We start from the raw sequence: 111,653 nt of genomic DNA, 5'->3' as shown, positions 1-111,653 counted from the left end.
TTCTCGCCACAGCTGCTGCAGGCCATCACCGAGCGCGTGGCGCGCGGCGAGCAGGCCATGGTGTTTTTGAACCGGCGCGGCTACGCCCCGGTGCTGGCCTGCAGCAGCTGCGACTGGAAAAGCGAATGCCCGCACTGCAGCGCCTACCGCGTGTTCCACAAGATCGACCGCACGCTGCGCTGCCACCACTGCGGCTTCACCGAACGCGTGCCGCGCGCCTGCCCGAGCTGCGGCAATGTGGACATTGCGCCGCTGGGGCGCGGCACCGAGCGGCTCGAAGAACACCTGGCCGAGATGCTGGCCGGGGTGCGGCGGCCAAATTCGGTATCGGTGCAGTGGCCCGAGGGCGCGCCGCTGCGCATTGCGCGCATCGACGCCGACACCACCCGGCTCAAGGGCGCACTTGAATCACAACTGGCGCAGGTGCATGCGGGCGAGGTCGATGTGCTGGTCGGCACACAGATGATTGCCAAGGGCCACGACTTTCGGGCCATCACGCTGGTGGCGGCGGTGAATCCGGACGGCGCGCTGTTCTCCGCCGACTTCCGCGCGCCCGAGCGGCTGTTCAGCCTGCTGATGCAGGCGGCAGGCCGGGCAGGCCGCGATGCGGCCCAGAGCGCGGCCAGCGAGATGTGGATTCAGACCCTGCACCCGCAGCACCCGATGTTTGCCGCGCTGCGGCGTCACGACTACCCGGCGTTCGCGGCCGGGCAGTTGCGCGAGCGCGAGCAGGCCGGCCTGCCGCCGTTCAGCTACGCGGCGCTGGTGCGGGCCGAGGCGCGCACGCAGGCCGTGGCGCAGGGGTTTTTGAATGCGGCCAGCGCGGCGGCGGCGGCGATGGAGCCGGCATTGGCAGGCTACGCGCAGGTCACGCTGTTCCCGGCGGTGCCGATGACGATTCAGCGCATTGCCAATGTCGAGCGCGCGCAGATGCTGATCGAGAGCCCGTCGCGCGCCGCGCTGCAGCGCTTTCTGTCGGCCTGGCACGCGGTGCTGCAGGCGACCCGGCAGCAGCCCGAAGGCCGGGGCCTGATCCGCTGGGCGGTGGATGTGGATCCGCTGGCGATTTAGTGCAGCAGCGCCACCGCGCCCGAGAACGTGAAGAACGCCGCCACCGTGGAGGCCAGGATGATGCGCGCGATGCGGCCGTTGTCGGCGCCGAAGCGCTCGGCCAGCATGGCCACGTTGCTGGCGCTCGGCAGAGCCGCGACCAGCACCATGACCTTCAAGGCAAACGGGGCCAGCGGCGCCCCCAGGGCGATCGCTGCGGCGCCCACGAGCAGCACCAGCAGCGGGTGCACGACGAGCTTGGCGACGGCCACCGGCACGTAGTCGCGCAGCGGAATCGGCGCGTGGCCGTGGGCGGCGGCCAGCATCTGCGAGCGCGCCAGCACCGCGCCGATGGTGAACAGCGCCACCGGCGAGGCGGCATCCGCCAGCAGGCCGATGGTCTGCATCACCGGCTTGGGCAGCACCATGTGGACGGCCGAGGCCAGCGCCCCGAGCAGGATGGCCCAGGGCATGGGATTGACCAGCATGCCCAGCAACGCGTGCCGCGCGGCCTTGCCAAAGCCATGCTGATCGGCCCCGTCGAGCCGCGACAGGGCGATGCACAGCGACGAGGTGATCACCAGGTCCACCACCAGCGTCACGATGACGGGGCCGGCCGCGGCGGCCCCGAGCAGCGCCACCAGCAGCGGCACGCCCATGAAGCCGGTGTTGGGAAACGCCGCCACCAGCGCGCCGAAGGCCGCATCGTTCCAGCCGATGCGCCGGTTCATGCTGGCAGCCACGACGAAGCCGACCATGATGAAGGCGCACAGCAGGTAGGAGAGGAACAGGCTGGCGTCGAGCAGTTGCGCCAGCGGCGTGGTCGAGCCGAAGCGGTACAGCAGGCAGGGCAGTGCGAAATACAGCACGAAGCTGTTGAGCCCGGGAATGGCGTCGAGCGGCAGCATGCGCCGGCGCGCGGCGATGTAGCCGGCCAGCACCAGCGCGAAAAACGGGAATGTGACCAGCAGGATGTCAAGCACGGGCGTATTGTCCGCGCAGTCGGCCCTAGCACATCCGAAGCGGCGAGCCGCGCCGACCCCGCCGTTATCATTGACCGCTCTCCCTGCGCACCGCCCCGAAGTCTCCCCGCATGTCCGCCTCCCCGTCCACCGGCCTGAACCTGGCCCAGCAAGAAGCCGTCAACTACCTGCACGGCCCCTGCCTGGTGCTGGCCGGCGCGGGTTCGGGCAAGACACGCGTGATCACGCACAAGATCGGCCGCCTGATCCAGGCCGGACTCGAGCCCAAGCGCATTGCCGCCATCACCTTCACCAACAAGGCCGCGACCGAGATGCGCGAGCGTGTGAAGGGGCTGATCGGCCGGGCCGCGAAGGAGGTGCTGGTCTGCACTTTCCACGCCTTGGGCGTGCGCATGCTGCGCCAGGACGGCGCGGCGCTGGGCTTGAAACCGCAGTTCAGCATCCTCGACGGCGACGACGTGACCAGCATCCTGAAGGACTGCGGCGGCAGCACCGATGCCGCCACGGCGCGCCAGTGGCAGTGGACCATCAGCCTGTGGAAGAACATGGGGCTGAACGCGGCGCAGGCCGAGGCGCAGGCCAAAGATGACAACGAACGCATCACGGCCCGCATCATGGCGCGCTACGAGGAGCGCCTGGTCGCCTACCAGAGCGTGGACTTCGACGACCTGATCGGCCTGCCGCTCAAGCTGCTCCAAAATCATGAGCAGGTAAGGGCCAAGTGGCAAGGGCTGCTGGGCCATGTGCTGGTGGACGAGTACCAGGACACGAACGCCACGCAGTATGAAGTGCTCAAATACCTGGTGGGCGGCCGGGGCCGCTTCACCGCCGTCGGCGACGACGACCAGAGCATCTACGGCTGGCGCGGCGCAACGCTGGACAACCTGAAAAAGCTCCCGCTCGACTTCCCCACGCTCAAGGTCATCAAGCTCGAGCAAAACTACCGCTCGACCGGCGCCATCCTGCGCGCGGCCAACAACGTGATCGGGCCGAATCCCAAGCTGTTCCCGAAAAACCTGTGGAGCGACCTGGGCGAAGGCGAGCCGGTGCGCGTGGTGGATGCCGACAACGAGGCGCACGAGGCCGAGCGCGCGGTGGCGCGCATCCAGAGCCTGCGCGCGGGCACCGGAGGTGACCTCTCCAGTCCATCGGCGCACATGCCGGAGCTGCGCGACTTCGCCGTGCTGTACCGCGCGAACCACCAGGCCCGGGTGTTCGAGCAGGCGCTGCGCCGCGCGCAGATCCCGTACAAGGTATCGGGCGGGCAGAGCTTTTTCGACCGCGCCGAAATCAAGGACCTGTGCGCCTGGTTCCGCCTGTGGGTCAACAACGACGACGACCCGGCGTTTTTGCGCGCCGTGACCAGCCCCAAGCGCGGCATCGGCCACACCACGCTGGCGAGCCTGGGCACCTTCGCCGGCCAGTACAAGCTGAGCCTGTTCGAGGCGCTGTTTTCCAACAGTCTGGGCAGCGCGCTCTCCACCCGCGCGGTGGGCAGCCTGCATGAATTCGGTCGCTACGTGAACGATCTTGAGTTCCGCGCGCGCCACACCAACGGCTTTGAAGACGCGCGCGCCTTTCTGGCGGAATGGCTCAAAGTCATCGATTACGAGAAGCACCTGTACGACGGTGAAGAGAGCGAAAAACTCGCGGCCACGCGCTGGACCAATGTGCAGGAGTTCTGCGACTGGATGGCCGCGCGCTGCGGTGGCCAGATCGACGATGCGAGCGGCGCCGGTACATCGAGCGAAATCAAGAACCTGCTCGAGGTGGCGCAGACCATCTCGCTGCTGTCGACTATTCAAGAGCGCGAGACCGACCAGAACGTCGTGACGCTCTCCACCCTGCACGCGGCCAAGGGCCTGGAGTGGCCGCATGTGATGCTGGTCGGCGTGACCGAGGGCCTGCTGCCGTTCAAGCTCGGCGACGACGCGAACCCGACCGGCCGCGCCGACGGTCCCATGTCGGAAGGCCTGCTCGAGCGCCTGCAGGAAGAGCGGCGCCTGATGTACGTGGGCATCACGCGCGCGCAGCGCAGCCTGGCGGTGAGCTGGACCCGGCGCCGCAAGAAGGGCCGCGAAATGATCGCCGCGCAGCCCAGCCGCTTCATCGCCGAGATGGCGCTCGATAAAACCACCACGCGCGAAGACCCGCGCGAAAAGCTCAAGGCGCTGCGCGCCGAGTTCGCGAAAAAAGCGCTGGATTCGGCCGCTGCCGCCGCGCAGGCCGGATCATGATGCACGCCCGGGTTACTCTGCTTTTTATAGCGTCTTGCGCAATAGCGACGGGGGCTACAGCCCAAAACAATACAAATTTGCAGGGGGCCGCCACCTGCCCCGCAGCGGCCGACGTGAGCAACGCACGCCTGTTCGGCCCGTGGCAGGCGCAAGTGGATGCAGGCCCTGACATCCCGCCCCGGCAGGCCACCCTGAATCTGCAGCGCAACCCCGAGTTCAGCGAGAGCCTGAGCGGCACGATCACGCGCGACACCGGCACGGGCCAGGTGGCCGGCGACGTGGACAACGGGGTCTTCACCCTGGAGGAATCGAGCGACGGTAAAACCATCACGGCCACCTGGACCGGCCAGATCGTGGAAGGCTCGTGCGGCCGGGAAATTCGCGGGGTGTGGAAGAACATATCCGACCCCACCGAGCATGACTTCATCCTGCGCAAGCAGGCGGGCTGGCAATAACCCGCTAGTAGCCGCCGTTACGGCTTGCCCGGATCCTTGAAGTCGGGGATCTGGTCAAACTCCACGTTCTGCAGCTTGCCGTCCACCTTTTCGACCTTTCGGATGTACAGGGTCTGCACGATGTCGCGCGTGGCGGGGTCGATCATGACCGGGCCGCGCGGGCTGACCCACTTCAGACCCTTGGCGGCGTCGATGAACTTGGTCACATCGGCATTACCGCCGGTTTTCTTCAGGGCCAGGTCGATCAGGTGCATGCCGTCATAGCCGCCCACCGACATGAAGTTGGGCCGGTCCTTCGGGTAGGCCTTGTAGTAGGCCGACACATAGGCCTTGTTTTCGGGCGACTTGTGATCTTCCGAGTAATGGAAGGAGGTAATGATGCCCAGCGCGTTGTCGCCCATGGCATTGAGCAGGTCCTCGTCGGTCAGATCACCGGTCGCAATGATCTTGATGCCGGCCTTGTCCAGGCCGCGCTCGTAGAAGCCCTTCATGAAGGCAATGGTCTGCGCCCCGGGCGGCAGGAACAGGAACACGGCATCCGGCTTGGCGTCCTTGATTTTTTGCAGGTACGGGGCCAGGTCCGGACTCTTCACCGGGGTACGCACATCGCCGATGATCTCGCCCCCCGCGGCCGTGAAGGTCTTCCTGAACTGCGCCTCGGCGTCGTAGCCGGGGCCGTAGTCGGCCACCAGCACGTAGACCTTCTTGATGCCGTTCTTCGCGGCCCAGGTCGCAATCGGCGCCGTGGTCTGCGGCAGCGTCATCGAAACGCGCACGATGTTGTCGGACTTGGTCGTGATGATCGAGGTGGCGGCATTCATGATGACCATCGGCTTCTTCGCCTCGGTCGCGATCGGTGCGACGGCCAGCCCCGACGGGGTCAGCGCAAAGCCGGCCAGGATATCGACCTTGTCGCGGATCACCAGGTCTTGTGCCAGGCGCTTGTCGATCTCGCCCGAGGTGCCAGGGTCGTCGTTCTTGAGCACGATCTCGACGGGCCGACCGCTCAACTGGTTGTTGTGTTCCTGCAGGTACAGCTTGGCGCCGTGCTCGATCTGCTTGCCGTAGTCGGCGAAGGGTCCCGACATGGGCAGGATCATGCCAATCTTCAGGGGCTCTGCCGCCTGGGTCGCCGTCATCATGCCAGCCACCATCGCGGCGGCCAGCAGGTGCTTCGTGAAATTCATTCGATGTCTCCTTGGGATTAGGTGCGTGGCGCGGTGCCAGTCAGTTATTAATCATACGTACAATCTGTTTCGACATCAAACCACAACCCCGGGCGAGCGCAACGGTCCATGCTGAGTCACTTCATTGGCGTCCTGTTCGACGGCGTTGCCTACGGCAGCCTGCTGTTTCTGATCAGCGTCGGGCTGTCCATCACGATGGGGCTGATGAACTTCGTCAACCTTGCGCATGGCGCCTTCGCGATGCTGGGCGGCTATGTGTGCGTGATGGCCATGAACAGCCTGGGCCTGCCGTTCCTGCTGACACTGCCGCTGGCCTTCATTGCCAGCGCGCTGGCCGGGCTGGTGCTGGAGCGTCTGCTGTACCGCCGGCTGTATCAGGCCAGTCCCCTCGACCAGGTGCTGTTCTCCATCGGCCTCACCTTCATCTCGGTGGCGGCTGCCACCTACGTCTGGGGCTCATCGCAGCAGCCGATGCAGTTGCCCGGCTATCTGCTCGGCCAGGTCTCGCTGCTGGGCGTTGACGTGGGCGTGTACCGCCTTTTCCTGATCGGTATCGTCGTGCTCATCACGCTGGCGCTGCGGGCCTTGGTGGAACGTACCCGCTTCGGCGCGCAAATCCGGGCCTCGGTCGACAACCAGCAGGCCTCGGCCGGGCTGGGCATCAACGTGAGCCGGGTCTTCAGCCTCACGTTCGCGCTCGGCTCGGGCCTGGCCGGGCTGGGCGGCGGACTGGGCTTGGACGTGCTGGGGCTCGATCCGAGTTTTCCGATCAAGTACATGGTTTATTTTCTGCTGGTGGTCGTGGTCGGCGGCGCCAGCACCATCAAGGGGCCGTTGCTTGCGGCACTGATCCTGGGTGTCTGCGACGTGGCGGGCAAATACTATGTGCCCGCCATCGGCTCCTTCATCATCTACGGCCTGATGGTGCTGCTGCTGGTGCTGTTTCCGGCCGGCCTCATCGGCAAGCGCTCATGATGCCGCGCTGGCTCCATCCGCCGCGGCCGCCGTTGCCGAATGATCGCTGGCAGCCGCTGGAGATCGTGTTCTGGCTGGCCCCGGTGGCCGCCTATTTTTTGTTCCCCGGCTACCTGTCGCTGATGAGCCAGACCCTGATCATTGGCCTGTTTGCCCTCTCGCTGGACCTGATCCTTGGCTACGCCGGCATCGTCTCGCTGGGCCACGCGGCCTTTTTCGGGCTCGGTGCCTACACCGCCGGCCTGCTCGCGGCGCATGGCTGGACCGAGCCGCTGCTGGGCCTGCTGGCCGCCGCCGCGCTGGCGGCGCTGTTCGGGTTTTTGACGAGTTTTCTGGTGGTGCCCGGGCAGGACCTGACGCGCCTGATGGTGACGCTGGGCATCAGCCTGATGCTGTTCGAGGCGGCCAACAAGGCGACCTCTCTCACCGGCGGCGTGGACGGGCTATCGGGCATCGTGGCGGGCAAGGTGCTCGGCGTGTTCGGGTTCGACCTGTACGGCAAGACCGCCTACTGGTACAGCCTGATCGTGCTGTTTGTGCTGTTCGTCGTGCTGCGCCGGCTGGTGAACTCGCCGTTCGGCCTGAGCCTGACCGGCATTCGCGAAGGCGGCAAGCGCATGCCCGCCATCGGTGCCAACGTGCCGCAGCGACTGAGCGTGGTGTTCACAGTGGGGGCGGCGGTGGCGGGCGTGGCGGGCGCCCTGCTGGCCCAGACCACGCAGTTCGTCGGCCTCGACACCCTGGGCTTTTCGCGCTCGGCCGATTTGCTGATCATGCTGGTGCTCGGCGGCGCCGGGCGGCTGTATGGCGCACTGGTGGGGGCCGCCGTGTTCATGCTGGCGCAGAGCTACATTTCAGATCTCAATCCGGTCTACTGGCAGTTCTGGCTCGGCCTGCTGCTGGTGGTGATTGTGCTGTTCGCGCGCGGCGGCATTCTGGGCGGCCTGGACAAGATCCGGCAGCGCCTGAGCCGGCCTGCGCCAGCCACGAGGCAACCTCCATGAGCGCCGTACCGTTCGAGCTGCGCACCCAGGGTCTATCGAAGCAGTGGGGCGACTTCAAGGCCAACAGCGATGTCTCGCTGAGCTTTGCGCCGGGCGCGCGCCACGCGCTGATCGGGCCGAACGGCGCCGGCAAAACCACCTTCATCAACCTGCTGACCGGCGCCTTGGCGCCCACCAGTGGGCAGGTTTTTCTCGGGGACCAGAACATCACCGCTCTGGCGCAGCACCAGCGCGTCAAACGCGGCATGACCCGCACGTTCCAGATCAACACGCTGTTTGCCGGACTGACCGTGCTGGAGTCGATCGCGCTGGCGATTTGCGAGCACCGGGGCCTGCAGTACCGCTGGTACCAGACCGTGGCACGCCAGCACGTGGTGATCGACGAGGCGATGGCGCTGCTAGCCTCGCTCAAGCTGAGTCCCGATGCCGGCACCGTCACGCACAGCCTGCCCTACGGCAAGCAGCGGCTGGTGGAAATCGCCCTGGCGCTGGCGACCCGACCCCGAATTTTGCTGCTCGACGAGCCGGCCGCCGGCATTCCCTCCGGGGAGAGCGCCGAGCTGTTCGAAGTCATCGCGCAATTGCCGCGCGACGTCACCATCGTGTTTATCGAGCATGACATGGGACTGGTGTTCCGCTTTGCCGAACGCATCACCGTGCTGGTGGGCGGCCGCGTGCTAACCGAAGGCACACCGGCCGAGATTGCCGCCGACCAGCGTGTGAAAGAAGTCTATCTGGGCGAGGCCGAACATGCCTGAACTGCTCGCGCTCGACAACGTGAGCGCCGGCTACGGCGAGTCGGTGGTGCTGGACGGTGTGTCGTTCGCGCTGCAGGAGGGCGACAGCCTGGCGCTGCTGGGCCGCAACGGCGTCGGCAAATCCACGCTGCTGGTCACGCTGATGGGCCTGACGCAGGTACATGGCGGCACGATCCGCTGGTGCGACAACAACATCGCGCGCGTGCCCACCTACCGGCGCGCGCATGCCGGCCTGGGCTGGGTGCCGCAGGAGCGCTTCATGTTTCCCTCGTTGACGGTCGAGGAGCATCTGACCGTGGTGGCGCGCCCGGGCCCCTGGAACCTGGCGCGCCTGTACGAGGTTTTTCCGCGCCTGCAGGAACGCCGCGCCAACATGGGCAACCAGCTCTCGGGCGGCGAGCAACAGATGCTGGCCATTGCGCGGGCGCTGATCACCAACCCGCGCCTGCTGTTGCTCGACGAGCCCATGGAAGGCCTGGCGCCGATCATCGTGCAGGAGCTGATGCGCGTGCTGCAGCGCCTGATCAGCCACGAGGGTCTGTCGGTCATCGTGGTCGAACAGCACGCGCGGCTGGCCCTGTCGCTGACCCGGCGTGCCATCGTGCTCGATCGCGGCCGCATCGTGCATGCGTCAAGCAGCCAGAGCCTGCTGGACGACGCACAGACGCTGGACCGCCTGGTGGCCGTGGCCTGACGGGGCGGCAGCGCCCCTGGCCGCGCCGATATCCATTGCGCAGCCCGTGCTGTCGACTTCATTCATTCCCCACTCAGACACAACATGCTTGCACATCACGATCTTTCCCTGTTGTTGCTGATCGCTTTGGCCGGGCTTTACGCCGGCACCCAGAACACCCTGGCCGGCGGCGGCTCCTTCATTACTTTTCCCGCTCTGCTGCTGGCCGGACTCAACCCGCTGGCGGCCAACATCACTTCCACCGTCGCCCTGTTCCCGAACCAGATCACGTCATCCCTTGCGGGGCGCAGACTGGCCGGCGGCGTGGAAGGGATGAGCCTGGGCAAGCTGTTCGGCCTCAGCGTGGCGGGCGGCATCGTCGGCGCCGTGCTGCTGCTGGAAACCCCGGCCACCTTTTTTGCGCGTCTGGTGCCCTGGCTGGTGCTGTTCGCCACCGCCGTCTTCGCCTGGGGCAGCTTTCGCAAGAAGTCGTCCGATGGGGGGCATGCCATTCCCCTGAAACTGCTGGCTGCGGCGCAATTCCTGATCGGCGTTTACGGCGGTTACTTCGGCGGTGGCATCGGCTTTTTGATGCTCGCGGCCCTGACGCTCGCCGGCCAGCAGGTGCGCATGGCCACCGCTACCAAGAACATCCTGGCGATGGCGATGAACGCCTCGGCGGTCGTCCTGTTCGTCTTCTCCAGCCAGGTGGACTGGCTCGCCGCGCTGGCGCTGGCCATCGGCGGCATCGGCGGTGCCTTTGTCGGCAACTGGCTGGTGCACCGCCTGCCGGAGAAACTGATGCGCAAGCTGGTTGTGCTGGTCGGCATCGTGCTGACAATCTGGCTGTTTCTGCGGTAGCGCTTATGTGCCCGCCCGCTCCAACATCGCGTGCAGTAGCACGTTGCAACCGGCGGTGATGTGCTCGGGCTTGGCGTCCTCAATCTCGTTGTGGCTGATGCCGTCTTTGCAGGGGATGAAGATCATGCCGCTGGGCGCCAGCTTGGCCATGTAGACCGCGTCGTGACCGGCGCCTGAGACCGCGGGCATGTTGGAGTAACCCAGTTTTTGGGCAGCACGCGCCACGGCGTCGATGCAGTCGGCATGGAAGCCTTGTGCCGGGTAGCTGGACACCAGTTCGATCTGGATATCCAGGCCCGTGTCCTTGCCGAGTTTGGCCGCATGGGCCTTGACCTCATCGGCCATCTGGTCCACCAGCGCGTCGGTGCTGTTGCGCAGATCGATGGAGAACTTCACGCGGCCCGGAATCACGTTGCGGCTGTTGGGATGCACATGCACCATGCCCACGGTGCCGCGGCCATGCGGCGCGTGGCGCAGCGCGGCCGCCACCACTTCCTGCATCAGGTGGGTGGCCACCTGCATGGCATCCTTGCGCAGGGCCATGGGGGTCGGGCCGGCATGCGCTTCCATGCCGGTGACGGTGCAGTCAAACCAGCGGATGCCCAGCACGCCCTGCACCACGCCTATGGTCTTGTCGTTGTCTTCGAGCACCGGGCCCTGCTCGATGTGGGTTTCGAAGTACGCGCCAATGGGATGGTTGCCCGGCTCCTGTTCACCGATGTAGCCGATGCGCGTCAATTCCTCCTTCACCGACTTGCCCTCGGTGTCACGCGCGGCGTAGGCGTGCTCCAGCGTGAAGGCCTTGGCGAATACGCCCGAGCCCATCATGACCGGCACAAAGCGCGAGCCTTCTTCGTTGGTCCAGAAGGCCACTTCAATCGGGGCTTCGGTCTCGATGCCCCGATCGTTCAAGGTGCGCACCACTTCGAGGCCGGCCAGCACACCGTAGTTGCCGTCGAACTTGCCACCGGTCGGCTGGGTGTCGATGTGACTGCCGGTCACGATGGGTGGCAAACTGTTGTTGCGCCCGGCGCGACGCATGAAGCCGTTACCGATCTTGTCGATAGTGACCGTCATGCCAGCCTCCCTGGCCCAGCGGATGACCAGGTCACGGCCCTGCTTGTCGAGGTCGGTGAGGGTCAGGCGGCACACGCCTCCTTTGGGGGTGGCGCCAATTTTCGCCAGCTCCATCAGCGACTGCCAAAGGCGGTCTCCATCGACGCGCAGGGCGTCCACGTTGTGGGCAGTTTGCAAGCTCATGGAATACTCCGTTGAAGATGATGATCAGGCGCGCTGCATGGCGGCACCAATGAATGGGCTGAACGCGGGGCGATCGACATGGCGACCGGCACCCTCCACCGCCCGCAGTTCGCCGCGCTGGAAGACGAGCTTGCCGGCCGCGAGCGTATGGGTCGGGATGCCGCGCACGGTGCGTCCTTCGAAGACGTTGAAGCCGCCTTTCGCGAACTGCGTTTTGGCCGAGATGGTACGTGTCCCCTCGGGGTCCCAGACCACCAGATCGGCGTCGGCGCCGACGGCGACGACCCCCTTGCGTGGGTACATATTGAAGATTTGCGCGGCGTTGGCCGACGTCACGCGAACGAATTCCGACGGCGTCAGTTTCCCGGTATTGACGCCGGCATTCCACACGATGGCCATGCGGTCTTCGACACCGCCGCAGCCGTTCGGAATCTTCGTGAAGTCGTCGTACCCGGTCGCTTTTTGCTCGGCGCAGAACGTGCAGTGATCGGTTGCCGTTGTCTGCAGATTGCCGCCTTGCAGCCCCTGCCACAACGCAGCCTGGTGGTGTTTGCCGCGAAACGGCGGGCTCATCACGTGGGCTGCCGCGAATTCGAGGTCGTTGCTGCGATAGACGCTGTCGTCAATCACCAGGTGGCCGGCCAGGGCTTCGCCGTAGACGCGCTGGCCCTTGGCGCGCGCGCGCGTGATGGCTTCGAGCGATTCGGCACACGAGACGTGGACGATGTAGACCGGCGTGTTCATGACATTGGCGATGGCGATCGCGCGATTGGCGGCCTCGGCTTCCACGGCTGGCGGACGCGACAACGGATGGGCCACCGGACCTGTGATGCCTTTTTTGAGGAGCTCTTGCTGCAGCTGGAACACGAGCTCGCCGTTTTCGGCGTGGACGGTCGGTATGGCTCCCAGTTCGAGAGCGCGCGCAAAGCTTTTGATGAGGAGCTCGTCATCCGCCATGATGGCGTTTTTGTACGCCATGAAGTGCTTGAAGCTGTTGACACCGTGCTCGCGCACGAGCGTGCCCATGTCGGCATGCACGGTCTCGTTCCACCAGGTCACGGCAACGTGGAAGGTGTAGTCGCCGGCCGCTTTTTTCGCCCAACCACGCCAGGTGTGATACGCCTCGAGCAGCGATTGCTGCGGGTTCGGGATGACGAAATCCATGATCGTGGTCGTGCCGCCAGCCAGCCCCGCCGCCGTGCCGGTAAAGAAATCATCGGCCGTGACGGTTCCCATGAAGGGCAATTGCATGTGGGTATGCGGATCGATCCCGCCCGGCATCACGTATTGACCGCCGGCGTCGATCACTTGCGCATGGGCCGGCGTATCGAGGTTTTCACCGACTGCAACGATCTTGCCTTCATGGCAAAGAACGTCGGCACGAAACGAGCGATCTGCATTGACGACAGTGCCGCCGCGAACAATGGTTGTCATTGACTTCTCCTGGATGAGATTGATCCGCCCGCCTAGCGCTGCACTGGCACACTGATGACGGGCTGCACTTTGCCTTTCATCAGCACGCCATACACGAGGGCGGAAATGGCGATCCCGACGAACCACGCGTAGGTGTAGATCGTCTTGAAGCCAGCCCCTACATCGGGAAAGGCAGCAGGGAAGGCGGCATTCAGAAATCCGGGGATGTTGGGCAGCACGCCGATGATGAAAGCGACGATCGCGGCATTGTTCCAGCCGTTCCCATAGGAATATTTACCGTCGTCGCGATACAGCTGATCGACATCGAGATTGGTCTTGCGAATCAGGTAGTAGTCGACGATCAGGATGCCGGCGATCGGTCCGAGCAGCGCGGAGTAGCCGATCAGCCACGTGAAAATATAGCCTTGGGTCGATTCGAGCACCTTCCACGGCATCATCACGAGCGCGATTGAAGCCGTGATGTAGCCCCCAACTTTGTACGAAATCTGTTTGGGTGCGAGCGAGGAGAAATCGTAGGCCGGTCCCACCAGGTTGGCCGCCAGGTTCACGCTGACGGTATCGATCAGCAAGATGATCAGCGCGATCAAGACGGCGGCACCGGTCATGCGGCTGGCCAGATCGACAGGGTCCCAGATGGCCTTGCCGTACAGAACGACGGTGCCCGAGGTAACGATCACGGCCAGCATCGCCAGAAGTCCCATCGGCACCGGCAGGCCGATCGACTGGCCCAGCACCTGGTCGCGCTGCGTCTTGGCGAAGCGCGTGAAGTCGGGGATGTTGAGCGCGAGCGTGGCCCAGAAGCCGACCATGGCCGTCAGCGAGGGCCAGAACACAACCCAGAACTGGCCCGCCTTCTTGCCGCCTTCGACGAATTGCGAGGGTTGATGGAGCAGCGGGCCGAAGCCGCCGACCTTGTTGTAGATCCAGCCCAGCAGGACAAAACAGATCAGGATTTTCAGCGGCGCGGTGTAGGTTTCGAGTTTGCGGATCGAATCCATCCCGTGCACGATGTACCAGAACTGGATGGCCCAGAACGCGAGAAAGCACACCACCTGGCCGCCATTGATGCCGAGCCCCGCGATCTTGTCGCCGCCCAGTGGATGGCCCAGCAGCACGCCGAGCAGGGTGTAGATCATCTCGCCGCCAAACCAGGTCTGGATACCGTACCAGCCGCAGGCCACGATCGCGCGCATCAAAGCGGGCAATCGGGCGCCCGTGGTACCGAACGAAGAGCGGGCCAGGACTGCGTAAGGGATGCCGAATTTCGTGCCGGCATGGCCGATCAGGAGCATCGGCAGCAGCACGATGGCATTCGCGAGAAAGACGGTCCAGACCGCCTGAGTGCCCGACATGCCGCTGTCGATCAGGCTGGCCGCCAGCGTGTAGGCGGGAATGCACATCACCATCCCGACCCAGAGCGAGGCAAAGTGATACCAGCGCCAGGTGCGTTGGGCCGCGGTGGTCGGTGCTAAATCTTCGTTCCAGAGCTGTGTATTACTTGACATGTTATTTCTCACAATGTGTCTCTCCATCAATTGAATGAAACGTTCGCTTCGTAGTGAACTGACGTTTTCCCCCTCTGACTGTTGTTCTTCCTCTGTTTTGTGCCACCTGCTTCTTGGATCAGGCGCAAGCCGAACTCATTGGATTGTTGGGATGGACGGTCCAGTTGGCGTACTCGCCCGGAACCGGCATGCCGGAACGCAGATCGATCTCACCCGGCTTCAGGGTGCGCATGGTGATGGTGTTGGGCACAGGACAAATCGACACGCACAAATTGCATCCAACGCATTCGTCTTCCTTGATCTCGAAATGGCGCTTACCGTCCTTGGTGGCGGTAATCGCCTGGTGGGACGTGTCTTCGCACACCACGTGGCAGCGGCCACACTGGATGCAGGAATCCTGGTTGATCACAGCCTTTTCAATGTGATTCATGTTGAGGCTGCTCCAGCCCGTGACGCTGGGCACGGCTTTGCCCACCATGTCGCCCACATTGGCGTAACCCCGTTCATCCATGAAGTTCGACAAACCATCGCAGAGGTCTTCGATGATCCTGAATCCGTAGACCATGGCGGCCGTGCAAACCTGCACGGTTCCGCAGCCCATGGCAATGAACTCCGCCGCATCGCGCCAGGTGGAAATACCACCGATACCCGAAATTGGGAGTCCGGCGGTTTGTGCATCGCGTGCGATCTCGGTCACCATGTTCAAGGCGATCGGTTTCACGGCCGTGCCGCAGTAACCACCATGCGACCCCTGTTTACCCACGCTCGGAACCATGGTCATGGTGTCCAGATCGACCCCCATGATCGAGTTGATGGTGTTGATCAGCGATACCGCGTCCGCGCCACCCTGCTTGGCGGCGCGCGCCGGGTAACGCACGTCGGTGATGTTGGGCGTCAGCTTCACGATCACTGGCAGGCGAGTGTAAGTCTTGCACCAGCGCGCCACCATTTCAATGTATTCGGGCACCTGGCCGACCGAGGCGCCCATGCCGCGCTCGCTCATGCCGTGCGGGCAACCGAAGTTCAGCTCGATACCATCACAGCCTGTGTCTTCCACTCTGGGCAGAATTTGCTTCCATGCCTCCTCTTCGCAGGGCACCATGATCGACACGATCATCGCCCGGTCGGGCCACGCGCGCTTCACGCGTTTAATCTCGTCCAGGTTGGTCTGCAACGGCCGGTCGGAGATCAGCTCGATATTGTTGAAACCGATGACGCGTCGATCCCCATTGAGAAGGGCCGAATACCGCGGACCATAAACGTTCACGACGTGGGGATCCTGCCCCACCGTTTTCCACACCACGCCGCCCCAACCGGCCTCGAACGCCCGTACCACGTTGTATTCCTTGTCGGTGGGGGGCGCAGACGCCAGCCAGAAGGGGTTGGGACTCTTGATACCTAAAAATTCGGTGTTCAGGTTTGCCATGTTGATGCTCCGTCGTCTCTGTGCGTGGGACTTCTGGTGTTGTGCTGCGGACAGGCCGTCGGTTCAGGCACTGAGCGCTGCATGAATGGACTGAGCCGCCACTTTGCCGTGCTCTACCGCTTCAACGGTCAGGTCGCGTCCACCCAGCCGGCAGTCGCCACCCGCCCACACCTTGGCGTTTGACGTGCGGCCTTCATCGTCCGTGACAATCCGGCCTTGCCTGAGTTCCAGGGTACTGCCCAGCGGCTGTGCAACAAAGCTTTGCCCAATCGCTTTCAAGACAATGTCAGCCTCCAGCGTAAAGAGCTCACCCGTCTCCAGCAATTTGCCGCCCTCCACCCGGGTGTAGCCAAATTGCACGCCGGTGATGCGCCCGCTCTCGGCCAGCAGCGCTTTGGGCGTTGCCCAATGACGGATATGAACCCCGTTTTTCTGCGCCCAGTCCTGCTCATAACCCGAGGCCGACATATCGGCAGAACCCCGCCGGTAGACGATGGTGACGCTCTGCGCACCCAGTTTTTTTGACTGTACAGCCGCATCCACGGCCGTCATGCCACCGCCCACCACAACGACTTTGCGGCCGACGGGCACGGTGGAATAGGCACGTGCCTGGCGCAGTTCGGCGATGAATTCGACGGCGTCACGCACGCCGGCCGCCTGGGGCTCTTCAATGCCGATGGCATTCACCCCGGCCAGGCCCAGCCCCAAAAATACGGCATCAAACTCACGTGTCAAAGTATCCAGCTGAACGTTGGTTCCCAAGCGGGTGTTGTTTCGCACTTCAATACCACCGATGGACAGCAGCCAGTCGATTTCCTTTTGAGCAAAACCGTTGGTAGTTTTGTAGGTGGCCAGGCCGTATTCATTGAGCCCCCCCAATTTGGGGTTGGCATCCATCAGCACGACGTCGTGCCCCAGGCGCGCAAGGCCGTGCGCGCAGGCCAGCCCGGCGGGGCCAGCGCCCACCACGGCCACCTTGCGGCCTGTGGACGCGGCGCGTGTGAACAAGGGTGCGCCCCGCATCTCGAAAAATTTGTCGGTTGCGTAGCGTTGCAACAGACCAATCTCGACAGGTTTGTCTTCGCCGGTATTGCGCACGCACGCCTGCTCGCACAACACTTCGGTCGGGCAAACGCGTGCACATATTCCGCCCAGAGGGTTGGCACTCAGGATGAGATCGGCCGATCCACGGATGTTGTCGTCCGCGATCCGGCGAATGAAACCGGGAACATCGATGCCTGTCGGGCAGGCAGTCTGGCACGGCGCGTCGAAGCAGTAGTAGCACCGGTCTGCCTCAATTTTGGCTTGCGCCAGATTCAGTGAGGCATGTGAATCACAAAAATTGTGATCGTATTGATTGAGGGGCAAGCGTGCCGGATGGACACCGGGTGTGGAAGAATCAATCTGCATATTCAGCTTTCCAGGTGCAACGGGTTGATCAACGGGGAGTCCGGAAAAATTGGTTGGCGACGCATGTGATCGAGGGACTGATTAAGTGCAAAAATGCAGGTTTTACCAATTGGTAAAAACCCTCCCTGAACCAAAAAAAACAACTGGAAATCCGACATGAAAAAAGTGGCTGGGGCGAAAGCCGTGAAATACAGTCCTGCCCGTGAGCAGTTGGAGCAGGACATACTTGCCGCCGCAAAGCGCCTGTTTGCCCAACGCGGCTTCGGAGGAGTTTCGCTGGACCACATTGCCCGTGAAGTGGGAGCCTCCAAACAAAACCTGCTGTACTACTTTCCAAGCAAGGAAGAGCTTTACCGGCGCGTCCTGCATGGCGTGCTGGATGTCTGGCTGTCATACATGGAGGCCCTGAGCCAGCGCCCGGACGACCCGGAACAGGCGCTGCGCGAGTACATCGCAGGTAAATTGCGGTTTTCCCGAGAGCACCCAGACGATTCACGTGTGTACGCGAATGAAGTGATCTCGGGCGCACCCATTTTTTTAGCGGAGATTGCCGAGCGCGTGGTCCCTGTGCTTCAGGCCGACGTCGCCATCTTCAACAAGTGGGCCGAGCAGGGCCTGTGCCGCCCCCTGGACGGCAGGCACCTGATGATTTTGTTGTGGGCGTCGACGCAGGTGTACGCTGACTGGGCCAGCCAGATCAGCCTGGTATTGGAAAAACCAGGGCTGGAAGCCCAGGATTTTCAGGCGGCCGAATCCCTCATTGTCGACATGGTCCTGCGGACCGTTTTAATCACACCCCCGCTGGACGAACCTCAGGGGCGCGCCTTGGATCGGCCCACCAAAGGTCGCGGGAAACCCCCGGCGCTCAGGCCACAGAAGCAGACTGCCTAGTGTGATTTACCGATGGGATGGGAAATTGAACACCGCTCCTTCACGCACGCCTGCCGAGGGCCAGCGCTGCGTGATGGTCTTGCGCTTGGTATAGAAACGCATGGCGTCGGGACCGTACGCGCCCAGGTCACCGAACAGGCTGCGCTTCCAGCCACCGAATGAGTGGTAGGCCACCGGCACCGGCAACGGCACGTTGATGCCGACCATGCCGACTTCGATGTGATCGCTGAAGTAGCGCGCCGCCTCACCATCGCGTGTGAAGATGCAGGTGCCGTTGCCGTACTCGTGAGCATCGATCAGGTCCATGGCTTCCTGCAGCGTTTTCACGCGCACCACGCCGAGCACCGGGCCAAAAATTTCTTCCTGGTAAATGCGCATGCCGGGCTTCACGTTGTCGAACAGGCAGGCGCCAAGAAAGTAACCCTTCTCATGGCCGGCGACTTGCAGGCCACGGCCATCGACTACCAGCGTGGCACCTTCAGCCACGCCCTGGTCCACATAGCCCTTCACCTTCTCAAAGTGCTGCTGCGTGACCAGCGGGCCCATATGGTTGGCGTTGTTGGTGCCCGGACCAACCCTCATTTGCGCCATCTCGGCCTTCAGGCCGGCGATCACGGCGTCGGCGGCCACGTCGCCTACGGCCAGTACCAGCGGAATCGCCATGCAACGCTCGCCGCACGAACCGAACGCCGCGCCCATCAGCGCACTGACGGCATTGTCGATGTCAGCGTCGGACATGACGATGGCGTGGTTCTTGGCACCGCCCAGGGCCTGCACGCGCTTGCCGTGGGCGCAGCCGGTGGCGTAGATGGATGCGGCGATGGGGGTGGAACCAACGAAGCTCACGGCCTTGACGCGTGGGTCGGTCAACAGCGTGTCCACCGCCTCCTTGTCGCCATTCACCACGTTGAGCACGCCGGGGGGCAGGCCCGCCTGCAGTGCCAACTCGGCGATCCGCAGCACCGACGACGGGTCGCGCTCCGAGGGCTTGAGTACAAAGGTATTGCCGCAGGCCACGGCCATGGGCCACATCCACAGCGGCACCATCGCGGGGAAGTTGAAGGGCGTGATGCCCGCGCACACGCCCAGCGCCTGGAACTCGCTCCACGTGTCGATGGAAGGCCCCACATTGCGACTGTGCTCGCCCTTGAGCAACTCGGGCGCATAACTGGCGTACTCCACATTCTCGATGCCGCGCTGCACTTCGCCATGCGCGTCGGACAGCACCTTGCCGTGCTCGGCAGTGATGAGCGCGGCGATCTGATCGGCGTTTTCTTCCAGCAGTATCTTGAGACGGCTCATGACGCGTGCGCGCTTGAGCGGCGGCGTGTTGCGCCAGGCCGGGAAGGCCGCCTGTGCCGAGGCGATGGCCTGCTCCACCGTAGCCTTGCTGGCCAGCGCCACGCTCTTGTGCGACAGGCCGGTGGCGGGATCGAACACCGGCTGGGTCCGCGCGGTATCAAGGACGTGCCGGCCGTCGATAAAGTGGCCGATGGTGGCTGTGACGTTCTTCTCGTTCTTCATGGTATTTGAGGTAAAAAGTGCTGCAAGCGCTTATGAGGCAAGCGCCTGTCGCTATCAATAAAGGAGCACCTGATTCAGGCGGTTTCGGCCAGGGCATCACCCAGCGCATTGATCAGCCGGTCGATCTCGGCTTTCTCGCTGATGAAAGGTGGCGCCAGTTGGATGGTGTCGCCGCCGTAGCGCACATAGAAGCCTTTCTTCCAGCAGTTCATCGCAATCTCGTAGGGACGGCGGGCGGGCTCGCCGGGCAGCGATGCGATGGTGAAGCCGGCCGCCAGACCGAAGTTGCGGATGTCGGCCACGTGTTTCACTCCCTTCAGGCTGTGCACAGCAGCCTCGAAATGCGGCACCAGCGCCTTGACGCGGCCGATCATGTCTTCCTTCTGCAGCACATCGAGCGCGGCCACGCCGGCAGCGCAGGCCACCGGGTGGGCCGAGTAGGTGTAGCCGTGCGGAAATTCGACCAGGTATTCCGGACCGCCCGCGTCCATGAAGGTGTCGTAGATGTTTTTGGTGGCAATCACGGCGCCCAGGGGTTGCGCGCCATTGGTCACCTGCTTGGCGATGTTCATGATGTCGGGTACCACGCCAAAAGCCTCGGCGCCGGTCCAGGCGCCAGCGCGGCCAAAACCGGTGATGACCTCGTCGAAAATCAGCAGGATGTTGTTGGCGGTGCAGATCTCGCGCAGGCGTTGCAGGTACCCCACTGGCGGAATCACCACGCCGGCCGAGCCCGAGAACGGCTCGACGATCACGGCGGCGATGTTGGAGGCGTCATGCAGCGCAATCACATCAAGCAGGCGGTCGGCCAGCTCGGCGCCGGTTGGCGGCATGCCGCGATGGAAGGAGCCGAGCGGTGGCTGCGTGTGGGGGAGATGGTCGGCCTCCACGCCCTGGCCAAACAGCTTGCGGTTGCCCGCGATGCCGCCTACTGAGACGCCGCCAAAGTTCACGCCGTGGTAGCCCTTTTCGCGTCCGATGAGGCGGGTTTTGCCGGCCTGTCCCTTGGCACGCCAATAGGCACGTGCCATCTTGAGCGAGGTGTCGGCCGCCTCCGAGCCCGAGTTGGTGAAGAACACGTAGTCGAGCCCGTCCGGCGTCAACGCCTTGATCTTATTGGCCAGTTCGAACGACAACGGATGCCCAAACTGGAAGGCGGGCGCGTAGTCAAGCTTGGCCACCTGGCGACTCACGGCCTCGGTGATTTCGCGCCGGCCATGGCCCAAGCCCGTGCACCACAGACCGGAGAGGCCGTCAAATATCTTGCGGCCCTCGGCATCGGTTAGGTAGGCGCCACTGGCCTGCACGACCATGCGCGGGTTGGCCTTGAACTCGCGGTTGGCCGTGTAGGGCATCCAGTGCGCCTCCAGCCAGGCCGCGTCCATGCGGGGTGCAGTCGCCGGTGTGGGTTCGTCAACGTGAGCGAAGGTCATGTGCTTTCTCCAGAGTTTGAAATCAAGGAACCATTGAGCCCCTCGCAAGACATTTTGCGAGTTAGTGATTGCATTTTGGAGAGTTTTATTAACCTCTAAAATGACACAATATCAACGTTTACTTGGGGATTTATGCAAGTAATTCAGCCAGACCCCAAGAAGCGGGCCGTATTGGGTCAATTGAGCGACATGGACCTGCGGCTGCTGCAAGTCTTCAAGAGCGTGGCGGATTGCGGCGGGATGGCCGCAGCGGAACTGGAACTGAACATCGGCATTTCCACCGTCAGTCGCCACGTGAAGGACCTGGAGACGCGGCTGGGCCTGGTGCTGTGTCGCCGTGGCCGCGCCGGTTTCGCGCTCACCCCCGAGGGCCAGCGTGTGTATGACGAAACCCTGCGCCTGCTGGCTTCGGTCGAGGGCTTTCGCAACAGCATCGACGATATCCATTCCCGCATGGGTGGTCAGTTGGCGGTAGCGGTGTTTGACAAGACGGCCAGCAACCCGCAGGCCCGCATTGGCGAGGCGATTGCCCTGTTCACGGAGCGTGCGCCCGAAGTGGGCCTGCAGATGCATGTTGCCTCGATCAATGCGATTGAGCGCGGCGTGATCGATGGTACTTACAACGTCGGCATCATTCCGGTTCACCGCCATTCGCACAGTCTGCTTTATGCCGAGCTGTTCAACGAGACGATGCTGCTGTACTGCGGCGCGCGGCACCCGCTGTTTGGCGCCAGCCATGGGCTACTGACCTGGGATGGGCTGCGCGCCTATCATTTTGCGGGCCTTGGTTACCACTCGCCCAACATGGCGTTGAGCCACAGCGCACGATTGCCGCGCAAGGCCACGGGGTTTGACCAGGAAGCCATTGCAACACTGATCCTCTCGGGGAAGTTTCTGGGTTTTCTGCCAGACCACTACGCCGAGGCGTTCGAGCGGCGCGGGCAGATGCGGGTCGTACAGCCCGCCCTGTTCCGCTACCCATGCCGTTTTGTGAGCCTGGTTCGGCGCTCTCCGCAGCCGTCGCGGGCGGCGCAGGCGTTTCATGAGTGCCTGGTCAAAGCGCACGCCAGCGCATAGCAAATGGGTTTTGTCTCGCCCACCCACCGGCGAAATCCCGGGCCTCGCTTCGCCCACGTGCGACGCTGAAAGACATCGAGCACGGTGTTGAGATTGCACAAAATCTTTTACATGCACATAAAACTATATTTAAAATATATCTTTTAAAACGAAGCTAGAGCGACTGTGTCAATGTCGATCGGATCGAAGGTGTCACGCTGGACGATGGTGCATTTCGGGTGCGCCATCACCGCCCTTTTGGCCGCTGAGGTGTTGCTGGTCGCCGGCTATGCCGACCCGTTGGCGGGGTTGCGTGCCCCGGCCACGCTGGCCGGAGTGCACCTGATCACGATCGGCTGGTTGAGCCTTCTGATGTTGGGGGCGCTGTATCAGTTTGTCCCGGTCATCACCAACACAACGCTGTACAGCCAGCGCCTGCCGTTGTATTCGCTACTGGCGATCGCGCCCGGTCTGGTGGCGATGCTGGCCGGCTTCGTGGCCCTGGGCGGCACGCCTTTCCTCGCCACCGTCTGGCTGCCGATCGGCGGTAGCCTGGTGCTGACCGGTTTCGTGCTGGGGGCCATCAATCTCGCGGCCACATTGTGGCGCGCGCGCCCACTGCCGCTACCGGCCGACTTCGTGGCCTTCAGCCTGGTATTCCTGTTATTGACCGGCCTGATCGGCCTGGGCTTTGCCCTTGCGTTTGCACTGCCACGACCCCCCGCTTTCCTGCTGGACCTGACCGGGCGTGGCCTGAGTCTGCACGTCGCGGTCGGCCTGGGCGGCTGGTTCACGTTGACGGTGATGGGCGTCAGCTACCGTTTGCTATCAATGTTCATGCTGGCGCCCGACGAGCCACGCCGCAGCACCTATGCAGCGCTGGTACTGACCGTAGGCGGCCTGACCTTGCTGGTGGCTGGCGGACTGGCCGGGCTCTGGGGCGGCATGGCGGTGGGCTGGGTCGAGGCACTCGGTGCGACGCTGGCGGGCCTTGGCGTCATTTGTTACCTGGCCGACATCATCGAGTTCTACCGCGCTCGCAAACGGCGCCAGCTGGAGTTGAACAGCGTGACAGCGGCGGCGGCGCTGACCCTGATCGCGCTGGCACTGGTGCTGGCCGCACTGGCCATGGCATGGGGCGTGCTGGGCCGGTTTGCCGGCGCGATCGGCTATCTGTTTGTGTTCGGCGGCTTGAGCGGACTAGGGCTGAGCCAGCTGTACAAGATTGTTCCGTTTCTCACTTGGCTCGAAGTGTTCGGCAAACGGCTCGGCAAGGGCCCGGTGCCGCGCGTCCAGGATCTGGTCAACGAACGCCGCGCCAGGCCGGGTTTTGCGCTGTATTTCGCGGCCACGGTGTTGGCCAGCGCCGCCCTCGCGTGCGCTCAGCCGGTGCTGTGGAAAATCGCTGCGGCCCTGCAGCTGGTGGCCACCGTTCTGATCACGATCGAGCTCTGGCGCGCGCGCCACCCGGACCCGAATACCAAGTCCAGCCTGGTGCGGCCACCCGGCATGCCGTCGCCGCCGGGTAAGCCGAAGACGCCGTCGCCCATGGCCGCCGCCGCGGCAACCCTGGCTTCCTCCCCTTCCCACCCCATTCAAGGAGAATGACATGACCGCTTCACTGCTGACACTCGATGTGCGCCCGATTTTGCGCAACGGCGGCGAACCTTTTCCGGAAATCATGAAGGCGGTGGCAAAGCTTGAGAGTGGCCAGGGCTTGCGCCTGCTGGCGACCTTCAAGCCGGTGCCGCTGTTTTCGGTGATGCAAAAAAAGGGTTATGCCCATTGCGAGAAAGAACTGGGCAAGGGCGATTGGGAGATTGTCTTCAAACCCGAAGGCGCTGCTGCGCCGGAGCCGGCCGCTGCGGTTGCCAGGCCGGGTCAGGACGACGCCAGCGCGTGGCCCGCGCCGAGCCACTCGCTCGACAACCGCGGCATGATGCCGCCAGAGCCCATGGTCATCACGCTGGAGACGCTGGAGAACATGACCCCTGGCGAAGTGCTGGAGGGTTTGTATGACCGGGATCCGCTGCTGCTGTATCCGGAACTGCAAACGCGCGGTCATCAGGCCCATTGCGAGAAAACCGGCGCCAGCGAATATCGGGTCCTGATTCGTTGCGGAAGTGCATCGTGAGCGGACCCACCAGCGACGAAATGCGGGAGGCACTGAAGGATGTGTTCGACCCCGAACTCGGCTACAACATCGTCGATCTCGGCCTGGTCTACGAGGTCGAGTTGATCGACCGCCTGGCGGTGGTCATCATGACGATGACGACCCCGGGATGTCCGGCCTCGGACATGATCCAGGGGGGCGTGAAGCAGCGCCTGGAAGACATGGAAGGCGTGGACGAAGTCGAGATCAACCTGGTCTGGGATCCACGCTGGAGTCCACAGGCAATGAGTCCGCAGGCCAAGGAGCACTTTGGCATCGAGCAGGAATGAGCCGGCATGGAACCATCCGACGCGCTGGCCGCGCTCAACCGTCTCTTCGTGCAAGCCCTGCGGTGCATGGGAGACGCCGGAGAAATCGATGCCGCCTGCCGTCTGGCGGCACAGGGCTGGTCGCTGCTGCGGCACGATCAACCGAAGGAAGCCGAACGCCTGAACGGCGTCATGCACAACCTCACCCATCCCAGGCGCAACAGCCGAAAAGAATCGCCCCATGGCGATAGCCCAGTTTTATCAACCCCAACCAAAAAGGAAACACACTCATGAGCGACAGCGAAAACTTGGACGTACGCCAACTTGTTCCCATGCAGCGCCACAGCACCATCTTCAGCACCTGGCAGGGTCTGGCTCCCGGCAAAAGCTTTGTGCTGATCAATGACCACGACCCGAAACCCCTGTACTACCAGTTTGATGCAGAGCACACGGGGAAATTTACCTGGGACTATCTGGAGTCGGGCCCGGAAACCTGGCGCGTACGGATTGGCAAGACCGCCAACGCGTGAAACGGCGCGGCCTGAGTTCTGGCCGCCGCAGCAAATAACACTTTCAGGGCCGGGCTCTGCTTCGATAGCAGCCCGGCGTTTTTAATTTCAGTTCAAGCACACGTCCCGCGATAGCCGGAGCGCAGGGGCATCCTGCCACCAATTCGAGAAACTCCTGGCGAGAGCGGAAGGGCCGTGTGATCGACAACGCAACGTCATGGTCGGCACGCATGCGACCGGGCACGGGTCCCCGACGCGAGTGTCAGAGACTGCAGCAGAAAAACAAAAAAGCGGCCTTTTGAGGGGCCGCTTTCTTTGCTTGCTCATCTCTAATCTGTTGATTAGAAAGAAGTTTTTCTGGTGGCCTGGGGCGGAATCGAACCACCGACACAAGGATTTTCAATCCTCTGCTCTACCGACTGAGCTACCGGGCCAGAGCCGGCGATTATAGCAGGCGTGCGGCGCGCTTTTCTCAACTGGGCAGCATCAAGCCGCGCTGCGTTTGCCGCGCGACAGGTCCACGCCCAGTTGCTTGAGCTTGCGGTACAGGTGGGTGCGCTCCAGGCCGGTTTTTTCGGCCACGCGGGTCATGGAGCCGCCTTCCTTGGCCAGGTGGAATTCGAAGTAGGATTTTTCGAATTCGTCGCGCGCGTCGCGCAGCGGTTTGTCGAGCTCGAAGCTCTGGCACCCCTGCGGACCCTGGTCGGCCACTGCCGGCAACGCGAGCCCGCCCGTCATGGCGGCGTCCACCGCGAGGTCGGCAGGTGCGGGCACAAGGGCGACCACCGGTTTGCGCGGATGGCTGCGTGCCAGCCCGGCCTCGACGGCCTTGAGCAGTTTTTGCAGGGTGATGGGCTTTTCCAGAAACGCCTGCGCGCCGATCTTCGTGGCTTCGACGGCGGTATCGATCGTGGCGTGGCCGCTCATCATGATGACGGGCATGGTCAGCAGCCCGCCGATGGACCACTCCTTGAGCAGCGTTACGCCATCGGTGTCGGGCATCCAGATGTCGAGCAGCACCAGGTCGGGCCGGCTGCGGCCGCGGGCTGTGCGCGCCTGGGCCGCGTTCTCGGCCAGTTCGACGTTGTGGCCTTCGTCGTTGAGAATTTCGGAGAGCAGATCGCGAATACCCAGTTCGTCGTCGACCACCAGTATGTTTGCCATGATTTCAGCGCTGTCCCTCGGAGTTGACGGCGCACCAGGACTACCCCGACGCCGTGCTGTCTATGGCGAATGATAACGACACTTGCGCGCCCTGGACGACACCATCAACCACGCGGTTCGAGAGGTCGATGCGGGCGCCGTGTTCATCGGCGATTTTCTTGACCACCGCCAGCCCCAGCCCGGTGCCCTTGGCCTTGGTCGTGACATAGGGCTCGAAGGCCCGATTCAGGATGTGCTCGGGAAAACCGGGGCCGTTGTCCTGCACCGTCAGGCGCACCTGCTGGGCCGGCGCCAGCCATTGCGTGCGGATGGTCACGCGCGCGCGGCGCTGGCCCGCGGCGCCGGTCTGCGTGGCGTCCTGGGCGTTTTGCAGAAGGTTGTGCACCACCTGCCGGATTTGCTGGCCGTCACCGCGGATCAGCGGACAGGCGGCGTCCAGCTCGACGTGGACCGGCGCGGGCGCGTGCTCGCTCTCATACAGGTGCACTACGTCGCCAATCAGCGCATTCAGGTCCAGCGGGCGCAGTTCGGCGGCGGGCAGCCGCGCGTAGTCGCGGAACTCGTTGACCAGCCGTTTCATGGCATCGACCTGGTCCACGATGGTTTTCACGGATTTGGCCAGCAGCGCCTGTTCGGGCGCTGCAACCTTGCCGGTCAGTTTCATCTCGAGACGCTCGGCCGAGAGCTGGATCGGGGTCAGCGGATTCTTGATCTCGTGCGCGAGCCGGCGCGCCACCTCGCCCCAGGCCTGGGCGCGCTGCGCCGACACGATCTCGGAAATATCATCGAACACCAAAAGCCGGGATGCGCCCGGCAGTTCTGCGCCTCGTGCTACCAGAGTAATAGCATTGTGGGGCGACCCCGGCTGTGCGGCATTGAGCTCGAACGACTGCTGCCAGTGGTCCACGCCATGCTCCATGCGCCCGCGCAGGAACGCGTCGAAGTGCGCCTGCACGCTGCGCGCAAAGTCTTCCAGCCCGGGGATGTCGGCCAGCGGCCGGCCCTCGAAGGCCGCCAGCGGCGCGCGCAGGATGCGCGTTGCGCCAGGGTTGGACGACTGGATCATGCCGTGTGCATCGAGCACGATGACGCCGGCGGTCAGGTTGTCCAGAATGGTCTGCAGGTTGGCGCGCGAGGCATCGACCTGGTCCATGCTGCGGTTCACGGCGGCGCGGGCATCGGCAAGTTGCTGCGTCATGTCGGCAAACGATCGCGTCAGGCCGCCGAGTTCGTCCTTGCCCTGCAGCGCGGCCTTGGGCGTGAGGTCGCCGGCGGCCACCTGGCGCACGCCTTCGGCCAGCACCAGCAAGGGGCGTGCGAGCTGGTTGCCCAGCAGCACCGCCAGCAGCACGGCGCCAAACATGGCCAGGAACAGGCTCAGCGTGAGCGTGCCGATGTACATGCGGCGCAGGCCGTCGCGCGCCAGCGCGCGCTCCTGGTATTCGCGGTTGGCCTCCTGCACCGCGATGGCATTGGCCACCAGCGCGGGCGGCAGAATTTGCGTCACTTGCAGGAAGCGGGGCTCGGCCAGCAGCCCCATGCTGGAGGAGTTGGCCAGCGCAATAACCTTGATGCGCGCATTCGTGACGGCGGCCGAACCGACGTCCTCCAGCCCCTCGATCTGCGACACCACGCGCTGGCTGCGGGCGTTGCGCAGCTGCTGGTTGCCCGGGCGCTCCGGGTTGAGGTCGAAGCGCGATTGGCCGACGCCGGCAATCAGATGCCCGCTGGCGTCCCACAGCACCACGTCGCTGGCCGCCAGCTGGTCGCGGATGCGCTCCAGCGTGAGTCCGGCCGTGGCGTTGGGCACATCGGCCAGCTGGCTGGTGGCAGCGCGGGTCTTGCTGGCCAGGTCGTTGCTCAGGGTGTCGAGCGTGGCGCGCCCCAGGCCGACACCGGCATCCAGCGCGCTCTCGACCTTGACGTCGAACCAGCTCTCGATGGAGCGCGAGACGAACTGGTAGGACACGACGTAGATCAGCAGGCCCGGAACAAACCCCACCAGCGCAAAGATCGCGGCCAGCTTGACCAGCAGGCGGCTGCCGAACTTGCCGCGGCGCAGGCGCAGCGTGAGCCGGATCGCCATCCAGGCAATGACGGCCAGCAGCAGCGCCGCCACCACCACGTTGAGGATGAACAGGCGCCCGTAGTAGCGCTCGTACAGTTCGCGGTTGTTGGTGGCCTGGGTCAGCAGGAACATCAGCACCAGGCCGATCGCCACCATGGCGGCCGCGCCGACCACGACCGCCCAGCGAAACGCGCGTGACTTTCTCTTCAGCAAGCGATCAGCCGGGTCCGGCTGACCCCGCAGGCTGTTCACCTGGAATTCTCCACCGTCAGGCGCTGGTTACGGCTGGCGGCAATGTTCCAGTCGGCCTCGCCGACCGCGCCAATCTGGAACGGCCGCGGCAGTTGCGACACATCGAGGCGGAACCGGAAGTCCACGTTGTAGCGCGTATCGGGCTCGATCGCGGAGGCCTCGGCGATCTTCCAGTGCGAGATGCGCTGGATGGCCGCCAGTGCATCGGGCAGCGATTCGAAGTTCTGGTTCAGCGTGACGCCGAGCCCCACATTGGTAATGACGTTCGGCGACACGTTCAGGCGCCAGCCGCGGGTCAGCGGCTGGTAGGCCAGCCGCATGTGGCGCGCAACGCTGGCCACCCGCTTGTCGTACCAGTACCAGCGGTCGCGAAAGACGTCGGCCTCGACGACGAAGAACATCGGTATCCCCTTGAGCAGCGCATCCTCAACGATGGTGGACAGCTCGAATTTGACACCCGCCGTGAGGTAAACGCCATCGCTGTCGGTCTCCAGCCGCAGCTGGCTGACCTCGGCGGGGGCATTTTCGGCATGGGCCGGCACTAGGGGGGCGAGCGCGAGGAACACACACGCCAGCAGCGCGGCCAAGTCAAGCCGCACGTTTTTCCAGCAGCGCGTAAAAAAAACCGTCGTGATCACCTGCCTGATTGTCCGGGACGCCGTCGCCGTTTGCCCCGATTTGAGGCATTAAATGGCCCGGCGACGGCAGTAACGTGGCATCGGTGTTGTGTGTAACAAACGTTTGTATCTGATCGTATCCTTCGGCCTTGAAAACCGAGCAGGTGCAGTACAGCAGGCGCCCGCCCGGCTTGAGTAGCGGCCACAGGCTTGCGAGCAGTACCGCCTGGATCGCGGCCAGCTGGGCGATGTCGCTCTCGCGGCGCAGCCAGCGCACGTCCGGGTGCCGGCGCACGATGCCCGAGGCGGTACAGGGCGCGTCCAGCAGGATGGCGTCGAACGGCTCACTGTGGCACTGCTGCGGCCACCAGGTCTCGGGTTTCATGGCGTCGGCGGCGACCACGCTGGCGTGCAGCCCCAGGCGCTGCAGGTTCTGGTCGATGCGCTCGCAGCGTGCCGGGTCGATGTCCAGCGCCGTGACACGGGCGTCGTCGGCCCGTTCCAGCAAATGCGCGGTCTTGCCGCCAGGGGCGGCGCAGGCGTCCAGGATGTGCAAATCCCGCCGGCCCGCCCAGCCAGCCAGCAGCAGGGGCGCGGCCATTTGGGCGGCCGCGTCCTGCACCGACACCTGGCCCTCCATAAAGCCCGGAATGGCGCCGACCGGCATCGCCTTGTGCAGCACCACGCCGCTCTCTCCAGCCTGAGTCGCTATGATATTTGCAGCGCGCAGTGTACACAGGTATTGGGCTACAGCCACTTTTTTCTGATTTACCCGCAGCGTCATGGGGGCGTGCGTGTTGTTGGCCCGCAGGATCTCCTGCCAGTGCGCGGGATGCTCCTTCTGGAGTCGCGCGATCCACCAGCGCGGGTGATTCCAGACGGCCACCGGGTCATCGTCGGTCGCCGCCACCAGGGGCCCGCGCTCGCGCAGGAAGCGGCGCAGGCAGGCGTTGATGAAGCTGGCCTGCCGGCGCGTGTCAGGGTGGCGCTTGGCGGCCTCCACCGCCTGATCGACCAGCGTGAAGGCGTCATACGGCGCGCCCTCCTCGCGCCAGGCCAGCGCCAGCGCGGCGCACAGGAGCGCATCGGCCTGCGCCGGCGGCGCGCGCTTGGCCAGCTGCTGCCGCAGCGCCTGCGCCCGGCCGAGCCAGCGCAGCACATGAAAGACCAGCGCCTGGACCCCGGGCCGCAGCCCGGCTTCTACATGATTCAGGGCTGCAGTCCCCGACTCACCTGCACAAATAGCTACCAAAACCGTAGCAACCGCATTCAGCTGGCGCCACAGGGGCGGCGCGCCGGGGGACGCAGGAGCGTTCATGCCAGGGTGTCCGCGCAGATGTTGCGCGCCCAGCTGAAGGCGTAGGCGCCTTCGCGCTCGCTCGGGCGCTCGCTCAGGCCGCCGGAGCCGGGTACGGTCAGATAGGTCTGCTCGGCCGCGTTGTAGGCGTGCACGCTGGCCACGTGCACCGCGCGCCGGTCGTCCACAAAGCTGTAGCAGGTGTTGGTGAGCAGGGGCGCGGGATTCACCGGCCAGCCCGCGAGTTGCGCCACGATGGCCGCCGCCGCGACCTTGGCCTGACTGTTCGCCATGTGGCCACTCTTGGGCATCAGCGGCGCAATCTGGATCGAGTCGCCCAGCACGAACACGTCTTTGGCGGCGGTCGACTCGAAGGTCTGGTAGTTCACGCCGCACCAGTGCTGGTTGGCCTGGTTGTTCAAGCCCGCCTGCACCGCGATGGCGCCCGCGCGCATGGGCGGCAGCACGTTGATGACGTCGGCGCGCACATCGTCCTGCACCTCGAACTTGATCAGTCCGGCCTTGGCGTCCACCGCGGTGGTGTTGTACTGGGGCCGGTACTCGACCATGCCCCGGTAAGGCCCGGCCCACGCGGCCTTGAACAGCGCGGCCTTGGAGGTCACGTCCGGATTCGCATCGAGAATCAGCACCTTGGCGCGCGGCTTGGCCTGTTTGAAATACCAGGCCACCTGGCAGGCGCGCTCGTACGGGCCGGGCGGGCAGCGGTACGGCGCCTCGGGAATGGTGATGGCATACACACCGCCCTCGGGCATGGCCTGCAACTGGCGGCGCAGCGCGGCGGTTTCGGGGCCGGCTTTCCAGGCGTGCAGGACCTGGCCCACGGCATGGGCCGCCGGCAGGCCTTCGATGGCGCCGTAGATGAACTCCACGCCGGGCGACACCACCAGCTTGTCGTAGACGATCGATGCGCCGCCCGCCAGCGTCACGGTTTTGCGGGCCGTGTCGATGGCGCTGGCCCGGTCGCACACGACAGTGATGCCGTGCCGGTGGCGCAGCGCGTCGTAGGGCGTGGTGATGTCGGCCATCTGCCAGCTGCCGCCCAGCACCAGATTGGACATCGGGCAGGACACAAACGCGGCGTCCGGCTCGATCAGCACCACGTCGATCTTGTGGTTCGAGAACAGCCGCACATACCGGGCCGCCGTGGCGCCGCCGTAGCCGCCGCCGATGACGACCACCTGGGCCCTGGACGGTACGGCGCGGCTGGCGCAACCGGCCAGGCCGAGCAGGCCGGCGGCAGTAGAAGATTGCAAAAAAGAGCGGCGTTGCACGGGTGCGTGTTCCTACGGCTTCTGGCGCGCCAGATAGCCGGCGATCTGTTCGATCTGCGCGTCGCTGTAGCCCAGGCTGATCTGCTGCATCACCGTGGCCGGCCGCGCTCCCGATTTGAACGCGTGCAGGCGGCGCACCAGATCATCCTTGTCCATGCCGGCCAGTGCGGACACGCCGGGCCCTGCGACGGCGCGGCCATGCGTGCCATGGCAGGCGGCGCAGGTGGCGGCCAGGCTCCGCAGATACAGCGCCTGCGGATCTTGCGCCATGGCCGCGGCGCCGCCGGCCAGCAGGGCTGCGCCCATCGTCCATTTGAATTTCATGCCACCGCCCTCCTGGTTGTGCGACTCTGCGCCCCGCTCGACCCCGTAGTATCCATGCGAACGCAGCGAAGGGCCGCCCCGAGCAAGTTCAACCCCTTGAGGGGCACGACCCACACGCAGTGGCGAAGCGTGGGGCCAGTTATAGCGGCCGCGCCGCCTTGAAGCCGAACACCCAGGCCAGCAACAGCGCGGGGAACTGGGCAATGGCGGCGTTGTAGTGCGCCACGGCCTGGTTGAAGGCTTCGGCGGCAGCGCGCACATGCAGCGCCCCTTGCTCCCACTGGGGCTGTACGGTCTCGGGCAGCGGCGCACCGGCCGGATCCAGTGCCGTCAGTTGCATGCGCTGCCAGGTGGCGTCGAGCACGCCCCTGGCGGCCGCCAGCGCGGCCATGGCCCGGGCATCCAGCGGACGCGCCCTTGCCGCGGCCAGCGATGCGGCCAACTGCGCGGCCGCACTGCGCAGGCCGATCCACAGCAGGGCCACGTCGTCGAGCAGTTCACCGGGCTGGGTCAGCAAAGAGGCGTTCATGGAAGCGGGCAGGCACGATTGCAGCAGCTGGAGTTGCTCGAGCAGACGCGCATCGAGCGCGGCAAAGGCCTGCCGTGCGGCCGAGCGCAGCCGCACCATGCGGTTGTAGGCGCCGACGGACCAGAACAGCAGCACCCCAAGCCCCGGCCACAGCACAAAAGACGACATCATCTTTCATACCCCTTGGCCACCCGATGACGGTAGCCCGTTTTCATATCAACATAAAAAAGCGCCCCGGGCCCTTTTGTATCGGGCACGAGGCGCTACTATTTTAATAGTAAACCCGCGGCGAACGCAGCGAAAGGCCGCCCCGAGCAAGTTCCGCCCCCTCGGGGGGCAGCGCAGTACGCGAAGCGACAAGCGTGGGGGCCTCCTTAGTCGGCTGCCGCCCCTTCGCTGGCTTCGGTCGCCGGCGCCGGCTCGGACAGGCTGGCCAGCTCCGCGGCCTCGGCCTCGGCGATGGCGCGGCGCTCGGCCTCGTCCATCTGGTCCTTGGCCTTGCGTGCCTGGTGGTACGCCATGCCGGTGCCGGCGGGAATCAGGCGCCCGACGATGACGTTTTCCTTCAGGCCGCGCAGCTCGTCGCGTTTGCCCATGATGGCGGCTTCGGTCAGCACCCGCGTCGTTTCCTGGAAGGAAGCGGCACTGATGAAGCTGTCGGTGGACAGCGAGGCCTTGGTGATGCCCAGCAGCAGGTTGGTGAAGGTCGCGGGAATCTTGCCCTCGCCGCGCAGGGCGTCGTTGGTGTTGAGTATCTCGCTGCGTTCGACCTGTTCGCCGGCAATGTAGTTGGCATCGCCCGCGTTGTCGACCACGACGCGGCGCAGCATCTGGCGCACGATCACCTCGATGTGCTTGTCGTTGATCTTCACGCCTTGCAGGCGGTACACGTCCTGCACTTCATCGACGATGTAGCGCGCCAGTTCCTCGGAGCCCAGCAGGCGCAGGATGTCCTGTGGATCGGCCGGGCCGTCCACCACGGACTCGCCCTTGTTCACCACCTGGCCTTCGTGCACCAGGATGTTCTTTTCCTTCGGCACCAGGTCTTCCCAGACCTTGCCCTCGGGGTCGGTGATCTGCAGGCGGATCTTGCCCTTGGTCTCCTTGCCGAACGACACGGTGCCGGTCATCTCGGCCAGCACGCCCTTGTCCTTCGGGCTGCGGGCCTCGAACAGCTCGGCCACGCGCGGCAGACCGCCGGTGATATCGCGCGTCTTCTGGCCTTCGACCGGAATGCGCGCCAGCACTTCGCCGGGGCCCACGTCCTGGCCGTCGCGCACCTGCACCAGCGCACCGATCTGGAAGCCGATGGTCACCGAGTGATCGGTCCCGGGGATCTTGACCTCCTGGCCCTGCGCATCGATCAGCTTGACTTGTGGCCGCACCACCTTGGTCGAACCGCGGCGTTTCGGGTCGATCACCACCATGGTGGACAGGCCCGTGACTTCATCGACCTGCTTGGCCACCGTCAGGCCTTCTTCGACGTTCTCGAACTTGGCCTGGCCCGCAAACTCGGTAATGATCGGGCGCGTCAGCGGATCCCAGTTGGCCAGGATGGTGCCGGCCTTGATGGCCTGGTCGGCCTTCACCGTCAGCGTGGCACCGTAGGGCACCTTGTGGCGTTCTCGCTCGCGGCCATGCTCGTCATGAATGACGATTTCGCCGGAGCGGGCAATCACCACCAGTTCGCCACGGCTGTTGGTCACATAGCGCATGGTGGCGTTGAAGCCGATCACGCCGTTGGACTTGGCTTCCACGCTGGAGGCGATCGCCGCCCGCGAGGCCGCGCCGCCGATGTGGAAGGTGCGCATCGTCAGCTGCGTGCCGGGCTCGCCGATCGACTGCGCGGCAATCACGCCGACCGCCTCGCCGCCGTTGATCAGGCCGCCACGGCCCAGATCGCGGCCATAGCATTTGGCGCAGATGCCGAAACGCGTCTCGCAGGTCAGCGCCGTGCGCACCTTGACCTCGTCAACGCCAACCGCGGTCAGCTCATCGATGATGTCCTCGTCGAGCATGTCGCCCGCCTTGACCAGCACCGCGTGATTCTCGGGGTGCAGCACATCTTCGGCCGCGGTACGCCCGAGGATACGGTCACGCAGCGACTCGATCACCTCGCCGCCTTCGACGATGGCGCGCATCAGCGAGCCGTTGTGCGTGCCGCAGTCGTGCTCGGTCACCACCAGATCCTGCGTCACGTCCACCAGGCGGCGTGTCAGGTAGCCCGAGTTGGCCGTCTTCAGCGCCGTGTCCGCGAGACCCTTGCGGGCGCCGTGGGTGGAAATGAAGTACTGCAGCACATTCAGGCCTTCGCGGAAGTTCGCGGTGATGGGTGTCTCGATGATGGAGCCGTCAGGCTTGGCCATCAGGCCGCGCATGCCGGCCAGCTGGCGAATCTGCGCGGCGGAACCACGCGCGCCCGAGTCGGCCATCATGTAGATGGAGTTGAACGACTCCTGGTCGACTTCCTTGCCGTGGCGGTCGATGGTCTTTTGCTTGGCCAGCTGGGCCATCATGACCTTGGAGACTTCGTCGCCGGCCTTGCCCCAGATGTCTACCACCTTGTTGTAGCGCTCGCCGGAGGTCACCAGACCGGACACGTACTGCTGCTCGATCTCTTTGACTTCCTTTTCGGCGCGCTCGATGATGGCCGGTTTTTCCTTGGGCACCAGCATGTCGTCGATGCTGATCGAGATGCCGGCCTTGGTCGCCAGACGGAAGCCGTTTTGCAGCAGCTTGTCGGCAAACACCACCGTCTCTTTGAGGCCGCACTTGCGGAACGAGACGTTGATGAGCTTGGAAATTTCCTTCTTCTTCAGCGCCTTGTTGATGTTGGAGAACGGCAGGCCCTTGGGCAGGATTTCGGACAGCAGTGCGCGCCCGGCCGTGGTTTCCCACAGTTGGGTCGAGGGCACGAACTCGCCGGTTTCCTTGTCCTTGGTGTACTCGGTCAGGCGCACATTGATTCTGGCGGTCAGTTCCACCTCGCCCGCATCGAAGGCGCGCCGGACTTCCCCGGTGTCGGAGAAAATCAGGCCTTCGCCCTTGGCGTTGATGCGCTCACGCGTGGTGTAGTACAGGCCCAGCACCACGTCCTGCGACGGCACGATGGACGGCTCTCCATTGGCCGGGAACAGCACGTTGTTGGAGGCCAGCATCAAGGTGCGCGCCTCCATTTGCGCTTCCACCGACAGTGGCACGTGAACCGCCATCTGGTCGCCGTCGAAGTCGGCGTTGAACGCCGCGCACACCAGCGGGTGCAGCTGGATCGCCTTGCCTTCGATCAGGATGGGCTCGAAGGCCTGGATGCCCAGGCGGTGCAGCGTAGGCGCCCGGTTCAACATGATGGGGTGCTCTTTGATCACCTCTTCCAGGATGTCCCAGACCACCGGCGTGCCGGACTCGACTTCCTTCTTCGCGGCCTTGATGGTGGTCGCAATGCCCATGGCTTCCAGGCGCGAGAAGATGAAGGGCTTGAACAGTTCGAGCGCCATCAGTTTGGGCAGGCCGCACTGGTGCAGCTTGAGCGTCGGGCCCACGGTAATCACCGAACGTCCCGAGTAGTCGACGCGCTTGCCCAGCAGGTTCTGGCGGAAGCGGCCGCTCTTGCCCTTGATCATGTCGGCGAGCGACTTGAGCGCTCGCTTGTTGGCGCCCGTCATGGCCTTGCCACGGCGGCCGTTGTCCAGCAGGCTGTCCACGGCTTCCTGCAGCATGCGCTTTTCGTTGCGCGCGATGATTTCCGGGGCCTTGAGCTCCAGCAGGCGGCGCAGACGCGAGTTGCGGTTGATGACGCGGCGGTACAGGTCGTTCAGGTCGGAGGTCGCGAAGCGGCCACCGTCCAGGGGCACGAGCGGGCGCAGGTCGGGCGGCAGCACGGGCAGCACGTCGAGCACCATCCACTCGGGCTTGATGCCGGACTTGCGGAAGGCTTCCATCACCTTGAGGCGCTTGGCGTTCTTCTTGACCTTGACTTCGGAGCCGGTCAGATCGCCGCGCAGCCGCTCGATGGAGGAGTCGAGATCAATCGCCTGCAGCAGGTCCTTGATACCCTCGGCGCCCATCTTGGCGACGAACTCGTCGCCGTATTCCTTGCGCTTGGCATCAAAATCGTCCTCGGACATGATGCTGAACTTTTTCAGCGGGGTCATGCCGGGGTCGGTCACCACATAGGCTTCAAAATACAGCACGCGCTCGATGTCGCGCAGCGTCATGTCGAGCACCAGGCCCAAACGGCTGGGCAGCGACTTCAGGAACCAGATGTGGGCGCAGGGCGCGGCCAGGTCGATGTGGCCCATGCGTTCGCGGCGCACCTTGGTCTGCGTGACTTCCACGCCGCACTTCTCGCAGATGACGCCGCGGTGCTTGAGGCGCTTGTACTTGCCGCACAGGCATTCGTAGTCCTTGATGGGCCCGAAGATCTTGGCGCAGAACAGGCCGTCGCGCTCCGGCTTGAAGGTGCGATAGTTGATGGTCTCGGGCTTTTTCACCTCGCCGAAAGACCAGGAACGGATCTTTTCGGGCGACGCCATGCCGATCCGGATGGCATCGAAATGCTCATCGGGCGTGAATTGCTTGAACAGGTCCAGTAGTGATTTCATGAGTTAAATCCTTTCCCTGTGATTACGAGCGCTCGAGCTCAATATCGATGCCGAGCGAACGGATTTCCTTGACCAGAACATTGAACGATTCCGGCATCCCGGCTTCAATAGCGTGCTCGCCCTTGACAATGCTTTCGTACACCTTGGTACGGCCTTGCACGTCGTCGGACTTGACGGTGAGCATTTCCTGCAGCGTGTAGGCCGCGCCGTAGGCTTCCAGCGCCCACACTTCCATCTCGCCGAAACGCTGGCCGCCAAACTGTGCCTTGCCGCCCAGCGGCTGCTGCGTGACCAGGCTGTAAGGACCCGTCGAGCGCGCGTGCATCTTGTCGTCCACCAGGTGGTGCAGCTTCAGGAAGTGCATGTAGCCCACCGTCGTCGGCCGCTCGAACGCGTCCCCGGTACGGCCGTCGTACAAATGGGCCTGGGTACGCGCTTCGGTCAGGCCCTTGCGCCGGACGATATCGTCGGGATACGCCAGCTTGAGCATGGTGCGGATTTCCTCTTCGGACGCGCCATCAAACACCGGTGTTGCGAACGGAACGCCGCCCGACAAATTGCCGGCCATTTCCAGCACTTGCTCGTCCGACAATTTGGACAGGTCTTCCTTGCGCCCGGTGCTGTTGTACAGGGTGTCCATGAACTGGCGCAGTTCGGCCACCTTGGCCTCGGCCTGCAGCATGTCGCCGATGCGCCGGCCAATGCCCTTGCCGGCCCAGCCCAGATGGACCTCCAGCACCTGGCCCACGTTCATGCGCGAAGGCACGCCCAGCGGGTTCAGCACGACGTCGCACGGCGTGCCGTCCAGCATGTAAGGCATGTCTTCGATCGGCACGATCTTCGACACCACACCCTTGTTGCCGTGGCGGCCGGCCATCTTGTCACCGGGCTGCAGGCGACGCTTGACGGCCAGGTACACCTTGACCATCTTGAGCACGCCCGCGGGCAGCTCATCACCCTGCGTGAGCTTCTTGCGCTTTTCTTCGAACGCCAGGTCGAAGCTGTGGCGCGTCTGCTCGAGCGAGTTCTTCAGGCTCTCCAGCTGCGCGGCCACATCGTCCTCGGCCGGGCGAATATCGAACCAGTGGAATTTCTCCACCGAGGCGAGGTAGGCCTTGTCGATCTTCGTGCCCTTGGCGAGCTTTTGCGGACCACCGTTGGCCGCCTTGCCGGTGAGCAGTTTCTCGATGCGGTCGAACGCATCGGCTTCCACGATGCGCAACTGGTCGTTCAGGTCCAGACGGAAGCGCTTGAGTTCGTCGTCGATGATCTGCTGGGCGCGCTTGTCGCGCACAATGCCTTCACGCGTGAAGACCTGTACGTCGATGACCGTGCCCTGCGAGCCCTGGTCGACACGCAGCGAGGTGTCCTTCACGTCGCTGGCCTTCTCGCCGAAGATCGCGCGCAGCAGTTTTTCTTCGGGCGTCAGCGTGGTCTCGCCCTTGGGCGTGACCTTGCCGACCAGCGTGTCGCCCGGCATGACTTCGGCGCCGACGTAGATGATGCCGGACTCGTCCAGGCGGTTCAGCTGCTGCTCGGACAGGTTCGGAATATCACGCGTGATTTCTTCGGCCCCGAGCTTGGTGTCGCGCGCCATCACCACGAGTTCCTCGATGTGGATCGAGGTATAGCGGTCTTCGGCCACCACACGTTCGCTGATCAGGATCGAGTCCTCGAAGTTGTAGCCGTTCCAGGGCATGAAGGCGATCAGCATGTTCTGGCCGATGGCGATCTCGCCCAGGTCGGTCGAGGCGCCGTCGGCAATCACGTCGCCCTTGGCCAGCTTCTCGCCCTTCTTCACGATGGGGCGCTGGTGGATGTTGGTGTTCTGGTTGGAACGCTGGTACTTGATCAGGTTGTAGATGTCCACACCCACTTCGCCGGCTTGCGCCTCGGCGTCGTTGACGCGGATCACGATGCGGGTGGCGTCCACGTAGTCCACCACGCCGCCGCGATTCGCCGTCACCACGGTGCCGGAGTCCACCGCCGCCACGCGCTCGATGCCGGTGCCGACCAGCGGCTTTTCCGGGCGCAGCACAGGCACGGCCTGACGCGACATGTTGGCGCCCATCAGGGCGCGGTTGGCGTCATCGTGCTCCAGGAACGGCACCAGCGAGGCGGCCACCGACACGATCTGCGCGGGCGACACGTCCATGTACTGGACACGCTCGGGGCTGCACAGGATCGATTCGCCGGCTTCCCGCGCGGAGACCAGTTCGCCCGTGAGCTTGCCGTCCTTGTCCAGCAGCGCATTGGCCTGGGCGATCACGTACTTGCCTTCCTCGATGGCCGACAGGTAGTCGATCTGCATCGTGACCTTGTTGTCGGCCACGCGGCGGTACGGCGTCTCGATGAAGCCGTATTCGTTCAGGCGCGCATACAGGGCCAGCGAGTTGATCAGGCCGATGTTCGGGCCTTCGGGCGTTTCAATCGGGCAGACGCGGCCGTAGTGCGTGACGTGCACGTCGCGCACCTCGAAGCCGGCGCGCTCGCGCGTCAAACCGCCCGGGCCGAGGGCCGAGACGCGGCGCTTGTGCGTGATTTCCGCCAGCGGGTTGGTCTGGTCCATGAACTGCGACAGCTGCGACGCACCGAAGAACTCCTTCAGCGCCGCAGAAATCGGCTTGCTGTTGATCAGGTCGTGCGGCATCAGGGGCTCCTGCTCGGCCTGACCCAGACGTTCCTTCACGGCCTTCTCGATACGGGCGAGACCGGTGCGGTACTGGTTTTCGGCCAGTTCGCCGACGCAGCGCACACGGCGGTTGCCGAGGTGGTCGATGTCATCGACCTCGCCGCGGCCGTTGCGCAGGTCCACCAGGATCTTGACCACGGCGAGGATGTCCTCATTGGTCAGGACCATCGGGCCGGTCGACTCGGCGCGGCCCATCTTGGCGTTGAACTTCATGCGGCCCACGCGCGACAGGTCGTAGGTGTCCGGGTTGTAGAACAGGCGCTGGAACAGGGCCTGCACGGCATCCTCGGTCGGCGGCTCGCCGGGGCGCATCATGCGGTAGATGGCCACACGGGCGGCAAACTCGTCTACCGTTTCGTCGATGCGCAGCGTCTGCGAGATGTAGGCGCCCTGGTCGAGTTCATTGGTGTAGATGCACTGCAGCTCCTGCACGCCGGCGGTGCGCAGCTTCTTGAGCAGGGCTTCGGTCAACTCGTCATTGGCCTTGGCAATGATCTCGCCAGTATCGCCGTCCACAATGTTGCGCGCGACGATGCGCCCCACCAGGAAATCTTCCGGTACGCTGATGTGCGTGGTCTCTGACTGTTCGAGTTCGCGCGTGTGGCGCGCGGTGACGCGCTTGTCCTTGGCAACCACCACCTTGCCCGACTTGTCGGTGATGTCGAAGCGGGCGACCTCGCCGCGCAGGCGCTCGGCCACGAACTCCATCTGCGCGCCGCTGTCCATCAGGCGGAAGTTGTCGTTGACGAAGAAGTTCGCGAGGATCGATTCCGGGTTCAGGCCAATGGCCTTGAGCAAAATGGTGACCGGCATCTTGCGGCGGCGGTCCACGCGGAAATACAGCATGTCCTTCGGGTCGAACTCGAAGTCGAGCCACGAGCCGCGGTAGGGAATGATGCGCGCCGAGAACAGCAGCTTGCCCGAGCTGTGCGTCTTGCCCTTGTCGTGCTCGAAAAACACGCCCGGCGAGCGGTGCAGCTGCGACACGATCACGCGCTCGGTGCCGTTGATGATGAACGAGCCCTTGTCGGTCATGAGCGGCACTTCGCCCATGTAGACTTCCTGCTCCTTCACCTCTTTCACGACCTTGGACTGCGAGGTCGAAGACTCGCGGTCATAGATGATGAGCTGCACCTTGGCACGCACCGCGGAGGCAAACGTCAATCCACGGGTCTGGCATTCGCGCACATCGAACGCGGGCTTGGCCAGGTTGTATTCGAGGTACTTCATCTCGACAAACCCGTTGTGCGAGACGATGGGGAAAGCGGCCGTGAATGCGGCCTGCAGACCTTCGATGGTGCGCTTTTGCGGCGCCACATCGGCTTGCAGGAACGCCGTGTAGGCGTCCTTTTGCATTTGCAGCAGGTAGGGAACTTCCAGCACGCTGTCGCGGCTGCCGAAACTTTTGCGAATCCGCTTGCGTTCGGTATATGAATAGGCCATGAGATCTCCGGGCTATGAGGTCTTTGGCGACTGTCGCGTTGAGCGCTTAAACCAGCTGGGGGCAGAGCGGCGCCATCGGCCGGTCCATCCCCAAACTCTCAACATTCTTGGTGGTTGGCCACTACCAACCATTGGCGGACGGCGATGCATTGCACATCGCCCGAACCAAGGCATCTTCTGCAGTCGGAGCCAGAAGACACTAAAAAACAGCGTGGGCACGTTGCTTTTTGGTGCGCTCTGCGAGCGGCTTAACAAGCGCGAAAGGCTGGAGGCCTTTTCGGGCGCTCCAGCCTTGGACACGGATCGATTACTTGAGTTCGACCTTGGCGCCAGCGTCTTCCAGTTTCTTCTTGGCAGCTTCGGCGTCGGCCTTGGCAATGCCTTCCTTGACGGCCTTCGGAGCACCGTCCACCAGGTCCTTGGCTTCTTTCAGGCCCAGGCCGGTGATTTCGCGCACGGCCTTGATGACCTGCACCTTGTTGGCGCCGGTTTCGAGCAACATGACGTTGAACTCGGTCTGCTCTTCAGCCACCGCAGCCGCCGCGCCGCCAGCGGCTGCCGGAGCCGACATGGCCGCAGCGCTCACGCCAAACTTCTCTTCGATGGCTTTCACCAGCTCGTTGAGTTCCAGGACCGTCATGCTGTCCAGCGCGGTCAAAAATGCGTCTTTATCGAATGCCATTTTGATTTCCTAACAATATTGGTTCAAGCTGCGGCGGCTTCGGCTGCGGGGGCAGCCTGGCCTTCGCCACGTTTTTCCGCCAGCGCGGCCAGCACACGGGCCGTCCGCGAGATCGGGGATTGCATCAAGCCCAGCAATTGAGCCAGCAAAACTTCCTTGGGAGGAATGCTGGCCAGCTGCTTCACGCCGTTGACGTCCAGGGCTTTTCCGCTCAATGCGCCACCGCGAATCACCAGCTTGTCGTTGGTTTTCGCGAAGTCAGCCACCACTTTTGCGGCAGCCACGGCATCGACAGAGAAGCCATAGATCAGCGGACCGGTCATCTGGTCGGACACCACCTCAAAAGCGCTGCCGGCGACAGCACGGCGAGCCAGGGTGTTTTTCAACACACTCAGGGTCACACCGTTGCTGCGCGCGCTGGAGCGCAATTTGGTCATGTCGGCGACCGTGATGCCGCGGTATTCCGCCATCACGAGCGTTTGAGCTTTTGCGGCGAGGCTGGTCACATCACTGATGACCGCTTCTTTCTCACTGCGATTAAGACTCAAGGTCTACTCCTTCAAAATGTGCCGCCAGTCCCTTATGACCGCTCAACACGCCTCATTGCAGCGACCAACTGTTTCAGAAATCTCTCAATTCCATCTGCAGCGGGATCGCCATCTGCGTTGGCCCTCTCGGGAATTAAGTGCAACCAGTTTGCACGCCAACGGTCTTGGATGGCCTGCGGCGGTCTTTCAACCCCTGCAGCCCACCACACCGGGCCACCCTTTCAGGCGGCCCGAATCTCCTGCGATTACGCCGCGATGGTTTGCGTGTCCACGCGGACACCCACACCCATCGTTGAGGAAACCGCAATCTTCTTCAAATAAACACCCTTGCTGGAGGCGGGCTTGGCCTTGGCCAGGGCATCCACCAGCGCCGCCAGGTTGCCCTGCAGCTTGTCGGTATCGAACGAGCGCCGGCCAATGGTCGAATGCACAATCCCGGCCTTGTCGACGCGGAACTGGACCTGACCGGCCTTGGCGTTCTTCACGGCGGTGGCCACATCGGGGGTCACGGTGCCAACCTTGGGGTTGGGCATCAAGCCGCGCGGGCCCAGAATCTGGCCCAGCGTGCCGACCACGCGCATGGCGTCGGGCGCGGCAATCACCACATCGAACGGCATGTCACCAGCCTTGACCATGGCCGCCAGATCATCCATGCCGACAATGTCAGCGCCGGCGGCCCTGGCTTCTTCCGCCTTGGCGCCCTGGGCGAACACGGCCACGCGCTTGGTCTTGCCAGTGCCGTTGGGCAGCACGACGGCGCCGCGCACCACCTGGTCCGACTTCTTGGCGTCGATGCCAAGCTGCACGGCCACGTCGATGGATTCATCGAACTTGGCGGTAGCACATTCCTTGATGATGGCCAAAGCATCGGCCAGTGGGTACAGCTTGTTGCTGTCGACCTTGCCGGCGTAGGTTTTTTCACGTTTTGTGAGCTTGGTCATTTACACGCCCTCCACAATCACGCCCATGGAACGGGCAGAACCGGCGATGGTGCGAACCGCGGCGTCCAGATCGGCAGCCGTCATGTCCTTCATCTTGGTCTTGGCGATCTCTTCGAGCTGGGCCCGCGTGATCTTGCCGACCTTGTCGCTCTGCGGACGCGCGGAGCCCTTGTCGATCTTGACGGCCTTCTTGATCAGGATCGTCGACGGCGGCGTCTTGATGATGAAGGTAAAGCTCTTGTCGGCAAAGGCGGTGATGACCACCGGCAGCGGCAGGCCCGGCTCCACGCCCTGGGTCTGGGCGTTGAACGCCTTGCAGAACTCCATGATGTTCAGGCCGCGCTGGCCCAGTGCCGGCCCGATGGGCGGCGACGGATTGGCTTTACCAGCTGGCACTTGCAGCTTGACAAAACCGACGATTTTTTTCGCCATGATTTTCTCCTTGCGGGTACTGACGCCTGGGTCCAGCCCCTGGACTGGAACCGCGGCTCCCCGGGGTTAACGACTCTTCTTGCCCTGGACTTTGCGCCGAGTCGGGAAGCGCGAAGTCCTTAGTCAGTGGGGGACAGAGCACGCTTGGGCGTGGTCTGTCCCGCAATGTCTCAGTCTCAGGTTTTTTCAATCTGGCTGAATTCCAGCTCCACCGGTGTGGCCCGGCCAAAAATCGTGACCGAGACACGAACCTTGCTCTTCTCGTAATTGACGTCCTCCACCGAACCATTGAAGTCGGTGAACGGGCCTTCCTTGACGCGCACGTATTCGCCCACCTCGAACTCGACCTTGTGGCGCGGCTTCTCGGTGCCTTCCTGCATCTGGCTGACGATCTTCTGGACTTCTTCCTCAGAAATCGGGGCCGGCCGATTCTTCGCGCCGCCCACAAAACCCGTCACCTTGTTGGTGTGCTTCACCAGGTGCCAGGTCTCGTCGTCCATCACCATTTCGACAAAAACATAGCCGGGGAACAGGCGCCGCTCGGTGGTTTTCTTCTGGCCGTTCTTGACTTCGACCACTTCCTCGGTCGGCACCAGGATGCGGCCAAACTTGGCCTGCATGGCGCCGCGGTTGATGCGCTCGGTGATATTGCGCTCGACGGCTTTTTCCATGCCCGAGTACGCATGCACGATATACCAATGCATGTCGGGATTCGCCGGTGCTGCGAAGGCCTCTGCGGCCGGGGTTTCTACCACATCAGTCATTATTTTTTCCACCCCAGAATCAGGTCATAAAACGCCCACTCGAGGGTCTTGTCGGTCAGCCAGAGGAACAGCGCCATGATCACGACAAAGGCAAATACATAGGCCGTCATTTGCACGGCCTCCTTGCGCGTCGGCCAGACCACCTTCTTGACTTCGCGCACGGAATCGCGCCCGAAAGCCGTGAACTGCCTGCCCGTCTCGGAGACCATGAACATCACGACCGCCGCCCCCAGGCACACCAGCAATCCGGCCCACTGGGCGACCGGCCCCTGCTTGCCGAGCAGGTAGTAAGCCACCACCGCCCCGATGACCAGAACCGCCGCAATGGCAAGCTTGGCCTTATCGGCGACGGTACTGACGGTTTCAACTTGTGACGTGGCCATTTTTGGCTTGTTCCTGCTTGTTCGGCTGCTTCAAATTCAGGGCGCCCCTTCTGGAGACGCCGAAGCCCGTCAGGTCATGACGGGCTTTTTTGCCACCCTTTGGGAGGTGGCAGGGGCGGAAGGAATCGAACCATCAACCTTCGGTTTTGGAGACCGACGCTCTGCCAATTGAGCTACGCCCCTACAACAAATCGATTACGCGATAATTTTTGCCACCACGCCGGCGCCCACGGTCTTGCCGCCCTCGCGGATGGCAAAGCGCAGACCTTCTTCCATGGCGATCGGGTTGATCAGCTTGACGGTGATCGTCACGTTGTCGCCGGGCATGACCATTTCCTTGTCCGCGGGCAGCTCGATGGCGCCCGTCACGTCGGTGGTGCGGAAGTAGAACTGCGGGCGGTAGTTGTTGAAGAAGGGCGTGTGGCGCCCGCCTTCGTCCTTGGAGAGCACGTAGACTTCAGCGGTGAAGTGGGTGTGCGGCTTGATGGAGCCGGGCTTGCACAGCACCTGGCCGCGCTCGACCTCTTCGCGCTTGGTGCCGCGCAGCAAGATACCGACGTTGTCGCCGGCCTGGCCCTGGTCCAGCAGTTTGCGGAACATTTCCACGCCGGTGCAGATGGTCTTGAGGGTGGGCTTGATGCCCACGATCTCGATTTCTTCGCCGACCTTGACGATGCCGCGCTCGACCCGGCCCGTGACCACGGTGCCGCGCCCGGAGATGGAGAACACGTCCTCCACCGGCATCAGGAAGGCGCCGTCGATGGCGCGCTCGGGCGTGGGGATGTAGGTGTCCAGCGCCTCGGCCAGCTTCATGATGGCCTGCTCGCCCAGTTCACCCTTGTCGCCTTCGATGGCCAGTTTGGCCGAGCCGTGGATGATGGGGGTGGTGTCGCCGGGGAAGTCGTATTTGTCGAGCAGCTCGCGCACTTCCATCTCGACGAGCTCGAGCAGTTCGGCATCGTCGACCATGTCGCATTTGTTCAGGAACACGATGATGTAGGGCACGCCCACCTGGCGTGCCAGCAGGATGTGCTCGCGCGTCTGGGGCATGGGGCCGTCGGCGGCCGAGCACACCAGGATGGCGCCGTCCATCTGGGCCGCGCCGGTGATCATGTTTTTCACATAGTCGGCGTGGCCGGGGCAGTCGACGTGGGCGTAGTGGCGGTTCGCGGTCTCGTACTCGACGTGCGAGGTGTTGATGGTGATGCCGCGCGCTTTCTCTTCGGGCGCGTTGTCAATCTGGTCGTAGCCTTTGGCCTCGCCGCCAAATTTGGCCGCCAGCACGGTGGCAATGGCCGCCGTCAGCGTGGTCTTGCCATGATCCACGTGTCCAATGGTGCCCACGTTCACGTGCGGCTTGGTGCGTGCATATTTCTCTTTTGCCATTTTCAATTCTCCAGACGGACTGCAAAAAGCTAATTTCCCAACAACTCAAAACACCGGGCGGCGAGCCTTCGCGCACCCAACAACTGGTGCCCATTCCGGGAATCGGACCCGGGACCTCTCCCTTACCAAGGGAGTGCTCTGCCACTGAGCCAAATGGGCTTCTTTATCACCTTCAACGACCTCGAATCGACCCTGGAGCGGGAGACGGGAATCGAACCCGCGTCATCAGCTTGGAAGGCTGGGGTTCTACCATTGAACTACTCCCGCATCGGAGTCACCCAACAACATCCAATACGCCCTGCAAAATCAATTCATCGCTGGTGGAGAGGGCTGGATTCGAACCAGCGTACTCGTAAGAGGGCAGATTTACAGTCTGCTGCCATTAACCACTCGGCCACCTCTCCTTTGGCGAACCTCAGATTATGCCACGAAAATTCGGGCCGGGACAACGCGGCCCACCATGCGCCTGCACGGCCTACCACGCCACCGGCGGGCGGCCCAGGCGCTGCAGGAAGGCATTCGCGAGCCCGAAATGACCACACCCGATAAAGGGATGTGGTGGCCGCAATGCGGCCAGTGGTGACGGGTGGTTGGCGCTCAGCACAAGATGGGGCGAACCCGGATCTCCCAGCGTATCGCCGCCCGTCACCAGCGCCTGCTTGGCCTGCGCGTGCGCGCCCCACAGCAGGAACACGACCGGCTCCGTCTTTTGTGCCACGGTCTTGATAATTTCGTCAGTGAGCACTTCCCAACCCTGCCTGGCGTGACTGGCCGGCTGGCCGTCTTCGACGCTCAAACTGGTGTTGAGCAGCAGCACGCCCTGCTCCGCCCAGTGCACCAGGGAACCATTGGATGGCAGCGGCAAACCCAGATCGTGCTGGCGCTCCTTGAAAATATTGCGCAGCGACGGCGGCAGCCTGACGTCGGGCGCGACCGAAAACGCCAGCCCCTCTGCCTGCCCCGGCCCGTGGTACGGGTCCTGGCCGAGGATCACGACGCGCACCCCGGCCAACGGCGTGAGCGCCAGCGCGCGAAACGGCTGCGGCGGGTAGATGACGGCGCCGGCGGCCAGCCGGCTCCGCATGAAGGCACCGAGTTGCCGGCCCGCCGCGCTGAGCAGAAAGCGGTCGATCACGGGCTGCCAGCCCGCGCCCACCGGCCATTGGTCGGGCGCCCAATCCAGCAACCGGGTGGGCGGCCGCTCGCACGGGGAGCCGGGCGCGGCAGCGGCCGGTTCCTGCGGGTCCGGCATTTCAAACGCCAAATCGGCCTGTTGCCCTTGTCTTATCTGCACAATTAGCTATCAAAACGATAGTTTCAGGTCACCGCTCAGGCCCCGAACAGCTGCGCCAGCGCCTGGCCGGGCTCCGCGGCGCGCATGAACGCCTCGCCGACCAGGAAGGCATGCACGCCGGCGGCGCGCATCTTCTGCACGTCGGCCTTCGTCAAAATCCCGCTCTCGGTCACCAGCAGGCGCTCGGGAGGCACCGCGGCGCGCAGCGCCAGCGTGGTGTCCAGCGTCACCTCGAAGCTGCGCAGGTTGCGGTTGTTGATGCCGATCAGCGGGGTCTTGAGCTTGAGGGCGCGCGCCAGCTCGGCCGCGTCGTGCACCTCGACCAGCACCGCCATGTCGAGCGAGCGAGCGATCGCCTCGAACTCGGCCAGCTGCGCGTCGCTTAGCACCGCAGCGATCAGCAGGATGGCATCCGCGCCGATGGCACGCGACTCATAGATCTGGTACGCGTCGACCATGAAGTCCTTGCGCAGCACCGGCAACTGGCACGAGGCGCGCGCCTGCTTCAGGGCGTCCACGCTGCCCTGGAAAAACTGCCGGTCGGTCAGCACCGACAGGCAGGCGGCGCCGAATTCGGCGTAGCTCTGCGCGATGTCGGCCGGGATGAAGTCTTCGCGCAGCACGCCCTTGGACGGGCTGGCCTTCTTGACTTCGGCGATCACGGCAGCCTGGCCCGCTTCGATTTTGGCGCGCAGGGCGCCGACGAAATCGCGCGTCAGGACGCGCGATTCGGCATCCGAGCGCATGGCCGCCAGCGGCATGCGTTTGAGGGCGGCGGCGACTTCTTCGCGTTTGACGGCGACGATCTGGTTCAGGATATCGGACATGGCGTGTTCAGCTCGCGAATGATTTGGAAACCGCTATCAACTTTTGCAGCGTGGCCATCGCCGCGCCTGATTCAATCGCATTGCGGGCCTGTTCGACACCGGCTTGCATCGAATCCGCCACGTTGGCCGCGTACAGCGCCACGCCCGCGTTCAGGATCACGATGTCGCGCGCGGCGCCGTGGTTGTTCTCCAGCACGTTCATGAGCATGGCCCGGGACTGCTCCGGCGCGCCGACCTTGAGCGCGCGGTTGCTGGCCATCGGCAGGTCGAAATCCTCGGGGTGGATCTCGTACTCGGTGATTTCGCCGTTTCTCAGCTCGCCCACCAGCGTACCCGCGCCCAGCGACACCTCGTCCATCCCGTCCTTGCCGTACACCACCAGCGCATGCTCGGCACCCAGGCGCTGCAGCGCGCGCACCTGGATGCCGACCAGATCCGGGTGGAACACGCCCATCAGGATGTTGGGCGCGCCGGCCGGGTTGGTGAGCGGCCCGAGGATGTTGAAGATGGTGCGCACGCCCAGCTCCTTGCGCACCGGCGCCACGTTTTTCATGGCCGGGTGATGGTTCGGCGCGAACATGAAGCCGACGCCGACCTGCGCGATGCACTGGGCAATCTGCTCGGGGGTCAGGTTGATGTTCAGGCCCAGGCTCTCCAGCACGTCGGCGCTGCCGCTCTTGCTGCTGACGCTGCGCCCGCCGTGCTTGCTGACCTTGGCGCCGGCCGCGGCGGCGACAAACATCGAGCAGGTCGAGATGTTGAAGGTGTGCGAGCCGTCGCCGCCGGTGCCCACGATGTCCACCAGGTGCGCCCGGTCGGCCACGTTGACCTTGGTGGAGAACTCGCGCATGACCTGCGCGGCCGCGGTGATCTCGCCGATGGTTTCCTTCTTGACGCGCAGGCCGGTGACCAGCGCCGCCATCATCACGGGCGACATCTCGCCGCTCATGATGAGCCGCATGATGTGCAGCATCTCGTCGTGGAAGATTTCGCGGTGCTCGATGGTGCGCTGCAGCGCCTCCTGCGGGGTGATTTTGCTGGCCTGGGTCATCGAAGGTGCTCCTCGTTGTGCGTGATCGGTGAAATGGTTTTTCTAGACAGACGGATTGTCGGACAAGGCCAGCCGCAGGCCGAAGCCGATGAACATCACGCCGGCCGCGCGTTGCAGCCAGTGCATGCCGTGCTGCACCGCGGCCACGCGCCGCGCCAGCCACGCGGCGCACAGGGCCCAGCCGATGTTCACCCAGAGCCCGTTGAAGTTGAACAGCAGTCCCAGCAGCACAAAGGCCTGCGTTTTGTGCGGCGCGCCGGGTGCGATGAACTGCGGCAAAAAAGCCAGGAAAAACAGCGCCACCTTGGGATTGAGCGCATTCGTCCAGAACCCCTGCACGAACACGGATTTCAAGGATTTTGTGCCTGTAGCCCTTGCCGGGTCTTCACTGTCAGCTATTAAACCGGGAGCATTCCGAGCTGACTCCGCGCCCTGCCGCGACAGCAGCAGGGTGGCCCCGACGTACAACAGATAGGCAGCCCCCAGCCATTTGAGTACGTTGAACGCGGTGGCGGAGGCCGCCACCAGCGCGCTCAGGCCGATCGCCGCCGCCGTGATGTGCACGAAGCAGCCGGCCGTGATGCCCAGCGCCGCCACCACGCCGGCACGCCGGCCGCGGCGCAGCCCGTTGGCGACGACGTAGAGCACGTCCGGCCCCGGCGTCAGGTTCAGCAGCAGGCCGGCGACGATGAAAAGGCCAAGATGGTCAACGCCTGTCATGCGGGCCCTCCCTCAAGCCTCAAAGAACTGGCGGATCGCGGCAGCCGCGCGATCCACCCCGGCAGCATCCACATCCAGATGCGTGACGAAGCGCAGGCGGTACAGGCCGACCGCGAGAATCCCGCTGGCCGCCAGATGCGCCAGCAGCGCGGCCGAACGCTCGCGCGCGGCGCCGACCAGGTCCACGAACACCATGTTGGTCTGCGGCGGCTCCACCTGCAGGCCGGGAATGCCCGCCAGAGCAGCGGCCAGCCAGCGCGCCAGCGCGTGGTCCTGCGCGAGGCGCTCGATGTGGTGGTCCAGCGCGTGCAGCGCGCCCGCCGCCAGCAGCCCGGCCTGGCGCATGCCACCGCCCGCCATCTTGCGGATGCGGTGCGCGCGCGCCAGAAACTCGCGCGAGCCGCACAGCGCCGAGCCCACAGGCGCGCCCAGCCCCTTGCTGAAACAGACCGAGACGCTGTCGAAGCACTGGGCGATGCGCCGCGCCTCGCTCAGGATGTCGACGCGCGTGACCGCCTGGCTCGCACGGTCAGCGCCCCCACGCTCGCCCACTGCGTGTGGCTCGCTGCCCCCCGAGGGGGCTGCGCCGCCTTGGGGCGGCCCGGCGGCGGGGCGCCCCAAGGCCGCCGTGGTTTGCTGTTGCTGGGCTTGCGCCATGGCCGCATTGAACAGCCGCGCGCCGTCGAGATGCCGCCCCAGCCCCTTGCGCGCCGCCAGCTCGGTCGCTTGCCGCACATAGTCGAACGGCAGCAGCTTGCCGCCCAGGGTGTTCTCCAGCGCCAGCAGCCGGGTGCGCGCAAAGTGCGCGTCGTCGGGCTTGATCGCGGCCTCGATGTCGGAAAGCGCCAGCGTGCCGTCGCCCTGATGCGCCAGTGGCTGCGGCTGCACGCTGCCGAACACCGCGGCGCCGCCACCCTCCCAGCGGTAGCAGTGCGCCATCTGGCCGGCGATGTACTCGTCGCCGCGCTGGCAGTGCGACAGGATGGCGCACAGGTTGCTCTGGGTGCCGGTGGGCACGAACAGCGCGGCCTCGAAGCCCAGCAGCGAGGCGATCCGGTCCTGCAGCGCGTTCACGCTCGGGTCATCGCCGAACACGTCGTCGCCCAGCGGGGCGGCCAGCATGGCGGCGCGCATGGCCGCGCTCGGCTGCGTCACGGTGTCGCTGCGCAGGTCCACCAGCGGCAATTCAGGATCAAGCGTCATATTGGCCTCCAGCCCTTATGGGTTCTTCACATTGCGCTACTATTTTGATAGTTAGCGAGATCACACCCGCGGCGCCAGAAAGTTCTTCAGCAGCGCGTGGCCGTGCTCGGTCAGGATGCTTTCGGGGTGAAATTGCACGCCCTCGATGTCCAGCGCCGTGTGCTTCACGCCCATGATCTCGCCGTCGTCGGTCCAGGCCGTGATTCTGAGGCAGTCGGGGCAGCTCGCGCGCTCGATGGACAGCGAGTGGTAGCGGTTCACGGTGAACTGCGCCGGCAGGCCTGCGAACACGCCCTCCTGCGTGGTCGTGATGACGCTGGTCTTGCCGTGCATGAGCTGCTGCGCGCGCACGACCTGGCCGCCGAAGGCGGCGCCAATGCTCTGGTGCCCCAGGCACACGCCCAGGATCGGCAGCTTGCCGGCAAAGTGCCGGATCGCCGCGACCGAAATACCGGCCTCCGCCGGCGTGCAAGGGCCGGGCGAGAGCACGAGGCGATCGAGCTGGCCGGCCTGCAGGCGCGCATCGATCTGCTCCAGCGTGACCTCGTCGTTGCGCAGCACCTCGACCTCGGCCCCCAGCTCGCCCAGGTACTGCACGATGTTGTAGGTGAACGAGTCGTAGTTGTCGATCATCAAGAGCTTCATGGCTTACTCCAGTCCTTCTTCCACCAGCTCGCTGGCGCGCAGCAGGGCGCGCGCCTTGGCTTCGGTCTCCCTCCATTCGAGCTCGGGCACCGAGTCGGCCACCACGCCGGCGGCCGCCTGCACGTATAGCGTCTGGTCCTTGATGATGCCGGTGCGGATCGCGATCGCCACGTCCATGTCGCCAGCGTAGCTGAGGTAGCCGCAGGCGCCGCCGTACAGGCCGCGCTTGGTCGGCTCGAGCTGGTCGATCAGCTCCATCGCGTGCACCTTGGGTGCGCCGGTCAGGGTGCCGGCCGGGAACGTCGCCTTGAGCACGTCGATGGCGGTCATGCCCTCATGAAGGATGCCTTCGACATTGCTCACGATGTGCATCACGTGGCTGTAGCGCTCGACCGCGAAGGCTTCGGTCACCTTGACCGTGCCCGTCTTGGCGATGCGGCCGATATCGTTGCGCGCCAGGTCGATCAGCATCACGTGCTCGGCGCGCTCTTTCGGGTCGTTGATGAGTTCCATCTCGGCCGCCTTGTCTTTCTCCGGCGTGGCGCCACGCGCTCGCGTGCCGGCCAGTGGACGGATGGTAATCTTTTGACCGCATTCGACCCCCACGCTTGCCACTTCGTGTGCTGCGCTGCCCCCCGCGGGGGCGCTCGCGCCCTGGGACGGCCCGGCGCCGCTCGGCACCTGTTCCTGGCGCACCAGGATTTCGGGCGAGGCGCCCACCACGTGGAAATCCCCGAAGTGGTAGTAGTACATGTAGGGGCTGGGATTGAGCGAGCGCAGCGCGCGGTACAGCGACAGCGGCGACTCGGTGTAGCGCTTCTTGATGCGCTGGCCGACCTGCACCTGCATGAAGTCGCCGGCCTCGATCAGCCTTTTGGCGCGCTCCACCGCGGCAATGTAATCGGCCTTGGCGAAATCGCGCTCGGCCGGGTAGCCCTGCGTCGGCTTGACCACCGGGGCGCTCACCGAGTACTTGAGCTGGTCCTTGAGTTCGCGCAGGCGCTTCTTGGCGTTGGCGAAGGCCTCCGGCGCGGCCGGGTCGGCATACACGATCAGGTACAGCTTGCCCGACAGGTTGTCGATCACGGCCAGTTCCTCGCACTGCAGCAGCAGGATGTCGGGGCAGCCGAGCGTGTCGGGCGGGCAGGTTTGCTCCAGCTTCTTTTCGATGTAGCGCACCGTGTCGTAGCCGAAATAGCCCGCGAGGCCGCCGCAAAAGCGCGGCAGTCCCGGGCGCAGCGCGACCTTGAAGCGTTTTTGGTAGGCGGCGATGAAGTCCAGCGGATTGGCACGGGACGTTTCCACCACCACCTCGTCGCGCACCAGTTCGGTTCTGGCATCAAGCCCGAAGCCGCTCGCGCGCAACAGCGTGCGTGCCGGCAGGCCGATGAAGCTGTAGCGGCCGAAGCGCTCGCCGCCGACCACGGATTCAAGCAAAAAGCTGTACTTGCCGCCGCCTTTGGAAAAGGCCAGTTTCAGGTACAGCGACAGCGGCGTTTCCAGGTCGGCAAACGCCTCCACCATCAGCGGAATGCGGTTGTAGCCTTGCGCCGCCAGACTTTTGAATTCAAGTTCGGTAATCACGATAAAGAGCCTCCTGCAGCCCGGCCCCGCAGGGCGGGGCATTCATTCAAAACCAATGCCTCTGGTGGAGGCGCATGGGTGCGGCGCTGCTGAGAGCTGGGGCCGCGCCGGTCAGGGTCGCACGAACGTTGGCTTGCGCCAAAGCCAGGCTCCCCGGCCTTGCAGACCCGGGCGGCAACCTGTGGAGGCGGTGCGCTGAATGAACATCGTGGCTGCAGTGTAGCAAACTCGCCCGGCGTCGCTCACCGCGCCCGACCGCCCGGGTAAACACGCAATTGACAGGTGCCGGGGCCGCTGATTGAATTCCGGGGAACTCCGTGTGCCCACCTATCGATCGCCTGTCCGTTCCCTTCCTGCCAAGTCGCTCGGGCCCCCGCCCGTCGGCTGCGCCAATCGCCCGGCACGCCACCCCCTGTTCCCCCTTTTGCAAAGGTAAGTCATGAATCGACGCAACGTGTTCGCCTGTCTGGCTTCGGCCCTGCCGTGGGCCGGCGCCTTCGGCGCCGAGCCGGCGCAAACGGGTGACATCGTGGTCGGACAGATCGGCCCCTTCACGGTGCTGCCCGCGCCCGACCCGAAGGAGCTCAACGAGGGCTTCAAGGCCTGTTTCCGCGAACTCAATGCGCGCGGGGGCATCAACGGGCGCAAGGTGTCGCTGTTCGAGCTCGACGACGCCTACAGTTTTGAAGGTTTTCGCAAGCAGTTGCCGGTCGCACTGGCGCGCAAGCCCGTAGCGCTGCTCTCGCCTGTGGGTTCGGCCACGCTCAAGGGCGTACTCGACGCCAGGCTGCTCGATGACGCGAACATCATCATCATCAATGCCGTCCCCGGTGCCGAGGTGCTGCGCTCACCCGGCCACCCCAAGCTGTTTCACATCCGGGCGGGCGACCAGCAGCAGATCCACAAGATCGTGGAGCACGCCAAGACCCTGACCATCAAGAGCATGGGCGTGCTGTACCAGAACATCCCCATCGGCACCTCGGGGTTTGCGGCCGCGCAGGAGGCTGCCGCCGAACTGGGCGACATCCGGATCACGGGCTTCAAGTCCACCAGCGAGGCCGGCGCCATCGCCGAGGCCGCCAAGGCCATGGCCCAGGCCAACGTGCAGTCCGGCCTGGTGGTGGGGCCGCCCAAATTCATGGGCGATGGCGTTGCCGCGCTGCGCCATGCAGGCGTGTCGCAGCAACTGTTCACGCTGTCCTATATCCCCGGCCCGGCCCTGCTCAAGGCCGCGGGCGAGGGCGCGCGCGGCGTCGGCATTGCGCAGACGTTTCCCAACCCGATGGGCTCCGTGCTGCCGCTGCAGCGCGAATTTCGCAGCGCCATGAAAAAGGCCTATCCGGCCATGACCAGCTACACCACCTTCCACATGGAGGGTTATGTCACGGCCCGGGTCTTTGTCGAAGCGGCCAGCCGCGCCAAAAGAATGACGCCCGAGGGAATTGCCCAGGCCCTGCGCGACATGGGCGAGCTGGACCTTGGCGGGTTCAGGGTGAATTTCTCCAAAAGCAACATCGGCAGCAACTTTGTCGACATCGGCGTGGTGCTGGCCGACGGCAAGCTGATGTATTGACCGCCCAGCCAGAGCGGGCCCAGAATCGACGAATCAAACAGGCATTTCATTTTTTAAATCCACATGAACACTTTCCCCACCTGGCTGGCCGGCATGGCCCTGTGTCTTTTGTCCATCACGTCCAGCGCCGCGCCTGTGGAGCTGGCCGGTGTCAAGCTGGAAAACAGTGCGAGCGTGCATGGCAGCAAACTGGAGCTGAACGGCGCCGGCATCCGCTACAAGGCCGTTTTCAAGGTCTATACGGCGGGCCTGTACCTCACCAAAAAAGCCGGCACGCCGGACGAAGTGCTGGCCATGCCGGGCCCGAAGCGCCTGAGCATCACCATGCTGCGCGACATCGACTCCGACGAACTCGGCAAGCTGTTCACGCGCGGCGTACAGGACAACGAGCCCAAGGGAGAAATGTCCAAGCTGATCCCCGGCCTGATCCGCATGAGCCAGGTCTTTTCGGACCAGAAGAAACTGCTGGCCGGTGACAACTTCCTGATCGAATGGGTGCCGGGCACCGGCACCATCCTGACGGTCAAGGGCAAGGTGCAGGGCGAGCCCTTCAAGGAGCCCGAGTTCTTCAACGCGCTGATGCGCATCTGGCTCGGCCCCAGCCCCGCCGACTGGAAACTGAAAGAAGCGCTGCTCGGCAAGCCCGCCTGACGGCGGCCTTTCAGGCGCCGACGACGCGCTCCAATTCCGCCAGAGAATCGACAAAGCCGTCGGCATCCAAGGCGCGCACCGGCTCGCCATGGTTGTAGCCGTAGGTCACCAGCAGCACCGGGCAGCCGGCAGCGCGCGCGGCCTGCGCGTCGTTGCTCGAATCGCCAATCATGAGCGTGCGCGCCGGCGCGGTGCCGAGCGCCTCGCAGGTCTTGCGCAGCGGCAGCGGGTCGGGCTTCTTGCGCTCGAACGCATCGCCGCCAAACACGTGACTGAAAAAGCCATCCAGTCCCTTGGCGTGCAACAGCGCGCGCGCATGCGCGGTGGGCTTGTTGGTCAGGCAGGCGAGCGGCAGGCCGCGCCGGCGCAGCGCGCGCAGGCCGTCGCGGGCACCGGGAAACACCATGGCGTACTGGCCATTGATGACCCCGTAGTGCCTTTGATAACTATCCAAGGCGTGCGGCAGCGTTGCTTCTAATTTCATAGCTTCTTGCCCATATTCGTTAAGGGCTAGAGCATGATTTAGTACACAATGGATGAGGTGCTCCGAGCCCTTGCCAACCCAGCGCCCCACCATCGCGCGATCGACCCGTGCCCGCGCCATGCCGGGCCCTGCCAGATCCGCCAGCATCAGGTTCAGGGCGGCCGCAAAATCACCGAGCGTGTCGATCAGCGTGCCGTCCAGATCGAGGATGGCGGCGTCAATTTCCGGGTGGCGCGGACACATAAACTTCAAGCCGTGGCGGGCAACAACTGCCAGAACATCCCGGGTGGCGCCGGCCGCCAATGCGCTGCGGCGCCGCTGGCCTGCGCCGCGCGCGCCCAGGCCAGCTCGATGAACACGGCGCACAGCAACGCCATGCCGCGTGCGTCTTCGTGGTCGAAGCGGGCAACGCTCGGGCTGTCCACGTCCCACACGCCGATCAGCGTGCCGCCGGGCGCGATCAGCGGCACCACGACCTCGGATTGCGAGGCCGAATCGCAGGCAATGTGGCCGGGGAACTCCTGCACGTCGCGCAGCAGCTGCGTGCTGCGGGTCTGGGCGGCGGTGCCGCACGCGCCATGGCCCAGGGCGATGCGGATACAGGCGGGCTTGCCCTGGAAGGGCCCCACCACCAGTTCCTTGCCGTCGTGGAAGTAGAAGCCCGCCCAGTTGAGATCGGGCAGCGAGTGGAACACCAGCGCCGAGAAATTGGCGGCGTTGGCGATCAGGTCGTGCTCGTCGGCGAGCAGCGAGCGGGCCTGTACGGCAAGCTCCGCATAATGCTGCGCCTTGGAAAGTGGCGCAGTCTGACTGGAAAGCTGGAACATGGAATCGTCCGATTAGAGGCGCCGGCGGCTTGACGGGAACGGCGTCTGGCCCCGAGGATTTTGAGTCTAGCATGCGCGAATTGCCTTCCCCGGCAGGCCGGCGCCGGCCTACAATTACCTCCGCGGTTGCATCTGATGCCGACCCGTCTGTATTCTTTGATTCGCGGGGAAAACACCATGACCCACGTGCATTTGCTGGATCGACTGATCGGCCCGGTGCCGCCGCCCCTGCGAACCGCCGCCGAACTGGCAGCGTTCGAGGCGATCCCGTACCTTGATCGCATCCTCCCGCAAAGCACCTACGAGGCCCTGCAACTCGGCGCGGCGGCCGACCCGGGCGCCGCCGCGATCCAGTTCCTGAAGAAGGCGGACCCCGGCGAGACGCCGCTCACGATCTCGTACGCCCGGTTCATGGCTCGCGTGACGCAGTCGGCCAACCTGTTCAGCGACCTCGGGGTGGGTCCGAACGACGTAGTGAGCTTGCTGCTGCCGCTGGTACCGCAGGCCTTCTTCGCGCTGTTCGGCGCGCAGGCGGCGGGCATCGCGAATCCGGTGAATCCCCTGCTCGCACGCGAGCAGATCACCGAGATTCTGCGTGCCGCCAACACCAAAGTGCTGGTCGCGCTCGGCCCCCTGCCGGGCTCCGACATCTGGAACAAGGTGCAGCGCATCAAGGACGATCTGCCGAACCTCAAGGCCATCGTGGTGGTGCACGGGGTGCACGGCACCGCCGACGAGGCCAACGTCGTGTACAGCTTCGATGCGCTGATCGACCGATACCCGGCCGACCGCCTGACCAGCGGCCGGCGCATCGCCGCGCACGACACGGCCGGCTACTTCCACACCGGTGGCACCACCGGCACGCCCAAGCTGGTGCGCCACACGCATGGCAACCAGGTGTACCAGGCCTGGGCCATGGGCCTGATGCTGCCCGTGGGCAGTGGACAGACCCTGCTGTTCGGGTTGCCGCTGTTTCATGTCGGCGGGGCGCTCACGCAGGGCCTGGCGCCGCTGGCGCTGGGCGGCACGCTGGTGGTCGTAGCGCCGGCGGGCTGGCGCGAGCCGAACGCCATCCGCAATGTCTGGCGGCTGGTGGAACGCTACCGGCCGGCCGTGTTCGGCGGCGTGCCCACGGTACTCGCGGCCGCGCTGGGCGTGCCGGTCGCGGGCGCGGACATCTCGAGTATCCGCATCGCCTCCGGCGGCGGCTCGGCAATCCCGGTGGCCGTCGGCCGGGCGTACACCGAGCAGTTCCACGTGCCGGTGCTCGAGGTCTACGGCATGACCGAGACTTCCAGCGTGCTCACCATGAGCTATCCCGACCGGCCCGTGCGGCTGGGCTCGGCAGGCCATGCCGTGCCCTACAGCCGCGTGCGCATCGTCAAGCTCGACGCCGAGGGGCGCTGCCTCGGGGATTGCGCCGCGAACGAGATCGGCGTGGTCGCCATGGCCGGACCGGGCGTGTTCTCGGGCTACCTCAGCGAGGCGCACAACCACGGCGCCTTCGTCGAGCCCGGGTGGGTGAACTCAGGCGACCTGGGCCGGCTCGACGACGAGGGCTACCTGTGGCTCACGGGCCGCGCCAAGGACCTCATCATTCGCGGCGGCCACAACATCGATCCGCTGGCCATCGAAGAGGTCTTCTTCCGGCATCCCGCGGTGGCGCTGGCCGCCGTGGTGGGCGAGCCCGATGCCTACGCCGGGGAGTTGCCGGTGGCCTTCGTACAACTCAAGCCGGACGCGAAGATCGACGCGGCGGCGCTGCTGGACTACGTGCGCGAGCGCACGCCCGAGCGCGCCGCCGTGCCGGCGCACCTGTATTTCATCGACCCGCTGCCGCTCACGGCGGTGGGCAAGGTGTTCAAGCCCGCGCTGCGCCGGGACGCCACCCGGCGCGCGGTCAGCCGGATGCTCGCTGATCTGCAGCCGCCCGGCGGCAGCCTCACCGTCGAGGTGAACGCCCATGCCGCGCACGGCAGCCTGATCACGGTCGCAATCCAAGGCGTGGCAGAGCCGGCCCGGGCGCTTCTCGCGCAGCAGGTGCACGAGCGGCTGAACCCGCTGGTGATGCGGCACGAGGTGGTCTGAGGGCAGGACTCACCGGCAGCCCATGCGTGCGTCGTTGTGGCAAACGCCAGCGCGCTTTACGCCTTCGCGAGCTCCGCGCGCATTGCGGCTATCGTGGCCTTGTAATCCGGCTTGCCGAAAATCGCGCTGCCCGCCACAAAGGTGTCGGCCCCGGCGGCGGCCACGCGCGCGATGTTGTCCTCCTTGATGCCGCCATCGACTTCGAGCCGGATGTCGCGGCCGCAGGCGTCGATGCGCTTTCGCACCGCTTCTATCTTGCGCAGCGCCGAGTCGATGAAGCTCTGGCCGCCAAAGCCCGGGTTGACACTCATGATCAGCACCAGGTCGATGTCATCGATCATCCAGTCCAGCACATCCAGGCTGGCCGCCGGGTTGAACACCAGGCCGGCCTTGCAGCCCTTGGCCTTGATGGCCTGCACGCTGCGGTGCACGTGGGGGCCGGCGTCGGCATGAAAGCTGATCTGGTCGGCCCCCGCGTCGGCAAACGAGGCCGCCAGCGCATCGACCGGCTGCACCATCAGGTGCACGTCGATCGGCACCGGCGTGCCGTCGGGCTTTTTGGCATGCGGCTTGAGCGCCTGGCAGATCATCGGCCCGAAGGTCAGATTCGGCACGTAATGGTTGTCCATCACGTCGAAATGAACCCAGTCGGCACCGGCGGCGATGACGTTCTTCACCTCGTCGCCCAGGCGCGCAAAGTCGGCGGACAGGATGGACGGGGCGATGCGGAAACGGGGGGGCGTGGTCTGGCTCATGCCCATATTGTCGCAGTGAGCTACGCGTTACCATGCTCCCATGCCGAAATACCAGATCATTGTGGATGTGCAGCCGCGCTATCTGCCCGAGCAGTCGGAGCCCCTCGATAACGTCTTTGGCTTCGCCTACACCGTCACCATCACCAACGATGGCGAGGTGCCGGCGCAGGTCATCGCGCGTCACTGGTTCATCAGCGATGCCGACGGCCACACCGAGCAGGTCAAGGGACTGGGCGTGGTGGGCCATCAGCCGCTGCTCAAGCCGGGCGAGTCGTTCCAGTACACCAGCGGCTGCCGATTGCGCACCGCCAGCGGCACCATGCATGGCAGCTATTTTTGCGTGGCGGAGGATGGTGAGCGCTTCGAGGCACCCATCCCCATGTTTGTCCTCGATGCCGGCAGCGGCGACACCCCGACCCGCCGCGTGCTGCACTGAGCCACTGACCCCCTTGCATGCGTGACCTGAGCACCCTGCTGCGCGAACTCGATCCGCAGGCGGGTCGGGGTGTCGACGCTGCCGGCCGATTTCGGCTTCGCGCCGCGTACCGCCTTTGTCAGCGAACTGGCCGAGCGGCTGCGCCACAAGCTGCTGCCCGGTACACCCGGGACCACCGATGCGGCCGAGCTGTTCCTGCTGGCACTGCCCACGCCATTCGATGCCCAATGGCTGGCCCTGCGCGCCCACAACGTGAGCGGCGTGGCGCGCGCGCGGATTCGTGCGGCGATCTGGGCGCGCTGGCGCCATGCGCCGCTCAGCTTCTCCATCCCGCCCCGGGACATCCACCCGCCGCAAAACGCGCCGGCTTGACACGATATGATGCTCCGAATCTGCCTCGCGCAACGCGACGCCATCTCGAAGGCCATGCTGGGTCACTTGGGCAAGCAGCCTCTGCAGCTCGACCCGGCTCCCGATCAACCCGCCAAAGGAGCCCCCTCATATGAATGAAATCATGGCCATCTGGGCGCAATGGCTCAAACCCTCGGCCGGCCTGCCCACGGTGCAGTGGTCGATCCTGCTGGCGCTGGCCGCCGCCGCCGGCCACCTGGTGCAACGCTATCTGGGCCTGCCCAAGGTGCTGGGCTACTCGGTGGTGGGGGCGTTTGCCGGCCTGGCCGGCTTCACGGGCGCCGTCTGGCCGCTGCAGGGCATCGGGCTGTTCCTGGTGGAGCTGGGCGTGGCGGTGGTGCTGTTCGAGGCCGGCGGGCGCATTCCGCTGCGCTGGTTCCGCCACAACCCGATGGTGCTGGTGCAGAGCCTGCTCGAATCGTTCGGCACGCTGGCGCTGGTGTTCTGGGTGCTGCGCTTGCTGGACGTGCCGCAGGCCGTGGCCGAGCCGCTGGCGCTGGTGACCATGGCGGCCTCGCCGGCGGTGCTGATGCGGGTGGTGATGGACACCCGCGCATCCGGCCCCATGACCGAGCGGGCCATGGTGCTGTCGACCCTGAGCACGCTGTATGCGCTGACGCTGGTCAGCGCCCAGGCCGGCCTGATGGACCGGCCGCACATCGGGATGATGGACACGCTGTACCCCATCGCCGTGGTGCTGGGCCTGTCGGTGGTGGTGGGCGGCATTTTGGCGTTGGCGCTGCGCTCGGCCCTGCGCGTGATGAGCCCGAACAGCGAGAACACCTCCATCCTGCTGCTGGCGCTGATTGCCGTGGGCACCGCGCTGGCGGCGCATTTTGGCGGCTCGGCACCGCTGGCGGCGCTGCTGGGCGGCATGCTGCTCAAGCATCTGAACCCGCGCCCGTGGGCCTGGCCGCGCCAGTTGGGGACCGCCTCGTCGCTCTTGACCATGCTGATGTTCGTGCTGGTGTCAGTGGTGGCGGCCCAGGCCGACTGGAACAAATCGGTGGTCACGCTGGTGCTGGCACTGGTGGCGGCGCGCGCGCTGGCCAAGATCCTGGGCGTGGCGTTCGGCAATGCCGGCAGCGGCGCCAGTTGGAAGCAGGCCCTGTGGGTCGGCTGCGCGATGTCACCGATGTCCTCCATCGCCCTGCTGCTGGTCTCGCAGTTCGTCGCCGCGTCGCCCTCCCAGGGCCCGATGATTGCCGGCATCGCCCTGCCCGCGATCCTGCTGATGGAGATGCTCGGTGCCGTGATTGCCACGGTCGCCATTCACCGCGCCGGGGAGAGTTCGAAACCGTGGGCCCCAGTACTGCTGGGCTCCACCCTGGGAGATGGCCATGAGTCTTGAACCGTTTCAGCAGTCGGCGGCGCTGTCGCTTGGTGTCGAGCTGGAGTTGCAGCTGGTCAACACGCACGACTACGACCTGGCGCCCTATGCCGAAGACATGCTGCGCATGATGGCCAAGTACAAGCTGCCGGGCGCCGTGGTGCCCGAGATGACCTCAAGCATGATCGAGATCTCCACCGGCGTGTGCCGCTCCTCGTCCGAGGTGCTGGGCCAGCTCTCGCAGATCCGCGATGCGCTGGTGAAATGCGCCGACAAGCTCAACATCGCCGTGGTGGGCGGCGGCACGCACCCGTTCCAGCAATGGCACGAGCGGCGCATCTACGACAAGCCGCGCTTTCGCGAGCTGTCCGACCTGTACGGCTACCTGTCGAAACAGTTCACCATCTTCGGCCAGCACGTGCACGTGGGCTGCCCCGATGCCGACAGCGCGCTGCTGACGCTGCACCGCATGTCGCGCTACATCCCGCACTTCATTGCGCTGTCGGCCTCCAGCCCGTATGTGCAGGGGCAGGACACGGCGTTCGACTCGGCCCGGCTGAACTCGGTGTTTGCGTTTCCGCTGTCCGGGCGGGCGCCGTTTGCGCTGACCTGGGACGAGTTCACCGTGTACTTCAACAAGATGACGAAGACCGGCGTGGTCAGGAGCATGAAGGACTTCTACTGGGACATCCGGCCCAAGCCCGAGTTCGGTACCATCGAGATCCGCGTGTTCGACACGCCGCTCACGGTGGAGCGCGCCGCCGCACTGTCGGCCTACGTGCAGTCGCTGGCGTCCTGGTTCATGAACGAGCAGCCCTTCATGCCCGCGGAGGACGACTACCTGGTCTACACCTACAACCGCTTCCAGGCTTGCCGCTTCGGGCTCGACGCGGTCTACGTGGACCCGGCCACCGGCGAGCACATGGCGCTGCGCGAGCATATTTTGCTGACCATGCACCAGATCAACAAGCACGCCGAAGCGGTCAGCGCCAGCAGCTCGCTCAAGGTGCTGCGCGGCGACATCAACCGCAACCACAACGACGCGCGCTGGCTGCGCGAGCGCCAGGGGCAGGAGCGGCTGCTGGCCGAGGTCATCCGCCAGGCCGCCGGGCGCTTTCGCGGCAGTGCGCCGCAGTCCTGAACATGGGCGAATTCGACCTGATTGCACGCTATTTCACGCGGCCCACGCCCAACGCGGCGCTGGGCGTGGGAGACGACTGCGCGCTGTTGCAACCCGGCCCCGGCATGCAACTCGCCATCTCCTGCGATATGCTGGTCGAGGGTCGGCATTTCCTGTCCACGGTGGACCCCGGCAAGCTGGGCCACAAGGCGCTGGCCGTGAACCTGAGCGACCTGGCCGCCTGCGGCGCCAAGCCACTGGCCTTCACGCTGGCGCTGGCGCTTGAGCGCGCCGACGAGGCGTGGCTGGCGCCGTTCTCACGCGGCCTGCTGGCGCTGGCCGACCTGCATGGCTGCGAGCTGATCGGCGGCGACACCACACGGGGGCCGCTCAACATCTGCATCACAGTGTTTGGCGAAGTCCCAGCAGGCCAGGCGTTGCTGCGCTCGGGCGCCCGGGCCGGCGATGACCTGTATGTCAGCGGCACGCTGGGCGATGCACGGCTGGCGCTGGACGTGTTTCGCGGCACGCAGAGCGTGCCGGCCGCCGTGTTCGAGCAGGCCCGCGCCCGCATGGAGCAGCCGACGCCGCGCGTGGCGCTCGGCCTGGCGCTGCGCGGCATCGCGCATGCGGCGATCGACGTGAGCGACGGGCTGCTGGGCGATCTGGGCCACATCCTCGATGCCTCGGGCGTCGGTGCGGTCGTCGATACTTCAATTACTATTAATTTGATAGCTGCATGCCAAGACTCAACAAGGGTTACAGCCCTATTTGATGCTGATACACAGCTCGGCTACGTGCTGGCGGGCGGCGACGACTACGAACTGGTATTTACCGCGCCGGCCTCGAAGCGCGACGCGGTACACGCAGCGGCAGAGCAGGCGCAAACCCCGGTCACGCGCATCGGACACATCGAGGCGCAGCGCGGCCTGCGGCTGGTCGATGCCCAGGGCCGGCCCGTGTCGGTGCAGCATCTGCGCTCCTTCGATCACTTCGCCTGATGCCCATGACCGCCGATCCTCCGAGCCTCCCCGTTCGTCCCAGCGCGAGGTTCATGTTTGCGCACCCCGCGCACCTCCTGGCCATGGGCTTTGGCTCGGGCCTGAGCCCCGTCGCGCCCGGCACGGCCGGCACGCTGTGGGCGTGGCTGGCCTATCTGGTGATGACGCTGTGGTTCTCGCCGACGCAGATAGGACTTGTCATCGCGCTCTCGCTGCCGCTGGGCTGGTGGGCCTGCAGCGTCACCGCGCGCCACATGCGGGTGCAGGACCCCGGCAGCATCGTGTGGGACGAGGTGGTGGCGTTCTGGATCGTGCTGTGGCTGGTCATGCCCACCGGTTTTTGGGGCCAATTGGTGGCGTTCGCGCTGTTTCGCTTCTTCGATGCGGTCAAGCCGGGGCCGGTGGCCTGGGCCGATCGCAGCTTCAAGGGCTGGGGCGCACGCGGCGGCTTTGGCATCATGTTCGACGACCTGGTGGCGGCGTTGTGCAGTCTGCTGCTGATCGCCGCGTGGAGGTTCTTTCTATGAACGCAGAGAAGGGTCGCCCCGAGCCAGTTCAGCCCCCTCGGGGGGCGGCGACCACACACAGTGAGAGAGCGTGGGGGTCAAATCCCGAGTCGCTATCAAAGCCAGAGCAGACTGCACAGGAACTGTGTGGGCTACTGGCCGATTTTCTTCAAAGGAAACACTGGCTCATGGCCAGCGCCGAGAGCTGCACCGGTGGCCTGATTGCCGGCGCCTGCACCGACCTGGCCGGCTCCAGCAACTGGTTCGAGCGCGGTTTCGTGACCTACTCGAACGAAGCCAAAACCGGGATGCTGGGCGTCGACGCCGCCCTGATTGCGCAGCACGGCGCTGTCAGCGAGCCGGTGGCCCGCGCCATGGCCGAGGGCGCGCTGGTCCATTCGCGCGCGCAAGTATCGGTGGCCGTCACAGGCATTGCCGGGCCAACCGGCGGCAGCGCGGCCAAGCCGGTGGGCACGGTCTGGTTTGGCTGGTGCGTGCAGGGGCAGGTGACGTCGGAGGTTCGGCGCTTCGACGGCGACCGCGCCACCGTGCGCGCGGCCGCTGTGCGCCATGCCTTGCGGCGGCTGCTGGCGCTGGCGTTGGCGGCCTGAGCCGCTCAGGGCTACAAGGCGGCCAGGCCAATCTGCTCGATCGCGTCGGCCAGCCAGTCATCGGGCAGCCGGCCCGGTGCGCCGGCTGCAACCATGCTCACGGCCCAGCCGCCTTGCGCCTGGCGTACCTGCACCGACTCGCCCCACCACAGCAGCCATGCGAGCCACGCCACGCCGGCCGCGGTCGGGACTTGCTGGGCCGGTCCGTCGAGCAGCGCGGTTAGCGTCGCGCGATCCGGCACCACGAGGCTCTCGCCCGCGGCCTGCGCGGGCACCGCCAGGGCAGTGGCCAGAATGGTGAGTGCCTGCGCAGGGGTTTTGCCGACCCGCGCGCCAAAGTCCAACTGCCACTGCGCCAGCAACTGCCCGATGGCGACGCCGCGCTGTGCCTCCGACTGCATCAGATCGGCATGGTCGATGCGGCGCCAGTCGATGCTGGGTGCCGCGCACCCGACGCGCTGCGCGCTGTCCAGGAACACGGAAAAGCCGGCAGCATAGTCGCCTGGCACAAAACCTGCGCACACCAGCGCCAGCTGGGTGATGCGGCTGGCCAGCATCTGCTGCTGCTGCACCAGCATCTTTTCGCGCACCAGGCTGTCGCGCTCATTGCGCAGCTCGGCCAGCTCGAGCGCATTCTTCAGGTCGGCGCGCAGGCTCTCCAGATCCCACGGCTTGGTGATGTAGCGGTAGATTTCGCCGGCGTTGATGGCCTCGATGGCCTCGCCCATCTCGGAGTACGCCGTGGTCAGCATGCGCACCACGGTCGGATGATGCTCGCGCGCGTAGCGCAGCAGCTCGTTGCCATGCGCGCCCGGCATGCGCTGGTCCGACACCAGCACGGCGATTTCGGCGCCGCGCGTGCGCAGCATCTCCTTGCCCTCCTCCACGGAAATTGCCGTGAGCACCGGGGCAATGGGGCTGACCAGGCGCTCAAAATATTTGAGCGCCATGGCCTCGTCGTCAACGTACAGAATTTTCACAGCGGTCATTTGCAGGCCTTCACCAAAAACACAGATCCCAATCAGGGTTTGAAATACAGGGACACGGTCGCGCCATGGCCCAGTTCGGAGCTCAGCTCGATGGAGCCGCCGAGCGACTGCACCACGCGGCGGCAGAACATCAGCCCCATGCCATTGCCGCCCGACTGCGCACGGGTGGTCACCGGTTCACGTGTCAGCTTGGCCAGAATCTCGGGGGCAATGCCGTGGCCGTTGTCGATAAAGCGGATCCAGGGCCGGGCGCGGCCCTCGGGCCCGGGCTCGCGCCCCAGCACGATGCGCAGGCGCGGCTCGGGCTGCTCCTGCAGTGCGAGCAGCGCGTTCTTGGTCAGCGTGGAGAGCACCAGGTAGAGCAGGTCACGTTGACCCGGCAAGGCAAAATCGACCGCCACCTCGCAACTGACCCAGCTATGCTCCTCGCGCTCAAACGGAAATTCCTTGAGCAGCGCCTGAACCAGGTTGCTCGCCGTGACCGGCTGGTCGATTGAGCCCGGGTAGGCGTCCCGCGCCGAACGCACGAACGCCGACACCAGAGACTGGCAATACAGCGCGCTGCGCTGCGCGCCGGCCAGCGCGGCCATCACTTCGCCCGGCTCGCGCTCGGAAAAACAGGCCACGCGAGCCGCCTCCTCCTGCGTTTGCGTTGCGGCCTGGTCCGCCGGCGCCTGGTACCGGTCCGTGATGGCCGACACAAACCCGCGCACCGTGGCCAGTGGCGTGTTCAGTTCATGTGCCAGAAAGCCCAGGGTTTCGCGCATCGCCAGCATGCGGTTTTCCAGCAGGGCCCGCTCCATCGTCTGGGCCCGGAACAGCGTCATCGCCTCGCGCAGGATCAGCCTGGTTTGCACCAGGTCCAGGGGTTTCTCGAGGATCCGAAACACATGGCCTTCGTTGATCGCGGCAATGGCCACGTCTTTTTCGGCATAGGCGGTGGCCAGCAGGCGCACCAGATGCTTGAAGTCGCGCTGCACCGCCAGCAGCAGATCAAGCCCGTTGCGCTGCGGCATGCGGTAGTCTGTGACCAGCAGGGCCACTGACGGGCCGTGCTCGCGCAGCAGCGCCAGCGCCTCGTCCACGCCTGTGGCGGTCAGGACATTGAACTCGTCGGCAAATGTGCGGGCGAACCACTTGCACGACTGCGGCTCGTCGTCCACGAACAAAATCACGGGCTGACCCGCGCGCGCGCCGGCAGGTGCTGGGTCGGATGCATTGGGAGGGGCAGCTGGGGACGGCATGGTGTCGTACACGTTCAAACCGAGGGGTCGGCCACGCCGAGATCGAAACTGAACTCGGTCCAGACGCCCGCTTCGCTGTTCACACTCAAGATGCCGCCATGGCGCTGGATGATGGCGTAGCTCACGCTCAGCCCCAGCCCCAAGCCCTGGCCTACGCTGCGCGTGGTGAAGAAGGGCTCGAACACGCGGGTCAGATTGTCCGGTTCGATACCGGTGCCATTGTCGCGCACCGTCACGTACAGGCGCCCGTCCCGGTGCTGCCCGGTGACTTCGATGCACGGCTGCGCGCGCGCGGCCTTGCGCAGGGCCAGCGCCGCGTTGCTGAACAGGTTGATCATGACTCCGATGATGGCCGGCTCGTCGCCGCGCACATGCGTGTCCTGCGGCCAGTGCACCTGCACGTCCACGCCGCTGAGTTCGTGGCCGGTCAGGCGCTGCGCCGACAGCACGGCCTTTTCCAGCAGGAAGATGCGGCTGCTGTCTTCGCCCGGCTTCTGGTAGGCGAAGGTCTTGAGGTCGGAGACGATGTTCTGCACCCGCGCCAGGCCCTCCTTGGCGTCGACCAGGCTTTCCTTGAGGTCGGCACTCTGGCCCACCACCGGATCGAGCATGGCCATGTTCAAGGCCATCATGCTGTAGTTCACCGGATTGTTCACCTCGTGCATCAGGCCGGCTGACAAGGTGCCCAGTGCCGCCATTTTTTCCTGCTGAATCATGTGGCCCTTGATTTGCGCGAGCGCCTGGTTGGTGCTCACCAGCGTGGCGTTTTTTTCCGCCACCTCGCGCTGCAGGCTAAACAGTTGCAGACGCGCCCTCTCGTTGAAGTAAGTACATACCGCACTGGCCGCTGCCGAAAACAGGAGGAACAGCGAGTTGCCCGCGAGGCGTTCCAGATCCGACAGTCCGGCCGGATTCAGGGCGCACGCCAGCAGGTAGATCGCATAGGTGAAAAGACCAAAACCAACCCCTTCGAGAAAGGTGATGGGCAAGACAATGCCGGCTGCATACAGCGCCAGATGCAGGCCCACGAAGTAGATGGAATGCACACCCTCGGTGACACCGATCATCCAGGCAATCATCATCTGCGGCAACGCCAGCCACAGCAGGGTCAGGGACCGCACCCAGGCACGCCCGGCTGCCGTGTACAAGGCCAGGAAGATCAGCAGCGTGAGCAGCGCGATGCCCACGCGGACCGCCATGAACTGGCCGAGCCGCTCGGGATAGACCGCAATATCCAGCCCCACCCCCAGCAGCACCAGCACCAGCGAAGTGATGCTTCCCGCCTTGCTGTACGCAACGCGGAATTCGCTCAGCTCCTGGTGATAGGGCGACTCGGTTCGGCTGAACATGGACAGTGACCCGTCCACGACCTCAGGCACCTGCGGTAACCTGAAACTCGGCGAAAATGTTGGCTCCGGTGTCATCGGTGTAGAGCCGGGTGTTTTCCCGGTTATGTGGCAAGACGCTTTCCAGCTGGGCTTCATCGCGGTAAATCAGGTGCCACTCGAGCAGGTGTTCCATGCCATGGCGCTCCGGGTTGCTGGAGTGCACATTGGTGACCAGCACGCTGCCCCCTACGTTGCTGCGTGAGACGAAATACTGCAGCAGCCGTGAACAGACCTTGTCCGACAGGTAGTCAAACAGGCCCGCGCAATAGACAAAGTCGAACTGCGCCTGCGCGTCGAGCGGGTCATCCTTTTTCGAGGCCCGTTTCAGCAACTGGTGCACCGACTCGTGGATGTATTCCACCTGGACCTGTTTGCCGTGCGCCTGGCAGCTCTTCTCAATGCAGGAACGCGTGTACGCCAATGTTTCTTCGCTGAAATCCATCAGCTTGAACATCAGACGCTCCGGGTGCGGATGCTGGGCGATGAAGCGCTGGATCTCCACGGCTGGGCCGCAGCCCACGTTCAGGATGCTGATGTCACGCTGCTCGCGCTGCGCCCGCTCGGCGGCCTTGTTCAGGTAGCCCACCAGGATGTCGATCCGGTTGCGGTGCGCCTGGGCCACGATACACCGGATGAACATCGTGTTGATGATCTGGAAATAAGTGCTGTTGCCCTGGCGCGGATCGCTCAACATCTGGTTCACCATCTCGTAGTCACCGGCATAGCCCATCGGCTTGGCGAACGTGCGGTATACAAACGGGGCGCGCAGCAGCAGCGGATGCAGCGCCGTCTGGGCAAAATTGCGGTGCGCGACGCTGTCTTCCACGTCGATCAGTTTCGCCTCTTCCTCCAGCCAGACCAGATACTCCTTGCCCTTTTGCATGATGGGCGTGGCCAGTTCATAGAAGATATCTTCCCGGATCCGACCCTGCGCATCGCGCGGCAGCACATCCGACATGTCGGCCTGGTCGGCCCAGCGCGAGGTCTCGGATAAAAAGGTGCGTGCCTCGCTGATTGCGACCTGGTAGCTTCGGCTGATGCGAAAACGCGCGTTCCACTCTTCGACGAAGGTCTTTGCCTCCGCCTCGACGCGCGACAAATCGCCCCGGATCGCATTGAATTCGGACCAGTCGTCGGTCAGGGTGACGGACACCAGTGCCATCAGGCCCGTATTGAGCATACTGACGACGACCGCGTTGCCCTTGTAGATGGTGCGGTCGCCGGCGCGCACGGTGACATCGCGCAGCACTTCGCTGACCTGCACGATGGAGTACGGGTTGTAGATCTCCATCACCAGCGAGTGGCGCTGGTGATTGGTCAGTGTGCCGCGGACGGAGTCGCCCTGGCTGTTGCGAAAAGTGATGACAGGGTCTATTTGGCGGAGGGTCTGCACGGCGTCTGACGATCAGAAAATGGGAGGGATTCACTGTCTCAAGGAATGGGTCAGCGTACCACGCGGGGCAAATTGACCCAAAAGAATTACACGGCTTGCCTCCCGTTTTGATTTGGTCAAGCGCTCGGCTACATTCTGTCACTGATGAGCACGCCATAACTGCGGACACAAGGCGGCTGTGGCGAGACAGCGACAGTCGCACCGGCAGGCGGCCAATTGCGCACTAAGCCACGGTTTATGCTTTTTTGGGCGTCCTGGTGCGCGACATCCCGTCTGCGCAAGCTATTATTCCGGCCAGGGACCTTTCTTCCAGTCCAACAACGCCAACCGAAGATTCACGATGCTCAAGTTTTTGCGCTTTGGGCGCTCGCCTGATTCAGTGCTCACCACCATGACGGCCACGACCGCGGCCGAGATCGAGGCCGAAGTCCGCCGGCTGGACATCGATGCCGCCATCGCCGCCGAAGAAAGCTGGAAGGTGCGGCTCGACGCCTACCTGGCGGGCAAATCCACCGAGGATTTTCGTCCCGAAGTGATCTGCTTCGACGACCGCTGTGAGCTCGGCAAGTGGCTGCACGGCCCGGGGCGCGCACGGCTGGGCAAATACACCTCGTTCAAGCTGCTGGTGGCCGAGCACAAGAACTTCCACTACCACGCCTCCAACGTGGTGAGTTTTGTCGAGTCCGGCCGCCTCGACAAGGCAGTCAACCTGCTGACCACCGATTTCGAGCGCAGCAGCGCGCGCGTGGTGGAGTTACTGAATCTGCTCAGGGAGCCCTGAGCAGCCCGGTCAACTCGCGCCGTGGCACTTTTTGTATTTCTTGCCGCTGCCGCACCAGCAGGGGTCGTTGCGGCCCGGCGTCGCCGCCTTGCGCACCGTCTCGACACGCGGGCCGATGCCTTGCCACAGGTCATACAGGTCGTACACGCTCCATAGGGCTTCGCCAAAGGCGTCGACACGCGCCTCGCTCACGCTTGCGGGGCCGTCCTCGCTGAACATGCACAGCGCGGGCGGCCCGCTGTCGTCTTCCGTCATCGCCACCAGGGCCTGCAAGTCCTCGTCGAGCCGCTGCGCGGCCTGCCTGTCGCGCGGGGCGACCCATTCCTCGGGCCAGCTCTCCACCGCAAACATGAAGCCCAGCGCCCAGATCTGGCCGAAGGATGGCAGTTCCTGCTCCGCCATCGCCGCCTGCTCTGCCTGCGGCAGGCTGGCCACGGCGCCGCGCACGTCCATCACCTCGGGCTGGTAGGCGCGGTCGTCGTCGAGCGACTCGACGTCGGCGCTCAAAGCTTGCGCCACTTCGCGCCAGCGCTGCGACCACAGTTGCATGAAACGCTGCTGCTGGGCCGCGTCGGCAAACGAACCGTCCGCGCCGGCATCGCCTCCCCGCGCCTCATCGGTGCCAAGCAACACGGGCAAATACTCGCTGGCCGCGATGGGGCGCCGGCAGCACAGCAGGGCCGCCATGAAGCCCTCGCAAAACTCCCACTGCGGGGTCTCGTCGTTGCGCGTGCGCAGCTCGTCCAGGATGGCGTCAAGTTCGTCGAACGCCGCGGCGTCGAGCGGCTCGGCGGCACTGGCGTCGGGCGCCGCAGGATCGGATGAAGGGGGCGTTGGGTTCATGGTTCGACTCGTCGTTCGCGTGGGTCAGGTCACCCTATTGTTACAGCCGGGGCTTGAGGCCTTTTTGCCGACGGGGCGAAATGTCTGCCCGTGTGATGCGGGGCAGGCCTTCATTGGCCACGCTACGCTACAAATTCAATAGCTGTCTGTGCTTTTACACCAAGGGCCAGCAACTGTTTTTGCATGCAAAGGATAGCGTTGTCCTTGCTGAGTAACGGCGCCTGGTGTGCGACGGCCAGGTCGATGAACTTCTGGTCGTCGGGGTCGGCGCAGGTGACGACAGCACGAACCGGTGCATCGACCAAATGCGCGTGGCGGTCGAACGCCAACAGCACGCCGGCGGCACCCTGCACGGCCGCCGCCAGCCGCGCCGCAATGTGCGGGTAGCCCAGCACGCGCGCCAGCTCGTCGCGCATGGCGGGGGTCGCCAGCCAGTGCAGACCCTCGTCCAGTGCCTGCGCCAGCGGCTGCGCGGCCGGGTCGCTGAAGACCCACAGGTCGAGGACGATGTTGGTGTCGAGGACGACCGTCATGCGGCCTGCTGCGCAGGCCGGCGGAAAAACGGGGTCAGAGCACACGTCCGTTTCACTCCCGGTGATCCGACCCCATTTTTCCGCCCGGTGATCCGACCCCATTTTCGCGGTCCAACCCCATTTTTTCCCCGCTTTTGCGCGCAGAGCCCTGGACCATGTCGAAGCGGAACAGGCGGCATTCGATCGGGCCGTTCCACATCGGCACGCGGCGCGATTCCTTCAGGCGCATGCGGCTGGGCAGTTTCAGGTCGGGCGTCAGCACCCAAGCGGTCCAGCCGGCGTAGTTTTTCTTCCAGTGGGCGGCGAGACGGCTGAAGAATTCGCCGCCTTCCTCGCTGTCCATCTGGGCGCTCTCACGCGCGCCGAAGCGCGCCACGTCCTGCGTGAAGACGCGCCCGCGCGCGCCGCCTCCGGCCACGCCGGCGACCTCGATGCGCTCGCCATAGGGAGGATTCACCAGCATCACGCCGCTGGCCGCCGGCGGCAGCCGCTGCAGTGCGTCGCCGCCGCGGAATTCCACCGCGGCGCCGACGCCGGCGCGCGCCGCGTTGCGCTGCGCGAAATCCACCATCCGGTGCGCCACGTCACTGCCAAATATGGGTGCGGCCGGTGTCGTTTGTGCCGCCAGCGCTTCGTTTTTGATAGCGGACCAGACATGACTCTGGAACGGCAACAGCTTCTCGAAGCCGAAGCGGCGCAGCGACCCCGGCGCGATGCGGCAGGCGATTTGCGCCGCCTCGATCGCGATCGTGCCGCTGCCGCAGCACGGGTCGTACAGCGGCGTCGCGGCATCCCAGCCGCTGGCGGCCAGCATGGCGGCGGCCAGCGTTTCCTTCAGCGGGGCCTCGCCCTTGTCCTCGCGCCAGCCGCGCTTGAACAGCGGCTCACCCGAGGTGTCGATGTAGAGCAGGGCGCGGTCGGTCGTCAGGTGCAGGTAGATACGCGCGTCGGGCCACTGGGTGTCCACGTCGGGGCGCACGCCGCTCTTGTGGCGGAAGCGGTCGGCAATCGCGTCCTTGATTCTGAGCGCGGCAAAGTTCAGGCTGGTCAACGGGCTGTGCTGCGCCGTGACCTCGACCTTGAAGGTCTGCCGGGTCGTGAACCAGATCTCCCAGGCCACGCTGGCGGCGGCGTGGTACAGATCCTGTTCGTTGCGATACTCGGTGTTGGAGAGCTCGACCAGCACGCGCTGGGCCAGCCGGCTGTGCAGGTTCAGCAGCAGCGCATCGCGCCACGACGCGTTAAGCTGCACGCCGCCGCGCAGCGTCTGCAGATCCCGCTCGGCGGCGCCGGTGATGCGCTGCGCCTCCAGGCCCAGCAAGGCTTCCACGCCGGCCGCGCAGGGCAGAAAAAGTTGCAGCTGGTTCACAGGGTTTTTCTCAGGTTGGTGGGGGCGATCCGCAGCGCCTCGCGGTATTTGGCCACGGTGCGGCGCGCGCACTCGATGCCCTGTTCCTTCAGCATGTCGGCAATCTGGTTATCGCTGAGCGGCTTGCAGGGATCTTCAGCCGCCACAAACTGCTTGATCAGTGCGCGCACTGCTGTGCTCGAGGCATTGCCGCCGGTTTCGGTGCCCAGGCCCGAGCCAAAGAAGTATTTGAGCTCGAAGGTGCCATACGGCGTGGCCATGTACTTGGCGGTGGTCACGCGCGAGATGGTGGACTCGTGCAGGCCGAGTTCGTCGGCAATCTCGCGCAGCACCAGCGGGCGCATCGCCAGCTCGCCGTGCACAAAGAAGCTCTTTTGCCGCTCCACGATGGCGTTGGCCACGCGCAGGATGGTGTCGAAACGCTGCTGGATGTTCTTGATGAACCAGCGCGCCTCCTGCAGCCGCTGCTGCAGCGCCGCGTGGTTCGACGCATCGCGCCCGCCGCTCTTGTGTTGCTTGAGTGCATTGGCATAGATGTCGTGCACGCGCAGGCGCGGCATCACGTCGGGATTGAGCTGCACGCGAAACTTGGGCTGGCCGCCGCGCCCGACGTTGGTCACGATCACGTCGGGCACCACGATATTGCGCTCGACCTGCACGAAGCGCCGCCCCGGCTTGGGCTCGAGCCGGCCGATCAGCGCCATGGCGGCCTTGACCTGCGCTTCAGTGGCGCCGCACAGCTGCACCAGTCGCCGCACGTCGCGCCGCGCCAGCAGGTCCATGGGCTGGGCGCACATGCGCAGCGCCACCTCGACGACCTCCTGGCGCGCCGGGTCGCCGTGATCAAAGTCCTGCAGTGCGCGCAGCTGCAGCGCCAGGCATTCGCCCAGATGCCGCGCGCCGACGCCCGTGGGCTCCAGGTGCTGCAAGAGCGACAACGCCACCGTGAAACACTGCACCAGTTCCTCCACCTGCGCCTCGTCGGTGCCGGCCAGCCCTTCGGCCAGCGACTGCAGCGTGTCTTCCAGGTAGCCGTCGTCATTCAGCGATTCGATCAGGAAGTGCAGCGCGGCGCGGTCTTCCTGCGACAGGCGCAGTGAGAGCGCCTGGCGGTGCAGGTGCGACTGCAGCGATTCCTGACTGCCCGCCAGCTCGGTGGCATCCATTGCATCCGCGTCGCCCAGGTTGTTGCTGCGCGCGGGCGCGTCGCCGCCCCATTCGCTGTCGTCGGGCCGGACCTCGCTGGTGCCGTCACCGTCCCAGCTTTGCTCTTCGTCGCGGCCCGACAGCGGAAATTCAGCATCATTTTGAGCTGTAGCCCTCATGTCGTCCTGGCTACCAGCTACCGAATTAGTAGCAAAATCGGTGTCACGGTCGTCTTCGCGCACCCGCGTGTCGGACTGCGCCAGGCCGAATTCCTCGCGCGGCGCTTCCAGCTCGGCGACCTCCAGGAACGGGTTGTCATCGAGCATCTGCTCCACTTCCTGGCTCAGCTCCAGCGTCGAGAGCTGCAGCAGCCGGATCGACTGCTGCAGCTGCGGCGTCAGCGCCAGATGCTGCGAAATGCGAAGTGACAGGCCCTGCTTCATGGCGTCAGGCGACCGCCGCGCCGCCCCAAGGAGAAGCAGTACACGCAATGGCAAGCGCGGGGAGCACCCGGCCGGCGCCGGGCCGCCCCAAGGCGGCCGACGGCCCCCTCGGGGGGCAGCGCAGTACACGCAGTGACAAGCGTGGGGGCCATATTCACATGCGGAAATGCTCGCCCAGGTACACCCGGCGCACATCGGCGTTGTCGACGATCTCCGAAGGGGTGCCCTGCGCCAGCACGTGGCCATCATTGATGATGAAGGCATGGTCACAGATGCCCAGGGTTTCGCGCACGTTGTGGTCGGTGATGAGCACGCCGATGCCCCGGCTCTTGAGGAAAACGATGATGCGCTGGATCTCGATCACCGCGATCGGGTCGATGCCGGCAAATGGCTCGTCGAGCAGGATGAAGCGCGGCTGCGTCGCCAGCGCGCGCGCAATCTCGACGCGCCGGCGCTCGCCGCCCGACAGCGACAGCGCGGACGAATCGCGCAGGTGCTCCACCCGCAGGTCCTGCAAGAGCGTCGTGAGACGCTCCTCGATCTCGCTTTTGGACAGCGCACGGCCGGCCTGGTCGCCATCGGCGCCATGGCGCTGCAGCTCCAGCACCGCGCGCACGTTTTCTTCCACCGTGAGTTTGCGAAAAATCGACGCCTCCTGCGGCAGATAGCTCAGGCCCAGGCGCGAACGGCGGTGGATCGGCATGTGTTCGACCGGGCCGCCGTCGATGGTGATCTCGCCGGCGTCGGCCCGCACCAGGCCCACGATCATGTAGAACGAGGTCGTCTTGCCTGCACCGTTGGGCCCGAGCAGGCCCACCACCTCGCCTTTTTGCACCGACAGCGACACATCCTTCACGACCATGCGGCTGCCATAGGTTTTTTGCAGGTGGCGCGCTTCGAGCCGGCTCGGCACGTCGCGCACGGCATGCGTCGCTGCGTCGCCCGTCACTTTGGATCCCCGCCGAGGGTGCTGCTGGGACGCAGTACGGGTGCCGGCACAGCAGGCGCTGGCGCCGTGCCCGCCGGCGCGGAGGCAGTGGCCTTGGGTGCCAGCATGGCGCGGATGCGCGTGCGCGCGGGGCCGCCCGCAACGCCGCCCGTCGGATTCGTGACCGTGCCATCCACGGTGAACACGTCGGTTGCGTTGTTGTAGGTGATCAAGGCCCCCGTGGTCTCGTCGCTCAGCGTGGCGCCGGTGTAGCGGCGCAGGATGGCCCGCTTGATGAATTTGACGACGTCCGCCTTGCCGTCGTACTCGATGGTTTCCGACTCCCCCTCGATGTACTCGTCCACGCCTTCGCGCTTTTGCCGGTAGAACGCCAGCTTGCCGGGCTCGGCCGTGACGGTGGCGTATTGATAGCCCTCGGGGTCCTGGCGCACGTCGACCCGGGCGCCGCGAATGATGATGGTGCCCTTGGTGACGACCACCCGGCCGGTGAACACGCTGGTCTGGTTGAGGTCGTCGTAGCGCAGGGCATCCGCCTCGATATTCATCGGCTTGTTGCTGTCGGCTTTTTCGGCCAGCGCGCCAAGCGGGAGCAGTGCACAGGCGACGAGCAGCAAAAGCGAGGTGAAAGTTTTTTTCATAGAGGCATGAATCTTGCTGGCATTGTAAGGGCGTGACCACGAAAGCCCTCCCAAAAATAACAGAAAAGCCCGCTGAAGCGGGCTTTTTCGTGGCGCCCCGGGGCTGGCGTCAGGCGCTCTTGCGCGACTCGCCAATCAGGTAGTCGGTGATCTGCAGGGCGCGCTCCATGCTGTGTGCGAGCTCGCCATCGGTATAAAAGCGCCCCGCCACGCCGAGCGCGGGCACGCCCGACACCTTGTAGGCGTCCTGCAGCTGGGTCGCACGGCGCACCTTGGTTGCGACCGAGAACGAGTTGTAGATCTCGGCGAACTTGGCCGTGTCCAGGCCCTGTTTTTGAACCCAGGCGGTAATGCCGGCGTCACGGTCGAGCGGCTGGCGCTCGACGTGAATCGCGTAGAACACCTTGACATGCAGCTCGTCGAGCTTGCCCATGGCTTCCAGCGTGTAGTACAGGCGCTGCTCGGGCACAAAGCTGGCATTGAACGCCACCGGCACGCGGCGCATATTGACATCCTTGGGCAGGCGCTTGACCCAATTGTCCAGCGCCGGCTCGAACGCGTTGCAGTGCGGACAGCTGTACCAGAAGAATTCGATGACCTCGACCTTGCCGGGGGGCGTCTCGACCATGGCGCGCTTGTCCAGCACCAGATAATCCGTGCCGGCGACGAATTTTTTCCCCTGGGCATGGGCGGCCGGCACAGTCAGGGTGGAGGCGGCCAGCGCCGAGGCGGCGGCCAGCGAGAATTCACGACGTTTCATCAAGTTACGCTCCTGTCAATATCAGAGTCAGAGGGCCGACCCGGCCTGAAGTTCCCATGCGGCACGTCACGCGAAGGCGTCCGGCCATTTAACGCTGCACGCGCACCAGCGCTGTTTCCATGCCGCTGCCATCGAGCTGCTCCTTGGTCTTGTCGGCATCAGCCTTGGTGTTGAACGGCCCGACCCGCACGCGCCAGACCGTGCGTCCGGACTGTTCGCGTTCGGAAACCTTGGCTTCGACCCCCATCAGCGACAGCTTGGCGCGCTGCGACTCGGCATCTTCGGCAGTCCGGAACGCGCCGGCCTGCACAAAGTAGGTAAACGGATCGACCCCGCTGCTGCTCGACCGGGCCTTCGCCAGGTCCCCCAGCGGATCACCCGACACCGCCGGCGGAACGGGCGGCTGAACGGCTGCGGTCCTGCCCCCCACGACCGCGGGAGGCAGGGGGGCCGTCGCCGCACCGGGCGTTGCACCGGCACCCGCACCCGTGTTGTCGACCGCGCCGCCAGCAGCGGCCGAGGCCGGGCGCACCGGGTTCTTGCCATACAGCGGCGCGTTGGGATCCCAGTCCTTGTTCTTCACGGCCTCGGCCGCATCCTGGTCCGGGGCACGGCTCACGCCCTTGTTGACGAACGGAATCGGCACCTTGGTGACGTACACGGCGACGGCCAGTGCCGCGCCCAGACCCACCACGACACCGATGACAAAGCCGACGATGGTGCCGCCGAATTGCTGTTTCATTGAATTGCTCACATTTTTGCGGGCGCCGACACGCCCAGAATTGCCAGGCCATTGTGCAATACCTGCGCGGTGGCGGCCACCAGCGCCAGCCGCGCCAGTTTGACGGCCTCGTCGTCCACCAGAATGCGTTCGGCATCATAGTAGCTGTGGTAGGTGGCGGCCAGATCGCGCAGGTAGAAGGTGACGTCGTGCGGCGCGAAATCCTGCGCGGCCGCGCCCAGCATCTCCGGGTATTTGGCCAGCTGCAGCATCAGCGCCAGCGCGGGGGCGCTTTGCAGCGGCGCCAGGTCGACGCTCGCCAGCCGGGCCGCGTCGCCGCCTTCCTTGTCCTTCCACGCGGCCAGCACCGAGCAGATGCGCGCATGCGCGTACTGCACGTAATACACCGGGTTGTCGTTGTTTTTCGTGACCGCCAGATCGACGTCGAACACGTATTCGGTATCGGGCTTGCGGCTCAGCAGGAAGAAGCGCACGGCATCCTTGCTGGTCCACTCGATCAGATCGCGCAGCGTGACGTAGCTGCCGGCGCGCTTGCTGATCTTGACTTCCTCGCCGCCGCGCATCACGCGCACCATGGTGTGCAGCACGTAGTCGGGGTAGCCCGCAGGAATGCCCACATTCGCCGCCTGCAGCCCGGCGCGCACGCGCGCAATGGTGCCGTGGTGGTCGGTGCCCTGGATGTTGACCACCTTGTGAAAGCCGCGCTCCCATTTGGCGATGTGGTAGGCCACGTCGGGCACGAAGTAGGTGTAGCTGCCGTCACCCTTGCGCATGACGCGGTCCTTGTCGTCGCCATACTCGGTGGACTTGAGCCACAGCGCGCCATCCTGCTCGTAGGTCTTGCCGGCCGCCTGCAGCTTTGCCACCGTGGCCGCGACCTTGCCGCTGGTGTACAGGCTCGATTCGAGGTAGTAGTTGTCGAACCGGACCGCGAACGCCTGCAGGTCCAGGTCCTGCTCGTGGCGCAGGTAGGCCACGGCGAACTGGCGGATGGCATCGAGGTCGTTTACGTCGCCCGAGGCGGTGTACGCGCGGTCGTCGGACTTGACTGTCTTTTTTGCCAGGAAGTCGGCTGCGATGTCGGCGATGTAGTCGCCGTTGTAGGCGGGGGCGTTGTCGCCGCTGGGCCATTCGGCATCGCCGGGTTTGAAGCCCCGGGCGCGCAGCTGCACGCTGTGCGCCAGCGTGGCGATCTGCACGCCCGCGTCGTTGTAGTAGAACTCGCGGTACACGTCCCAGCCCTGGGTCTGGAACAGGTTGCAGAGGGCGTCGCCCAGCGCCGCTTGGCGGCCATGGCCCACATGCAGCGGCCCGGTTGGGTTGGCCGAGACGAATTCCACCAGCACGCGCTGCCCGTTGCCGCCTTGCACGCCAAAGCGGTCGGCGCCCTGCAGCACCTCGCGCACGATCTGCTGCTTGGCCTCGGGCTTGAGCCGGATGTTGAGAAAACCGGGCCCGGCAATCTCGATGGCGTCCACCCAGCGCTTGAAGGGCTCTGAATTTTGCAGCGCCTCGCGCAGGCCCTGCGCGAGCTGGCGCGGGTTTTGCTTCAAGGGCTTGGCCAGCTGCATGGCCGCCGTGGAGGCCAGGTCGCCATGTGCGGCCACCTTGGGCGACTCGAAGGCCGCCTTCGCCCCCGCACCGGGCGAGAGTTTTTCCAGCTCGCCGGCCAGCGCCGCGAGCAATTCCTGTTTGACAGAGAGCATCGGCTGATTTTACGGGGCGGCGGCGCTCACCCCAGGGCTCGCGTCATCCATATTGCCGGGCCGAACGTTGTGTGTTGCAATCCTGCAGGGATTTTTTCTTCCCTGCAGGATGGCTTTACCTTCAACACGTTCCTCTCCAGGAGATTCCATGAAACAACTTCTTCCCCTGATCGCCGCCATGGGTTTGGCTCTGTCCATGGGCATGGGCGTGGCCCACGCTGCCGAGGGCGCCAAAACGGCGCAGCAGTCCAAGATGGCCACCTGCAACGCCGATGCCGCCGGCAAGAAGGGCGATGAGCGCAAGGCCTTCATGAAAGACTGCCTCAGTGCCAAGCCGGCGGCCGCCGCAGCCCCGGCCGCGAAGCCCTCCTGCGACCAAGCCGCCGCCGACAAAAAGCTGGCAGGTGCCGCCAAAGCCAGCTTCCTCAAGAAGTGCATGGCCGACGCGAAATAAACGCCGCCCGGCCAGGCCGGGCGGCGTCAGCCCGTCTTTGCCTGCGCAAAAAAACCCCGCCCGTGCCATAGGGCGGGGTTTTCTTTTGGCATGATGCGCGCATGACCTCTCGCGCCAATCAGACCCCGTCCCTTTCCTGCGTCATGCCCGCCTTCAACGAGGCGCGCAATCTGGATGTGGTGGTGCCGCAGGTGCTGGCCGCCCTGACGGCGCTGTCGCCCCGGGTGGAACTGGTCGTGGTCGATGATGGCAGCCGCGACGACACCGTGCAGGTCGCGCAGCGCCTGTGCGCGCTGCATCCGCAGATGGTGCTGCTGCAGCTGTCGCGCAACTTCGGCAAAGAGGCCGCGCTGACCGCCGGCATCGACGCGGCGCGCGGCGACCTGGTCGTCATGATGGATGCGGATGGCCAGCACCCGGCGTCTCTGCTGGGCGAGATGCTGGAAAAATGGAAGCAAGGCGCGGACGTGGTGTATGCCGTGCGCAAGAGCCGCGCAGACCAGTCGCGGCTGCAGGCGGGACTCACCGGCCTGTTCTACAAGCTCGTCAACTGGGGCAGCCATATCGAGATTCCGGCCGATGCCGGCGACTTTCGCCTGATGGACCGCAAGGTGGTGCAGGCGCTGCGGTCGCTGCCCGAGCGCAACCGCTTCATGAAGGGCCTGTACGCCTGGGTCGGCTTCAACAGCACGGCGATCGACTACGAGCCGCTGCCGCGCGCCGATGGCCAGACCAACTTCGGCCTGGGCGGCTCGTTCCGTCTCGCGCTGACCGGCATGGTGGCATTCTCCACCGCGCCGCTGCGCCTGCTCACGGCGCTGGGGCTGCTGCTGGCGGTCGGTGCCCTGGGCTATGGCGCCTGGGTCGTGATCGAGCACTTCATCACGGGCGTCGAGGTGCCAGGCTACGCCACGATCGTGGCCGGTCTGATGTTCTTCAGCGGCATCCAGCTGCTCGGCATGGGCATCCTGGCCGAGTATGTGGGGCGCATTTATGAAGAGGTCAAGCAGCGCCCCGCCTATCTGCTCAGCCAGCGCACGGGGGACGGCCTGATCGCCGCGGGCGCGCGCGGGGACGACGAACCCCAAGCGGCCCGGGTGCAGGACGCCTCGCTACTCTGAGCATGAGCAAGTCCGGCTTCTGGTTCATCGCCGTGGGCAGCGCCGCCGCGCTCACCCACATGCTGGTGTTTGCACTGACGCATTCCCACGTGTGGCCGGAAGTGGCCAACGCGATTGGTTTCACGGTGGCGTTTTTCGTGAGTTTTTCGGGCCACCGCTGGCTCAGCTTCAGCGATGCGGGCACCAGCGTGACGCAAAGCTTCAGCCGTTTCCTCATGACCGCGCTGGCCGGCTTTGCGACCAACGAAATCGTGTTTGTGCTGCTGCTGCGCGAACTGGGCTGGCCGTCGTTTGTCGCCCTGTTCGCCGCGCTAGTGTTTGCAGCCGGGCAAACCTTTTTGCTGAGCCGCTATTGGGCCTTCCGGCGCTGACGCGGCGCTGCCGCCCGACTTGAACAGGATCCAGCCGGTGCCGGTCTGAACCCGCAGCCATGCGGGCGGTCCGAACCCGCGCGCACCGCCATTGCGCGGCACCAGCAGCCAGTTACCGGGTCGCGCGCTGGCCGCCGCTAAAACATCAGGGGTCTGCAGCACGCGGCCGGCGACGGGATCGAAATCGGCGCCTTCGAACAGCTCGCGCTGCCACACGTCGCCGGCCGTTTTGTGCTGCCGGGGCCAATCCTGGATCACCACGATGGGCCGGCGGATCTGGGCGTAGAAAGGCAAGTCATAGGGATAGTTGCCGACCGCATAGACCGTGTCCGCCGGACTCGCGTCGCAGGCCAGGGTCTGCGCGACATCCCCGCTCAGCTTGTCGTCGGTGAAGCGGGTCACCAGCAGGCTCACGGCCAGCGCCAACGCAATGATCAGCGCCGCAAGAGCAGCAAACACCCGGCCCGCAAACCGGCTGTGCGCCAGCGTGCGCTCCCAGCCCAGCGCCGCCAGCAGCGCCAGCGGCGGGATCACGGGCAGGATATAGCCGATCAGCTTGGAGGCGGGGATGGAGAAGAACGCGAGGATGGCGGCGAGCCAGATCCAGCACAGGCTGAACCATTCCCGGGCCACCCCGTCGGGCGCCGGGGTCCGCTTAACGGCGTCCCACAGCGGCTTGCCGGCAAAAAAGGCCCACGGAAACAGCAGGATCAGCAGGCTGGCGATGTAGAACCACCAGGGCTGGACGTTGTTGAAGGTGTCGGCCGTGAAGCGCGTGAACTGCTGCGTGCCGAACAGGTAGTCCATCGCGCCGGGGTATTTTTGCGCGACCAGCACGAACCACGGCACGGTGATCGCCGCCAGCAGCAGCAGGCCGCTCGCCCAGGGCAGCGCCAGCACCTTGCGGAACTGGCGCGTCCAGAGCAGCCACAAAAACAGCACCAGCCCAGGCAGCAGCAGGCCGATCAGCCCCTTGCTGAGCACCCCGAGCGCGCAGGCCACAAAGCCGAGCCGGGCCAGATTCGCATGCGGGCGCGCGCCGTGCATGAAGGCGAATGCGAAGCACCAGATCGCGATGCCGATCCAGGTCGCCACCATCATGTCGTGGTTCACGTACTGTCCGCCCAGCAAAAACGCCACGCTGGTGCCCAGCATGAGGCCGGCGCGGCGCGCGACCCGCTCGCCGGCGATGGCGCGCGCCGCCAGGTACAGCCCCACCAGCATGATGCCGGCGTGCAGCGCCGGCACCAGCCGCAGCGCCCACACATGGCTGCCGAACAGGGCCAGCGACACGGCCTCGAGCCAGTACAACAGCGGCGGCTTGTGGAAGAACGGCAGGCCGTCCAGGCGCGGCACGAGCCAGTCGCCGCTTTGCAGCATCCAGCGGCCGACTTCGCCGTAGCGCCCCTCGTCCGGCACGGCCAGCGGGCGCAGCGCGGCCAGCAGCAACAGCAAAAGCCACAGGGCGGCGAGCCAGAGCCAGGAAATTGGGCGTTCTTGTTTAGTCGATACGGTACGGGTCATGGCGCCGAGTGTAGTGGCGGTAGTAGGCTCGCCCGCGCACCAGCGCGACCTGCGCATGCGCCAGCGCCGCGCCGAAATCGCTGCTTCCCAGGTAGGCGTACTCGCGCAGGCGCGCCGCGCCGATCTCGTCGTCCGGACCGGCCGCGCTCGCCGGGTGGCACATGAGCATGCCGCCGGCCGGCGCGCCCGCCAGCCAGCCGTCCATCAGTGCGGCGTAGCGGGCCGTGTCGCCATCAAAGTCATACACACCCAACAAGGCATCAGCCCTTGGTACACCTGCACCATCAGCTATCTTCTTAATAGCATTGGAGCCCAGCGCCGAGATCACGCGCGACTTGAGGCCAAGGCGTTCGCCGGCACCAGCGCGCACCTGCGACACGCGCAGGTACGGCAGCCGGCCCGGGTAGCGGCGCGCCAGCACCTCGACCAGCGGCTCACGGATGCCGGCGAACTGCTGCACGTGCTGATGGCCGTCCACATGGTCGGGCGGCGCCTGCCACTGCGCCTCGAACAGGTCCAGCTGTCGCTCGATCACGGTGCGCGCCGCGCCGCGGTCGAAGCCGCCGAGCAGCGCCCGGCGCATCGCTGCGCCGAGCGACAGGCCATGGCCGGCGGCCCGCGCGAAGGTGCTGGTCCAGTCCAGGTGCAGGCCGACGTCGATGCGCCCGCGCAGGTCCTGCAGCAGCGCCACGTCCTGCGCCCAGCGCGGCGCCAGCACCATGGCGCTGGTGGCGGACAGCCGGCCCTGGCGCGCCAGGGCCGCAATGCCCTGCGAAGCCCCCGCGTGCACCGCGAAGTCGTCGGCGCACAGCACCAGCGGCTTCATGCGGCCTGCCAATAGCCCGGCTGGCCGTAGCTGTGCTTGAGAAAATCGATCCACAGGCGCACGCGCAGCGGCAGGTGCCGGCGCTGCGGAAACACGGCGTAGATGCCGTTCGGCGGCGCCGCGAAATCGGCCAGCACCTCGACCAGCTGGCCGCTGGCGATCTCGGACTCGACCTCCCAGGTGCTGCGCCATGCGATGCCGCCACCCGCCAGGCACCAGTCGTGCAGCACCTGGCCATCGGTGCAGTCCAGCGGGCCGCCGGGTTTGAGGTGAATCACCTCGGAGTCGCCCGTGCGCTCGCCCGTGGCGATCGGCACGCGAAAGGCCCAGCCGCGGCTTTGCGAGGCGCCGCTGGACAGGGTCAGGCAGTCGAAGCGCGCCAGCTCGCTGGGGTGCTGCGGCGTGCCGTGCTGGCGCAGGTATTTGGGCGTGGCCACGCACAGACGCCGGTTTTCGGCCAGGCGCACGCTGACCAGCGAGGAGTCGGGCAGATCGCCAACGCGCACCGCGCAGTCCTGCCCTTCGGCGGCCAGGTCGATCACGCGGTCGCTCAGATTCAGCGAAATCGTGACGTCGGCATGCAGATCGCGAAAGCGCGGCACCAGCGGCGCCACGTGACGCCGGCCAAAGCCGGCCGGCGCGGTGATGCGCAAATGCCCGCTGGCCTTGACACCACCGGCCGACACGCTGGCCTCGGCATTCGCGACCTCGACCAGCAGGCGCTGGCAGTCTTCCAGAAAGGCGCTGCCCTCGTGCGTGAGCGTGATGCGCCGCGTGGTGCGCACCAGCAGCTTGACGCCCAGGCGCTCCTCCAGCGCATCGAGCCGGCGCCCCATGATGGCCGGCGCCACGCCCTCGGCCTGGGCCGCAGCCGTGAGGCTGCCCCGGGTCGCCACCGACACAAACGACTCCATGGCCTTGAGCTTGTCCATGGCGCCAGATTATGCGCATGGAAGTCACAAACCACTCCCGCTTGATGCCAGCGTTGCGGATCGGCCCGGCCACGACGGCCTCGATGCCCAGCCTTGATTACCAACAAAAAAGTCATGAATAAAACGACTTTGACTTAATAAGTCGACCGCAAAGTATCGAATACAGTAGGGCATGGAAAAACTTTGCGCCGCTGCCGTGGAAAAACCACAGGCAGTTTTATTCGATGCCTACGGCACGCTGTTCGACGTGTACAGCGTGGGTCTGCTGGCCGAGCAGCTGTTTCCGGGCCGCGGCCAGGCGTTGGGTGTGTTGTGGCGCGACAAGCAGATCGAATACACGCGGCTCGTGACCACCAGCAACCACGGCGCGCACTACCAGCCGTTCTGGGCACTGACCCGGGCCGCGCTCGCGTACGCTATTAAAAAAATAGCGCCTCCCGGAGCATCGGCGCAGGCTATAGCCACTTTTAATGGTCAAGTCGACCAGTTGATGAACCAGTATCGGCACCTGAGCGCCTTCCCCGAGAACAAGGCCGTGCTGAAGGCGCTCAAGGCCCGGGGCATCGCCACCGGCATCCTGTCCAACGGAGACCCCGAGATGCTTGGCATTGCCGTGCGCAGCGCCGGCATGGAAGGTCTGCTGGACCACGTGATCAGCGTGGATGCCGTGCACAAATACAAGACCCACCCCGAGGCCTACGCGCTGGGCGAGCAGGCCACCGGCCTGGAGGCCGCGAACATCCTGTTCGTGAGCAGCAACAGCTGGGACGCGCTGGGCGCCACCTGGTACGGCTACCAGACCCTGTGGGTGAACCGCTACCAGCTGCCGTTCGAAGAACTCGGCACCCCACCGACCCGCACCGGCGCCAGCCTGCGCGACGTCCTCTCTTTTTTTGAAGCTTGATGGAGAACCCCATGACCGCACGTACCCCTGTTCACAACCTGCAAGTGGCCACCGAGCTGCACCAGTTCATCAACGAGAAGGTGCTGCCCGGCACCGGCGTGGACAGTGCCACTTTCTGGCAGGGCTTCGACGCCATCGTGGCCGACCTGGCGCCAAAGAACATCGCGCTGCTGGCCGAGCGCGAGCGGCTGCAGACCGAGCTCGACACCTGGCACCAGGCCAACCCCGGCCCGATCCGCGACATGGTGGCCTACCGCAAATTCCTGGAAACGATCGGCTACCTGGTGCCCTCGCCCGAGAATGTGAAGACCAGCACGGCCCACGTCGATGCCGAACTGGCCATGCAGGCCGGCCCGCAACTCGTGGTGCCGATTCTGAATGCGCGCTATGCGCTGAACGCCGCCAACGCGCGCTGGGGCTCGCTGTACGACGCGCTGTATGGCACCGACGCTATCCCCGAGACCGGCGGCGCCGAAAAGGGCAAGGGCTACAACCCGGTGCGCGGCGCCAGGGTCATCGAGTTCGCGCGCAACGTGCTGGACCAGGCCGCGCCGCTCGCGAGCGGTTCGCACAGGGATGCGACCGGCTACACGGTCGCCGGCGGCAAGCTGGTCGTCGCGCTCAAGGGCGGATCGAGCACCGGCCTTCAAGACCCCGCCAAGTTCATCGGCTACCAGGGTGAGGCTGCCGCGCCGTCCTCGGTGCTGCTGCGCAACAACGGCATTCACATCGACATCCGCATCGACCGCAGCACGCCGATCGGCAAAAGCGATGCGGCCGGCGTGTCCGACCTGGTGATGGAGGCCGCGCTCTCCACCATCCTCGACCTGGAAGACTCGATCGCCGCGGTGGATGCCGAGGACAAGCTGCTGGCCTACAGCAACTGGCTCGGCATTTTGCAGGGCACGCTGACCGAGGAAGTCGCCAAGGGCGGCAAGACCTTCACGCGCGGCCTGAACCCGGACCGCATGTACACCGGCGCGGATGGGAAGTCCGTCACGCTGCACGGCCGCTCGCTGATGTTCGTGCGCAATGTCGGCCACCTGATGACGAATCCGGCCATCCTGTACACGGCCAGGGACGGCAGTACGCGCGAAATCCCCGAAGGCATCATGGACGCGGTCGTCACCACCACCATCGCGATCCATGATTTGAAGCGCCAGGGCCAGGCCGGCATCAAGAATTCACGCACCGGCTCGGTCTACATCGTCAAGCCCAAGATGCACGGCCCCAGGGAAGTGGCGTTCGCCGCCGAGCTGTTCGGCCGCGTCGAGGCGCTGCTGGGTTTGCCCGAAAACACTGTCAAGCTCGGCATCATGGACGAGGAGCGCCGCACCAGCATCAACCTGCAGGCCTGCATCGCGGCCGCCAGCGCGCGCGTGGCCTTCATCAACACCGGCTTCCTGGACCGCACCGGCGACGAGATGCACAGCGCCATGCGCGCCGGCCCGATGATCCGCAAGGGCGACATGAAGGCCAGCGCGTGGATCGCCGCCTATGAGAAGAACAACGTCGCGGTCGGCCTGGCCTGCGGCCTGCGCGGGCGCGCACAGATCGGCAAGGGCATGTGGGCCATGCCCGACCTGATGGCCGCGATGCTGGAGCAAAAGATCGCGCAACCGCGCGCCGGCGCCAACACCGCCTGGGTGCCCTCGCCCACGGCCGCCACGCTGCACGCGCTGCACTACCACCAGGTCAACGTGGCCGAGGTACAGGCGCAGATGGAAAAGGCCAACGCGCAGACCGACCCGGTGGCCGCGCGCGACGCGCTGCTCGGCGGCCTGCTGCAAATCCCGGTCACCGCCACGCCCAACTGGAGCGCCACCGAGAAGCAGCAGGAACTCGACAACAACGCGCAGGGCATCCTGGGCTATGTGGTGCGCTGGGTGGACCAGGGCGTGGGCTGCTCCAAGGTGCCCGACATCCACAACGTGGCGCTGATGGAAGACCGCGCCACCCTGCGCATCAGCAGCCAGCACATCGCCAACTGGCTGCTGCACGGCGTGGTCACCGAAGCCCAGGTGCGCGAAACCTTCGAGCGCATGGCCGCGGTGGTGGACGGCCAGAATGCGGGCGATCCGCTGTACAAGCCGATGGCGGGCCACTTCGACACCTCCATGGCGTATCAGGCCGCGTGTGACCTGGTGTTCAAGGGATTGGTGCAGCCCAGCGGCTATACCGAGCCGCTGCTGCACGGGTGGCGGTTGAAGGTGAAGGCAGCGGCCTGAGTTCAGCCACGATCCCGCCTCCAGCACTCTCCCTGCGATGAAGCAGCCGTCCGGGCCCAGCCGCGGCCGGATACCGTGCGGCTACAGCAAGAAAAGATTACGCGCTGGTCAGCGGGCCGCCTGCATTGGCGGGTAGCACCGGGCACTCCGGCAGGACAGTGTGGGCGGCTTTCCTTTCATGCCCAATCTGGCTAAGCTGACGTGACCCCCACCGAAAGGCAAAACCATGATTGCCCCCGTCAAACACGACCCGCTGCTCAAGCCCGATGCGGCCATCGACCACATCCTGGGCCCAGCCTCTGCCGAGGTGACCGTCGTTGAATACGGCGACTTCGAATGCCCGTCCTGCGGCCAGGCCTATGCGGCGATGAAGATCATGCTCGACCATTTCGGCCCGCAGCTGCGCTTTGTGTTCCGCCACTACCCGCAGCGGGAAATCCATCCTCATGCCGAACTCGCGGCCGAGGCGGCCGAAGCAGCGGGCGCCCAGCACACGTTCTGGCCGTTTTATGACCTTCTGTTCACGCACCAGCAGCACCTGCAGGAGAAGCAGCTGCTGGACTACGCCGGCGACATCGGCCTGGACCTGCTGCGCTACCAGAACGAGATGAGCGACCACGTGTACCTGCAGCGCGTGCAGGAGCACCTGGCCAGCGCGCAGCACCTGGGCATCCGCGCGACGCCGACGTTCTATGTGAACGGCAAGGTCACGGACGTTTCCTTCGGCATGCAGCACCTGCATCAGGCGATTGACCGGGCGCTGCGCGCCCGTGGGTAGGCGCGAGCTTTTATGATCCTCGCCTCACCCACTTTTCCATCCGAGGATCCCCATGCCCACCATTCACGTTGAAATGCTGGAAGGCCGCACGCCCGAGCAAAAGAAAAAACTGGTCACGGAGATCACCCGCGTCACGGTCGAGGTGCTGGGCGGCTCGCCCGAGGCGGTCGACATCCTGCTGGTCGATGTGCCACGCGGGAACTGGGCCACCGGCGGCAAGCTGTGGTCGGAGCCGCGCCCGGCCACACCCGCATGAGCACCGTCTCGCTACTTGATCAATAGCGTCATACGAAGACCCTATAAGGGTTAGCGCGTGATTTAACTAAAAACCCGAGGCGGAGCGCCGGCCACCACCGGCGCCTCGGCCTCGGCCCGCAGCCAGCGCACAAAATCCTGCGCATCGGGGTTGCCGGCGGCGCGCGGCGCGGTGACCACGAAGTAGCCGCGCTGCGAGGCGGCCGTGCCGCCGAACGGGGCCACCAGCCGCCCGTCGCGCAGCAGCCCGGCGACCAGCGGCAGGCGGCCGATCGCCACACCCTGGCCGGCCACGGCGGCCGCAATGGCATCACTGTATTGGGTGAAGCGCAGGGTGTTTTTGGTGCGCAGCTCGGGCAGGCCCATGATGTTCAGCCACGGCGCCCAGTCGGCGTTCAGCGCCGATTCCTGCGGCGTCTCCATCATCGCCAGCAGCGTGTGCTGCACCAGGTCGGCCGGCGTCTGCAAGGGCCTGGCGGGGTTGCCGAGCAGCTGCGGCGCACACACCGGGTACACCGTCTCCTCGAACAGGGGCTGGCCCACGCCCTCGCTGACGCGGCAAAAGCGCACGGCCACGTCGATGTGCGCGCGCGCCAGATCCAGCAGCTCGTTGGTGGCCGAGACCCGCACATCCACGCCCGGGTGGTCGGCCGTGAAGCGCTCCAGCCGCGGAATCAGCCACAGCGAGGCAAAACCGGCCGTGGTGGTGATGGCCACCTGGCGTAGCTGGGTACTGGCGCGCACGCGGGCCGTGGCGTCGCGCAGGCGCTCCAGGCAATCGACCACGGCGCGCTGCAGTACCTGGCCGGCCTCGGTCAGCGCGAGCGCGCGGTGCCGGCGCTCGAACAGCGGCACGCCCAGGCCGGCCTCGATCTGCTGGATCTGCCGGCTCACCGCCGACTGCGTGAGAAACAGCTCCTTGGCGGCCAGCGTGAAGCTCAAGGTGCGCGCGGCCGCCTCGAAGCTGCGCAGCAGGTCGAGCCGGGGCAGTTCCGAGCGCTGGATGGCGCCCGTCTGCGGCGTCGGGAATTGAGGTTTCGCATTCTCTGTACGCATGTCAATGATTCCAATTGACCGTTTGAGAAAAGGGGATTCTCTCAGTATATTCATTCGTACCATGAATGCGAAAGGATCTGCCATGAAACCCGATAGCAACCGTTTCGACCTGAGTTTGCGCAAGGACGCGATGCTGCGCCTGCCCGACGCGGCCGGCGTGCAGATCATCTGCCGCGACGGCACCGTGTGGATCACGCTCGACAGCGACCAGCGCGACATCGTGCTCGAAGCCGGCGACCGCTTCGCCAGCACCGAGCACCGGCACGCCGTGGTCACGGCGCTGGCGCCGTCATGCATCACGGTGTCGGCAACGCCCGCCCCAAAGCAGTCGCTGCACGAGCGCAACCGGCGCCGCCCGGGCCTGGTGTTCGAACAGGTGCTGGTGTGATGGACGCCGCAGCGCGCTACCCGGTCGAATGGATCGACCGCTTTCAGCTCGCCGGCGGCGACTGGCTCACGCTGCGCCCGGTGCTGCCGCAGGACGACGCGCTGGAGCGCGCGTTCGTCGCGCAGGGCCTGACCTCACAGTCGCGCTACCTGCGCTTTCAGGTGGGCCTGAGCGAACTGCCGGAGGCGCTGACGCAGGCGTTCACGCACATTGACTACCACGACCATTTCGCGCTGGTCGCCGAGTCGTTCGCGGGCGGCCAGCAAACGCAGCTGGGCGATGCGCGCTTCGTGCGCGTCGGCGGCGCCCCCGAGGTGGCCGAATTCGGCATCGCGGTGGCAGACGCCTGGCACGGGCTCGGTATTGGCCGGCGCCTGCTGTGCCTGCTGGCCGCCGCCGCCCGCGCGCAAGGCGTGACGCAGCTGTATGGCGACGTGCTGCGCGGCAACGCACCCATGCTGGCCTTGGCCCAGGCCAGTGGATTTGCCGTACAGCGGCACCCGGACGACGCGAGGCTGGTGCGGGTGCAGCGCGCGCTGGCGGCTCCGATGACTCCTGAATTAATAGCTGACTGCGCATGACCGGCAAGGGCTACAGGGTCATTTGATGCATAAACCGGGTAAACGGCCGCGCCAGCGGCCGTTTTCTTTCTGTTGCAGCTTCGGCGCCGAAGCGGGCGCGAACGGCACGGTAAAATCGACCCAATTCGCGCTCTGCAGCGACCAAACAAATGGCTGTGTGGCCCGCGGGGCCTGCGGACACTACCCACCAGACAGGACGCCCGATGGTCGAGCAACATTCATCCGCGGCGGCCAGCGCGGCCGCCACCGCCCTGCCGGCTCGCGAATGCGATGTCCTGATCATCGGCGGCGGCCCGGCCGGCGCCACGGCAGGCGCCTTGCTGGCGCAGCGCGGCCACCAGGTGACAGTGCTGGAAAAGGCCCATCACCCGCGGTTTCACATCGGCGAGTCGCTGCTGCCGGCGAATTTGCCGCTACTCGACAAGCTGGGCGTGGCCGACGCGGTCCGGGCGGTGTCGATCGAAAAATGGGGCGCCGAATTTGTGTCGCCCTGGCATGCGCAGTCGTCGCAGACCTTCCAGTTTGCCGAGGCCTGGGACAAATCCATGCCGCATTCATACGAGGTGCGGCGCTCCGAGTTCGATGAGATCCTGATCCGCAACGCCGCCCGCAAGGGGGCCGAGGTGATCGAGGGCTGCCGGGTGCAGGGCGTCGCGTTCGACGCGGACCACCGGGGCGCCACCGTCGAGGCCCGGCACGACGACGGGCGCGGCCAGACCTGGCGCGCGCGCTTCGTGCTCGATGCGTCGGGGCGCGACACCTTTCTGGGTAAAAAGTTCGACACGAAGCGGCGCAACCCCAAGCACAACAGCGCGGCGCTGTATGCCCACTTCAGCGGGGCGCGGCGCCACCCGGGCAAGGCCGCCGGCAACATCACGGTGTTCTGGTTCGAGCATGGCTGGTTCTGGTTCATTCCACTGGCCGATGGCGCCACCAGCGTGGGCGCGGTGGTCTGGCCGTACTACCTGAAAACGCGCGACAAGCCGCTCGAGGCTTTCTTTCTCGACACGATCGCCCTGTGCCCGGCGCTGGCCGGGCGGCTGGTGGAGGCCGCACGCGTCACGCCGGTCGAGGCCACCGGAAATTTCTCCTACGCCTGCGACCAGACCCACGGCCCCAATTACCTGTTGCTGGGCGATGCGTTTGCCTTTGTCGACCCGGTGTTTTCGTCCGGCGTAATGCTGGCCATGCAGGGCGGCTTTTGCGCGGCCGACACGGTGGATGTCTGCCTGCGTGAGCCGGCGCGCGCACGCGCCGCGCTCAAACACTTCGACCGGCAGGCCCGGCTGGGCCCGAAGGAGTTTTCCTGGTTCATCTACCGGGTCACCAACCCGGCCATGCGCGACCTGTTCATGGGCCCGCGCAATGTGCTGCGCGTCAAGGAGGCGCTGTTGTCGATGCTGGCGGGCGATATTTTCGGCAAGACGCCGATCTGGGGCTCGCTGCTGGTCCTCAAGGGCATTTACTACGCCGCCTGCGCACGCCACTTCAAGCGCAGCTGGCAGGCCCTGCGCCGTCGCCGCGCCAACATCCGCACCCTGGATGAAGCCGTGGCCGTGGCCGGACCCGGGATCCCCTGATGCGGCTGGCCCACTGGCGCGCGCTGCGTGATGCCGTCCGGCTGCGTCTGGGCCTGGGCCTGCTGGCGTTGATGGGACTGGCCTGGTCGCTGCTGGCGCTGCCGCTGAGTTACCTGTTGCCCCGCTCGCCAGGGCTGCGGCTGGGCCGCTACAGCGCCGGCCTGACCTTTCGCGTGTACCTGCGGCTGCTGACGTGGATCGGCGCGTGCCGTTTCGACCTGCGCGCGCTGGACGCGCTGCGCGAGCAGCCGGCCTGCATCATCGCGCCCAACCATCCGTCCCTGCTCGACGCGCTGATGGTCATCTCGCGCGTGCCGCATGTGGCCTGCGTGATGAAGGCCGAGCTCATGCGCAATATCCTGTTCGGCGCAGGGGCGCGGCTGGCGCGCTATATCCGCAACGACTCGCTGCACGCCATGGTGCGCCGGGCCGTGACGGAGGTGCGCGGCGGCAGCCATCTGCTGCTGTTCCCCGAGGGCACGCGCACCACGCGCGCACCCGTGAACCGGCTGCAGGGCACGGCAGGGTTGATCGCCAAATACGCGCGGGCCCCGGTGCAGACCGTGTTTATCGAAACCACCGATGCCGCCTTCCTGGGCAAGGAATCCGCCCTGTTCCGCAAGACGCCGATGCCGGTGCGCTACCGCATCCGTCTGGGCCAGCGCTTCGATCCGCCGAAAAACGTGGCGGCTTTCGCGCGGGAACTGGAGCAGTATTTCAAGGCCGAACTGGCGGATGCTGCGCTCACGGACCGGCCGGCCGGCACGGCCGCGCGCGACGGACAGCGAGCGCGCGACTGGTCGCATGGCGGCAGCGCATGACGGATGATTCGGGCGCCACGCCGCCGGCACCTTCCAGCACGCACCTGGTCCTGATTCCGAGCTACAACCCGGGCCCCAGGGTGTACGACACCGTGCGCGCCGCGCGCGCGCAATGGACCCCCGTGTGGGTCGTGGTCGATGGCAGCACCGATGGCAGCGCCGAGGGCTTGCAGGCCCTCGCCAGCCAGGACGCCGGCTTGCGCGTGCTCGTGCTGCCGCGCAACATGGGCAAGGGCGCCGCCGTGCTGCACGGCATCGATGTGGCCGCCGCGCAGGGGTTCACGCATGCGCTGACCCTGGACTCCGACGGCCAGCACCCGGCCGAACTGATTGCGGACTTCATGGCCGCCTCGGCCCGGCAGCCGCAGGCCATGGTGCTGGGCGTGCCGGTGTTCGACGCCAGCGCGCCACGCCTGCGCGTGCAGGGCCGCAAGCTCTCCAACGGCTGGGCCAACCTGGAAACCCTGTGGGCCGGCATTGGCGACTCGCTGTTCGGCTTTCGCGTGTACCCGATCGCGCCGCTGCGCCAGGTGATGCACGGGCGGCGCTGGATGCGGCGCTTCGATTTCGACCCCGAGGTCGTGGTGCGCCTGTGCTGGCGCGGCGTGCCGCCGGTGAATTTGCCGGCCCGCGTCCAGTACTTCAGCGCGGACGAAGGCGGTGTCTCGCACTTCAACTACTGGCGCGACAACGCGTTGCTGACCTGGATGCACAGCCGCCTGCTGCTCGGCTTTGTCCTGCGCCTGCCCTGGCTGCTGGTGCGGCGCCTGAGAGGCCGTTAAGAGGTCGCCCCGAGGGCCTCAGCGGACCGGATTCAGCACAAAGTTGTATTCCAGCAGGTAGCTGCCATCGGGTTGCTTCGCCCAATCCGCCACCAGCGACTGGCGCACGCCGAACACCGCGTCGGAATCGAGGTAGGGGTCGCCATTGCGAAAGACATGGGTGACCAGCGTCTCGTAACCCTCGGCCCGGATCATGAAGTGCAGATGCGCGGGCCGCCACGGGGAACGCTTCGTGGCCCTGAGCAGGTCGCCCACCGGGCCGTCGGTCGGGATCGGGTAGGCCTCGGCCACGATGGTCCGAAAGTCGAAGCTGCCGTCGCCGCGCGCGTGCAGCACGCCACGCGCCTGTGCGTGGTCAAGGCCGGATTTCTGCACGTCGTAATACCCCTTGTCATCGGCCTGCCAGACCTCGAGGGTGGCGTGGGCCACGGGTTCCCCGTTCAGGCCACGCACGCTGCCACGCACCTGGCACGGTGTGCCGCTGGCACCGTTGGCCAAGTCGGCGCCGTTCTCGTAGTGCGGCGCACCTTCCACGTAGAACGGACCGAACACCGTGGCCTCGGTACAGCCTCGGGGCTTGTCGTTGTTCATCGCGACGGTGAGCATCGACAGGCCCAGCACGTCACTGAGCAGGATGAACTCCTGGCGCGTGCCGGTGCATTTGTGGCCGGTGGCCGTGAGGAACTCGATGCCCCTGCGCCACTCGGCCTCGGTCAGCTTGACCTCGCGCGCGAAGTCATGCAGGTGCTGCACCAGCGCCGTCATGATCTCCTTCAGGCGCAGGTCCGGCGTGTCGGCCAGCCGGGCAATGACGGCCTCGGTGAGGTTGTCCTGGTTGAGGTTGCGCATGGTGGTCTCCTGGAGGGAATTGGGATTCAGCGAATCAGGCCGGCCGCGTGCCGTCGAACGCGTCCTGCAGCAGCTGGCGCAGGGCCGCGCGCTCCAGCGGCCGGGGGTTCGGATACTGGTTTTGCAGGGCCAGCTCGCAGGCCCTGTCGAGGTCGGCCGCTTTCATGCCGATGTCTTTCAAGGCCACCGGCGCGCCGTTGTCGCGGGCCAGATCGAACACGGCTTGCGGCGCGCATTGCGTGCCCCCCAGTGCGCGCGCAATGCGCTGCATGGCCAGCGGCGCCGCGGCGGCGTTGTAGGCCAGCGCATGCGGCAGCACGATGGCGTGGGTCTCGGCATGGGGCAGGTTGAAGCTGCCGCCCAGCGTGTGGCACAGCTTGTGATGCAGCGCCATGCCGACGTGGCCGAGCACCGTGCCGCACAGCCAGGCGCCGTACAGCGCGTCGCTGCGCGCCTGCACATCGTCTGCTTTCTTTTTGATAGCAGGAAGCGCCCGCCCGATGGCGGCTATGCCCTCCTGCGCCATCAAATCCAGGATGGGGTTGCTGTCTGCGGCGTAGAGGCCTTCAGCGGCATGGGCGATGGCGTTGAGGCCGCTGGTCACGCTCACCGCCACGGGCAGGCCGGTCGTGAGCTCGGGGTCGTACAGCACGGTGCGCGGCAGCACGCGCGCGTCCTTGCCGGTCTTCTTGAGGCCCGCCTCGGTGATGCCATAGATCGGCGTCATCTCCGAGCCGGCGTAGGTGGTGGGAATGGCCAGGATCGGCAGGCCGGACTCCAGCGCAATCGCCTTGCCCAGACCAGTGGTAGAGCCGCCGCCCACGGCCACGGCGCAATCTGCCCCGGACCGGCGCGCCACCTCGCGGGCCTCGCGCGCGGTCTCGATCGGCACATGCATCACGGCGCGGTCGAACACGCCGGCGCAGCGCCCGGCGAGCAGGGCGGCCACGCGCTCGGACAGCGGCCGCTGTCCCGGGGTGCACAGCACCAGCGCCTTGCGCGCGCCCAGGGCTTCGATCTCGCGCCCCAAGTGCTGCAGGCTGCCCGCGCCGAACACCACACGGGCCGGGTTGGAGGCATAGATAAATGCCTGCATGGTTTGTCTAAATCATGCCGCCGTTGATCGAGATCACCTGGCCGCTGATGTAGGCCGCGCGATCGCTGGCCAGGAAACCCACCAGGTCGGCCACCTCCTCGGGCGTGCCGGCCCGCTTCATGGGCACCAGCCGCGCGATGGCCTCGGCGTCGAAGCTCGCCTCGCTCATGGCGGTGGCGATGATGCCGGGCGCCACGGCGTTCACCGTGATGCCGCGGCTGGCCAGCTCCAGTGCCAGCGATTTGGTGGCGGCGTGCAGGGCACCCTTGGCCGCCGAATAGTTGACCTGGCCGCGGTTCCCGGCCAGGGCCGCCACCGAGGTGATGTTGATGATGCGGCCCCAGCGCGTACGGATCATCGGCAGCGTCAACGGCTGGGTCACGTGGAAGAAGCCATTCAGCGACACATCCAGCACGCGCTGCCACTGCGCCAGCTGCATGCCCGGGAACACCGCGTCGTCGTGGATGCCGGCGTTGTTGACGACGATCTGGATTGGACCCGCCAGCAGCAGCGTCTCCAGTGCGGCGGCCGTCGCGGCCGCATCCGTGACATCGAAGGCGATCGCCTCGGCCTGGCCGCCCTGCGCCCGGATCGCCTCCACCAGAGCCTGGGCCGCGGCCAGGCCCCGGTTGGCATGGACGATGACCTGCAAGCCATCTTGGGCCAGCTGCCGGCAGATGGCAGCGCCGATGCCGCCGCTGCCGCCGGTGACGAGCGCTCGTTTGCGGGTGGTAGTGGTCAAGGGGCTGCTCCTGATGAATAGGCCGCTGCGTCAACTGGCCGCAGCATGGCCGCGTCCAGCACCACGGCTGCCCGGCCCTCGAGCAGCAACTGCGGGCCGGCCTCGAGCCGGAAGCTGTACAGGATGTGGTTCGCGTCACCGAGCAGGCGCTCGGCCGTGACCGTCAGGTCCGATGCGATCGTGTCCAGCCGCTGCACATGCAGGGTCACGCTGCGCACGCTGGCCAGGTAGCCGACGCGCGGCGCAGCGCAGGTGGTCTCGCCGGACTCGGCCAGCAGCGCGCCATGCAGCGCCATGGCCTGCGCGGCATATTCAACGCCGCAGGCAGCGCCGAGACGGCCCCCGGCGCGCAGGGGATTGTCGGGCGCCCGGTGGCTGCTGGCCTGGCACACGATGCGCGTGGCGTCCCACGCCATGACGGCGTCGAGCAGGCACATGCGGCCCTGGTGCGGAATGCGCCGGGCAATCTCGAGCTGCTGCAGGATGGGTTGCGTCGGCATGGCGTCAGGCACAGGGCGCGATGTCGAGCGCCAGCTGCAAGCCATCCAGATAGTCCAGCACCACGCGCCCGGCCTGCTGCGTTGCGACGGCGCGCAACAGCGGCAGGCTGCGCGCCGCCGGAATGCCGCGGCGCAGCGGCTCCAGCACGGGGTCCGCCAGCTGGTCGGCCGGGTCACCGGTGAGGCAGGCGTCGCCGTGCAGCGTGCAGCGCGCCAGGCTGCGCGCACTGCGCTGCGGGGCGAGGATCAGCGCCACGCCGAAGGTGTCAGGCACCGGACGCGCACTGTGCAGCGGCTCGGGGTAGTCGGTGTCGTAGGCCAGCAGCAGCACCGGCACCCCGTCCACCACGGCCTGCGCGACGGCCTCCAGCAGGCCGGCGGCAAAGCTGCCGTCGTAGGCACACAACACCGACGAGGTCGCCATGGACCCGGTGGCAATGCCCCAGTAGCCGGAGGCGGCGTTGTGCACGGAGTTGTGAAAGCGCGTGGGCGAGATGAACTTGTCAGGGGACGCCAGCGCCACGCACATCTCGTGGCAGTTCAGGCCATCGCCGCCCGACGAGGTGAAGACCGAAGGCACCTGGGCCGCCTCCAGCCCCGCAGCCTGCAGGGCCTCGAGCCCGATCGCGAGCGCGAGCTTGACCGTCGCCCCGGCGCGGCGCCGTTCGGCGGGGGGCAGCGCGGCGGGCGCGGGAAGCACGGTTTTCTGCAGCCGCGCGGGCGCCAGACCGGCGAGCTGCCGGCGCCCTTCTTCCCAGTGGTCGATGCCCGGACCGAGCAGGCCCACGCCGTCGATGTAGACGACCAGCGGCGCAGACGATGGGGGAGACAGCGGTGTCATGGCGCAGGTCCCTTAGCCGGCCCGGCTGAATACGAGGCTGCAATTGGTGCCGCCAAAGCCAAAGGAATTGCTCAGCACGCTACTCACCGGCTGCTCGCGGTTGTCCAGCAGGTAGTTGACGGCAAGAGTGGTGTCCACCTGCTCAGTGTTGATCCCGCCCGGCATCAGGCCCTGTTGCAGCGCCAGGGCGCTGATAACGGCTTCCAGGGCGCCCGCGGCGCCCAGCGTATGGCCGGTGGCGCCCTTGGTCGAACTGCACGGCGTCGCAAGCTCGCCGAACAGGGCCGCCACGGCCTGGCCTTCGGCCGCATCGTTGCCCGGCGTGGCCGTGCCGTGCAGGTTGATGTAGTCGATCTGCGCGGCGGGCAGGCCGGCGCTTGCCAGCGCCTGCTGCATGGCCAGGCGCGCGCCCAGCCCCTGCGGGTGCGGCGACGACATGTGGTACGCATCGCTCGACTCGCCGACGCCGCGCAGCAGCACCGCGTTCGCATCCAGGCTGCCTGGGACCCGCTCGAGCAGGATGAAGGCCGCCGCCTCGCCGATCGAGATGCCGTCGCGCGTGATATCGAACGGCCGGCACGGGCGGCTGGAGAGCAGGCCGAGCGAGTTGAAGCCGCACAGCGTGGTCAGGCACAGCGTGTCGACACCGCCGACGATGGCCGCATCGATCAAGCCGGCTTCCAGCATGCGCCGCGCCGAGGCGAATACCTTGGCGCTGGACGAACAGGCCGACGAGACGGCCATGGCCGGACCTTCGAGCCCGAAGAAGCGGCGCACGAAAGCGGACACCGAATACGGGTTGTGCGTGGTGGCGTAATTGAAGTCTGCCGGCAAGGCGCCGCTGACCGGATCGCGGCGCCGGTAGGCCAGCTCGGTTTGCAGGATTCCCGCAGTGCTGGTCCCGAGAAAAACGCCCATGCGCTGGCGCCCGACCCGCGCGACGGTCTGATGCACGGCCTGCTCGAAATCGTCCTGGCGCAAACCGAGTTGCGCCAGCCGGTTGTTGCGGCAGTCGTAGGCGCGCAAACCATCGCGCAGCACCTCGTCATCGACCCCCGCCACCGAACCGGTCCAGGTCGCCAGGTCGGCGCCCTCGAAGTCGCACGGCTGCAGGCCGCTGCGCCGCTCGCGCAACGACGCCAGGGTCGGAGTCAGCCCGCGGCCGATGCAGCTGGTCGTGGTGAAGTGCGATAGCAGGAGGGGTTGCACGAGGCGGGGCCGGTGATGGACAGTCAATCCAGTTTAGCAAACGGGGGCCGCGCAAGGGCGCTCACGCCAGCGCGGCGCGCAGGGTCACGCAGCGCAAATGCGCGGCCGCCACGGCCTGCAGCAGCGGCGGCAGCACGTCCAAAATGACCGGGGTACCTTGCGGGGTGAGCGCGGCATGGCGGTCGTGCAGCAGCAGGATGTCGCCCGCACGCAGCGAGCGGGTCAGGACGCGCAGCACGGCCTGTGCATTGCCATTACGGGTGTCGTAGGCACGCCGGCTCCAGCTGGCCAGCCGCAGGCCCAGGCGCTGCAGCACCGGGTCCAGACACGGGTTGCGCAGGCCGGCCGGCGCCCGGAAGAAGACGGGCGGGCGGCCCGTGATGGCCGTGAGCGTTTGCTGGGCCGTTTGCAGCTCGCGCAAAAAGCCGCGCGGCCCGTGCAGTGCAAAGCCATAGCCATGGGTCTGGCTGTGGTTCTCGATGGCGTGGCCGCGGCGCACGATGTCGCGGCACAGTTCGGGGTAGCGCGCGGCCTGCGTGCCGATGCAAAAAAAAGTGGCCTTTGCGCCGTGGCGCTCCAGCAGGTCGAGCACTGCGGGCGTGACCTGCGGGTCCGGGCCATCGTCGATCGTCAGGGCGATTTCGCCGCGCGCCGCCGCCGCGGCCGGCAGGCGCGTCCAGTTGGCGCCGAGCCACTGGCAGCGCGGCAACAAGCCCGCCAGACTGAGCACGGCATGGTTGGCGAGCAGCGCGCCGATCGCCCAGGGCCAGACCGCGGGCCGCGCCAGCACGGCGATCAGCGCCGTGGCATGCAGCCCCAGCGAAGCCCACAGCAGTGGGGCGGGCTGCCAGCGTTTGAACGGCGTCTGCGTCGCCATGGCTCAGAGGGTTTCCGCAAAACGGCGCCCCGGCGGCCGCGGCCCGGCAAAAATGGCCGAGAACAGCAGCGCCAGGATGGCACCCGGCCCCACCGTGACGCCCATTGCCTGCAACACGGGGACGCTGGAAAACGCCAGCACGCCAAAGCCGGCCACGGTGGTGAGATTGGCAAACAGCAGCGAGGCCAGCGTGCGTGGCGTGATGCCCGACAAGTCGTCCTCGACATCCCCGGCAGCGCCCGAATGACGCGCGTGCGATGGCGCGCGGCGATTGAAAAACAGCGCGTAGTTGGAGCCCACCGCCACGATCAACAGCAGGCCGACCAGATGCAAAATCGTCAGGCGCTGGCCCGCGAGCGCGAGCCCGGCAGCCACCGTCAGCACCGCGCCGGCCAGCGGCGCCAGCACGCGCAACGCGCCTGCGAAGGAGCGCAGCGCAACCAGCAGCAGCACCGCGATCGCCGCGAGCCCCGCCAGCGACAGCACGATGGCCTCGTGCAGATAGCCGCTGTACAACTGATCGGCCTCGCCCTTGACGTCGACGAACAGGACGCTGGTACCGGTATCTGCCGGATCGAAGGCCGACAACGCGCGGCGAATGCGGGCCGGGTCGATCGCGCCGGCGCCAGCGCCCCCCGCGGCGATGGGCGCATGCAGGGGCAGAAACGCGCTCCAGCCCGCAGGCCCGTCTTTGTCTGCAGCGTGGTGCAGCAGCATGCCGTCCACCGCCACCGCCAGCGACGTGCCATCGAGGTCAGAGCGCTCAACCGGGCGCAGATGCCGTGCCGCCTGTGCATCCGCCAGGAAGGGCGCCAGGCGCTCCGGCCGGATCGGCAGCGGCGCAAGCGCCTGGCGCAGCCGCTCCTTCAATTGCGCCGGCTCCGGCAGGCTCGCCAGCCGGGCCTGCTGGGTGGCGACGCTGGGCAACAGGGTGGTCGGGCTGTCCACCCCGGCGATCGTGTTCGCCTGCACCAGCGGCTGCAACGCCGCCACCACGGACTCGGCCGCACGCAGCACGCCCTCCTGCGCGCTGCCGGACACCACCACGAGGTAGCGCACATCGGGCGCGCCCAGGTCGGCCCGCAGCGACGCGTCGAGCGCCTGGTCCGCGGCCGACACCGGGCTGAGCGCCGACAGCTCGTTGTTCCACAGGGTTTGCCGGTGCAACGCCAGTACCACGCCCGCCGCCAGCAGCAGGCCGATAACGCTCCAGCGCAGCACACCGGCGCGTTGCACCACGCGCGCCAGTCGCCGGCCCAGCCGGGACACGTCGCGCACGCGAAAATCCCGGGGCAGCAGCACCGGAAGCACAAAACGCGTGACGGCCGCCGCGGTCAGCAGGCCCGTGATGGAGTACAGGCCCAGCTGCGCCAGCCCCGGAAAGCCCGACAGCAGCAGCGAGGCAAAGCCGAACACCGAGGTCAGCACGCCAAGCCGGATCGTCGGCCAGAACCGGCGCACCCAGTGGCGATTGGACGCGGCCGTCTGCTCCGACTGGACGAACAGGTAAATCGAATAGTCCACGGCTTCGCCGATCAGGGTGGTGCCGAACCCCAGCGTGATGCCGTGCACCGCACCAAACCCCAGACTGACCGCCGCCACGCCCGCCATCGCCCCGGACACCACCGGCAGCAGGCCCAGCGCCAGCGTGCGCACGGAGCGGTAGATCAACAGCAGCAGCGTCACGATCAGCGCAATGCTGATGGCAGACAGGCGCGTGACTTCCTTCTTGATCACCTCGCGGACATTCACCGCGAACACGCCGGGCCCGGTCATGACCAGCGTCGTCGAGGCGGTGGACGAGGCCGGGCGTGCGGTTTCCTGCTGCGCCGCGGCGAAGGCGGCGCGCACGGCGGTCATGGCCTGTTCCTGACCGTCAGTGTCCGAACCCGAGGTTCGCGTTTGCAGCAGCAGCAGTGCGCGCCGGCCATCGCGCGAGGCCCAGACACCGCCTGCCGACTGCGGCCGGCTCGCACCACCGGTCGCATCGCCCGCGAGCTGTTCCAGCAGCAGCGGAAATTCGCCGGTCGGGTCGCGCGGCAGGATGGATTTGACCAGCAGGCCGGCAGGCGACGCCAGCAGGTCGAGCGTGTCGCCCACCGCGCTGCGCAGTCCCTCGATGGTGAAGTGCGCGGGCGTCATCGCGGGGCTGAGCTGATAGCGGTGCTCAAACAAAAAGGCCTGGTCGCGCTGCTGCGCCACGGCCTCACCATTGCTGACGGTGCTGAAACGGTTGTCAAGCCGCAGTTGCCGGGCCACGGCCTTGGACAGCGCGGCACGGGTGGGCACATCGGCCCCGTCAATGCCCACCAGAATCAGCCGCGACACCACGCCGTCGCGCAGCTGATCGACCAGCAGCCGCTGCTCCGGCGTCGGCGCCTTGGGCAAAAACGCCGACAGATCGGCGGTAAAGCTGGCACGGCTGATCAAAACCCCGCACACCAGCAGGGCGGCGAGCCAGAGCCAGACCGCCAGGAAGGGGCGCTGCAGCCAGGGCCGCTTCATGGCGGGGCGGTCGAGGTGATTGTCATGACCGAACGGTCCTTGTCCGCCTGTTCGATCTCGATCGAACGCAGGTCGGCATGGCTGCCGTGGATGACAACGCGCTGTACCGCGGCGGCCATCTTGGACTCAATCGGGCGCAGTGTCAGCGTCCAGCGCTCTTCGCTGCCTTCCAGCGTGATGTTGTAGATGCGCGCCAGCGCTTTCTGGTCGCCCGCGAGCGTGCCGCGAATGCTCTCGGTGAAAGCGCCCAGTTCGGGATAGTCCTGCAACGCCAGCACATACTGCCGGCGCCCGCGCTCGAGCGTGAGCGTGTTGCCCTCCAGCACCATGGATTCGGGCTTGGGTTTGACCGTGCGCTTCTCCAGCCGGTCGGGGGCGGTATAGAGCAGTTCGCCCGAGGACTCCACCGGCTTGTCCAGCATCGCGATGTATTTTTTTTCCACAAAGGTGGCGCGCCCCGATTTGTTTTGCGCCAGCGCCTGCATGAGCCGGTCCACATCCCAGGCCGCATGGGCCGGCACGCTCAGCAGCGCCAGGGCCAGGCCCGCAGCGGCCAGCAGGCAGCCCCACCAGCGTCGTCTTGAGATCAGCGAATCAGTCATGGCATGTCCGGTGAGGGCGCTGCGGCTGGCGCTGGTGCGCCCTGCCAGAAATCAAAGAAGTTGAACCAGTTGTAGGGTGCCACCTCGCAATACTGCTCCAGCAACTGCGCGTAACGGCTCATGGCGGCCTGGATCGCGGCCGCACGGCCACCGGCCGGAACGTTGGAGAAATCGGCCACCGTTTCAAAATGAACATCGTAGCGGTTGCCCCCGCCGTACAGCCCGACCATGAACAGCACCGGCCGCCGCAAAATGGCCGCCATGCGAAACGGGCCCACGGGCAGCGGCGCCGGCGCGCCAAGAAAGGGCAACGGCACCGTGGCATCGGGGCCCAGGGAGCGGTCGCCCAGAATGCCGACCACGGCGCCCGTCTCGAACAGCTCATGCACGGCCATCATGGAGTCCACGTGACCGAGTGCGACGATGTCCTGCTGCACGGCCGGATTGATGGCGGCCAGCAGCGCATTGATTTTCCGGGCGTTTTCCTCGTACATCACCATCACCACGCGCAGGCCCGGCTGCTGGCGGCCGACCGCACGCATCACCTCAAAGCTGCCCAGGTGCGCGCCCAGCAGCAGCGCCCCGCGGCCCTCGGCCAGCACGTCGGTGATCAACTGCTGCCGGTGCAGTTCGATATCGAACAGGTCAAAGCGGTCGTTGACCAGGTAGATGCGGTCGTGAATGACCGAGGCAAAGGTCATGAAATGGCGCAACAGGTGGCGCCACCCCACGCGGGCGGGGGGCGGCAGCTTCAAGACCCGCTGCAGGTAGCGGCGCGAGGCCAGCCGGGCCTTGGGGGAGAACAACAGGAAATACACCGCAATTCCGCGCAGCACGCAGCGCGCCATCCGGCGCCCCAGGCTCAGGGAAATCCAGCACATGACGCGCAGCAGGAACTGGTTGCTGCGCTCCGGGCTGTCCTTCCAGTTCACCGGCTTGTCGGCCGGCGCACCCACGTTGACGGCCCGTTCGCTCATGTAGCCAGCACCAGCGTTCCGCTGGCGACCTTGCGCGAGCCGCAGGCGATGCTCCAGCGCAGGCCGGCGCCGGCCGTGCGCGCATACGCAATGACCAGCGATTCGCCCGGTGTGACCGGACTGAAAAACTTGGCGGACGCGATTTGACGCACGTCCCCCAGCGCGCCCGGCGCCCGCTGCACCACGGCGTCCAGCAGCACGACTCCCGGCAGGATGGGCGCGCCCGGAAAGTGGCCGGCAAAGGCCGGGTGATCGGCCGGCACCGTCAGCGCGTGCGCCATCGGGTGTTCATCCTGCATGCCGGCCGCGTCCTGTCTGGTCGTGGGCCTGCGCCAGCGCCTGCAGCGCCTCGCGCGGCAGTTTGCCCGTGCTGTTGCGCGGCAGACGCTCCACCAGCAGCAGCGGGCGCGGCATGAAAACGGGGTCGATGCGCTCGCGCAGCGCGGCGCGCAGCGCGGCCTGCGACAGGCCCGGGGCCACGACAAAGGCCAGCAGGCGCGTCACGCCACCGGCGTCGTCCTCGTCCGGCATGAAAAAAGCCCCGTCCTGCACGCCCGCGATGGCATTCAACTGATGGTTCAGGTAGGCCAGTGAATTGCGTTTGCCGGCGATGTTGACCAGGTCGGCCTTGCGCCCGTGCAGCAGGAAGTGCCGGTCGTCCACGCATTCCAGCACGTCGCCCAACGCCACCGGCACCTCGACATGGCCGCCCGACGCCCACATGCGCTCGCCCTGCGCGACCAGCCGCACGTCCGGCAGCAGCGTCCACGGCAGCGCCTGGGCCGTGCGGCGCGTGGCGATCTGTCCGGTTTCGGTGGAGCCATAAATCTCCAGCAGTGGCACCTGCAGGCGTGCTTCGGCGGCCAGCGCCAGTTGCGCAGGCATCGGCGCGGTCGCGGACACGACCAGATCGAGCGCGGGAACGTCCACGCCCGCGCACAGCAGCGCGCGCAGGTGCACGGGCGTGCTCACCAGCAGGCGGGGCCGCGGCACCGCGGCGATGGCGCTGCAAATATCGGCCGGGTAAAAGGGATGCTCGGCGCTGAGCGCGGCGCCGCCCTGCAGCGCCAGCAGGACCGTGGATTCAAAGCCATACATGTGCTGCGGCGGAACGGTCCCAACGATGCTGTAGCGCGCCCCACCATCCAATCCGAGCCGCGCCGCGCCGGCCTGCATGTTGCGAACCAGTGCGCCCCAGGTTTTGCGATGCGGCTGGGGCACGCCGGTCGAGCCCGAGGTGAACACCTGGGCCACGGTCTGGTCGGCCGGGATCTGCGGGATCCCGGCGGGTACCGGCACAGCCTCGGGCGAGTCGCCCGCGGCCTCGGCCGCCTCGGGGTAAGCGACACGCGGCAGGTCAATCGTGGTGGGGCCATCGCTCAGGCAAAACACATCGGGCGCTAACAGCCGCAGCTGGCGCACCATCTCCGGCGTGTGGGTCGGCGGCAACAGGCTGATTCTGTCCGCCAGCAGGGCAGCCGCCAGCCCCACCGTGAAGTGGTAGCGGTCGGTGCAGGCGTTGAGCACGTGCCGCCCCGGTGGGTACAAGGCCGCCAGCCGCCTCGCGTCGTGCAGGAACTGGCCGACCGTGATGACCTCGCCGTGGCGGTACGCCAGCGCGTCGTCCATGCCGCGATGCGTGACAAGCGGAAAAGTGGTCATGGCAGGCTAAAGCGCACGGACACTTGCACAGCGCATCAGTGCGCGCGCCGCACGACACCCGACGACTGCCGGTAGGCCGCAAACGCCTCCCACAGTCCGGCCCGGTCGGCCTTGGGCAGCACGCAGCGGCGCACCGCATACTCCGCGACAAACATCAGGACCACCAGCGGCAGGCCCAGCAGATTCGCAAAGACGGACCAGACGGCGATGGGCGCGAGCCAGAACAGCAGCAGCGACAGCGTCGCCATGGCGGCAAAGAACAGCGTCCAGGCCCAGGTCGCGCGCCGGGTGTAGCGCGCCACCGCAGGCGACAGCGGCCCGTGCAGCAGGGCGGCGAACTGCGACACCAGCGGCGTCTGCCCCGGCCGCAGGGTGCGCCCGAACATCAGCCCCAGCAGCACCTGCAGGCCCGCATCCTGCAGCAAAAATACCCAGTGGTAGTGCCCCACCAGCCAGCCGCTGGCGCCGTACAGGCCGAGGCAGCCCGCCCCCCACAGCGCCAATCCCAGCGGCCTGCGCGCGAAGCGCCAGGCGAGCAAAAACGCCAGCGCCAGGCCAGGTGCGACGGCCACAGCCGCCTCGAGCAGACCGGGTGCCGGTGCCGCCGCCGCAAGATGCGCCAACAGGGAGTAGCCGACACACACCCCGACGGCCGCCGCGCCCTTGCACACCGCTACCAGCCGTGCGGCCCATTCGGGTTTCACTTGGTTCTTTGCGCGGCGATGTGCTCGCTCAGGGAGCGCAGCGAGCGAAAGATCTGGCCGTTGTCTTCGTGGTCGGCACGCAGTTGCAGGCCGTATTGCTTGGAAATCACCAGCGCCACCTCGAGGATGTCGATCGAATCCAGGCCCAGCCCGTCGCCGTACAGCGGTTCGTCGGGCGCGATGTCGGCGGCGGCTGTGTCGAGGTTGAGGGCGGACACCATCAACTCGGCCACCTCGCGCATCAGCGCGGGATCCGCCTTGGAGGCGGGCAATGCGGCCGCGGGCAGGGGATTGATGTTGGAGACAGACATGGTGTGTGAGATCGAGTTACCCCGTTCAGGCCGAATATAACTACCATGTACGCATGGACTCGCCGCGGGAGCGTCATTTTAGCGGGCGATGGGCGCCATCGCCCCACGGGCGCCCCGAGTCAACAGCCACATCGGCGCCATCGCATGGCATCCTGAAACATCGTCATCTTTTGATACAAATGCCCTCCCTGACCTTTCCCGACACCGCGCCCGACCCCAGCCGCTGCCCGCTGTGCGGCACGCCGAACCAGTGCGCCATGGAAACTGAGCGCGTCACGGGCGAGCCGCAGCCGCCTTGCTGGTGCACGCAGGTTCAGTTTCCCTCCGCCGTGCTGGCGCGCGTGCCGGCGTCGGCGCGCGCCCAGGCCTGCATATGCCGGGCCTGCGCGAGTGCGCAGGCAACAAACGTAACAACTTTATGGCTATAGATTTTATAGCTACCTTGGCATACCCTGAATGGGTTGCGGCCTGTTTTGATGCCTGTCGGCACACGCGGCTCGAATCACCCGGTGGACGAACTGCAGTTTGCCAACCACGGCCCGTGACAGCACAAACGGATAAAAAACGGGCTGGCCCATGCTGCGCGAGAGCTCGTTGAGCACGCTGGTGAGCTGAATCCATGAGTTGATGAACTCCAGGAATGGCGCGGCGCCAGCGTCATCGGGCCGCCGCCGCGCTGCAGCAGCGCGGCGGGCCCCAGCCCCGAGAGCTGCGCCACGAGGCGCCGCTTGGCGGCCTCGAACTTGGCCCAGAGCTGGCCGTTGTCTTCAAATGACAGATCAGGAATGGTGCGGTCGAGATTGCAGGCCAGGCAGCAGCTGTTGCGAAAGAACACGCAGCGGCCGCGCCCGCGCAATGACACAATAGCGAAGGAGCCCCGCCACGGGCCACCCCCCAGACTGCCACCTCATTGCCACCCTGTCGCCACCCACCATGTGCCAGCTGCTCGGACTCAACTGCAAGACGCCCACAGATGCGACCTTCAGCTTCACCGGGTTTTGCCAGCGCGGGGGCCTGACGGATCACCATGCCGACGGCTGGGGCATCGCGTTTTTCGAGGGCCGGGGGCTGCGCCATTTTGTCGACCACCAGAGCGCGGTGGAGTCGCCCGTGGCCGAACTGATCCGCCGCTACCCGATCAAGAGCCGCAATATCGTGGCGCACGTGCGCAAGGCCACGCAGGGCGACGTTGCGCTGGAAAACGCGCATCCGTTCGTGCGCGAGCTGTGGGGCCACTACTGGGTGTTTGCGCACAACGGCGACCTGAAGGACTATCACCCGCATCTGCACGGCAGCTTTCACCCGGTCGGCACCACGGACAGCGAACGCGCCTTTTGCTGGCTGATGCAGCAGCTGGCCAAGTCGCACGCGGGCATGCCCAGCGTGCACGAGCTGACGCTCACGCTGCACGAACTGGTGCCGCAAATCAGGCGCTTTGGCAACTTCAACTTTCTGCTCTCCAACGGCCAGGCGCTGTGGGCGCACGCCTCCACCAGCCTGTACTACCTGGTGCGCCAATACCCGTTTGCGCACGCCACGCTGTCCGACCAGGACCTGTCGGTCAACTTTGCCGACATCAACTCACCCGATGACCGCGCCGCCGTGGTCGTGACCACGCCGCTGACCAGCAACGAGACCTGGACCGCGTTTGCGACGAATGAGCTCAAGGTGTTTGTGGACGGGGCGCCAACCGACGCCACGCTGAGCTGACCCTCACGCTTGTCGCTGCGCCGGCCCGGCCCCCGAGGGGGGCTGAACGTGCGGCTACAGCGCAGCCTCCAGCGCGTCGGCGAACATGGCCGGCACGTCGAAGCCGGTCTGCTGAAAGATTTCCTGGAAGCAGGTCGGGCTGGTGACGTTGATTTCGGTCACGTAGTCGCCAATCACGTCGATCCCCACCAGCAGCAGGCCGCGCGCCGCCAGCACGGGCCCAAGCGCCTGCGCAATCTCGCGGTCGCGGTTGGACAGCGGCTGCGCCACGCCCTTGCCGCCGGCCGCCAGGTTGGCGCGCACCTCGCTGCCCTGCGGGATGCGCGCCAGGCTGTACGGCACCGGCTGGCCACCGATCACCAGCACCCGCTTGTCGCCGCGCACGATCTCGGGCAGGAACTTTTGCACCATCACCGATTGCGTGCCATTGCGGTTCAGCGTCTCGGTGATGCTGCCCAGGTTCAGGCCGTCGGCGCGCACGCGGAAAATGCCCATGCCGCCCATGCCGTCGAGCGGCTTGAGGATGATGTCCTTGTGTTCGGCATGAAAACGCTGGATGTCGGCCGCGTTGCTGGTGACCAGCGTCGGGCCGATGAACTGCGCAAACTCCATGATGGCGAGCTTTTCGGGGTGGTCGCGCAGCGCCGAGGGCTCGTTGAAGACGCGCGCGCCTTCGCGCTCGGCCTGCTCCAGCAGATGCGTGGCGTAGATGTATTCGGCATCGAACGGCGGGTCTTTTCGCATCAAAACGGCGCCGAAGTCCTTGAGGGTCATGCGCTGTGTGCTATCAACTTTGAACCACGCCGACGCGTCACCCGTGAGCGTGATGGCGCGCACATCGGCCTCGACCAGGCCGCCGCGCATCCACGACAGCTGTTTGGGTTCGCACGCCGCAATGCGGTGTCCGCGCTGTTGCAGCTCGCGCATCATCGCAAAGGTGGTGTCTTTGTAGATCTTGAAGGCTTCGAGTGGGTCGGCAACGAAAAGAATGTTCATGGAAAGAGACAAAAGAGGGGGGTAAGAATTTAGTCGGCGCGCCCGTACTGTTGCACAAATAGCGCGACGGCGCCGGCCACCACGCCCCAGAAGGCCGAACCCACGCCCGCAATCACCACGCCGCTGAGCGTGACCAGGAAGGTGATGATGGCGGCTTCGCGGTGCGATTCGTCCCGGATCGCGGCCGCCATGCCGGCGCCGATCGTGCCGAGCAGGGCCAGCCCGGCGATCGCCGCCACCAGCTCCTTGGGGAACGCCGTGAGCAGGCCCGTGACCGCAGCGCCGAAGATGCCGATCACGATGTACAGGGCGCCGCACGAGACCGCCGCCGTGTAGCGTTTGGCGGGATCGGCGTGAGCTTCGCGGCCCATGCAGATCGCGGCGGTGATGGCGGCGAGGTTCAGCGCATAGGCGCCGAACGGCGCCAGCACCAGCGTGACCAGGCCGCTCAGCGTGATGATTTTCGAGATCGGGATGCCTTTTGCGCCACCGTAGCCCGTGGCCCGGATGACGGCCACGCCCGGCAGATTTTGCGAGGCCATGGTCACGACAAACAAGGGAACGGCCAGGCTGACGATCGCGCTCCAGCTGAAGCGCGGCGCCGTGAAGACCGGCCGTGCCAGGTCAAAACCGATGCCAGTCCCCGCCAGTTCTCCACGGCTGGCTACGAAAATAATGGCAACCACGAAAGTGACAACCACCGCGTAGCGCGGCAGCCAGCGCTGGCAGAGCAGGTAAGTCGCCAGCATCAGCAGCACCAGCGGCAGTGCCGTCTGCGCCGCGGCAAAAGCGTCCAGGCCGAAGCGGGCCAGCACGCCGGCCAGGAGCGCTGAGGCAATCGCCACCGGGATGCGGTTCATGACTTTTTCAAACCAGCCGGTGGCCCCCGACACGGTGATGAGCGCGGCGCAGACCATGAAGGCGCCCACCGCCTCGGCCATGGAAAAGCCGCCCGTCAGCCCC

General features: G+C 65.7%; 104 protein-coding genes, 5 tRNA genes and 4 pseudogenes (2 of these 113 cut by a window edge). 40 read left to right on the top strand and 73 right to left on the bottom strand.

The features are described 5' to 3' along the window. Window positions 1–1,071, top strand: partial view of a replication restart helicase PriA gene (gene priA / locus EUB48_RS01660; protein WP_210411683.1) — the 3' portion only. 1,056 nt of this gene lie to the left of the window's left edge; 1,071 of the gene's 2,127 nt are visible here — the last part of the coding sequence; its start codon lies beyond the left edge, outside the window; the stop codon is at window positions 1,069–1,071. On the opposite strand, the gene EUB48_RS01655 is transcribed toward priA, so the two are convergent. Continuing rightward, complete coding sequence (locus tag EUB48_RS01655) at window positions 1,068–2,033, bottom strand: AEC family transporter (protein WP_142817310.1); 966 nt, start codon at window positions 2,031–2,033, stop codon at window positions 1,068–1,070. The two genes, priA and EUB48_RS01655, sit on opposite strands and share 4 nt — an antisense overlap. Before the next feature lie 110 nt (window positions 2,034–2,143). Between EUB48_RS01655 and EUB48_RS01650 the strand changes: the two genes are divergently transcribed. Both EUB48_RS01650 and EUB48_RS01645 read left to right on the top strand, forming a co-directional pair. Beyond that, window positions 2,144–4,270 (top strand): ATP-dependent helicase, encoded by a 2,127-nt coding sequence (locus EUB48_RS01650; RefSeq protein WP_142817308.1) that lies wholly within the window; start codon window positions 2,144–2,146, stop codon window positions 4,268–4,270. Between the two features lie 113 nt (window positions 4,271–4,383). After that, window positions 4,384–4,725 carry a hypothetical protein gene (locus tag EUB48_RS01645; protein WP_244618299.1) on the top strand — a complete coding sequence of 114 codons (342 nt, stop codon included), beginning with the start codon at window positions 4,384–4,386 and terminating at the stop codon, window positions 4,723–4,725. 17 nt (window positions 4,726–4,742) lie between these two features. Here the strand turns inward: EUB48_RS01645 and EUB48_RS01640 are convergent, their stop codons facing one another. Then, the gene (locus tag EUB48_RS01640) at window positions 4,743–5,912 is read right to left on the bottom strand and encodes an ABC transporter substrate-binding protein (protein WP_244618298.1); all 1,170 of its coding nucleotides are present in this window, start codon (window positions 5,910–5,912) and stop codon (window positions 4,743–4,745) included. A 108-nt stretch (window positions 5,913–6,020) separates the two neighbouring features. Between EUB48_RS01640 and EUB48_RS01635 the strand changes: the two genes are divergently transcribed. The 5 genes from EUB48_RS01635 (at window position 6,021) to EUB48_RS01615 (ending at window position 10,183) form a co-directional block, all read left to right on the top strand. Further along, a complete protein-coding gene (locus EUB48_RS01635; RefSeq protein ID WP_142817304.1) occupies window positions 6,021–6,887 on the top strand; it encodes a branched-chain amino acid ABC transporter permease in 867 nt (288 codons plus the stop codon). Further along, window positions 6,884–7,891: a branched-chain amino acid ABC transporter permease gene (locus tag EUB48_RS01630; RefSeq protein ID WP_142817302.1), complete on the top strand. Its 1,008-nt coding sequence runs from the start codon at window positions 6,884–6,886 to the stop codon at window positions 7,889–7,891. The genes EUB48_RS01635 and EUB48_RS01630 overlap by 4 nt, the downstream gene beginning before the upstream one ends. Then, window positions 7,888–8,649, top strand: coding sequence for an ABC transporter ATP-binding protein (locus EUB48_RS01625; RefSeq protein WP_142817300.1), 762 nt, complete (start codon window positions 7,888–7,890; stop codon window positions 8,647–8,649). The genes EUB48_RS01630 and EUB48_RS01625 overlap by 4 nt, the downstream gene beginning before the upstream one ends. Continuing rightward, on the top strand, window positions 8,642–9,343 hold the full coding sequence (locus EUB48_RS01620; protein ID WP_142817298.1) for an ABC transporter ATP-binding protein: 702 nt from the start codon (window positions 8,642–8,644) through the stop codon (window positions 9,341–9,343). Before EUB48_RS01625 ends, EUB48_RS01620 begins: the two co-directional genes overlap by 8 nt. Before the next feature lie 84 nt (window positions 9,344–9,427). Beyond that, window positions 9,428–10,183, top strand: coding sequence for a sulfite exporter TauE/SafE family protein (locus EUB48_RS01615; RefSeq protein WP_142817296.1), 756 nt, complete (start codon window positions 9,428–9,430; stop codon window positions 10,181–10,183). Between the two features lie 3 nt (window positions 10,184–10,186). On the opposite strand, the gene EUB48_RS01610 is transcribed toward EUB48_RS01615, so the two are convergent. The 5 genes from EUB48_RS01610 to EUB48_RS01590 form a co-directional block, all read right to left on the bottom strand. Beyond that, complete coding sequence (locus tag EUB48_RS01610; protein WP_142817294.1) at window positions 10,187–11,443, bottom strand: Zn-dependent hydrolase; 1,257 nt, start codon at window positions 11,441–11,443, stop codon at window positions 10,187–10,189. Window positions 11,444–11,467: 24 nt separating this feature from the next. Beyond that, complete coding sequence (hydA, locus tag EUB48_RS01605) at window positions 11,468–12,877, bottom strand: dihydropyrimidinase (RefSeq protein ID WP_142817292.1); 1,410 nt, start codon at window positions 12,875–12,877, stop codon at window positions 11,468–11,470. 32 nt (window positions 12,878–12,909) lie between these two features. After that, complete coding sequence (locus tag EUB48_RS01600; protein ID WP_142817290.1) at window positions 12,910–14,382, bottom strand: NCS1 family nucleobase:cation symporter-1; 1,473 nt, start codon at window positions 14,380–14,382, stop codon at window positions 12,910–12,912. 118 nt (window positions 14,383–14,500) lie between these two features. Next, window positions 14,501–15,808: an NAD-dependent dihydropyrimidine dehydrogenase subunit PreA gene (gene preA, locus EUB48_RS01595; RefSeq protein ID WP_142817288.1), complete on the bottom strand. Its 1,308-nt coding sequence runs from the start codon at window positions 15,806–15,808 to the stop codon at window positions 14,501–14,503. Between the two features lie 63 nt (window positions 15,809–15,871). After that, window positions 15,872–17,218: an NAD(P)-dependent oxidoreductase gene (locus EUB48_RS01590; protein WP_142817286.1), complete on the bottom strand. Its 1,347-nt coding sequence runs from the start codon at window positions 17,216–17,218 to the stop codon at window positions 15,872–15,874. A 156-nt stretch (window positions 17,219–17,374) separates the two neighbouring features. Here EUB48_RS01590 and EUB48_RS01585 point away from each other — a divergent pair, with 156 nt between their 5' ends. Continuing rightward, a complete protein-coding gene (locus EUB48_RS01585) occupies window positions 17,375–18,109 on the top strand; it encodes a TetR family transcriptional regulator C-terminal domain-containing protein (RefSeq protein ID WP_142817284.1) in 735 nt (244 codons plus the stop codon). Between the two features lie 6 nt (window positions 18,110–18,115). Here EUB48_RS01585 and EUB48_RS01580 read toward each other — a convergent pair whose 3' ends face one another. Beyond that, complete coding sequence (locus tag EUB48_RS01580; protein ID WP_142817282.1) at window positions 18,116–19,633, bottom strand: CoA-acylating methylmalonate-semialdehyde dehydrogenase; 1,518 nt, start codon at window positions 19,631–19,633, stop codon at window positions 18,116–18,118. Window positions 19,634–19,707: 74 nt separating this feature from the next. Then, window positions 19,708–21,066 carry an omega-aminotransferase AptA gene (gene aptA / locus EUB48_RS01575; protein ID WP_142817280.1) on the bottom strand — a complete coding sequence of 453 codons (1,359 nt, stop codon included), beginning with the start codon at window positions 21,064–21,066 and terminating at the stop codon, window positions 19,708–19,710. Window positions 21,067–21,198: 132 nt separating this feature from the next. Here aptA and EUB48_RS01570 point away from each other — a divergent pair, with 132 nt between their 5' ends. The 6 genes from EUB48_RS01570 to EUB48_RS01545 all read left to right on the top strand — a co-directional run bounded on the left by EUB48_RS01570 (window position 21,199) and on the right by EUB48_RS01545 (window position 25,073). After that, window positions 21,199–22,143 carry a LysR family transcriptional regulator gene (locus EUB48_RS01570; RefSeq protein ID WP_142817278.1) on the top strand — a complete coding sequence of 315 codons (945 nt, stop codon included), beginning with the start codon at window positions 21,199–21,201 and terminating at the stop codon, window positions 22,141–22,143. A gap of 171 nt (window positions 22,144–22,314) precedes the next feature. Further along, entirely contained in the window at window positions 22,315–23,730 is a 1,416-nt protein-coding gene (locus EUB48_RS01565; protein WP_142817276.1) for a hypothetical protein, read from the top strand. Between the two features lies 1 nt (window position 23,731). Next, on the top strand, window positions 23,732–24,256 hold the full coding sequence (locus EUB48_RS01560) for a DUF2249 domain-containing protein (RefSeq protein ID WP_142817274.1): 525 nt from the start codon (window positions 23,732–23,734) through the stop codon (window positions 24,254–24,256). Continuing rightward, window positions 24,253–24,564, top strand: a complete 312-nt coding sequence (locus tag EUB48_RS01555; protein WP_210411681.1) for a metal-sulfur cluster assembly factor — start codon at window positions 24,253–24,255, stop codon at window positions 24,562–24,564. The genes EUB48_RS01560 and EUB48_RS01555 overlap by 4 nt, the downstream gene beginning before the upstream one ends. 6 nt (window positions 24,565–24,570) lie before the next feature. Beyond that, on the top strand, window positions 24,571–24,837 hold the full coding sequence (locus EUB48_RS01550; RefSeq protein ID WP_142817272.1) for a hypothetical protein: 267 nt from the start codon (window positions 24,571–24,573) through the stop codon (window positions 24,835–24,837). Beyond that, complete coding sequence (locus EUB48_RS01545) at window positions 24,834–25,073, top strand: DUF2249 domain-containing protein (protein ID WP_142817270.1); 240 nt, start codon at window positions 24,834–24,836, stop codon at window positions 25,071–25,073. Before EUB48_RS01550 ends, EUB48_RS01545 begins: the two co-directional genes overlap by 4 nt. A 337-nt stretch (window positions 25,074–25,410) precedes the next feature. Here EUB48_RS01545 and EUB48_RS01540 read toward each other — a convergent pair. From EUB48_RS01540 to EUB48_RS01405, 28 genes are all read right to left on the bottom strand, one after another. Further along, window positions 25,411–25,486 (bottom strand) — tRNA-Phe (locus EUB48_RS01540). 52 nt (window positions 25,487–25,538) lie between these two features. Further along, window positions 25,539–26,216, bottom strand: a complete 678-nt coding sequence (locus EUB48_RS01535) for a response regulator (RefSeq protein WP_142817269.1) — start codon at window positions 26,214–26,216, stop codon at window positions 25,539–25,541. Window positions 26,217–26,256: 40 nt separating this feature from the next. Continuing rightward, window positions 26,257–28,536 carry a sensor histidine kinase gene (locus EUB48_RS01530; RefSeq protein ID WP_244618297.1) on the bottom strand — a complete coding sequence of 760 codons (2,280 nt, stop codon included), beginning with the start codon at window positions 28,534–28,536 and terminating at the stop codon, window positions 26,257–26,259. Continuing rightward, on the bottom strand, window positions 28,533–29,135 hold the full coding sequence (locus EUB48_RS01525) for a DUF4390 domain-containing protein (RefSeq protein WP_244618296.1): 603 nt from the start codon (window positions 29,133–29,135) through the stop codon (window positions 28,533–28,535). The genes EUB48_RS01530 and EUB48_RS01525 overlap by 4 nt, the downstream gene beginning before the upstream one ends. Next, entirely contained in the window at window positions 29,125–30,471 is a 1,347-nt protein-coding gene (rsmB, locus tag EUB48_RS01520; protein ID WP_142817267.1) for a 16S rRNA (cytosine(967)-C(5))-methyltransferase RsmB, read from the bottom strand. Before rsmB ends, EUB48_RS01525 begins: the two co-directional genes overlap by 11 nt. Further along, on the bottom strand, window positions 30,468–31,742 hold the full coding sequence (locus tag EUB48_RS01515; protein ID WP_142817265.1) for an NAD(P)/FAD-dependent oxidoreductase: 1,275 nt from the start codon (window positions 31,740–31,742) through the stop codon (window positions 30,468–30,470). The genes rsmB and EUB48_RS01515 overlap by 4 nt, the downstream gene beginning before the upstream one ends. Window positions 31,743–31,754: 12 nt before the next feature. Beyond that, entirely contained in the window at window positions 31,755–32,066 is a 312-nt protein-coding gene (locus EUB48_RS01510; RefSeq protein ID WP_142817263.1) for a c-type cytochrome, read from the bottom strand. A 139-nt stretch (window positions 32,067–32,205) separates the two neighbouring features. Then, window positions 32,206–32,766, bottom strand: a complete 561-nt coding sequence (locus EUB48_RS01505) for a LemA family protein (RefSeq protein WP_142817261.1) — start codon at window positions 32,764–32,766, stop codon at window positions 32,206–32,208. Between the two features lie 203 nt (window positions 32,767–32,969). Next, window positions 32,970–37,196, bottom strand: a complete 4,227-nt coding sequence (rpoC, locus tag EUB48_RS01500) for a DNA-directed RNA polymerase subunit beta' (RefSeq protein WP_142817259.1) — start codon at window positions 37,194–37,196, stop codon at window positions 32,970–32,972. Between the two features lie 22 nt (window positions 37,197–37,218). Beyond that, on the bottom strand, window positions 37,219–41,331 hold the full coding sequence (gene rpoB / locus EUB48_RS01495; RefSeq protein WP_142817257.1) for a DNA-directed RNA polymerase subunit beta: 4,113 nt from the start codon (window positions 41,329–41,331) through the stop codon (window positions 37,219–37,221). Between the two features lie 307 nt (window positions 41,332–41,638). Beyond that, a complete protein-coding gene (rplL, locus tag EUB48_RS01490) occupies window positions 41,639–42,013 on the bottom strand; it encodes a 50S ribosomal protein L7/L12 (RefSeq protein ID WP_142817255.1) in 375 nt (124 codons plus the stop codon). A 23-nt stretch (window positions 42,014–42,036) separates the two neighbouring features. Beyond that, the gene (gene rplJ, locus EUB48_RS01485) at window positions 42,037–42,561 is read right to left on the bottom strand and encodes a 50S ribosomal protein L10 (protein ID WP_142817252.1); all 525 of its coding nucleotides are present in this window, start codon (window positions 42,559–42,561) and stop codon (window positions 42,037–42,039) included. Window positions 42,562–42,806: 245 nt separating this feature from the next. Next, window positions 42,807–43,502: a 50S ribosomal protein L1 gene (rplA, locus tag EUB48_RS01480; RefSeq protein ID WP_142817250.1), complete on the bottom strand. Its 696-nt coding sequence runs from the start codon at window positions 43,500–43,502 to the stop codon at window positions 42,807–42,809. Then, a complete protein-coding gene (gene rplK, locus EUB48_RS01475) occupies window positions 43,503–43,934 on the bottom strand; it encodes a 50S ribosomal protein L11 (RefSeq protein WP_077559983.1) in 432 nt (143 codons plus the stop codon). 176 nt (window positions 43,935–44,110) lie between these two features. Beyond that, window positions 44,111–44,698 carry a transcription termination/antitermination protein NusG gene (nusG, locus tag EUB48_RS01470; RefSeq protein WP_077559984.1) on the bottom strand — a complete coding sequence of 196 codons (588 nt, stop codon included), beginning with the start codon at window positions 44,696–44,698 and terminating at the stop codon, window positions 44,111–44,113. Continuing rightward, window positions 44,698–45,081 carry a preprotein translocase subunit SecE gene (gene secE, locus EUB48_RS01465; protein ID WP_142817248.1) on the bottom strand — a complete coding sequence of 128 codons (384 nt, stop codon included), beginning with the start codon at window positions 45,079–45,081 and terminating at the stop codon, window positions 44,698–44,700. Before secE ends, nusG begins: the two co-directional genes overlap by 1 nt. A gap of 107 nt (window positions 45,082–45,188) precedes the next feature. Beyond that, window positions 45,189–45,264 (bottom strand) — tRNA-Trp (locus tag EUB48_RS01460). A gap of 12 nt (window positions 45,265–45,276) precedes the next feature. Beyond that, a complete protein-coding gene (gene tuf, locus EUB48_RS01455; protein ID WP_142817246.1) occupies window positions 45,277–46,467 on the bottom strand; it encodes an elongation factor Tu in 1,191 nt (396 codons plus the stop codon). A gap of 84 nt (window positions 46,468–46,551) precedes the next feature. Continuing rightward, window positions 46,552–46,626, bottom strand: a tRNA-Thr gene (locus EUB48_RS01450). A gap of 34 nt (window positions 46,627–46,660) precedes the next feature. Continuing rightward, window positions 46,661–46,734 (bottom strand) — tRNA-Gly (locus EUB48_RS01445). A 51-nt stretch (window positions 46,735–46,785) separates the two neighbouring features. Further along, window positions 46,786–46,871 (bottom strand) — tRNA-Tyr (locus EUB48_RS01440). Between the two features lie 71 nt (window positions 46,872–46,942). Then, the gene (locus EUB48_RS01435; protein WP_142817244.1) at window positions 46,943–47,719 is read right to left on the bottom strand and encodes a uracil-DNA glycosylase; all 777 of its coding nucleotides are present in this window, start codon (window positions 47,717–47,719) and stop codon (window positions 46,943–46,945) included. A 77-nt stretch (window positions 47,720–47,796) separates the two neighbouring features. Continuing rightward, window positions 47,797–48,588: an indole-3-glycerol phosphate synthase TrpC gene (trpC, locus tag EUB48_RS01430; RefSeq protein WP_142817242.1), complete on the bottom strand. Its 792-nt coding sequence runs from the start codon at window positions 48,586–48,588 to the stop codon at window positions 47,797–47,799. A gap of 7 nt (window positions 48,589–48,595) precedes the next feature. Further along, window positions 48,596–49,639, bottom strand: a complete 1,044-nt coding sequence (gene trpD, locus EUB48_RS01425; protein WP_142817240.1) for an anthranilate phosphoribosyltransferase — start codon at window positions 49,637–49,639, stop codon at window positions 48,596–48,598. Window positions 49,640–49,681: 42 nt separating this feature from the next. Then, window positions 49,682–50,359 (bottom strand): LysE family translocator, encoded by a 678-nt coding sequence (locus EUB48_RS01420; protein ID WP_142817238.1) that lies wholly within the window; start codon window positions 50,357–50,359, stop codon window positions 49,682–49,684. Window positions 50,360–50,371: 12 nt separating this feature from the next. Continuing rightward, a complete protein-coding gene (locus tag EUB48_RS01415) occupies window positions 50,372–51,562 on the bottom strand; it encodes a GntG family PLP-dependent aldolase (protein WP_142817237.1) in 1,191 nt (396 codons plus the stop codon). 60 nt (window positions 51,563–51,622) lie between these two features. Next, complete coding sequence (locus EUB48_RS01410; protein WP_142817235.1) at window positions 51,623–52,207, bottom strand: anthranilate synthase component II; 585 nt, start codon at window positions 52,205–52,207, stop codon at window positions 51,623–51,625. A gap of 3 nt (window positions 52,208–52,210) precedes the next feature. Continuing rightward, the gene (locus EUB48_RS01405) at window positions 52,211–53,791 is read right to left on the bottom strand and encodes an anthranilate synthase component I family protein (protein WP_142817233.1); all 1,581 of its coding nucleotides are present in this window, start codon (window positions 53,789–53,791) and stop codon (window positions 52,211–52,213) included. 439 nt (window positions 53,792–54,230) lie between these two features. Here EUB48_RS01405 and EUB48_RS01400 point away from each other — a divergent pair, with 439 nt between their 5' ends. Together EUB48_RS01400 and EUB48_RS01395 are read left to right on the top strand one after the other, a co-directional pair. Continuing rightward, entirely contained in the window at window positions 54,231–55,364 is a 1,134-nt protein-coding gene (locus EUB48_RS01400) for an ABC transporter substrate-binding protein (RefSeq protein ID WP_142817232.1), read from the top strand. A 63-nt stretch (window positions 55,365–55,427) separates the two neighbouring features. Continuing rightward, window positions 55,428–56,015, top strand: a complete 588-nt coding sequence (locus EUB48_RS01395; protein WP_142817230.1) for a chalcone isomerase family protein — start codon at window positions 55,428–55,430, stop codon at window positions 56,013–56,015. A 10-nt stretch (window positions 56,016–56,025) separates the two neighbouring features. Here EUB48_RS01395 and gph read toward each other — a convergent pair whose 3' ends face one another. After that, a complete protein-coding gene (gene gph, locus EUB48_RS01390) occupies window positions 56,026–56,742 on the bottom strand; it encodes a phosphoglycolate phosphatase (RefSeq protein ID WP_142817228.1) in 717 nt (238 codons plus the stop codon). A gap of 89 nt (window positions 56,743–56,831) precedes the next feature. After that, window positions 56,832–57,326: pseudogene (locus EUB48_RS01385) on the bottom strand (GAF domain-containing protein); the annotation flags it as partial. Window positions 57,327–57,503: 177 nt separating this feature from the next. Between EUB48_RS01385 and EUB48_RS01380 the strand changes: the two are divergent. Continuing rightward, window positions 57,504–59,414, top strand: coding sequence for an acyl-CoA synthetase (locus EUB48_RS01380; RefSeq protein ID WP_142817224.1), 1,911 nt, complete (start codon window positions 57,504–57,506; stop codon window positions 59,412–59,414). Window positions 59,415–59,470: 56 nt separating this feature from the next. Here the strand turns inward: EUB48_RS01380 and rpe are convergent, their stop codons facing one another. Next, the gene (rpe, locus tag EUB48_RS01375; protein ID WP_142817223.1) at window positions 59,471–60,169 is read right to left on the bottom strand and encodes a ribulose-phosphate 3-epimerase; all 699 of its coding nucleotides are present in this window, start codon (window positions 60,167–60,169) and stop codon (window positions 59,471–59,473) included. A gap of 40 nt (window positions 60,170–60,209) precedes the next feature. Here rpe and apaG point away from each other — a divergent pair, with 40 nt between their 5' ends. The 7 genes and pseudogenes from apaG to EUB48_RS01340 all read left to right on the top strand — a co-directional run bounded on the left by apaG (window position 60,210) and on the right by EUB48_RS01340 (window position 65,584). Beyond that, window positions 60,210–60,605: a Co2+/Mg2+ efflux protein ApaG gene (gene apaG / locus EUB48_RS01370; RefSeq protein ID WP_142817221.1), complete on the top strand. Its 396-nt coding sequence runs from the start codon at window positions 60,210–60,212 to the stop codon at window positions 60,603–60,605. A 63-nt stretch (window positions 60,606–60,668) separates the two neighbouring features. Continuing rightward, window positions 60,669–60,842 (top strand): annotated as a pseudogene (locus EUB48_RS21570) (hypothetical protein); the annotation flags it as partial. A 265-nt stretch (window positions 60,843–61,107) separates the two neighbouring features. After that, on the top strand, window positions 61,108–62,367 hold the full coding sequence (locus EUB48_RS01360) for a cation:proton antiporter (RefSeq protein WP_142817217.1): 1,260 nt from the start codon (window positions 61,108–61,110) through the stop codon (window positions 62,365–62,367). Continuing rightward, entirely contained in the window at window positions 62,357–63,487 is a 1,131-nt protein-coding gene (locus EUB48_RS01355; protein WP_142817216.1) for a YbdK family carboxylate-amine ligase, read from the top strand. The genes EUB48_RS01360 and EUB48_RS01355 overlap by 11 nt, the downstream gene beginning before the upstream one ends. 2 nt (window positions 63,488–63,489) lie before the next feature. After that, window positions 63,490–64,467: a thiamine-phosphate kinase gene (gene thiL / locus EUB48_RS01350; protein ID WP_142817214.1), complete on the top strand. Its 978-nt coding sequence runs from the start codon at window positions 63,490–63,492 to the stop codon at window positions 64,465–64,467. Further along, window positions 64,467–64,994, top strand: a complete 528-nt coding sequence (locus EUB48_RS01345) for a phosphatidylglycerophosphatase A family protein (protein WP_142817212.1) — start codon at window positions 64,467–64,469, stop codon at window positions 64,992–64,994. The genes thiL and EUB48_RS01345 overlap by 1 nt, the downstream gene beginning before the upstream one ends. A gap of 122 nt (window positions 64,995–65,116) precedes the next feature. Then, window positions 65,117–65,584 (top strand): CinA family protein, encoded by a 468-nt coding sequence (locus tag EUB48_RS01340; RefSeq protein ID WP_244618465.1) that lies wholly within the window; start codon window positions 65,117–65,119, stop codon window positions 65,582–65,584. Window positions 65,585–65,595: 11 nt separating this feature from the next. Here the strand turns inward: EUB48_RS01340 and EUB48_RS01335 are convergent, their stop codons facing one another. The 4 genes from EUB48_RS01335 to EUB48_RS01320 are packed head-to-tail and all read right to left on the bottom strand — an operon-like array spanning window position 65,596 to window position 70,598. Beyond that, a complete protein-coding gene (locus EUB48_RS01335; protein WP_142817208.1) occupies window positions 65,596–66,573 on the bottom strand; it encodes a response regulator in 978 nt (325 codons plus the stop codon). A gap of 32 nt (window positions 66,574–66,605) precedes the next feature. Further along, window positions 66,606–67,817 (bottom strand): hybrid sensor histidine kinase/response regulator, encoded by a 1,212-nt coding sequence (locus tag EUB48_RS01330; RefSeq protein WP_142817206.1) that lies wholly within the window; start codon window positions 67,815–67,817, stop codon window positions 66,606–66,608. A gap of 14 nt (window positions 67,818–67,831) precedes the next feature. Further along, a complete protein-coding gene (locus EUB48_RS01325) occupies window positions 67,832–69,166 on the bottom strand; it encodes a sensor histidine kinase (protein ID WP_142817204.1) in 1,335 nt (444 codons plus the stop codon). Window positions 69,167–69,188: 22 nt separating this feature from the next. Then, window positions 69,189–70,598, bottom strand: coding sequence for a class I SAM-dependent methyltransferase (locus tag EUB48_RS01320; RefSeq protein WP_142817202.1), 1,410 nt, complete (start codon window positions 70,596–70,598; stop codon window positions 69,189–69,191). 340 nt (window positions 70,599–70,938) lie between these two features. Between EUB48_RS01320 and EUB48_RS01315 the strand changes: the two genes are divergently transcribed. Next, window positions 70,939–71,379, top strand: coding sequence for a CZB domain-containing protein (locus EUB48_RS01315; RefSeq protein WP_142817200.1), 441 nt, complete (start codon window positions 70,939–70,941; stop codon window positions 71,377–71,379). Window positions 71,380–71,388: 9 nt separating this feature from the next. Here the strand turns inward: EUB48_RS01315 and EUB48_RS01310 are convergent, their stop codons facing one another. The 9 genes from EUB48_RS01310 to argS all read right to left on the bottom strand — a co-directional run bounded on the left by EUB48_RS01310 (window position 71,389) and on the right by argS (window position 80,508). Then, complete coding sequence (locus EUB48_RS01310) at window positions 71,389–72,222, bottom strand: YecA/YgfB family protein (RefSeq protein WP_142817198.1); 834 nt, start codon at window positions 72,220–72,222, stop codon at window positions 71,389–71,391. Between the two features lie 122 nt (window positions 72,223–72,344). After that, complete coding sequence (locus EUB48_RS01305; protein WP_142817196.1) at window positions 72,345–72,755, bottom strand: putative toxin-antitoxin system toxin component, PIN family; 411 nt, start codon at window positions 72,753–72,755, stop codon at window positions 72,345–72,347. Window positions 72,756–72,807: 52 nt separating this feature from the next. Continuing rightward, complete coding sequence (locus EUB48_RS01300; RefSeq protein ID WP_142817195.1) at window positions 72,808–74,124, bottom strand: THUMP domain-containing class I SAM-dependent RNA methyltransferase; 1,317 nt, start codon at window positions 74,122–74,124, stop codon at window positions 72,808–72,810. After that, complete coding sequence (locus EUB48_RS01295; protein ID WP_142817193.1) at window positions 74,121–75,713, bottom strand: RNA polymerase factor sigma-54; 1,593 nt, start codon at window positions 75,711–75,713, stop codon at window positions 74,121–74,123. Before EUB48_RS01295 ends, EUB48_RS01300 begins: the two co-directional genes overlap by 4 nt. A 154-nt stretch (window positions 75,714–75,867) precedes the next feature. After that, window positions 75,868–76,662: an LPS export ABC transporter ATP-binding protein gene (gene lptB, locus EUB48_RS01290; protein WP_244618294.1), complete on the bottom strand. Its 795-nt coding sequence runs from the start codon at window positions 76,660–76,662 to the stop codon at window positions 75,868–75,870. Continuing rightward, complete coding sequence (gene lptA / locus EUB48_RS01285) at window positions 76,659–77,300, bottom strand: lipopolysaccharide transport periplasmic protein LptA (protein ID WP_142817191.1); 642 nt, start codon at window positions 77,298–77,300, stop codon at window positions 76,659–76,661. Before lptA ends, lptB begins: the two co-directional genes overlap by 4 nt. Before the next feature lie 109 nt (window positions 77,301–77,409). Continuing rightward, a complete protein-coding gene (locus EUB48_RS01280; protein WP_077561888.1) occupies window positions 77,410–78,060 on the bottom strand; it encodes a thiol:disulfide interchange protein DsbA/DsbL in 651 nt (216 codons plus the stop codon). 88 nt (window positions 78,061–78,148) lie between these two features. Beyond that, window positions 78,149–78,802, bottom strand: a complete 654-nt coding sequence (locus tag EUB48_RS01275) for an SPOR domain-containing protein (protein ID WP_142817189.1) — start codon at window positions 78,800–78,802, stop codon at window positions 78,149–78,151. Window positions 78,803–78,810: 8 nt separating this feature from the next. Then, window positions 78,811–80,508, bottom strand: a complete 1,698-nt coding sequence (argS, locus tag EUB48_RS01270) for an arginine--tRNA ligase (RefSeq protein ID WP_142817187.1) — start codon at window positions 80,506–80,508, stop codon at window positions 78,811–78,813. A gap of 148 nt (window positions 80,509–80,656) precedes the next feature. Between argS and EUB48_RS01265 the strand changes: the two genes are divergently transcribed. The 3 genes from EUB48_RS01265 to EUB48_RS01255 all read left to right on the top strand — a co-directional run bounded on the left by EUB48_RS01265 (window position 80,657) and on the right by EUB48_RS01255 (window position 82,454). Further along, complete coding sequence (locus EUB48_RS01265; protein ID WP_142817186.1) at window positions 80,657–80,962, top strand: PsiF family protein; 306 nt, start codon at window positions 80,657–80,659, stop codon at window positions 80,960–80,962. A 101-nt stretch (window positions 80,963–81,063) separates the two neighbouring features. Continuing rightward, window positions 81,064–82,083, top strand: a complete 1,020-nt coding sequence (locus EUB48_RS01260; RefSeq protein ID WP_142817184.1) for a glycosyltransferase family 2 protein — start codon at window positions 81,064–81,066, stop codon at window positions 82,081–82,083. Window positions 82,084–82,085: 2 nt separating this feature from the next. Continuing rightward, the gene (locus EUB48_RS01255; protein WP_142817182.1) at window positions 82,086–82,454 is read left to right on the top strand and encodes a GtrA family protein; all 369 of its coding nucleotides are present in this window, start codon (window positions 82,086–82,088) and stop codon (window positions 82,452–82,454) included. Here the strand turns inward: EUB48_RS01255 and EUB48_RS01250 are convergent. From EUB48_RS01250 to EUB48_RS01240, 3 genes are read right to left on the bottom strand one after another with little or no spacing between them, the layout of a single operon-like run. Further along, a complete protein-coding gene (locus EUB48_RS01250; protein ID WP_142817180.1) occupies window positions 82,395–83,978 on the bottom strand; it encodes an ArnT family glycosyltransferase in 1,584 nt (527 codons plus the stop codon). The two genes, EUB48_RS01255 and EUB48_RS01250, sit on opposite strands and share 60 nt — an antisense overlap. Next, entirely contained in the window at window positions 83,956–84,804 is an 849-nt protein-coding gene (locus EUB48_RS01245) for a ChbG/HpnK family deacetylase (RefSeq protein WP_142817178.1), read from the bottom strand. Before EUB48_RS01245 ends, EUB48_RS01250 begins: the two co-directional genes overlap by 23 nt. Beyond that, complete coding sequence (locus tag EUB48_RS01240) at window positions 84,801–85,736, bottom strand: LysR family transcriptional regulator (protein WP_142817176.1); 936 nt, start codon at window positions 85,734–85,736, stop codon at window positions 84,801–84,803. The genes EUB48_RS01245 and EUB48_RS01240 overlap by 4 nt, the downstream gene beginning before the upstream one ends. Window positions 85,737–85,908: 172 nt before the next feature. Between EUB48_RS01240 and EUB48_RS01235 the strand changes: the two genes are divergently transcribed. The 4 genes from EUB48_RS01235 to EUB48_RS01220 all read left to right on the top strand — a co-directional run bounded on the left by EUB48_RS01235 (window position 85,909) and on the right by EUB48_RS01220 (window position 89,902). Then, the gene (locus EUB48_RS01235; RefSeq protein WP_210411680.1) at window positions 85,909–86,640 is read left to right on the top strand and encodes a haloacid dehalogenase type II; all 732 of its coding nucleotides are present in this window, start codon (window positions 85,909–85,911) and stop codon (window positions 86,638–86,640) included. An 11-nt stretch (window positions 86,641–86,651) separates the two neighbouring features. Beyond that, on the top strand, window positions 86,652–88,868 hold the full coding sequence (locus EUB48_RS01230; protein WP_142817174.1) for a malate synthase G: 2,217 nt from the start codon (window positions 86,652–86,654) through the stop codon (window positions 88,866–88,868). 226 nt (window positions 88,869–89,094) lie between these two features. Next, complete coding sequence (locus EUB48_RS01225) at window positions 89,095–89,646, top strand: DsbA family protein (protein ID WP_142817172.1); 552 nt, start codon at window positions 89,095–89,097, stop codon at window positions 89,644–89,646. A 52-nt stretch (window positions 89,647–89,698) separates the two neighbouring features. Beyond that, a complete protein-coding gene (locus EUB48_RS01220) occupies window positions 89,699–89,902 on the top strand; it encodes a 4-oxalocrotonate tautomerase (RefSeq protein ID WP_142817170.1) in 204 nt (67 codons plus the stop codon). Between the two features lie 62 nt (window positions 89,903–89,964). Here the strand turns inward: EUB48_RS01220 and EUB48_RS01215 are convergent, their stop codons facing one another. After that, window positions 89,965–90,957 (bottom strand): LysR substrate-binding domain-containing protein, encoded by a 993-nt coding sequence (locus EUB48_RS01215; protein WP_142817169.1) that lies wholly within the window; start codon window positions 90,955–90,957, stop codon window positions 89,965–89,967. An 82-nt stretch (window positions 90,958–91,039) separates the two neighbouring features. Between EUB48_RS01215 and EUB48_RS01210 the strand changes: the two genes are divergently transcribed. The 5 genes from EUB48_RS01210 to EUB48_RS01190 all read left to right on the top strand — a co-directional run bounded on the left by EUB48_RS01210 (window position 91,040) and on the right by EUB48_RS01190 (window position 95,109). Then, window positions 91,040–91,345, top strand: coding sequence for a DUF2917 domain-containing protein (locus EUB48_RS01210; protein WP_142817167.1), 306 nt, complete (start codon window positions 91,040–91,042; stop codon window positions 91,343–91,345). Further along, window positions 91,345–91,926: a GNAT family N-acetyltransferase gene (locus EUB48_RS01205; protein WP_244618464.1), complete on the top strand. Its 582-nt coding sequence runs from the start codon at window positions 91,345–91,347 to the stop codon at window positions 91,924–91,926. Before EUB48_RS01210 ends, EUB48_RS01205 begins: the two co-directional genes overlap by 1 nt. Before the next feature lie 203 nt (window positions 91,927–92,129). Next, window positions 92,130–93,506 carry an NAD(P)/FAD-dependent oxidoreductase gene (locus tag EUB48_RS01200; protein WP_142817164.1) on the top strand — a complete coding sequence of 459 codons (1,377 nt, stop codon included), beginning with the start codon at window positions 92,130–92,132 and terminating at the stop codon, window positions 93,504–93,506. Beyond that, entirely contained in the window at window positions 93,506–94,327 is an 822-nt protein-coding gene (locus EUB48_RS01195) for a lysophospholipid acyltransferase family protein (protein WP_142817163.1), read from the top strand. The genes EUB48_RS01200 and EUB48_RS01195 overlap by 1 nt, the downstream gene beginning before the upstream one ends. Further along, a complete protein-coding gene (locus tag EUB48_RS01190; protein ID WP_142817161.1) occupies window positions 94,324–95,109 on the top strand; it encodes a glycosyltransferase family 2 protein in 786 nt (261 codons plus the stop codon). The genes EUB48_RS01195 and EUB48_RS01190 overlap by 4 nt, the downstream gene beginning before the upstream one ends. An 18-nt stretch (window positions 95,110–95,127) precedes the next feature. Here EUB48_RS01190 and EUB48_RS01185 read toward each other — a convergent pair whose 3' ends face one another. From EUB48_RS01185 to EUB48_RS01120, 13 genes and pseudogenes are all read right to left on the bottom strand, one after another. Next, a complete protein-coding gene (locus EUB48_RS01185) occupies window positions 95,128–95,958 on the bottom strand; it encodes an intradiol ring-cleavage dioxygenase (protein ID WP_142817159.1) in 831 nt (276 codons plus the stop codon). Between the two features lie 34 nt (window positions 95,959–95,992). Continuing rightward, window positions 95,993–97,054, bottom strand: coding sequence for a maleylacetate reductase (locus tag EUB48_RS01180; RefSeq protein ID WP_142817158.1), 1,062 nt, complete (start codon window positions 97,052–97,054; stop codon window positions 95,993–95,995). 7 nt (window positions 97,055–97,061) lie between these two features. Then, window positions 97,062–97,796, bottom strand: coding sequence for a 3-oxoacyl-ACP reductase FabG (gene fabG, locus EUB48_RS01175; protein WP_142817156.1), 735 nt, complete (start codon window positions 97,794–97,796; stop codon window positions 97,062–97,064). After that, window positions 97,793–98,296 carry a hotdog family protein gene (locus tag EUB48_RS01170; protein WP_142817155.1) on the bottom strand — a complete coding sequence of 168 codons (504 nt, stop codon included), beginning with the start codon at window positions 98,294–98,296 and terminating at the stop codon, window positions 97,793–97,795. The genes fabG and EUB48_RS01170 overlap by 4 nt, the downstream gene beginning before the upstream one ends. Window positions 98,297–98,300: 4 nt before the next feature. Then, window positions 98,301–99,137, bottom strand: coding sequence for a beta-ketoacyl synthase chain length factor (locus EUB48_RS01165; RefSeq protein WP_142817153.1), 837 nt, complete (start codon window positions 99,135–99,137; stop codon window positions 98,301–98,303). A gap of 12 nt (window positions 99,138–99,149) precedes the next feature. Continuing rightward, complete coding sequence (locus tag EUB48_RS01160) at window positions 99,150–100,346, bottom strand: beta-ketoacyl-[acyl-carrier-protein] synthase family protein (RefSeq protein ID WP_142817151.1); 1,197 nt, start codon at window positions 100,344–100,346, stop codon at window positions 99,150–99,152. Between the two features lie 61 nt (window positions 100,347–100,407). Next, window positions 100,408–101,223 carry a polysaccharide deacetylase family protein gene (locus EUB48_RS01155; protein ID WP_142817150.1) on the bottom strand — a complete coding sequence of 272 codons (816 nt, stop codon included), beginning with the start codon at window positions 101,221–101,223 and terminating at the stop codon, window positions 100,408–100,410. A gap of 3 nt (window positions 101,224–101,226) precedes the next feature. After that, window positions 101,227–103,728, bottom strand: coding sequence for an MMPL family transporter (locus tag EUB48_RS01150; protein ID WP_142817149.1), 2,502 nt, complete (start codon window positions 103,726–103,728; stop codon window positions 101,227–101,229). Beyond that, a complete protein-coding gene (locus EUB48_RS01145; RefSeq protein WP_142817148.1) occupies window positions 103,725–104,330 on the bottom strand; it encodes a LolA-related protein in 606 nt (201 codons plus the stop codon). The genes EUB48_RS01150 and EUB48_RS01145 overlap by 4 nt, the downstream gene beginning before the upstream one ends. Next, window positions 104,327–105,307 (bottom strand): LpxL/LpxP family acyltransferase, encoded by a 981-nt coding sequence (locus tag EUB48_RS01140; RefSeq protein WP_142817147.1) that lies wholly within the window; start codon window positions 105,305–105,307, stop codon window positions 104,327–104,329. Before EUB48_RS01140 ends, EUB48_RS01145 begins: the two co-directional genes overlap by 4 nt. Further along, window positions 105,304–106,969: pseudogene (locus tag EUB48_RS01130) on the bottom strand (AMP-binding protein). Before EUB48_RS01130 ends, EUB48_RS01140 begins: the two are co-directional and overlap by 4 nt. A 35-nt stretch (window positions 106,970–107,004) precedes the next feature. Further along, window positions 107,005–107,673 (bottom strand): COG4648 family protein, encoded by a 669-nt coding sequence (locus EUB48_RS01125; protein ID WP_244618293.1) that lies wholly within the window; start codon window positions 107,671–107,673, stop codon window positions 107,005–107,007. Further along, complete coding sequence (locus tag EUB48_RS01120) at window positions 107,670–107,984, bottom strand: phosphopantetheine-binding protein (protein WP_142817145.1); 315 nt, start codon at window positions 107,982–107,984, stop codon at window positions 107,670–107,672. The genes EUB48_RS01125 and EUB48_RS01120 overlap by 4 nt, the downstream gene beginning before the upstream one ends. Window positions 107,985–108,163: 179 nt before the next feature. Between EUB48_RS01120 and EUB48_RS01115 the strand changes: the two genes are divergently transcribed. Then, a complete protein-coding gene (locus EUB48_RS01115) occupies window positions 108,164–108,412 on the top strand; it encodes a cysteine-rich CWC family protein (protein ID WP_142817143.1) in 249 nt (82 codons plus the stop codon). Window positions 108,413–108,421: 9 nt separating this feature from the next. Here EUB48_RS01115 and EUB48_RS21805 read toward each other — a convergent pair. Beyond that, window positions 108,422–108,649: pseudogene (locus tag EUB48_RS21805) on the bottom strand (putative zinc-binding metallopeptidase); the annotation flags it as partial. A 268-nt stretch (window positions 108,650–108,917) separates the two neighbouring features. Here EUB48_RS21805 and EUB48_RS01105 point away from each other — a divergent pair. Further along, window positions 108,918–109,694: a class II glutamine amidotransferase gene (locus tag EUB48_RS01105; RefSeq protein WP_142817141.1), complete on the top strand. Its 777-nt coding sequence runs from the start codon at window positions 108,918–108,920 to the stop codon at window positions 109,692–109,694. Window positions 109,695–109,748: 54 nt separating this feature from the next. Here EUB48_RS01105 and gshB read toward each other — a convergent pair whose 3' ends face one another. Beyond that, window positions 109,749–110,690: a glutathione synthase gene (gene gshB / locus EUB48_RS01100; RefSeq protein ID WP_142817140.1), complete on the bottom strand. Its 942-nt coding sequence runs from the start codon at window positions 110,688–110,690 to the stop codon at window positions 109,749–109,751. A gap of 29 nt (window positions 110,691–110,719) precedes the next feature. Beyond that, window positions 110,720–111,653, bottom strand: the 3' portion of a protein-coding gene (locus EUB48_RS01095) for a benzoate/H(+) symporter BenE family transporter (RefSeq protein ID WP_142817139.1). 254 nt of this gene lie beyond the right edge of the window; only the last 934 of its 1,188 coding nucleotides appear in the window; its start codon lies beyond the right edge, outside the window; the stop codon is at window positions 110,720–110,722.

This window comes from Rhodoferax sediminis (assembly GCF_006970865.1).
In the GTDB taxonomy this organism is placed as follows: domain Bacteria; phylum Pseudomonadota; class Gammaproteobacteria; order Burkholderiales; family Burkholderiaceae_C; genus Rhodoferax_A; species Rhodoferax_A sediminis.
Note: the sequence above shows the minus strand (reverse complement) of the source record. Positions and strands in the feature narration are given on the sequence as shown.

What these genes read in the sequence shown, in the direction of transcription:
- EUB48_RS01650 (WP_142817308.1), top strand. Translation starts at nt 2,144, where the DNA reads ATGTCCGCCTCCCCGTCCACCGGCCTGAACCTGGCCCAGCAAGAAGCC.
- EUB48_RS01640 (WP_244618298.1), bottom strand. Translation starts at nt 5,912, where the DNA reads ATGAATTTCACGAAGCACCTGCTGGCCGCCGCGATGGTGGCTGGCATG.
- EUB48_RS01635 (WP_142817304.1), top strand. Translation starts at nt 6,021, where the DNA reads ATGCTGAGTCACTTCATTGGCGTCCTGTTCGACGGCGTTGCCTACGGC.
- EUB48_RS01630 (WP_142817302.1), top strand. Translation starts at nt 6,884, where the DNA reads ATGATGCCGCGCTGGCTCCATCCGCCGCGGCCGCCGTTGCCGAATGAT.
- EUB48_RS01625 (WP_142817300.1), top strand. Translation starts at nt 7,888, where the DNA reads ATGAGCGCCGTACCGTTCGAGCTGCGCACCCAGGGTCTATCGAAGCAG.
- EUB48_RS01620 (WP_142817298.1), top strand. Translation starts at nt 8,642, where the DNA reads ATGCCTGAACTGCTCGCGCTCGACAACGTGAGCGCCGGCTACGGCGAG.
- EUB48_RS01615 (WP_142817296.1), top strand. Translation starts at nt 9,428, where the DNA reads ATGCTTGCACATCACGATCTTTCCCTGTTGTTGCTGATCGCTTTGGCC.
- EUB48_RS01610 (WP_142817294.1), bottom strand. Translation starts at nt 11,443, where the DNA reads ATGAGCTTGCAAACTGCCCACAACGTGGACGCCCTGCGCGTCGATGGA.
- hydA (WP_142817292.1), bottom strand. Translation starts at nt 12,877, where the DNA reads ATGACAACCATTGTTCGCGGCGGCACTGTCGTCAATGCAGATCGCTCG.
- EUB48_RS01600 (WP_142817290.1), bottom strand. Translation starts at nt 14,382, where the DNA reads ATGTCAAGTAATACACAGCTCTGGAACGAAGATTTAGCACCGACCACC.
- preA (WP_142817288.1), bottom strand. Translation starts at nt 15,808, where the DNA reads ATGGCAAACCTGAACACCGAATTTTTAGGTATCAAGAGTCCCAACCCC.
- EUB48_RS01590 (WP_142817286.1), bottom strand. Translation starts at nt 17,218, where the DNA reads ATGCAGATTGATTCTTCCACACCCGGTGTCCATCCGGCACGCTTGCCC.
- EUB48_RS01585 (WP_142817284.1), top strand. Translation starts at nt 17,375, where the DNA reads ATGAAAAAAGTGGCTGGGGCGAAAGCCGTGAAATACAGTCCTGCCCGT.
- EUB48_RS01580 (WP_142817282.1), bottom strand. Translation starts at nt 19,633, where the DNA reads ATGAAGAACGAGAAGAACGTCACAGCCACCATCGGCCACTTTATCGAC.
- aptA (WP_142817280.1), bottom strand. Translation starts at nt 21,066, where the DNA reads ATGACCTTCGCTCACGTTGACGAACCCACACCGGCGACTGCACCCCGC.
- EUB48_RS01570 (WP_142817278.1), top strand. Translation starts at nt 21,199, where the DNA reads ATGCAAGTAATTCAGCCAGACCCCAAGAAGCGGGCCGTATTGGGTCAA.
- EUB48_RS01565 (WP_142817276.1), top strand. Translation starts at nt 22,315, where the DNA reads ATGTCGATCGGATCGAAGGTGTCACGCTGGACGATGGTGCATTTCGGG.
- EUB48_RS01560 (WP_142817274.1), top strand. Translation starts at nt 23,732, where the DNA reads ATGACCGCTTCACTGCTGACACTCGATGTGCGCCCGATTTTGCGCAAC.
- EUB48_RS01550 (WP_142817272.1), top strand. Translation starts at nt 24,571, where the DNA reads ATGGAACCATCCGACGCGCTGGCCGCGCTCAACCGTCTCTTCGTGCAA.
- EUB48_RS01545 (WP_142817270.1), top strand. Translation starts at nt 24,834, where the DNA reads ATGAGCGACAGCGAAAACTTGGACGTACGCCAACTTGTTCCCATGCAG.
- EUB48_RS01535 (WP_142817269.1), bottom strand. Translation starts at nt 26,216, where the DNA reads ATGGCAAACATACTGGTGGTCGACGACGAACTGGGTATTCGCGATCTG.
- rsmB (WP_142817267.1), bottom strand. Translation starts at nt 30,471, where the DNA reads ATGAACGCTCCTGCGTCCCCCGGCGCGCCGCCCCTGTGGCGCCAGCTG.
- EUB48_RS01510 (WP_142817263.1), bottom strand. Translation starts at nt 32,066, where the DNA reads ATGAAATTCAAATGGACGATGGGCGCAGCCCTGCTGGCCGGCGGCGCC.
- EUB48_RS01505 (WP_142817261.1), bottom strand. Translation starts at nt 32,766, where the DNA reads ATGATGTCGTCTTTTGTGCTGTGGCCGGGGCTTGGGGTGCTGCTGTTC.
- rpoC (WP_142817259.1), bottom strand. Translation starts at nt 37,196, where the DNA reads ATGAAATCACTACTGGACCTGTTCAAGCAATTCACGCCCGATGAGCAT.
- rpoB (WP_142817257.1), bottom strand. Translation starts at nt 41,331, where the DNA reads ATGGCCTATTCATATACCGAACGCAAGCGGATTCGCAAAAGTTTCGGC.
- rplL (WP_142817255.1), bottom strand. Translation starts at nt 42,013, where the DNA reads ATGGCATTCGATAAAGACGCATTTTTGACCGCGCTGGACAGCATGACG.
- rplA (WP_142817250.1), bottom strand. Translation starts at nt 43,502, where the DNA reads ATGACCAAGCTCACAAAACGTGAAAAAACCTACGCCGGCAAGGTCGAC.
- rplK (WP_077559983.1), bottom strand. Translation starts at nt 43,934, where the DNA reads ATGGCGAAAAAAATCGTCGGTTTTGTCAAGCTGCAAGTGCCAGCTGGT.
- nusG (WP_077559984.1), bottom strand. Translation starts at nt 44,698, where the DNA reads ATGACTGATGTGGTAGAAACCCCGGCCGCAGAGGCCTTCGCAGCACCG.
- secE (WP_142817248.1), bottom strand. Translation starts at nt 45,081, where the DNA reads ATGGCCACGTCACAAGTTGAAACCGTCAGTACCGTCGCCGATAAGGCC.
- tuf (WP_142817246.1), bottom strand. Translation starts at nt 46,467, where the DNA reads ATGGCAAAAGAGAAATATGCACGCACCAAGCCGCACGTGAACGTGGGC.
- EUB48_RS01435 (WP_142817244.1), bottom strand. Translation starts at nt 47,719, where the DNA reads ATGCCGGACCCGCAGGAACCGGCCGCTGCCGCGCCCGGCTCCCCGTGC.
- trpC (WP_142817242.1), bottom strand. Translation starts at nt 48,588, where the DNA reads ATGTCCGATATCCTGAACCAGATCGTCGCCGTCAAACGCGAAGAAGTC.
- trpD (WP_142817240.1), bottom strand. Translation starts at nt 49,639, where the DNA reads ATGACCCAGGCCAGCAAAATCACCCCGCAGGAGGCGCTGCAGCGCACC.
- EUB48_RS01420 (WP_142817238.1), bottom strand. Translation starts at nt 50,359, where the DNA reads ATGACAGGCGTTGACCATCTTGGCCTTTTCATCGTCGCCGGCCTGCTG.
- EUB48_RS01415 (WP_142817237.1), bottom strand. Translation starts at nt 51,562, where the DNA reads ATGACGCTTGATCCTGAATTGCCGCTGGTGGACCTGCGCAGCGACACC.
- EUB48_RS01410 (WP_142817235.1), bottom strand. Translation starts at nt 52,207, where the DNA reads ATGAAGCTCTTGATGATCGACAACTACGACTCGTTCACCTACAACATC.
- EUB48_RS01400 (WP_142817232.1), top strand. Translation starts at nt 54,231, where the DNA reads ATGAATCGACGCAACGTGTTCGCCTGTCTGGCTTCGGCCCTGCCGTGG.
- EUB48_RS01395 (WP_142817230.1), top strand. Translation starts at nt 55,428, where the DNA reads ATGAACACTTTCCCCACCTGGCTGGCCGGCATGGCCCTGTGTCTTTTG.
- gph (WP_142817228.1), bottom strand. Translation starts at nt 56,742, where the DNA reads ATGTGTCCGCGCCACCCGGAAATTGACGCCGCCATCCTCGATCTGGAC.
- EUB48_RS01380 (WP_142817224.1), top strand. Translation starts at nt 57,504, where the DNA reads ATGACCCACGTGCATTTGCTGGATCGACTGATCGGCCCGGTGCCGCCG.
- rpe (WP_142817223.1), bottom strand. Translation starts at nt 60,169, where the DNA reads ATGAGCCAGACCACGCCCCCCCGTTTCCGCATCGCCCCGTCCATCCTG.
- apaG (WP_142817221.1), top strand. Translation starts at nt 60,210, where the DNA reads ATGCCGAAATACCAGATCATTGTGGATGTGCAGCCGCGCTATCTGCCC.
- EUB48_RS01360 (WP_142817217.1), top strand. Translation starts at nt 61,108, where the DNA reads ATGAATGAAATCATGGCCATCTGGGCGCAATGGCTCAAACCCTCGGCC.
- EUB48_RS01355 (WP_142817216.1), top strand. Translation starts at nt 62,357, where the DNA reads ATGAGTCTTGAACCGTTTCAGCAGTCGGCGGCGCTGTCGCTTGGTGTC.
- thiL (WP_142817214.1), top strand. Translation starts at nt 63,490, where the DNA reads ATGGGCGAATTCGACCTGATTGCACGCTATTTCACGCGGCCCACGCCC.
- EUB48_RS01345 (WP_142817212.1), top strand. Translation starts at nt 64,467, where the DNA reads ATGCCCATGACCGCCGATCCTCCGAGCCTCCCCGTTCGTCCCAGCGCG.
- EUB48_RS01335 (WP_142817208.1), bottom strand. Translation starts at nt 66,573, where the DNA reads ATGACCGCTGTGAAAATTCTGTACGTTGACGACGAGGCCATGGCGCTC.
- EUB48_RS01330 (WP_142817206.1), bottom strand. Translation starts at nt 67,817, where the DNA reads ATGCCGTCCCCAGCTGCCCCTCCCAATGCATCCGACCCAGCACCTGCC.
- EUB48_RS01325 (WP_142817204.1), bottom strand. Translation starts at nt 69,166, where the DNA reads ATGTTCAGCCGAACCGAGTCGCCCTATCACCAGGAGCTGAGCGAATTC.
- EUB48_RS01315 (WP_142817200.1), top strand. Translation starts at nt 70,939, where the DNA reads ATGCTCAAGTTTTTGCGCTTTGGGCGCTCGCCTGATTCAGTGCTCACC.
- EUB48_RS01310 (WP_142817198.1), bottom strand. Translation starts at nt 72,222, where the DNA reads ATGAACCCAACGCCCCCTTCATCCGATCCTGCGGCGCCCGACGCCAGT.
- EUB48_RS01305 (WP_142817196.1), bottom strand. Translation starts at nt 72,755, where the DNA reads ATGACGGTCGTCCTCGACACCAACATCGTCCTCGACCTGTGGGTCTTC.
- EUB48_RS01295 (WP_142817193.1), bottom strand. Translation starts at nt 75,713, where the DNA reads ATGAAGCAGGGCCTGTCACTTCGCATTTCGCAGCATCTGGCGCTGACG.
- lptA (WP_142817191.1), bottom strand. Translation starts at nt 77,300, where the DNA reads ATGAAAAAAACTTTCACCTCGCTTTTGCTGCTCGTCGCCTGTGCACTG.
- EUB48_RS01280 (WP_077561888.1), bottom strand. Translation starts at nt 78,060, where the DNA reads ATGAAACGTCGTGAATTCTCGCTGGCCGCCGCCTCGGCGCTGGCCGCC.
- EUB48_RS01275 (WP_142817189.1), bottom strand. Translation starts at nt 78,802, where the DNA reads ATGAAACAGCAATTCGGCGGCACCATCGTCGGCTTTGTCATCGGTGTC.
- argS (WP_142817187.1), bottom strand. Translation starts at nt 80,508, where the DNA reads ATGCTCTCTGTCAAACAGGAATTGCTCGCGGCGCTGGCCGGCGAGCTG.
- EUB48_RS01265 (WP_142817186.1), top strand. Translation starts at nt 80,657, where the DNA reads ATGAAACAACTTCTTCCCCTGATCGCCGCCATGGGTTTGGCTCTGTCC.
- EUB48_RS01260 (WP_142817184.1), top strand. Translation starts at nt 81,064, where the DNA reads ATGACCTCTCGCGCCAATCAGACCCCGTCCCTTTCCTGCGTCATGCCC.
- EUB48_RS01255 (WP_142817182.1), top strand. Translation starts at nt 82,086, where the DNA reads ATGAGCAAGTCCGGCTTCTGGTTCATCGCCGTGGGCAGCGCCGCCGCG.
- EUB48_RS01250 (WP_142817180.1), bottom strand. Translation starts at nt 83,978, where the DNA reads ATGACCCGTACCGTATCGACTAAACAAGAACGCCCAATTTCCTGGCTC.
- EUB48_RS01245 (WP_142817178.1), bottom strand. Translation starts at nt 84,804, where the DNA reads ATGAAGCCGCTGGTGCTGTGCGCCGACGACTTCGCGGTGCACGCGGGG.
- EUB48_RS01240 (WP_142817176.1), bottom strand. Translation starts at nt 85,736, where the DNA reads ATGGACAAGCTCAAGGCCATGGAGTCGTTTGTGTCGGTGGCGACCCGG.
- EUB48_RS01235 (WP_210411680.1), top strand. Translation starts at nt 85,909, where the DNA reads ATGGAAAAACTTTGCGCCGCTGCCGTGGAAAAACCACAGGCAGTTTTA.
- EUB48_RS01230 (WP_142817174.1), top strand. Translation starts at nt 86,652, where the DNA reads ATGACCGCACGTACCCCTGTTCACAACCTGCAAGTGGCCACCGAGCTG.
- EUB48_RS01225 (WP_142817172.1), top strand. Translation starts at nt 89,095, where the DNA reads ATGATTGCCCCCGTCAAACACGACCCGCTGCTCAAGCCCGATGCGGCC.
- EUB48_RS01220 (WP_142817170.1), top strand. Translation starts at nt 89,699, where the DNA reads ATGCCCACCATTCACGTTGAAATGCTGGAAGGCCGCACGCCCGAGCAA.
- EUB48_RS01215 (WP_142817169.1), bottom strand. Translation starts at nt 90,957, where the DNA reads ATGCGTACAGAGAATGCGAAACCTCAATTCCCGACGCCGCAGACGGGC.
- EUB48_RS01210 (WP_142817167.1), top strand. Translation starts at nt 91,040, where the DNA reads ATGAAACCCGATAGCAACCGTTTCGACCTGAGTTTGCGCAAGGACGCG.
- EUB48_RS01205 (WP_244618464.1), top strand. Translation starts at nt 91,345, where the DNA reads ATGGACGCCGCAGCGCGCTACCCGGTCGAATGGATCGACCGCTTTCAG.
- EUB48_RS01200 (WP_142817164.1), top strand. Translation starts at nt 92,130, where the DNA reads ATGGTCGAGCAACATTCATCCGCGGCGGCCAGCGCGGCCGCCACCGCC.
- EUB48_RS01195 (WP_142817163.1), top strand. Translation starts at nt 93,506, where the DNA reads ATGCGGCTGGCCCACTGGCGCGCGCTGCGTGATGCCGTCCGGCTGCGT.
- EUB48_RS01190 (WP_142817161.1), top strand. Translation starts at nt 94,324, where the DNA reads ATGACGGATGATTCGGGCGCCACGCCGCCGGCACCTTCCAGCACGCAC.
- EUB48_RS01185 (WP_142817159.1), bottom strand. Translation starts at nt 95,958, where the DNA reads ATGCGCAACCTCAACCAGGACAACCTCACCGAGGCCGTCATTGCCCGG.
- EUB48_RS01180 (WP_142817158.1), bottom strand. Translation starts at nt 97,054, where the DNA reads ATGCAGGCATTTATCTATGCCTCCAACCCGGCCCGTGTGGTGTTCGGC.
- EUB48_RS01170 (WP_142817155.1), bottom strand. Translation starts at nt 98,296, where the DNA reads ATGCCGACGCAACCCATCCTGCAGCAGCTCGAGATTGCCCGGCGCATT.
- EUB48_RS01165 (WP_142817153.1), bottom strand. Translation starts at nt 99,137, where the DNA reads ATGACACCGCTGTCTCCCCCATCGTCTGCGCCGCTGGTCGTCTACATC.
- EUB48_RS01155 (WP_142817150.1), bottom strand. Translation starts at nt 101,223, where the DNA reads ATGGCGACGCAGACGCCGTTCAAACGCTGGCAGCCCGCCCCACTGCTG.
- EUB48_RS01150 (WP_142817149.1), bottom strand. Translation starts at nt 103,728, where the DNA reads ATGAAGCGGCCCTGGCTGCAGCGCCCCTTCCTGGCGGTCTGGCTCTGG.
- EUB48_RS01145 (WP_142817148.1), bottom strand. Translation starts at nt 104,330, where the DNA reads ATGACTGATTCGCTGATCTCAAGACGACGCTGGTGGGGCTGCCTGCTG.
- EUB48_RS01140 (WP_142817147.1), bottom strand. Translation starts at nt 105,307, where the DNA reads ATGAGCGAACGGGCCGTCAACGTGGGTGCGCCGGCCGACAAGCCGGTG.
- EUB48_RS01120 (WP_142817145.1), bottom strand. Translation starts at nt 107,984, where the DNA reads ATGTCTGTCTCCAACATCAATCCCCTGCCCGCGGCCGCATTGCCCGCC.
- EUB48_RS01115 (WP_142817143.1), top strand. Translation starts at nt 108,164, where the DNA reads ATGCCCTCCCTGACCTTTCCCGACACCGCGCCCGACCCCAGCCGCTGC.
- EUB48_RS01105 (WP_142817141.1), top strand. Translation starts at nt 108,918, where the DNA reads ATGTGCCAGCTGCTCGGACTCAACTGCAAGACGCCCACAGATGCGACC.
- gshB (WP_142817140.1), bottom strand. Translation starts at nt 110,690, where the DNA reads ATGAACATTCTTTTCGTTGCCGACCCACTCGAAGCCTTCAAGATCTAC.